This window comes from Frankia umida, assembly GCF_023242945.1.
Classification (GTDB): domain Bacteria; phylum Actinomycetota; class Actinomycetes; order Frankiales; family Frankiaceae; genus Frankia; species Frankia umida.
Genome location: NZ_JALKFT010000006.1, coordinates 1 through 115343, shown reverse-complemented (window position 1 = coordinate 115343; position 115343 = coordinate 1). Strand labels below are relative to the sequence as shown.

Annotated in this window: 94 protein-coding genes and 1 pseudogene (1 of these 95 running past the window's edge); 44 read left to right on the top strand and 51 right to left on the bottom strand. The window is 71.9% G+C overall.

What is annotated here, in order from left to right:
* Together MXD59_RS08220 and MXD59_RS08215 are read right to left on the bottom strand one after the other, a co-directional pair.
* Positions 1–526, bottom strand: partial view of a M16 family metallopeptidase gene (locus MXD59_RS08220; protein WP_248824162.1) — the 5' end (the start) only. Its footprint begins 794 nt before the window's first position; only the first 526 of its 1320 coding nucleotides appear in the window; it begins with the start codon at positions 524–526; its stop codon lies beyond the left edge, outside the window.
* 102 nt (positions 527–628) lie between these two features.
* A complete protein-coding gene (locus tag MXD59_RS08215; RefSeq protein ID WP_372511980.1) occupies positions 629–1975 on the bottom strand; it encodes a M16 family metallopeptidase in 1347 nt (448 codons plus the stop codon).
* A 203-nt stretch (positions 1976–2178) separates the two neighbouring features.
* Between MXD59_RS08215 and MXD59_RS08210 the strand changes: the two genes are divergently transcribed.
* Together MXD59_RS08210 and MXD59_RS08205 are read left to right on the top strand one after the other, a co-directional pair.
* Complete coding sequence (locus MXD59_RS08210; protein ID WP_248824161.1) at positions 2179–3573, top strand: PucR-like N-terminal domain-containing protein; 1395 nt, start codon at positions 2179–2181, stop codon at positions 3571–3573.
* A 117-nt stretch (positions 3574–3690) separates the two neighbouring features.
* Positions 3691–4569 carry an endonuclease/exonuclease/phosphatase family protein gene (locus MXD59_RS08205; RefSeq protein WP_248824160.1) on the top strand — a complete coding sequence of 293 codons (879 nt, stop codon included), beginning with the start codon at positions 3691–3693 and terminating at the stop codon, positions 4567–4569.
* 64 nt (positions 4570–4633) lie between these two features.
* Here the strand turns inward: MXD59_RS08205 and MXD59_RS08200 are convergent, their stop codons facing one another.
* Together MXD59_RS08200 and MXD59_RS08195 are read right to left on the bottom strand one after the other, a co-directional pair.
* On the bottom strand, positions 4634–8137 hold the full coding sequence (locus MXD59_RS08200) for an ATP-dependent helicase (RefSeq protein ID WP_248824159.1): 3504 nt from the start codon (positions 8135–8137) through the stop codon (positions 4634–4636).
* A complete protein-coding gene (locus MXD59_RS08195; protein WP_372511978.1) occupies positions 8134–11580 on the bottom strand; it encodes an ATP-dependent helicase in 3447 nt (1148 codons plus the stop codon). Before MXD59_RS08195 ends, MXD59_RS08200 begins: the two co-directional genes overlap by 4 nt.
* Positions 11581–11786: 206 nt before the next feature.
* Here MXD59_RS08195 and MXD59_RS08190 point away from each other — a divergent pair, with 206 nt between their 5' ends.
* Positions 11787–12515, top strand: coding sequence for an SDR family NAD(P)-dependent oxidoreductase (locus tag MXD59_RS08190; protein ID WP_308301671.1), 729 nt, complete (start codon positions 11787–11789; stop codon positions 12513–12515).
* 64 nt (positions 12516–12579) lie between these two features.
* Here MXD59_RS08190 and MXD59_RS08185 read toward each other — a convergent pair whose 3' ends face one another.
* Both MXD59_RS08185 and moeZ read right to left on the bottom strand, forming a co-directional pair.
* Positions 12580–13005 carry an MGMT family protein gene (locus MXD59_RS08185; protein WP_248824157.1) on the bottom strand — a complete coding sequence of 142 codons (426 nt, stop codon included), beginning with the start codon at positions 13003–13005 and terminating at the stop codon, positions 12580–12582.
* Positions 13006–13010: 5 nt separating this feature from the next.
* On the bottom strand, positions 13011–14183 hold the full coding sequence (moeZ, locus tag MXD59_RS08180) for an adenylyltransferase/sulfurtransferase MoeZ (RefSeq protein ID WP_248824156.1): 1173 nt from the start codon (positions 14181–14183) through the stop codon (positions 13011–13013).
* Between the two features lie 386 nt (positions 14184–14569).
* Between moeZ and MXD59_RS08175 the strand changes: the two genes are divergently transcribed.
* Complete coding sequence (locus MXD59_RS08175) at positions 14570–14743, top strand: CsbD family protein (protein WP_163548472.1); 174 nt, start codon at positions 14570–14572, stop codon at positions 14741–14743.
* Between the two features lie 25 nt (positions 14744–14768).
* Here the strand turns inward: MXD59_RS08175 and ku are convergent, their stop codons facing one another.
* Positions 14769–15833, bottom strand: a complete 1065-nt coding sequence (gene ku / locus MXD59_RS08170; RefSeq protein WP_248824155.1) for a non-homologous end joining protein Ku — start codon at positions 15831–15833, stop codon at positions 14769–14771.
* A 487-nt stretch (positions 15834–16320) separates the two neighbouring features.
* On the opposite strand from ku, the gene MXD59_RS08165 reads away from it, so the two are divergent.
* The 3 genes from MXD59_RS08165 (at position 16321) to MXD59_RS08155 (ending at position 17816) form a co-directional block, all read left to right on the top strand.
* Positions 16321–16572 (top strand): Rv3202a family protein, encoded by a 252-nt coding sequence (locus tag MXD59_RS08165; RefSeq protein WP_248824154.1) that lies wholly within the window; start codon positions 16321–16323, stop codon positions 16570–16572.
* 206 nt (positions 16573–16778) lie between these two features.
* Positions 16779–17417, top strand: a complete 639-nt coding sequence (locus MXD59_RS08160) for a TetR/AcrR family transcriptional regulator (protein ID WP_163548469.1) — start codon at positions 16779–16781, stop codon at positions 17415–17417.
* A gap of 174 nt (positions 17418–17591) precedes the next feature.
* Entirely contained in the window at positions 17592–17816 is a 225-nt protein-coding gene (locus tag MXD59_RS08155) for a DUF3107 domain-containing protein (RefSeq protein WP_163548468.1), read from the top strand.
* A 132-nt stretch (positions 17817–17948) separates the two neighbouring features.
* Here MXD59_RS08155 and MXD59_RS08150 read toward each other — a convergent pair whose 3' ends face one another.
* A complete protein-coding gene (locus MXD59_RS08150; RefSeq protein ID WP_248814973.1) occupies positions 17949–18638 on the bottom strand; it encodes a ferritin-like fold-containing protein in 690 nt (229 codons plus the stop codon).
* Positions 18639–18989: 351 nt separating this feature from the next.
* Between MXD59_RS08150 and MXD59_RS08145 the strand changes: the two genes are divergently transcribed.
* On the top strand, positions 18990–20738 hold the full coding sequence (locus MXD59_RS08145; protein WP_248824153.1) for a DEAD/DEAH box helicase: 1749 nt from the start codon (positions 18990–18992) through the stop codon (positions 20736–20738).
* A 197-nt stretch (positions 20739–20935) separates the two neighbouring features.
* Here the strand turns inward: MXD59_RS08145 and MXD59_RS08140 are convergent, their stop codons facing one another.
* Both MXD59_RS08140 and MXD59_RS08135 read right to left on the bottom strand, forming a co-directional pair.
* Positions 20936–21358, bottom strand: a complete 423-nt coding sequence (locus tag MXD59_RS08140; protein WP_248824152.1) for a hypothetical protein — start codon at positions 21356–21358, stop codon at positions 20936–20938.
* An 83-nt stretch (positions 21359–21441) separates the two neighbouring features.
* Entirely contained in the window at positions 21442–22308 is an 867-nt protein-coding gene (locus MXD59_RS08135; protein WP_248824151.1) for a ParA family protein, read from the bottom strand.
* Positions 22309–22586: 278 nt separating this feature from the next.
* Here MXD59_RS08135 and MXD59_RS08130 point away from each other — a divergent pair, with 278 nt between their 5' ends.
* The gene (locus tag MXD59_RS08130) at positions 22587–23405 is read left to right on the top strand and encodes a hypothetical protein (RefSeq protein WP_248824150.1); all 819 of its coding nucleotides are present in this window, start codon (positions 22587–22589) and stop codon (positions 23403–23405) included.
* Positions 23406–23421: 16 nt separating this feature from the next.
* Here the strand turns inward: MXD59_RS08130 and MXD59_RS08125 are convergent, their stop codons facing one another.
* The 4 genes from MXD59_RS08125 to MXD59_RS08110 form a co-directional block, all read right to left on the bottom strand.
* On the bottom strand, positions 23422–24645 hold the full coding sequence (locus MXD59_RS08125; protein WP_248824149.1) for an aminotransferase class I/II-fold pyridoxal phosphate-dependent enzyme: 1224 nt from the start codon (positions 24643–24645) through the stop codon (positions 23422–23424).
* Positions 24646–24789: 144 nt separating this feature from the next.
* Positions 24790–25701: a RecB family exonuclease gene (locus MXD59_RS08120; RefSeq protein WP_248824148.1), complete on the bottom strand. Its 912-nt coding sequence runs from the start codon at positions 25699–25701 to the stop codon at positions 24790–24792.
* 100 nt (positions 25702–25801) lie between these two features.
* A complete protein-coding gene (locus MXD59_RS08115; protein WP_248824147.1) occupies positions 25802–26605 on the bottom strand; it encodes a nucleotidyltransferase domain-containing protein in 804 nt (267 codons plus the stop codon).
* Between the two features lie 204 nt (positions 26606–26809).
* Positions 26810–28312 (bottom strand): MFS transporter, encoded by a 1503-nt coding sequence (locus tag MXD59_RS08110; protein WP_248824146.1) that lies wholly within the window; start codon positions 28310–28312, stop codon positions 26810–26812.
* 147 nt (positions 28313–28459) lie between these two features.
* On the opposite strand from MXD59_RS08110, the gene MXD59_RS08105 reads away from it, so the two are divergent.
* Positions 28460–29032: a winged helix-turn-helix transcriptional regulator gene (locus MXD59_RS08105; protein ID WP_248824145.1), complete on the top strand. Its 573-nt coding sequence runs from the start codon at positions 28460–28462 to the stop codon at positions 29030–29032.
* A 324-nt stretch (positions 29033–29356) separates the two neighbouring features.
* On the top strand, positions 29357–29638 hold the full coding sequence (locus MXD59_RS08100; RefSeq protein ID WP_372511990.1) for a chorismate mutase: 282 nt from the start codon (positions 29357–29359) through the stop codon (positions 29636–29638).
* Between the two features lie 111 nt (positions 29639–29749).
* Here MXD59_RS08100 and MXD59_RS08095 read toward each other — a convergent pair whose 3' ends face one another.
* Both MXD59_RS08095 and MXD59_RS08090 read right to left on the bottom strand, forming a co-directional pair.
* Positions 29750–30307, bottom strand: a complete 558-nt coding sequence (locus MXD59_RS08095) for a DUF1003 domain-containing protein (protein ID WP_248824144.1) — start codon at positions 30305–30307, stop codon at positions 29750–29752.
* 59 nt (positions 30308–30366) lie between these two features.
* Positions 30367–31800 (bottom strand): magnesium transporter MgtE N-terminal domain-containing protein, encoded by a 1434-nt coding sequence (locus MXD59_RS08090; protein WP_248824143.1) that lies wholly within the window; start codon positions 31798–31800, stop codon positions 30367–30369.
* Positions 31801–32109: 309 nt separating this feature from the next.
* On the opposite strand from MXD59_RS08090, the gene MXD59_RS08085 reads away from it, so the two are divergent.
* Positions 32110–33090 carry an NAD(P)-dependent oxidoreductase gene (locus MXD59_RS08085; protein WP_248824142.1) on the top strand — a complete coding sequence of 327 codons (981 nt, stop codon included), beginning with the start codon at positions 32110–32112 and terminating at the stop codon, positions 33088–33090.
* Positions 33091–33167: 77 nt separating this feature from the next.
* On the opposite strand, the gene MXD59_RS08080 is transcribed toward MXD59_RS08085, so the two are convergent.
* Positions 33168–34580 carry a TerD family protein gene (locus MXD59_RS08080; protein ID WP_248824141.1) on the bottom strand — a complete coding sequence of 471 codons (1413 nt, stop codon included), beginning with the start codon at positions 34578–34580 and terminating at the stop codon, positions 33168–33170.
* 139 nt (positions 34581–34719) lie between these two features.
* On the opposite strand from MXD59_RS08080, the gene MXD59_RS08075 reads away from it, so the two are divergent.
* The 3 genes from MXD59_RS08075 to ctaD all read left to right on the top strand — a co-directional run bounded on the left by MXD59_RS08075 (position 34720) and on the right by ctaD (position 39123).
* Positions 34720–35412, top strand: a complete 693-nt coding sequence (locus tag MXD59_RS08075) for a suppressor of fused domain protein (RefSeq protein WP_248824140.1) — start codon at positions 34720–34722, stop codon at positions 35410–35412.
* 138 nt (positions 35413–35550) lie between these two features.
* Positions 35551–37275 (top strand): alkaline phosphatase D family protein, encoded by a 1725-nt coding sequence (locus tag MXD59_RS08070; protein ID WP_248824139.1) that lies wholly within the window; start codon positions 35551–35553, stop codon positions 37273–37275.
* A gap of 90 nt (positions 37276–37365) precedes the next feature.
* Positions 37366–39123: an aa3-type cytochrome oxidase subunit I gene (gene ctaD, locus MXD59_RS08065; protein ID WP_372511976.1), complete on the top strand. Its 1758-nt coding sequence runs from the start codon at positions 37366–37368 to the stop codon at positions 39121–39123.
* On the opposite strand, the gene MXD59_RS08060 is transcribed toward ctaD, so the two are convergent.
* The 3 genes from MXD59_RS08060 to gabT form a co-directional block, all read right to left on the bottom strand.
* Positions 39120–40124, bottom strand: coding sequence for a diacylglycerol/lipid kinase family protein (locus MXD59_RS08060; RefSeq protein ID WP_248824138.1), 1005 nt, complete (start codon positions 40122–40124; stop codon positions 39120–39122). The genes ctaD and MXD59_RS08060 overlap by 4 nt on opposite strands.
* Positions 40125–40223: 99 nt before the next feature.
* Complete coding sequence (locus MXD59_RS08055) at positions 40224–40868, bottom strand: DUF6758 family protein (protein ID WP_248824137.1); 645 nt, start codon at positions 40866–40868, stop codon at positions 40224–40226.
* A 263-nt stretch (positions 40869–41131) separates the two neighbouring features.
* Positions 41132–42514 carry a 4-aminobutyrate--2-oxoglutarate transaminase gene (gabT, locus tag MXD59_RS08050; protein WP_248824136.1) on the bottom strand — a complete coding sequence of 461 codons (1383 nt, stop codon included), beginning with the start codon at positions 42512–42514 and terminating at the stop codon, positions 41132–41134.
* A 249-nt stretch (positions 42515–42763) separates the two neighbouring features.
* Between gabT and MXD59_RS08045 the strand changes: the two genes are divergently transcribed.
* Both MXD59_RS08045 and MXD59_RS08040 read left to right on the top strand, forming a co-directional pair.
* Complete coding sequence (locus MXD59_RS08045; protein WP_248824135.1) at positions 42764–44206, top strand: aldehyde dehydrogenase family protein; 1443 nt, start codon at positions 42764–42766, stop codon at positions 44204–44206.
* 10 nt (positions 44207–44216) lie between these two features.
* On the top strand, positions 44217–45071 hold the full coding sequence (locus tag MXD59_RS08040) for a PHP domain-containing protein (RefSeq protein WP_248824134.1): 855 nt from the start codon (positions 44217–44219) through the stop codon (positions 45069–45071).
* Positions 45072–45079: 8 nt separating this feature from the next.
* Here MXD59_RS08040 and MXD59_RS08035 read toward each other — a convergent pair whose 3' ends face one another.
* The gene (locus MXD59_RS08035) at positions 45080–45583 is read right to left on the bottom strand and encodes a MarR family winged helix-turn-helix transcriptional regulator (RefSeq protein WP_248824133.1); all 504 of its coding nucleotides are present in this window, start codon (positions 45581–45583) and stop codon (positions 45080–45082) included.
* Between the two features lie 260 nt (positions 45584–45843).
* Between MXD59_RS08035 and MXD59_RS08030 the strand changes: the two genes are divergently transcribed.
* Entirely contained in the window at positions 45844–46986 is a 1143-nt protein-coding gene (locus MXD59_RS08030) for an Mrp/NBP35 family ATP-binding protein (RefSeq protein WP_248824132.1), read from the top strand.
* A gap of 207 nt (positions 46987–47193) precedes the next feature.
* Here MXD59_RS08030 and tatB read toward each other — a convergent pair whose 3' ends face one another.
* The 4 genes from tatB to sigE all read right to left on the bottom strand — a co-directional run bounded on the left by tatB (position 47194) and on the right by sigE (position 52626).
* A complete protein-coding gene (gene tatB / locus MXD59_RS08025; RefSeq protein WP_248824131.1) occupies positions 47194–47811 on the bottom strand; it encodes a Sec-independent protein translocase protein TatB in 618 nt (205 codons plus the stop codon).
* 66 nt (positions 47812–47877) lie between these two features.
* Positions 47878–50526, bottom strand: a complete 2649-nt coding sequence (locus tag MXD59_RS26910) for a trypsin-like peptidase domain-containing protein (protein WP_248824130.1) — start codon at positions 50524–50526, stop codon at positions 47878–47880.
* 562 nt (positions 50527–51088) lie between these two features.
* Entirely contained in the window at positions 51089–51820 is a 732-nt protein-coding gene (locus MXD59_RS08015; RefSeq protein WP_248824129.1) for an anti-sigma factor family protein, read from the bottom strand.
* Complete coding sequence (gene sigE, locus MXD59_RS08010) at positions 51817–52626, bottom strand: RNA polymerase sigma factor SigE (protein WP_248824128.1); 810 nt, start codon at positions 52624–52626, stop codon at positions 51817–51819. Before sigE ends, MXD59_RS08015 begins: the two co-directional genes overlap by 4 nt.
* Positions 52627–52805: 179 nt before the next feature.
* Here sigE and MXD59_RS08005 point away from each other — a divergent pair, with 179 nt between their 5' ends.
* From MXD59_RS08005 to MXD59_RS07995, 3 genes are all read left to right on the top strand, one after another.
* Positions 52806–53468 (top strand): O-methyltransferase, encoded by a 663-nt coding sequence (locus MXD59_RS08005; protein WP_163549221.1) that lies wholly within the window; start codon positions 52806–52808, stop codon positions 53466–53468.
* A gap of 164 nt (positions 53469–53632) precedes the next feature.
* Positions 53633–55246 carry a chromosomal replication initiator protein DnaA gene (locus tag MXD59_RS08000; RefSeq protein ID WP_248824127.1) on the top strand — a complete coding sequence of 538 codons (1614 nt, stop codon included), beginning with the start codon at positions 53633–53635 and terminating at the stop codon, positions 55244–55246.
* Between the two features lie 63 nt (positions 55247–55309).
* Entirely contained in the window at positions 55310–55669 is a 360-nt protein-coding gene (locus MXD59_RS07995) for a hypothetical protein (RefSeq protein ID WP_248824126.1), read from the top strand.
* 18 nt (positions 55670–55687) lie between these two features.
* Here MXD59_RS07995 and MXD59_RS07990 read toward each other — a convergent pair whose 3' ends face one another.
* The 3 genes from MXD59_RS07990 to MXD59_RS07980 form a co-directional block, all read right to left on the bottom strand.
* The gene (locus MXD59_RS07990) at positions 55688–57496 is read right to left on the bottom strand and encodes a leucyl aminopeptidase family protein (protein WP_248824125.1); all 1809 of its coding nucleotides are present in this window, start codon (positions 57494–57496) and stop codon (positions 55688–55690) included.
* A 158-nt stretch (positions 57497–57654) separates the two neighbouring features.
* Complete coding sequence (locus tag MXD59_RS07985) at positions 57655–57822, bottom strand: DUF3117 domain-containing protein (RefSeq protein WP_248815795.1); 168 nt, start codon at positions 57820–57822, stop codon at positions 57655–57657.
* 184 nt (positions 57823–58006) lie between these two features.
* Positions 58007–58651, bottom strand: a complete 645-nt coding sequence (locus MXD59_RS07980; protein WP_248824124.1) for a DivIVA domain-containing protein — start codon at positions 58649–58651, stop codon at positions 58007–58009.
* A gap of 30 nt (positions 58652–58681) precedes the next feature.
* Between MXD59_RS07980 and folP the strand changes: the two genes are divergently transcribed.
* On the top strand, positions 58682–59572 hold the full coding sequence (folP, locus tag MXD59_RS07975) for a dihydropteroate synthase (protein WP_248824123.1): 891 nt from the start codon (positions 58682–58684) through the stop codon (positions 59570–59572).
* A gap of 53 nt (positions 59573–59625) precedes the next feature.
* On the opposite strand, the gene MXD59_RS07970 is transcribed toward folP, so the two are convergent.
* The 5 genes from MXD59_RS07970 to MXD59_RS07950 all read right to left on the bottom strand — a co-directional run bounded on the left by MXD59_RS07970 (position 59626) and on the right by MXD59_RS07950 (position 64242).
* On the bottom strand, positions 59626–60228 hold the full coding sequence (locus tag MXD59_RS07970) for an LOG family protein (protein ID WP_248815798.1): 603 nt from the start codon (positions 60226–60228) through the stop codon (positions 59626–59628).
* The gene (locus MXD59_RS07965) at positions 60225–61130 is read right to left on the bottom strand and encodes an LOG family protein (protein ID WP_248824122.1); all 906 of its coding nucleotides are present in this window, start codon (positions 61128–61130) and stop codon (positions 60225–60227) included. Before MXD59_RS07965 ends, MXD59_RS07970 begins: the two co-directional genes overlap by 4 nt.
* 64 nt (positions 61131–61194) lie before the next feature.
* Positions 61195–61917 (bottom strand): O-methyltransferase, encoded by a 723-nt coding sequence (locus MXD59_RS07960; RefSeq protein ID WP_248824121.1) that lies wholly within the window; start codon positions 61915–61917, stop codon positions 61195–61197.
* A gap of 94 nt (positions 61918–62011) precedes the next feature.
* Complete coding sequence (locus MXD59_RS07955) at positions 62012–63523, bottom strand: sensor histidine kinase (protein WP_248824120.1); 1512 nt, start codon at positions 63521–63523, stop codon at positions 62012–62014.
* On the bottom strand, positions 63520–64242 hold the full coding sequence (locus tag MXD59_RS07950; protein WP_248824119.1) for a response regulator transcription factor: 723 nt from the start codon (positions 64240–64242) through the stop codon (positions 63520–63522). Before MXD59_RS07950 ends, MXD59_RS07955 begins: the two co-directional genes overlap by 4 nt.
* Before the next feature lie 286 nt (positions 64243–64528).
* Here MXD59_RS07950 and MXD59_RS07945 point away from each other — a divergent pair, with 286 nt between their 5' ends.
* Complete coding sequence (locus tag MXD59_RS07945) at positions 64529–65971, top strand: 4-hydroxyphenylacetate 3-hydroxylase family protein (RefSeq protein WP_248824118.1); 1443 nt, start codon at positions 64529–64531, stop codon at positions 65969–65971.
* A 56-nt stretch (positions 65972–66027) separates the two neighbouring features.
* On the opposite strand, the gene MXD59_RS07940 is transcribed toward MXD59_RS07945, so the two are convergent.
* Both MXD59_RS07940 and MXD59_RS07935 read right to left on the bottom strand, forming a co-directional pair.
* Positions 66028–66804 (bottom strand): glycoside hydrolase family 16 protein, encoded by a 777-nt coding sequence (locus tag MXD59_RS07940; RefSeq protein WP_248824259.1) that lies wholly within the window; start codon positions 66802–66804, stop codon positions 66028–66030.
* A 1036-nt stretch (positions 66805–67840) separates the two neighbouring features.
* Entirely contained in the window at positions 67841–69298 is a 1458-nt protein-coding gene (locus MXD59_RS07935) for a carboxylesterase/lipase family protein (protein WP_248824117.1), read from the bottom strand.
* 772 nt (positions 69299–70070) lie between these two features.
* Between MXD59_RS07935 and MXD59_RS07930 the strand changes: the two genes are divergently transcribed.
* The 14 genes and pseudogenes from MXD59_RS07930 (at position 70071) to MXD59_RS07865 (ending at position 87739) form a co-directional block, all read left to right on the top strand.
* On the top strand, positions 70071–70697 hold the full coding sequence (locus tag MXD59_RS07930) for an acyltransferase (protein WP_248824116.1): 627 nt from the start codon (positions 70071–70073) through the stop codon (positions 70695–70697).
* A 672-nt stretch (positions 70698–71369) separates the two neighbouring features.
* Complete coding sequence (locus tag MXD59_RS07925) at positions 71370–72248, top strand: glycosyltransferase family 2 protein (protein WP_248815835.1); 879 nt, start codon at positions 71370–71372, stop codon at positions 72246–72248.
* 27 nt (positions 72249–72275) lie between these two features.
* Positions 72276–73496 (top strand): glycosyltransferase family 4 protein, encoded by a 1221-nt coding sequence (locus tag MXD59_RS07920; protein ID WP_248824115.1) that lies wholly within the window; start codon positions 72276–72278, stop codon positions 73494–73496.
* 4 nt (positions 73497–73500) lie between these two features.
* On the top strand, positions 73501–75693 hold the full coding sequence (locus tag MXD59_RS07915) for a hypothetical protein (RefSeq protein WP_248824114.1): 2193 nt from the start codon (positions 73501–73503) through the stop codon (positions 75691–75693).
* Between the two features lie 61 nt (positions 75694–75754).
* A complete protein-coding gene (locus MXD59_RS07910; protein ID WP_248824113.1) occupies positions 75755–76420 on the top strand; it encodes a hypothetical protein in 666 nt (221 codons plus the stop codon).
* Between the two features lie 92 nt (positions 76421–76512).
* Positions 76513–77607: a glycosyltransferase family 4 protein gene (locus MXD59_RS07905; protein WP_248824112.1), complete on the top strand. Its 1095-nt coding sequence runs from the start codon at positions 76513–76515 to the stop codon at positions 77605–77607.
* Positions 77608–77645: 38 nt separating this feature from the next.
* A complete protein-coding gene (locus tag MXD59_RS07900) occupies positions 77646–79160 on the top strand; it encodes a lipopolysaccharide biosynthesis protein (protein ID WP_248824111.1) in 1515 nt (504 codons plus the stop codon).
* Between the two features lie 70 nt (positions 79161–79230).
* A complete protein-coding gene (locus MXD59_RS07895) occupies positions 79231–80310 on the top strand; it encodes a glycosyltransferase family 2 protein (RefSeq protein WP_248824110.1) in 1080 nt (359 codons plus the stop codon).
* 437 nt (positions 80311–80747) lie between these two features.
* Positions 80748–80897: pseudogene (locus MXD59_RS27745) on the top strand (DapH/DapD/GlmU-related protein); the annotation flags it as partial.
* 454 nt (positions 80898–81351) lie between these two features.
* A complete protein-coding gene (locus MXD59_RS07885; protein ID WP_248824109.1) occupies positions 81352–82530 on the top strand; it encodes a prephenate dehydrogenase/arogenate dehydrogenase family protein in 1179 nt (392 codons plus the stop codon).
* A 4-nt stretch (positions 82531–82534) separates the two neighbouring features.
* Positions 82535–83731, top strand: a complete 1197-nt coding sequence (locus MXD59_RS07880) for a thiamine pyrophosphate-dependent enzyme (protein ID WP_248824108.1) — start codon at positions 82535–82537, stop codon at positions 83729–83731.
* Positions 83728–84873, top strand: coding sequence for an alpha-ketoacid dehydrogenase subunit beta (locus tag MXD59_RS07875; protein ID WP_248824107.1), 1146 nt, complete (start codon positions 83728–83730; stop codon positions 84871–84873). Before MXD59_RS07880 ends, MXD59_RS07875 begins: the two co-directional genes overlap by 4 nt.
* Positions 84870–86255, top strand: coding sequence for a dihydrolipoamide acetyltransferase family protein (locus tag MXD59_RS07870; protein ID WP_248824106.1), 1386 nt, complete (start codon positions 84870–84872; stop codon positions 86253–86255). The genes MXD59_RS07875 and MXD59_RS07870 overlap by 4 nt, the downstream gene beginning before the upstream one ends.
* A gap of 170 nt (positions 86256–86425) precedes the next feature.
* A complete protein-coding gene (locus MXD59_RS07865; RefSeq protein ID WP_248824105.1) occupies positions 86426–87739 on the top strand; it encodes a cellulase family glycosylhydrolase in 1314 nt (437 codons plus the stop codon).
* On the opposite strand, the gene MXD59_RS07860 is transcribed toward MXD59_RS07865, so the two are convergent.
* From MXD59_RS07860 to MXD59_RS07835, 6 genes are all read right to left on the bottom strand, one after another.
* Complete coding sequence (locus MXD59_RS07860; RefSeq protein ID WP_248824104.1) at positions 87700–88947, bottom strand: glycosyltransferase family 4 protein; 1248 nt, start codon at positions 88945–88947, stop codon at positions 87700–87702. The two genes, MXD59_RS07865 and MXD59_RS07860, sit on opposite strands and share 40 nt — an antisense overlap.
* A gap of 94 nt (positions 88948–89041) precedes the next feature.
* Complete coding sequence (locus MXD59_RS07855; RefSeq protein WP_248824103.1) at positions 89042–89563, bottom strand: hypothetical protein; 522 nt, start codon at positions 89561–89563, stop codon at positions 89042–89044.
* Positions 89560–90276 (bottom strand): polysaccharide deacetylase family protein, encoded by a 717-nt coding sequence (locus tag MXD59_RS07850; RefSeq protein ID WP_248824102.1) that lies wholly within the window; start codon positions 90274–90276, stop codon positions 89560–89562. Before MXD59_RS07850 ends, MXD59_RS07855 begins: the two co-directional genes overlap by 4 nt.
* Complete coding sequence (locus MXD59_RS07845; RefSeq protein WP_248824101.1) at positions 90273–91457, bottom strand: glycosyltransferase family 4 protein; 1185 nt, start codon at positions 91455–91457, stop codon at positions 90273–90275. The genes MXD59_RS07850 and MXD59_RS07845 overlap by 4 nt, the downstream gene beginning before the upstream one ends.
* A gap of 20 nt (positions 91458–91477) precedes the next feature.
* On the bottom strand, positions 91478–94015 hold the full coding sequence (locus MXD59_RS26905) for a DUF2206 domain-containing protein (protein ID WP_248824100.1): 2538 nt from the start codon (positions 94013–94015) through the stop codon (positions 91478–91480).
* A gap of 187 nt (positions 94016–94202) precedes the next feature.
* On the bottom strand, positions 94203–95096 hold the full coding sequence (locus MXD59_RS07835) for a glycosyltransferase family 2 protein (RefSeq protein ID WP_248824099.1): 894 nt from the start codon (positions 95094–95096) through the stop codon (positions 94203–94205).
* A 1287-nt stretch (positions 95097–96383) separates the two neighbouring features.
* Here MXD59_RS07835 and MXD59_RS07830 point away from each other — a divergent pair.
* Genes MXD59_RS07830 through MXD59_RS07815 form a run of 4 tightly spaced genes read left to right on the top strand, consistent with a single transcriptional unit; the run spans position 96384 to position 102146 of the window.
* The gene (locus tag MXD59_RS07830) at positions 96384–98369 is read left to right on the top strand and encodes a lipopolysaccharide biosynthesis protein (protein ID WP_248824098.1); all 1986 of its coding nucleotides are present in this window, start codon (positions 96384–96386) and stop codon (positions 98367–98369) included.
* Between the two features lie 5 nt (positions 98370–98374).
* A complete protein-coding gene (locus MXD59_RS07825) occupies positions 98375–99421 on the top strand; it encodes an endonuclease/exonuclease/phosphatase family protein (RefSeq protein ID WP_248824097.1) in 1047 nt (348 codons plus the stop codon).
* Positions 99422–99453: 32 nt separating this feature from the next.
* Positions 99454–100830, top strand: coding sequence for a hypothetical protein (locus MXD59_RS07820; RefSeq protein ID WP_248824096.1), 1377 nt, complete (start codon positions 99454–99456; stop codon positions 100828–100830).
* Between the two features lie 32 nt (positions 100831–100862).
* Positions 100863–102146 (top strand): glycosyltransferase family 4 protein, encoded by a 1284-nt coding sequence (locus MXD59_RS07815; protein WP_248824095.1) that lies wholly within the window; start codon positions 100863–100865, stop codon positions 102144–102146.
* A 76-nt stretch (positions 102147–102222) separates the two neighbouring features.
* On the opposite strand, the gene dapE is transcribed toward MXD59_RS07815, so the two are convergent.
* The 4 genes from dapE to fdxA all read right to left on the bottom strand — a co-directional run bounded on the left by dapE (position 102223) and on the right by fdxA (position 106579).
* Complete coding sequence (gene dapE, locus MXD59_RS07810; protein ID WP_248824094.1) at positions 102223–103308, bottom strand: succinyl-diaminopimelate desuccinylase; 1086 nt, start codon at positions 103306–103308, stop codon at positions 102223–102225.
* A gap of 140 nt (positions 103309–103448) precedes the next feature.
* Complete coding sequence (locus MXD59_RS07805) at positions 103449–104324, bottom strand: 2,3,4,5-tetrahydropyridine-2,6-dicarboxylate N-succinyltransferase (RefSeq protein WP_248824093.1); 876 nt, start codon at positions 104322–104324, stop codon at positions 103449–103451.
* Between the two features lie 84 nt (positions 104325–104408).
* Complete coding sequence (gene dapC / locus MXD59_RS07800) at positions 104409–106196, bottom strand: succinyldiaminopimelate transaminase (protein ID WP_248824092.1); 1788 nt, start codon at positions 106194–106196, stop codon at positions 104409–104411.
* A gap of 59 nt (positions 106197–106255) precedes the next feature.
* Entirely contained in the window at positions 106256–106579 is a 324-nt protein-coding gene (gene fdxA / locus MXD59_RS07795) for a ferredoxin (RefSeq protein WP_163548667.1), read from the bottom strand.
* An 85-nt stretch (positions 106580–106664) separates the two neighbouring features.
* On the opposite strand from fdxA, the gene MXD59_RS27655 reads away from it, so the two are divergent.
* Positions 106665–107075: a putative acetyltransferase gene (locus tag MXD59_RS27655; protein WP_443673207.1), complete on the top strand. Its 411-nt coding sequence runs from the start codon at positions 106665–106667 to the stop codon at positions 107073–107075.
* A complete protein-coding gene (locus MXD59_RS07790) occupies positions 107072–108091 on the top strand; it encodes a transglutaminase family protein (protein ID WP_248824091.1) in 1020 nt (339 codons plus the stop codon). Before MXD59_RS27655 ends, MXD59_RS07790 begins: the two co-directional genes overlap by 4 nt.
* 103 nt (positions 108092–108194) lie before the next feature.
* Here MXD59_RS07790 and MXD59_RS07785 read toward each other — a convergent pair whose 3' ends face one another.
* The 6 genes from MXD59_RS07785 to MXD59_RS26325 form a co-directional block, all read right to left on the bottom strand.
* Positions 108195–108776 (bottom strand): flavin reductase family protein, encoded by a 582-nt coding sequence (locus MXD59_RS07785; protein WP_504858343.1) that lies wholly within the window; start codon positions 108774–108776, stop codon positions 108195–108197.
* 139 nt (positions 108777–108915) lie between these two features.
* Positions 108916–109515 (bottom strand): DUF6113 family protein, encoded by a 600-nt coding sequence (locus MXD59_RS26900; protein ID WP_308301669.1) that lies wholly within the window; start codon positions 109513–109515, stop codon positions 108916–108918.
* A gap of 101 nt (positions 109516–109616) precedes the next feature.
* Complete coding sequence (locus tag MXD59_RS07775) at positions 109617–110591, bottom strand: S1C family serine protease (RefSeq protein WP_248824257.1); 975 nt, start codon at positions 110589–110591, stop codon at positions 109617–109619.
* A 314-nt stretch (positions 110592–110905) separates the two neighbouring features.
* Positions 110906–111790, bottom strand: coding sequence for an N-acetyl-1-D-myo-inositol-2-amino-2-deoxy-alpha-D-glucopyranoside deacetylase (mshB, locus tag MXD59_RS07770; RefSeq protein WP_248824256.1), 885 nt, complete (start codon positions 111788–111790; stop codon positions 110906–110908).
* Positions 111791–111917: 127 nt separating this feature from the next.
* Positions 111918–113753: a translational GTPase TypA gene (gene typA, locus MXD59_RS07765; protein WP_248824090.1), complete on the bottom strand. Its 1836-nt coding sequence runs from the start codon at positions 113751–113753 to the stop codon at positions 111918–111920.
* A gap of 334 nt (positions 113754–114087) precedes the next feature.
* On the bottom strand, positions 114088–114657 hold the full coding sequence (locus MXD59_RS26325; protein ID WP_283096541.1) for a (deoxy)nucleoside triphosphate pyrophosphohydrolase: 570 nt from the start codon (positions 114655–114657) through the stop codon (positions 114088–114090).
* Between the two features lie 328 nt (positions 114658–114985).
* On the opposite strand from MXD59_RS26325, the gene MXD59_RS07755 reads away from it, so the two are divergent.
* The gene (locus MXD59_RS07755) at positions 114986–115294 is read left to right on the top strand and encodes a 4a-hydroxytetrahydrobiopterin dehydratase (protein ID WP_248815833.1); all 309 of its coding nucleotides are present in this window, start codon (positions 114986–114988) and stop codon (positions 115292–115294) included.
* Positions 115295–115343: the final 49 nt, after the last annotated feature.

The following is a 115343-nucleotide window of genomic DNA, read 5'->3' as shown; positions in this document are numbered from 1 at the left end:
CCGGGTCGGGGATGCCCGTGGCATACGGATGGTCGCCGAAGATCCGGGCGAGCAGCGCCTCCCGGGCGATCACCGCCGGCTGGCTGCGGGCGACCGCGGTGTCCTCGACGATCCGCTCCCGCTCGCCGGCGACCTCGTCATCCGGGTAGGTGGCGCCGAGCAGCACCTCAGCCATGATCTGCAACAGCGGCTCAAGGTTCGACGCGAGCGCCGAGCCGACCACGGCGAGCCGGTCGTTGTCGACTCCGGTGGACAGCGCGCCCCCCAGGCTCTGCACCTCGATGGCGAGCCCCGTGCGGTCGTGGCGGGCGGACCCGGTGAACAGCGTCTCCGCGAGCACCTCCGCACCGGCGTGGAACTGCGCGCCGGTCCCGGCGAACGGAACCCGCAGCCGCACCTCGACGAGCGGCACGCTGGTGCGCTCGACCACGAGCACCCGCAGCCCGTTGGACAGCGTTCGGTCCGTGACCGAGGGCAGGCGCGCCGGCGCCGACGGCCGCACCTCGGGGACGAAGACAGAGGTCACGGCTCTCCCGATCTCATGGCAGCTGGTCAGGCGGTACTGGGCGGGTCAGGCGGTACTGGGCGGGTCAGGCGGTACTGGGCGGGTCAGGCGGTACTGGGCGGGTCAGGCGGTGGGGGCAGCGCCGGCTTCGAGTTCGAGGACCGAGCGGCCCTGGTCCAGCAGGCTCGCGGCGGCGGCGGTGACCTCGTCGGCGGTGACGGCGGCAAACTCGGCAGGCAGCTCGTTGACGAGCTCCGGACGGCCACGGCGCAGTTCGTGCACGGCGATCGACATCGCCCGGCCCAGCGCGTCGTCGGCCTCGCGCAGCAGCGACGAGACGACCCGGGCCTGTACCCGCTCCAGCTCGCCGACGACGAGACCGTCGTGTGCCAGGCGGCCGAGTTCCTCGTCCACCGCGGCGAGCACGCCGTCGGCGGTCGCGTCCTCGGACTGGCGGGCCTCCAGCGTGAACAGCAGGGGATCACGCTGCTCGAAGGGGCTTCCGAAGGTGCCGAGCGAGGCGCGCACACCGGTCACCGAACGGTCGTGTTGGACGAGCCGGCGCTCGAGCCGGCTGGCGTCGCCGTCGCTGAGCACGTCGGCGAGCAGGCAGTAGGCGAGGAAACCGGTCAGGTCGCCGATCGGATCGGGCACCCGGTAGCCGACGGCGAACGCGGCGCGGGGGGCGAGCCGGTCGGTGATCCGCTCGCGGCGCTCCTGCGAACGCACGGGCTCGGCGAAACTGCCCGGTGCCGGCACGGCGCGGGCGGGGATGTCACCGAAGTAGCGCTCGACGAAGGTGAGCGCTTCCGCCGGATCGAAGTCACCGGTGACGGTTAGCACGGCGTTGCCCGGTGCGTAGAACTTGTCGAAGAAGTCCTCGGCGTCGTCGAGGCTGGCCGCGGCGAGCTCGGTGAAATCGCCGTAGCCGTTGTGCGCGTTGGGAAACGTGTCGAACGCCACCGGCGGCAGGCTGATCCACGGAAATCCGCCGTATGGCCGGTTCAGGACGTTGACCCGGATCTCCTCCTGCACCACGGCGATCTGGTTCTCGAGGTTCTGCTGGGTGATCTTGGGGCTGCGCATCCGGTCGGCCTCGAGGAACAGTGCGAGTTCGAGCGCCCCGGACGGCAACAGCTCGTAATAGTCGGTGTGATCCGGATGGGTGGAACCGTTGAAGATTCCACCGGCGGCCTGGACGTGCTTGGGATGCTCCGCCTTGCCGACGTTCGCGCTGCCCTGGAACATCAGATGCTCGAACAGATGCGCGAAACCGGTGCGCCCCTGCGGCTCCGACCTAAAGCCGACGTCATAGTGGACGCTCACCGCCACCACCGGCGCCGTCCGGTCGGGTGCGAACAGAACACGTAGCCCGTTCCCCAGGCGTACCCGCTCGATCGGATAGCTCGGCACCGGAAAGGACTGCGACGCCGCACCCTGGCGGGGTCGTACCACCGTCGGCGGCACCACCGCCGGCCTCCCCACGGCCGACCTCACCGCGGCGGAACCGACCGGATCAGGGGCAGGAACAGAGGACGTGGCCACGGATGCCACGCTACTGCCCACCGCCGCCCCTCGGGCCCGAGCGACGCACACCACCGGACGGATAGCGGACAGGACTTCGGCGCCGCCCCTGACCATCGGCGGTGTGGCGCATGAGACAGTCTGTTCCCATGGGACAGTTTCCGGCCGGTCTGCCCGGGACGCTCGCCGCAGAGCTTGGCCAGTTGGGCGAAGAGGTCATCCTGGCGATCTCCCGGGAGGTGCCGGCCTACGCCCGTCCGCTGGAGGGCCGGTTCGGCCAGGGGGTGCGCCGCGGGGTCGCCGAGGCACTGCGGCGGTTCCTGGCTGTCGTCGAGGCCGGGCCGCAGCTCGAGCCGAACCTGGCCGCCGGACGTGACGTCTACGTCCGGCTGGGCCGCGGCGAGGTGCGAGCCGGACGTTCCCTGGACAACCTGCTCGGCGCCTACCGGGTCGGTGCCCGGGTGTCCTGGCGGCGTCTGGGTGAGGCCGCGGCCCGCAACGGTGTCGACGCCGCCGGTCTGGTCTCCCTCGCCGAGATGATGTTCGCCTACATCGACGGCATCTCGGCGGCGTCCGCCGAGGGATACGCCACCGAGCAGTTCACCGCCGCCGGTGAACGCGAACGCCTGCTCGACCGGCTCGGTGAGATGCTGCTCACCGGCGCCCCCGTGGACGCCGTCGCCCAGGTCGCCCAGTCGGGCCGGCTGATCCTGCCCGGTCGCCTGGCCGCCGTTCTGATCCCCGCCTGCGTCCCGGCCGGCCCGCCCGTCCTCGATGCGGCGCGTCGCGGGGAACCCACCGATCCCACCGATCCCGCCGTTGCCAGGAGCGTCGGGCATCCTCGGGAGGCTCGGGATCCCTGGGACAGCGGGGATGCCTGGGACGCCAGGGATCATGGCGTGCGGGCGTTGCGGCTGCCGGACGGCTGCCCGCGCACGGTCCAGGGCCAGGACACCTGGCTGTTCGTCGGCGCCACCGAACCCGGCCCTGGCCGGGTGGCGCTGACCGCGAGGCTGGCTGGTCTCGGCGCGGTCGTCGGCCCCGCCGTCGTCTGGGCCCAGAGTGCCGCGAGTGCCGCCCGGGCCCGCGACGCCCGCGACGCCCGCGACGCCGGTCGCCTCACCACCACCAGCGCCGCGACCGCCGACCCGCTGTTCACCGACGAGTATCTGAGCGCCCTGCTGCTCGCCCGTGACCCGGGCCTCGTCACCGACCTCGCCACCCGGCTCCTCGCCCCCCTGGACAACCTTCCCAGCCGCACCCGCGAACGCCTCGCCGAGACCCTGTTGCACTGGCTGTCGCTGCGTGGCCAGCGCGGCCTGATCGCCGAGCGTCTGCACATCCATCCGCAGACCGTCCGCTACCGCGTCAACCAGCTACGCGACCTGTTCGGCCCCGGCCTGGAGGACCCCGACATCCGCTTCGACCTCGAGCTCGTCCTACGCGCCGGTGCCGCCGCCCGACCCACCGCTGCCGCCACCGAGCGCTCCACAGCCCTGTTCGATGCCCCGGGTGCCATCGATCGGCCCGTCCCGGCCGGCTGACGCCGGCCATCCCGTCCTGGCGTGGCTCCGTCCTGGTGTGGCGCCGTCCTGGCGTGGCTCCGTACCGCTGACCCGGACGGTGCCTGTTCGGGTCCCACGTCCGGTACGGTCAGCGGCGTGCGGCTGGGCACCTTCAACGTGATGCACGGACGGTCCCTCGCCGACGGTGCGGTTCGGGCGGAGCGTTTCGTCGATGCCATCGTCGGGCTGGACGCGGACGTCCTCGGCCTCCAGGAGGTCGACCTCGACCAGCCCCGCTCCGGCCGGCTCGACCTCGCCGCGCTGGCCGCGGGGGCCATGGGTGCCGACGACGGCGACTGGCGATTCGTCCCCACGGTGTACGGGACGCCGGGGGAGACCTGGCGCCCCGCGGACGCCCCCCGCCCCGCCGGTGAACCGGCCTACGGCATCGCGCTGATCAGCCGGTTTCCGGTGCTGGACTGGCGGGTCATCGAACTCGGCCGGGCGCCGGTACGATCACCGATCGCCCTGCCCGGCGGCGGTCCCGGCGGCCGGGGACGGCTGGTCCTGCTCGACGACGAGCCTCGCCTGGCGGTCGCGGCGACCCTCGACACCGACGACGGTCCGCTGACCGTGGTGACCACGCACCTGTCCTTCGTTCCCGGGTGGAACGCCTGGCAGCTGCGTCGTCTCACCCGCCGCCTCACCCACCGTCCCGCCGGGGCCGCCACGGCCGCCGAACTCGGGGACCCTGCCGGGACCACCGGGACCACCGGGGGCGATGGCGGCGCTCGGAGTGATGGCGGTGACGGCCCGGTCGTCATCCTCGGTGATCTGAACCTGCCCGGTGCGCTGCCCGGTCTGCTCACCCGCTGGCACCGACTCGCCGCGACCCCGACCTACCCGGCGCCCGCACCCCAGGTACAGCTCGACCATGTGCTCGCCCGCGGCGCGATCGGCGAGGTCCGCGCCGTGCACTGCCAGCGCACCCCCATCTCCGACCACCGCGCCCTGCTTGTCGACCTCGCCCGCTGACACCACCGGCCGCGATCTGGCCGTGATCCGGGCGGTGCGGGCTCCAGAGCCCGTCGTGCGTCGCTCAGTTCGAGGCGGTCGGGGCGGGACCGGGGCGGGGTGCGGTGGCGCGGGGCGGCGCGGGGGTCAGGAGGGTGGCCAGGTCTGATTCGGACAGGGGATGGGGGCGGACCAGAGCGCCGGTGCGGACGTAGAGGAAAGCGGCGTCGACAGCGTCCAGTGGTATGCCGCGAAGGCGGGCCCAGGCCAGGCGGTAGACGGCCAGTTGCAGGTCGTCGGCGGGAGACTGGCCGGTCTTCCAGTCGATGACCTCCCAGCGTCCACCGCCGAGGGAGTAGACGGCGTCGATGCGGCCACGGATGATCCGTCCGGCCAGTGGGAGTTCGAAGGCCTCCTCGATCGCGTGGGGACGCCGCGTGCCATAGGGGGTACGCAGGAAGGCGTCCTTGAGATCGCGCAGGTCGTCGTCGGTGAGCTCGGCGTCCGCGGCACCGGGGAGGTCGTCGGCTCCGATCAGGGCGCGGTGGTCGAACAGTTCCTCGACCCAGGTGTGGAACCGGCTGCCGCGGCGGGCGGCGGCGACCGGCTGGCGTGGCAGCGGCCGGACCAGTTCCCGGGCGAACGCGGCCGGGTCCGCGTGCATCCGCACGATCTCGGACGCGGTCAGGGTCGCCGGCAACGGGACGTCCAGCCGCGGGCGCCGACTGGCGCGTTCCTCGGCGAGCAGCAGCCGTGCCTCCCGGTCCAGCTCCCCCAACAGCGCCCGCTCCCCCGCGGTCAGACCATCCGGATCGACGCCGGGGGCGGCGAGGGAGCCGGAGGGGTGGAAGGCGGTGTCCAGGTGGGTGAGGACCTCGCGGGCGGCTTCGAGGCGGCGGGCGTACGGCTCGGGGTCGTAGGGGACGGGCCAGGCGAACTCGGGTGGGGTGTCCAGCGCCGGGTTGACATGTTCGGCGGGGCGGGGGGCCCAGACATCGACGCGTCCACCGCCGGAGCCGGCATGCGCGGCGAGTTCCTCGAGGAAGATGGACGCGCCGCGCGGTCGCTTCTGGCTCGGGCCCCACCAGTGGCCGCTGGCGAACAGCAGGGACTTCGCCCGGGTGACCGCCACGTAGGCGAGGCGGCGTTCCTCCCGTTCGGCGTAGGCCCGGGCCTCGACGGCGTACGCGTCGTGGTCGGACTTCTGGTCGGACACGGTCACCGCCGGCAGGTCGTCGGCGTCGCCGCGCAGCGGCACCGGGAGCACCCCGGTCGAGGTCGTCCACTGGTCGCGGACGGTGGCGTCGGGGAAGACGCCGGCACTCAGGTTCGGGACGACGACCACCTCCCACTCCAGCCCCTTGGACCGGTGCATGGTCATCAGGGCGACCGCGTCCGCGCCGGAGGGACCCGTGACGTCCAGGCCGCGCTCGTGCTCCCGGGCGGCGTGCAGAAAGCCGAGGAACGCGTGTAGGGACGTGGTCCCGTCGGGATCGGTGAAGTCGGCGGCGATGTCGAGGAACGCGGCGACGTTCTCCTCGCGGCGGGCGCGCACGGCGGCGTCGGTCGCGGTGAGCTCCACGTCCAGGCCGATCGTGGCGATGACGCGGTGCAGCAGGTCGAGCAGTCCCTCGCCGAGATGGCCGCGCAACGCCGCGATCTCGGAGCCCAGACGGCCCACCCGGGCGGCACCCTCGGCGGACATCTCCGGCCCGGGGTCGGCCAGTACATCGGACAGCGCCACCACGTCGGAGGGATCGACGTCCGCCACCGCCGCCCGCAGCGCGTCCTCGCCGCCCGGCGGTTCGGTCACCCGCCCCTCGGACGTACGGCTCTCGGACGTACGGCTCTCGGACGTACGGCTCTCGGACGTACGGCTCTCGGACGTACGGCTCTCGGACGTGGGTGAGTCGGGTGAGCCGGGGGGCTGGTCGAGGCGGACGACCTCGCGTGCCCTTCGGCCGAGGGCGGCGAGGTCGCGGGCGCCGAGGCGGACCCGCGGGCCGGTGAGCAGGCGGACCAGCGCGGTGTTCGCCGTGGGGGCGTCCAGGACCTCCAGCACCGCCACGATCTCGGCGACCTCCGGGACGGTGAGCAGACCGGTCAGGCCAACCACCTCGACCGGCAGGCCGACGGCCTGCATCGCGGTGAGCAGCGGCGGGATGTCGCCGCGGGCCCGGACGAGCACGGCGATCTCCCGGGCGGCGGTGCCGGCGTCGACGACGGCCCGGACGCGCCCGGCGATCCAGGCCACCTCGGCGGCCCAGGTGGTGTGCAGGGCGACGACCGTCTGGCCGCGGTCGGCGACGTCGGCGCGTGGGCGCAGTTCGACGACCCGGTGCCGGGCGCGCAGGGGCTCGGCGATGGCGTTGGCGAGTTCGAGCAGCCGGCCGCCGCTGCGCTGGTTGACCGACAGTTCGTAGACGGTCGACGGGGTGCCGTCCGCCTGCGGGAAATGGGTGGGGAAATGGTCGAGGTTCGCCACCGATGCTCCGCGCCAGCCGTAGATGGCCTGGCAGGGGTCGCCGACGGCGGTGACGGGATGGCCGCCGCCGAACAGTCCGGTGAGCATCCGGCGCTGGGCGACGGAGGTGTCCTGGTACTCGTCGAGCAGGACCACCGTGGCCTTGGCCCGCTCGGCCTGCCCGGCCTGCGGCATCGACTCGGCGATGTGGGCCGCGTAGGTGACCTGGTCGCCGAAGTCGAGCACGCCACGGTCGCGGCGCGCCGCACGGTATTCGGCGACCAGCGCGGCGAGTTCGCGCCGTCCACGCGAGGTGTGGGCGAACCTGCGCAGCAGGTCCTGCACACCCTTGGTCCTCGGCCGCCGCTGGGCGGCGGCCAGGGCGGCGCTGACCTCGATGAGCAGCGCGGTGTCGAAGGCGGTGAGCGCCACCGGGTCGAGCAGATGCTCGCTCATCTCACCGTCGAGGGCGACGATCTCACCGACGACGGCGGCGAGCGAACGGGTCAACGCCCGCACCGAACCGTCGTGGGCGCGGGCCACCCGGGCGGCGAGCTGGTACCGCGCCGCGCCCGAGAGCAGCCGGACGTCGGGTTCCAGCCCCAGCCGCAGCGCGTTGTCGACGACGAGCCGCCCGGCGAACGCGTGGTAGGTCGCCACGGTCGGCTCGCCGTCCTGCTCATCCCCCGCGCCACCAGCGCCACCAGCGCTGTCCGGGCCGCCCAGGCCCGCGCTGGTCGCCCAGTCGCTGCCGTCGGCGGTGCCGGCGCGGCGCAGTGCCAGGCGCACCCGGGCGGCGAGTTCCGCGGCGGCCTTGGTGGTGAAGGTCAGGCCCAGCACCTGGTCGGCGCGCACCTGCCCGGTCGCGACCAGCCAGACCACCCGGGCGGCCATCACCGAGGTCTTCCCGGAGCCGGCGCCGGCGACGATCACTCCCGGTGCCAGCGGTGCGGTCGCGGCGGCGATCTGCTCGTCGGTGAACGGGACGTCCAGCAGGGCGCGCAGATCGTCCGGTTCGAGGCGCGGGCCGGTGCGCGTCCCGTCGTGAAGGTCGTCGGGCTCGGCGCCGAAGCCGGGCAGGAACGGCTGGCGGGACGGCCGCCCGTCGGTACCCAGCACACTCATGAGATGACCTGCCGTCCCTCCGGACGGGCGGGGCAGCTCGCCTGGAACGTGCAGGTGGTGCAGTGGCCGCCGGGAGCGGGACGGAACGTCTCGGCGTCGATGGTGTGCACCGCGTCGGCGACGACCTCGTCCATCCAGGTCGGGCCGTCGGCGGGCAGCGGCGCCTGGGCCTGCACCTTCGGCGGTCCGGGCGGTTCCTGCTCGGGGTCTGCGGCCGCGGTGTCCCCACCCGCGTCCAGCCGCAGGTGCACGAGCTCCGCGCCACCCGGCTCCACCACCGGCCGCGCCGCGACCGGGTCCAGCCCAGAGGCACCCGATGCGGCGGTGCGACCCGATGCGGCGGTGCGGACCGCGTCGTCGAGGGCGCCGGAACGGACCGCGAGCTGGTAGCTGCCGAGCTGGGGGTGGCTGGCGAGTTCGGCGGCGGTCACCGGGGTGCGGCCGGTCTTGAAGTCGATGACGTGCACCCGGCCGGCGTCGTCGAGTTCGAGCCGGTCGATGAAGCCGCGCAGCCATACCTGACGGCCGGCGACGGTGAGCTGGCAGGTGAAGCGGACCTCGGCATCGACGACCCGGCGGCCCCGTTCGGCCGCGTGCCAGGTGAGAAAGCGGGCGAGGGCCTCCCGGGCGGCGGTGCGTTCCTGCTCGCCGCGCCAGCGGGCCTCGTAGGCCAGATGCCGCCAGACGGTGTCGAGCCGGACGTCCAGGGCGGCGAGGTCCGCGGCGGTGCGGCCGGTGGTGACCTCGTCGGCGAGGGCGTGCACCACCCGGCCGAAGCCCTGCGCGGTCGAGGCGACGGTGACCGCGTGCGCCTCATGCTCGAGGAACCAGCGCAGGGAGCAGTCCCGCAGCCCGGCCAGCGACGACCCGGACAGGCGCACCGGCAGCTCCGGCGCGACCACCGGCACATCGGACGTGGTGACCTCGAGCAGCCCCCACCAGGTGCGCGGATGGGCGGCGGGCGCCAGCGGACGGCCCTCGTCGTCACCGGCGGCGGCGAGCGCGGCCAGCCGGCGGCGCGCCGCGGTGCGCATCGCGGGACTCGCCCCGGGTTCGGTGGCCAGCCGGCGCAGGGTCGCGACCAGACCGACCAGGGTCAACGGCCGCGGCGGGCGCCCCGGCACGGCGACGACGGGCACGCCGATCTCCTCGAGGAACCGGCTGGGCCGGCTGCCGTCGTCATCGGGACTGTCGACCGCGGTGATCAGCAGGCGTCGCCGGGCCCGGGTGAGCGCCACGTAGAACAGCCGCCGCTCGTCGGCGAGCAGGTCCGCCCGGGTCAGCGGGGGGCGCAGGCCGCCTCGGGCCGGCGCGTCGAGCTCCTCGACGCCGAGCAGCGAACCGCGTTGCCGCAGGTCCGGCCAGGCACCGTCCTGCACACCGCAGACGGCGACCACATCCCATTCGAGGCCCTTGGAACGGTGCGCGGTGAGCAGCCGCACCCCGCGGCGGCGGATGTCCTCCCCGACCGGGGCGATGGATTCGGCGGCGAACTGCTGGCGGCCGAGTTCGCCGAGCAGGGACGCGACGCCCAACCCCGGCCCGCGCCGGGCGGCCAGCCGGGCGACCGCGTCGAACAGGGCGACCACCGCGTCCAGATCACGGTCGGCGGTGCGACCCGCCGCCCCGCCCGCCGCCGACGCGGCGACCAGGCGCGGCTGCCAACCGCTGGCCGACCACAACGCCCACAGCGCCTCCTCGGGCGACCCGCCGGGTGCCCGCAGCACGCGGCGCCCGGCCACAAGCAGCGCGCCGACCCGGCGGGCGGGCGCGGCGATCTCCTCGGGCACGCGCACGAGCAGCCGGTCCGGATCGGCGACGGCCGCGCGGACCAGCTCGTCGGAGGCGCCCGGCGCGGTGGCCCCCGCGTCGCGGTCGAAGGCCCGCAGCGCCCGGCCAAGCTCACGCAGACCGGCCGGATCCGCCCCGCCCAGCGGGGATGTCAGCAGCGTGCGGGCCGCCTCGACGGACAGCGCCCCACCCGGGTCGTCGGCACAGCGCAACGCCAACAGCAGCAACGCCGCCGCGGACTCCTGCGCGACGGGAAGATCGTCTCCGTCGACGGTGACGGGGACGCCGGCGGCGACCAGGGCGCGGCGCAGCCGGCCGATCCGCTCGGCGGTGCGCACCAGCACGGCCATCCGCGCCCACGGGGTGGCGCGCTCGAGATGTTCACGGCGCAGCATGTCGGCGACCGCCCCGGCCTCCGCGCTGGCCGACACGTAGGCACGCACCTCGACCTGGCCGGCGCCGAGATCGTCCCGTCCGGTGAGGTCTCGGTGGGCGCGCAACGCCTGTGCGGGCAGCCGGGTCGCCGGCAGGCGGCGGGCGACGTGCCGGCTGGCCAGCAGCGGCGCCGGGGCCATCCGCCGGCACCGACGCAACGCGACGATCGGCGCGTCCAGGCCGCTCACCGAGCGGAACCGCCGGGGGAACTCCAGCAGCCCCGACACCTCGGCGCCCCGGAAGGCGTAGATCGACTGATCGGGATCACCGAACGCGATCAGGTTTCCTCCGCCGCCGGCCAGGGCGCGGAGCAGCCGTTCCTGCGCGGGGTCGGTGTCCTGGTACTCGTCGACGAAGACATGCTGGTAGTGGGCCCGCAGCTCCTCCCCCGCCGGCCCCTCGGCGACCAGCACGGCGCGGTGCACCAGATCGGCGTAGTCCAGCGCCCCCTCGAAGCCGAAGACATCGAGGTAGATCTCGTAGAACTCGGCCAGTGCCGACCACTCCGGCCGGGCGGTACGCCCGGCCAGCTGCGCCAGCTGCTCGGGCTCAAGACCCACCTCGCGTGCCCGGGCCAGCAGCGCCCGCACCTCCTCGGTGAACCCGCGGGTGCCCAGCGCCTGGGCCAACGACTCCGGCCAGCGGGGATAACCGTCCTCCCGGGTGCCGTCGATGAGCTCGCGGAGCCGACTGTCCTGCTCCGGGCCGGACAGCAGCCGGAACCCGCCGTGCGGCGCCGGCCGGTCATGGGCCCGCAGCACCGCGAGGCACCAGGCATGAAACGTCCACGCCCCCGGCCCCCGCCCGCCCCCACCAGCGGCGACCTGGACGGGGATCGCGGCGGCCGTCCCGACAGCGGCGGCGGCATCAGCGGTGCCCAGGCGGGCGGTGATGCGTTCGCGCAGCTCGCCGGCGGCTCGGCGGCTGAACGTGAGCACCAGGATGGACCGGGGGTCGACACCGGCGGCGATGCGGGCGGCGACGGCCTCGACCAGCGTCGCCGTCTTGCCCGTGCCCGGCCCGGCCAGCACGAGCAGGGGGCCGCCCGGATGCTCGACCACCTGGCGCTGTGACCCGTCCAGCAGCAACGGTGTGGCGACGGGCACCGGCGCGGCGACCAACCGGTGGCCGGTGCGCGGCGCGGCGGGGGCCGAGGCGGACAGCAGGCTCACCGGGACAGCACACCACGCGCCACCGACACACCGACCGGCAGGCATCCCCACCGGTCCGTCAATCCAGGATCATGGTCCCCTATGTCCGTCCGACAGGGTCGCGATGGCGCCTACCGGCGACCCGACCATCGCGCATCCGACCCCCACCTTGGGGCCGCCCGGCCGGGCCAGGTCACACGCGCACGCGACCGGGCGTGTCACTCTCGTCAGTCATGAGCCCATGCGCACCGACACACGACTGCGAGGGCAGGGTGGCGCTCGTCACGGGGGCGGCCTCCGGGATCGGCGCCGCCTGTGCCCGTCGGCTGGCCGCGGCCGGAGCCCGGGTCGTCCTCACCGATCTGCGCCCCGACCAGGTCAAAGAGGTGGCCGCGCAGATCGAACGGGACGGCGGCGAGGCCGTGGCCGTCGAGGCGGACGTCACCGATCCCGACGCGGTGGAACAGGCCGTGCGGACCGCCGTCGGCACCTTCGGACGTCTCGACCTCAGCGTGAACAACGCCGGTATCACCGCCGGACGCGAACCGGTCGGTACCACCCTGGACGAGAACTGGCGGCGCGTCCTGGACGTCAACCTCTCCGGCGTCTTCTACTGCATGCGCGCCGAGATCACCGCGATGCTGCACGGCGGCACCGGCGGCTCGATCGTCAACATGGCCTCGGTGTTCGGCACTGTCGGCTTCGCGGGATCGGCCCCGTACGTCGCGGCCAAGCACGGCGTCGTCGGCCTCACCAAGACCGCCGCCCTCGAGTACGCCACCCGCGGCATCCGGGTGAACGCGGTCGCCCCCGGTTTCGTCGACACCGCCCTCATCCACGTGAACGGCCGACCCCAGCGCGGCGCCGCGCTGCTCACCCCGATCAACCGCCTCGGCACCCCCGAGGAGGTCGCCGAGGTGGTCGCCTTCCTGCTGTCCGACCGGGCATCCCTGGTCACCGGCAGCGTCTACCTGGCCGACGGCGGCCTCACCGCCCGCTAGGTCCGCGAACGAGGTCGGTCCGGCCGTGGATCGGGCGGGCGTAGATCGGTCCGGACGAGGTGGGTCAGGTGGCCGGGGTGCCGTCCCAGCGGGCGGCGGCCAGGTGGACGCGTTCGCCGGACGGCGTGAGCGGTGTGGCATCGGCGATGAGGCGGCGCAGCGCCTCGGCCGGGTTCGACGGGTTCGGTTCGCCGGTGGAGCGGATGACCCGGTGCCAGGGCAGGTCGTCCTCGGCGTAACGGCGAAGCACCGCGCCGACGGTCCGGCCCGTACCGGCCCCGACGAACTCGGCGACGTCACCGTAGGTCATCACCTTGCCCGGCGGAATCCGGGCGATGGTGTCGAGGACCTCGCGGGCGTGCGGACTGGGCTCGGCGTCCCCGAGCCGAATCCGGGTACCGAGCCCCGCCGACACACTCGCCGGCGGGGCGGCGCGACTCCCCCGCGCCCGTCCCCCGCCGGGGACTGTCGACCTCCCCGGCTCCCTCATGACGCTCAGTAGACGGGAAGGGTCTTGTCCACCTGGGTGGCCCACGCGGTCACGCCGCCCTGGACGTGCACGGCCGAGGTGAAGCCGGCCCCCTTGAGGGTCGCCAACGCGTCAGCGGAGCGCACACCGGACTTGCAGTAGACGACGACCCGCCGGTCCTGCGGCAGTTCGGCGAGGTGGGCGGGCAGCTCGGCCTTGGGGATCAGCCGGGCGCCGGGGATGCGCACGATCTCCCATTCGGCGGGCTCGCGGACGTCGATCAGCTCGATCGGCTCACCCTCGTCCAGCCAGGTCTTGAGCTCGGACGCGAGGATCGTCGACCCGGACGCGGCGAGCTGCGCCTCCTCGGACACCACGCCGCAGAACGCCTCGTAGTCGATGAGCTCGGTGATCGACGGGTTCTTCCCGCACAGCGGGCACTCCGGGTCCTTACGGACCTTGATCGAGCGGTAGGTCATCTCCAGTGCGTCGTAGACCATCAGCCGCCCGACCAGCGGGTCGCCGATGCCGGTGAGCACCTTGATGGCCTCGGTGGTCTGGATCGACGCGATCGAGGCGCACAGCACCCCGAGCACGCCCCCCTCCGCGCAGGAGGGGACCATCCCCGGCGGCGGCGGCTCCGGGTAGAGGCAGCGGTAGCACGGACCGTGTTCGGCCCAGAAGACGCTGGCCTGCCCGTCGAACCGGTAGATCGAACCCCACACGTACGGCTTGCCCAGCAGCACGGCCGCGTCGTTGACCAGGTACCGGGTGGCGAAGTTGTCGGTGCCGTCGACGATCAGGTCGTACTGACCGAAGATCTCCATCACGTTGGAGGTGTCCAGCCGGGTCTCGTGCAGTACCACGTTGACCAGCGGGTTGATGTTGAGCACGGAGTCCCGCGCCGACTCCGCCTTGGACCGGCCGACGTCGGACTGCCCGTGGATGATCTGACGCTGCAGGTTCGACTCGTCGACGGTGTCGAACTCGACGATGCCGAGCGTGCCGACGCCGGCCGCGGCCAGGTACATCAGCGTCGGCGAGCCAAGCCCACCAGCGCCCACGGCCAGGACCTTGGCATTCTTCAGCCGCTTCTGGCCATCCATGGCGACATCCGGAATGATCAGATGCCTGGAGTACCGGCGGACCTCGTCGACGGTCAGGCCCTCGGCAGGCTCGACCAGAGGCGGAAGGGACACGCTAGCTCCTTGCGTTCGCAGTCGTTCTCGACGATGCCACGTTCTTCGACGATTCCACAGGGGCACGCGACCTGGTCACGAATCCGCCGACCGCCACCCCCACGATCCACAGCGTCCGGAGCCGCCCCGCTGTTCCCCCACCCCCACCTTTCCGCCCGCTTCCGCTTCCCTCTTCCCCCGCCACGACCCGTGTGGACGGATTCCGGTTCGAGGCTGGTCGCGGGGTGTGACGCCAGCGGGGTGTGACGCCAGCGGGGTGTGACGCCAGCGGGGTGTGACGGTCGTGGGCGGAACCGGTGTGACCTGGTGGGTGTTCCCGGCGGGCGCGCGGGTAGACCGTCGGTGACCCACCGCAACAACGCATCGACGATGAGGAGCTGAGGGCCGTGTCCTTCACCGACAAGATCCGTAACAAGGTGGACGAGCTTCGTGGACGGGGCAAGCAGGCCACCGGACGAGCCGCCGGTGACCGTCGCACCGAGAGCGAAGGTCGCGGCGAACGTGCCTCCGCCGACCTACGCCAGGCCGGCGAGAAGGCCAAGGACGCCTTCCGCCACTGAGGTCACACCGAGCCACCATCGGCGATCATGTGGAGCTGTGGGCGGTCCGTGCGGTGCGCGGCGCGTCGTCGGCCGCGGCGGCTTTCGGCGCGGCCGACTTGCCGGGTGTGGTCCTGGCAGTCGACTTCCGAGGGGACCGCGCGGGCCCGGCACCGGTACGCGCGGTCCCCGACCCTGCGCGGGAGGTACCGGAGGTCGCACGGGACGAGCCCGCCCCGGCGCTGGAGCGTCGAGACCGCTCCGGCTTGCCAGGTTCCACCTGGGACGATGCGGGCCCGGATGACGACGCGGGCGGGGCGGGGGTGTCGGCGTCGGGTTGGTCGCCGCGGGCGGCGGCGATGCTGGCGCGCAGGGCTGCCATCAGGTCGCCGGTGGGCTCGCTGGGCTCGATCTCGGGTGGCGCGACGACCTCACGGCCGGCGGCCTTGGCCTCGATGACGGACTGCAGGGCCTCGCGGTAGTGGTCGGTGAAGCGGGTGGGATCGAAGTCGGCGGCGAGGGTGTCGATGAGCGAGCCGGCCATGGCGAGCTCCTGCGGACGTATGGCGACCTCGTCCGACAGGAACGGGAAGTCCGGTTCGCGGACCTCGTCCGGCCAGAGCATCGTCTCCAGGACGAAGACTCCGTCGCGCACCCGGAGCGTCGCGAGCTGCTCACGCTGACGCAGAGCTATCTTGACCAGCGCGACCCGGCCGGATCTGGCCAGAGCGTCGCGCAGCAGCACGTACGGTTTCGCGCCGGTCCGGTCCGGCTCGACGTAGTAGCTCCTGGCGAAGTAGATCGGGTCGACCTGCTCCAGCGGCACGAACTCCAGCACGTCGATGGCCTTGGAGGTGGACAGCGGCAGGTTGGCGAAGTCGTCGTCGGTGAGTACGACGGTCTGACCGTCCGCCAGCTCGAAGCCCTTGGCCACGTTGGCGTAGGAGACCTCGTCGCCGTCGGCCTCGGCGACCCGGCGGTAGCGGATGCGGGAGCCATCCGACCGGCGGACCTGGTGGAACGCGATGTCCCGCTCCTGTGTGGCGGAGTACAGCCGCACGGGGATCGACACCAGACCGAAAGAGATGACACCCTTCCAGATCGAACGCATGTTCGCCCCTCACGTCGACTCCTCACCATGGTGACCCACTGGACGCCCACATGTAAGCCAGATCGAACAAACGTCCACAGTTATCAGGTGGCGGCATGGCCCGTCCGGGGGATGCCCGTCCTGGGGCGATCATCTGGGGAGTCCGTGATGGCGACCGCGGGGACGGCGCGATGAGCGCGGGACCGGATCAGAGCACCGTCGGGGTCGACGGGCGGCGGGTGCGGCTGTCGAACGTCCAGGCAGGTCCGGGCGGACATTCCGATCTTCACCGCGGACGACGTGCCGCGACGCGTCGACGACCTCGGCGATCTGTTCGCCCCGCTGCTCGGCGACGCCTCATGACCCCCACACACCGGATGCGTGGATCCCGCGTGAGAGGCACGCACACCGGGCACATCGCGGTCCGGGCCCGATGTGGGTCCAGGACCGCCCGGCGTCGGCACCCCACCCCGCGGATGCCGCATCGACGAGCTCAGGAGGACGTCCCATGGGAGCATCCACCGAACTACCCGGCTCCGGCCGCACCCTGGCAAGCCTCCCCCCCGAGAGCGTCCCCGCCGGCCACCTGCCGCTGGAGACACCCGACGCCGACGCCGTCGAGCAGGCTCGGGAGGTCCGTCCGCGCGAAGCGGGCTCGACGGTGCTGGCCAGCGAGGTCGACACTGCCGGCGAGGTCGACGAGTTCGACCGGGTCGAGCAGAGCATCGTCGTCGAGACCGACGAGGACGACTACCGCTGACGACCCCGAACGACCCCGACCACGGCCGGCTCTGAGTACGGTGGACGGTGGTGTCCGCGCGGGTGGTCAGCCCGTTCGGGCCACCACCGACGGGTGGGTCGTCAAGGTGGGTAATCCGGCCGAGCCGTACCGGGCCGGCCTGCTGTGCGAAAGTGAGCCGGCGACTCGTCGTCGGCCGCAGCCGACCTGGACCCGAAGGAGTGCCGGTGACCGCCGAGCCAGCCTCGCCCGGCACCCGTACGGGCCGGACTCCCCGGCTGCCCCGGACCGCCCGCCGCTTCCAGCTGCTCGGCGCCGCCCGCGAGGTCTTCGTCGCCCAGGGTTACCACGCGGCGGCGATGGACGAGATCGCCGAGCGGGCCGGGGTCAGCAAACCCGTGCTCTACCAGCACTTCCCGGGCAAGCTCGAGCTCTACCTGGCACTACTCGACGAGCACACGACCCAGCTGGTCAACGCCGTCGAGGAGGCGCTGGGCTCCACCACCGACAACCACGTGCGCATCGCCCGTTCGGTGCGGGCGTACTTCGACTTCGTCAATGACTCGTCCGGGGCACACCAGCTCGTGCTGGAATCCGATCTGCGCAGCGAGCCGGCGGTGCGTCAGCGCATCGAGACGGCGTTCGCCCGGTGTGTCCACTCGATCGCGGCGACCATCGTCGCGGACACCGGGCTTGATCCCGCCGAGGCTGACCTGCTCGCCGTCGGCCTGATCGGGATGGCGGAGACGGCGTCGCGCTGGTGGCTCGTGCGCGGTGGGACCGTCCCCAAGGAGCGAGCCATCGAGGCGATGGTCGAACTCGCCTGGCGTGGCATCGGCGGCTACCCCCGACAGGAACAGCCTTAGCACCCCACCCGGCATGTGCCGGGAGCGAACACGCCGGACCCACGCCGGTGGAGAAGTCCCGGAAGCCATAGTGTGGGCCGTGATCCAACCTCGGTGGCGGATGTCCGCCACCGCGCGGGTCCCGCGCGGCTGCGCGCAGGTCCCACGAAGGTCCGACGAAGGCGGAGGTCATCGGTGGAGGTCAAGATCGGCGTACGGCAGGTCGGCCGGGAGCTGGTGGTGGAAAGCGAGCTGACCGCGGAGGCCGTGGCCGCGCAGGTCAGCGAGGCGGTCAAGGCTGGCAGTGGTGTGCTGACCCTCTCCGACGACAAGGGGCGCCAGGTGCTGGTCCCGATCGACGCGCTGGCATACGTGGAGATCGCGGCCACCTCGCCCCGCCGGGTCGGCTTCGGCGGCTGAGGGCTCGGCGGCGAGCGGCTCGACGTCCGGCGGCGTAGACCGTCCGGGCCACGAGCAGGGGGGCGGTGGGCGGACGGAGAAATCGTCGGCCACCGCCCCTCGTCATGTCGTCAGGCGGAGAGGCTCATGCCGTCAGGCGGAGAGGCCAAGCGCCGACATGCGGCGGCTGTGGGCCGACATGATGCGGTTGAAGATGGCCGCCAGCGCGTCCAGATCGCCCACACCCACCAGCAGGCCGGTGAGGGCGTCGCGGTCCACCCCGACCCGCTGCGCCTGGGTGAGGGCCTCGCCGACGAGCCGGCGTGCCCACAGCGCCAACCGACCGGCCACCGTCGGGTTCGCCTCGATCGCGGCACGGACCCGTTCGACGGCGAAGGCGGCGTGCCCGGTGTCGGCCAGGACCCGCAGCACGATCTCGCGGGACGACCCGGGCAGGCGGGTCGCGATCTCCCGGTAGAAGTCGGCCGCGATGTTGTCGCCCACGTACGCCTTGACCAGGCTCTCCAACCAGTCGGCCGGCGCGGTCGAGTTGTGGAAGTCGGTCAACGGGCCGATGAACGGGGCCATCGCGTCCTCGGGACCCACGCCGAGCCGGTCGAGTTCGTCACAGATGGCCCGAAAGTGGGAGAACTCAGCCGCCGCCATCGTGGCCAGGGCCATCTTGTCGCCGAGAGTCGGTGACATTCGGGCATCGGTCGCCATCCGCTCGAAAGCGGTCAGTTCGCCATATGCGAGCAGGCCCAGCAGATCGACAGTCGCCTGGTCGGGCTGGTCCGCGGTACCCGAAGCCGACGCGTCGGCCGGCGGGAACGATGTCTGCATCACGCTCGGATTCTGGCACCCCTGAGGCCGTCAACGGCAATCGTCGGCGAAGGAACCCCCGCTCGGGCCAGGAAGCGGCTATGCTAGAGACAGCTAGAGGCCGTTATGTGCCTCAGTAGTCGCGTAGTAGGCGTCGCCTCGTCACCTGTGCACCCAGAGCTGCCGTCCATGGCACCGGGCACACGGACCTCGGGCCGCGGGCGCCTCGCGGCTCAACGCGAGCGGGTTCAGCGCAGACACCGCTCAGAGAAGACCAGGAGCGTCCCGCTGTCCGTCACAGCAGAAGTACCTTCAGATGATCTATCTACATCCCCTTCGTCTACTGAGATCGCCGCGGTAGTTCCTCCCGCTGTGGTCCGCCCGACCTTCGCCGACCTGGGCGTTCGCACCGAGACGGTCGCGGCGCTGACCAAGGCCGGCATCGTGCACGCCTTCCCGATCCAGGAGCTGACGCTCCCGATCGCGCTCGGCGGCAACGACATCATCGGTCAGGCCCGCACCGGCACCGGCAAGACCCTCGCGTTCGGTATCCCCCTCGTGCAGACGGCGCTGGCTCCCAACGAGGGTGCCGACGGCCGGCCGCAGGCCCTGGTCGTCGTCCCCACCCGTGAGCTGTGCGTCCAGGTCACCGAGGATGTCACCCGGGCGGGTGCGGGCCGTGGCCTGCGCGTGCTGGCCGTCTACGGTGGCCGCGCCTACGAACCGCAGCTCACCGCGCTGCGCGCCGGAGTCGACATCGTCGTCGGCACCCCCGGTCGCCTGCTCGACCTGGCTCGCCAGCGGGTCCTCGACCTCGCCGCTGTGCGGGCACTCGTGCTCGACGAGGCCGACGAGATGCTCGACCTCGGTTTCCTGCCCGACGTCGAGCGCATCATGGCCCAGCTGCCCACCAGCCGCCAGACCATGCTGTTCTCGGCCACCATGCCCGGCCCGGTGATCTCGCTGGCTCGTCGGTTCATGGCTCGTCCCGTGCACGTGCGCGCCGAGCAGCCCGACGAGGCCCGCACCGTGCCCAGCACACACCAGCACGTCTTCCGCGCCCACGCGCTGGACAAGATGGAAGTGCTGGCGCGTGTCCTCCAGGCCGGGGGCCGGGGCCTCGCGATGGTGTTCGTCCGGACCCGACGCACCGCCGACAAGGTCGCGGAGGAACTCGACAAGCGTGGCTTCGCCGCCGCCGCCGTCCACGGCGACCTCGGCCAGGGCCAGCGTGAGCAGGCCCTGCGCGCCTTCCGGGCCGGCAAGGTCGACGTGCTCGTCGCCACCGATGTCGCCGCTCGCGGTATCGACATCAGCGGTGTCACCCACGTCGTGAACTACCAGTGCCCCGAGGACGAGAACGTCTACCTGCACCGCATCGGCCGCACCGGCCGGGCCGGGGAGAGCGGCGTCGCCGTCACCTTCGTCGACTGGGACGATCTTCCCCGCTGGACGTTGGTCAACAAGGCTCTCGGTCTGCCGTTCGAGGGCCCGCTCGAGACCTACTCGACCTCCCCGCACCTGTTCGAGGCGCTTGGCATCCCCACCGGGGTCACCGGCAACCTCCCGCACGCCGCGCGCACCCGCGCCGGGCTGGACGCGGAGGACATCGAGGACCTCGGTGAGGCCTCCTCGCGGCGCGGTGGCGGTCGACGCGGTTCGTCCTCCTCGCGCACCGGGCGCTCCACCGCCCCAGCCGCGGCCGAGGCGCGTCCGGCGGCCACCCGTGCCCGCACCCGTCGACGCACCCGCGGTGGCGGCGCGGCGGCGGCGGCCACCGGTCTGGCCATCGCCGGCGATGCCGACGCCGGCCTCGACGACCCGCGCATCGAGGTCACGGGCGCATCGGCCACCGGCGAACTGCTGGCCGAGAGCGCCGCGCCGATGGTGACCACCCGCGTCTCCGCGGGCGTCGTCGGCACTGATGACGCGCTCGACACCGACGGCGCGCAGGTGGTGTCGGCACTGGCCGGCGAGTCCGGTTCGGCCGACGAGTCGACCCGTCGTCGGCGCCGTCGTCGCGGCACCCGCAGCAGGTCCGCCGGTGGCGCCCTGCTCGGCGACCTCACCGAGGTCGATGACACCGCCGACGACAGCACCCCACGCGCCGAGTCCGCCTGACCCGGGACCGTCCCGCCGCTGATTCTGTGGAGCTCCCACCCGGAGCTCCCCGGAGCAGCACCCGTCAGCCAGCACCGCAGCCGGACACCCGCCTCGTCGCGAGCGGCCATGCCCCACGTCGCTCCCGCCGTCTGAGCCCACTCGCTTTCCGTGGGCCACGCGGGTAACCGGTTGCCGCACGGCGCTCAGCCCACGGCTCAGCCCACAGCGCGAAGATGCAGGCCCAGGCGGACCCAGCTCACCCGGTGGCAGTTCGGGCAGCGCACCAGCGAGAAGTGCCGCGCCCGCATCACCGGCAGATGCACGCTCGGTGTCAGCACCCGCAGCGACTGCCAGGTTCCGAGCAACCTGGTCCCGCCGCACCGGGAGCACTCGAGCCGCAGACCCGCGGACGGCGCCGGCGACGGCCGCGCCCCGCTGTACAGAACCCGCTTGCCATGGGCGTCCCGTCCCACCGACGGACCGGACGGCACCGTCGGCGGCCGCGCCGAGGTCTCCCCCGGCGCTGACACCGTCGAGCCCGCCACACCCGCCGGACCCGCCTCGAGTACGGCTGGCCCCGGCGCCCGGTACTCGCGGTGGCGCAGCCGATCGAACCCCGCCGCGGCCCCTGGCCGCACCGCCGCATCGTCGCGGATCGGCACAGGTGCCGGCCGATGCGTCCGCCGGCGGGTGGGGGCCGGCTCGTCGCGAGCAGCGCCCATCAGCGGCGTCCCTGCGCGGTGATCGGCACGGCCACCGCTACCGCCGGCGTCATCGCGGCCGGTGTCCCAGCGGGCGGCGGTGATCGACGAGCGGGGATCTCGTCTGCCGTGGACAGCCCGGCGATCGCGCGGGCATGTCGGCGGTAGGCGTCGGCACCCTTGGACCGGCCGGCGGTCGCCAGGATCGATCGTCCCGTTCCCGGGGCTTCGGCGAAGCGCACCGACCGGGCGATCGGCGGCGACAGCACATCCACGTGGTAGCGCGCGACCACATCCGCGAGGACGGCCCGGCTGTGCGCGGTACGCGCGTCGAACAGGGTCGGCAGGACCCCGCGCACCCGCAGCCCCGCGTTCGTCAGCCGCCGCACGTCCTGGACCGTGTCCAGCAGCTGCCCCACGCCGCGATGCGACAGCGTCTCGCACTGCAACGGCACGATGACCTCGTCCGCGGCGGTCAGCCCGTTGATCGTCAGCACGCCCAGGGACGGCGGACAGTCGATCAGGATGACGTCGTAGTCGTCGAGCAGGTCCGCGAGGGCGAGCCGCAGCGCGTGCTCACGCCCCGTGCGCGAGAGCAGCACCGCCTCGCTGCCCGCGAGCTCGATGGTCGCCGGCAACAGGTCGGTCCCGTCCGCGGTGGTGGACACGACGATGCCCGCGGACAACCGGCCCAGCAGCACATCGTGCACCGACAGCTCGATCGTGTCGGGATCAAGGCCGAGTGAGAACGTCAGACAGGCCTGCGGATCGAGATCGACCAGCAGGACGCGGCGCCCCAGCTCGGTCAGTGCGGCACCAAGGCTGGCCACCGAAGTGGTCTTGGCTACGCCGCCTTTCTGGTTTGCCACCGCGAGTACATGGGCCACGCCGATCAGTGTGTACGGGTAATCGGATGGTCACAACATCTAGCCGCTGTGAGTTCTCGCCGGACGCCCCACCCACACCCGCGCCACCGGCGGCGACACCCCCGGCAGACCCCCGCGCGCTCTCGCCGCGTCGGTCCGCCGGGCCGGCAAACACCACAGATCTCCGCCACCAAGGTGGCAGCCCGCGGCGCCCGGCACCTTTTCGCCGCCGGGTGGGGCGGGGGTCCCGCATGTGGCGGCCGACTCGGCCGGGCCGGACGCCATTAGAGTGCGCGGACGTGACAGGACTTCCGCGGATTGCCGTCCTTGGCCTCGACGCCGCCACCGCCGCCGCCGCCGTGGCGCTCGTCGACGGCGGTCTGGAGATCGCCGTCTTCGCGCCCGAACCGATCTCGCCGGACGATGTCGCCGCCCTGGCCGCCTATGGCTGCGCCGACCGACTCGTGGCGCTCGTTCCCGCGACCCTGCGGCTGTCCGCCGCGACGCCCACCGCGCCGCCCTTCGAGATCCACGGCACACCCGCAGATCATGAGCCGTCCGCGCCCGCCGAGGTGACGCGGCCGGACGCCGGGGCTCCGCTGGGAACCTTCGACGCGGTCGTGTTGAACGATCACACCGGGCATCTCCTGCCCACCGCACCGGCCGGACCGGCCGCGCCCTCGGGGGCCTCTTCTCAGCCGGGGGTGGTCCAGCGCTTCGGTGACGTGTTCGACCCCCGGGCGGCCTGGGTGTTCCACATCGGCGGACCGGTGGAACTCGGCGCCGCGCGGGGTCGCTGGATCGGCGAATACCTACGCGGGCGCTATGCCCTGCCCGCCAACCTCCCCGCGGGCCCAGACGCGGACCCAGGCCATGGCCACGGCCTGGGAGCAGGCTCAGGCGTGGGAGCGGGAGCGAGGTCGGGGGTGGGCGCCCGACCGGGAGCCGGGGGGCTACCGGGGATGGCGGCCACCGCGATGCGGGGACGTCCGTGGCGCCGCGGTGCCCGTTCGACCCTGGCCGACCTCGACCGGGAGCTGCAGGCCGGCCATGCCCGCGCCGCCACCGCCGGCTACCCGCTGCCCACGCCGTCCGCCTGGCTCACACCCAGCCAGTAGGCAGCCGGTCGGCGGATCAGCCGATCAGTTGGGCCAGTCCGGTCAGGCGGTCGGCGGCGGCCCGCAGGGTCTCGTGGCGCTTGGGATAGCCGAAGCGGATGATGTGCCGGCCGTCCGCGGGGTTGGCGAAGAACGACGAGCCGGGCACCGCGGCGACACCGACCTCAGTGATCATTCGGCGGGTGAGGGCGACGTCGTCACCGGCGGGGTCGATGGCGCGGGTGTCGCACATCACATAGTAGGCGCCGTCCGGTGGACGGAAGGTGAAACCGGTCGCGGTCAGCGACGCGCACAGCAGGTCCCGGCGGGCGCGGTACTGCTCGGCGAGGCCGGTGTAGTACTCGGCGGGTAGCCGCATGGCCGCGACCCCGCCGGCCTGTAGCGGTGCGGCGGCGCCGACGGTGAGGAAGTCGTGCACCTTGCGGATCGCCGAGGTGTAGGCGGGCGGGGCGATCGTCCAGCCGACCCGCCAGCCGGTGACGGCGTACGTCTTGGACAGCGCGTTGATCGTGACGGTGCGGTCCTCGAGGCCCGGGATGGTCGCCGGGGGGATGTGGCCGCCGGGGCCGAGGTACTGGATGTGTTCGTAGATCTCGTCGGTGAACACGAGGGTGTCGTGACGCTGGCAGAGTTCGGCGACGAGTTCGAGCTCCTCGCGGCGCAGCACCTTGCCGGTCGGGTTGTGCGGGGTGTTGAGGATGATCGCGCGGGTCCGGTCGCTGAACGCGGCGCGCAGTTCGGCCGGGTCGATGGACCAGTCCGGGGCGTGCAGGCGGACGAGCTTCGGGACCGCGCCGGAGAGAATCGTGTCCGGGCCGTAGTTCTCGTAGTACGGGTCGAACATGATGACCTCGTCGCCGGGGTCGACCAACGCCAGCATCGTGGCGATCATCGCCTCGGTGGAGCCGCAGGTCACACAGATCTCCCGCTCCGGGTCGACCGTCCAGCCCGGATAGGTGCGGGCGACCTTCGCCGCGATCTCGGCACGGAACTCCGCCGCTCCCCAGGTGATCGCGTACTGGTTGACGTCCGCGTCGATGGCGGCCTTGGCCGCGTCCTTGAGCTCCTGCGGGCAGGAGAAGTCGGGGAATCCCTGCGCCAGGTTCACCGCGCCGTGCACAAGCGCGAGCCGGGTCATCTCCCGGATGACGGATTCGGTGAAGGTCATCGCCTTCGCGGAGATCCGCGGCTGGTTCGCGGGCGCCCGCGGCGACGCGGATGCGGTGGTCTGCTCGGCCATCGGCCCATCGTGGCATCCCATCCGCCCACCGGACGCCCCGTACCCCACCGAGTGTTCCGCGGAACCGCCACCTCACCTGCCGTCCCAGCCTGCCCTGCCCCCAGGTGTTCCGCGGAACCGTTTCCGCGCGCTGCGCCGGCCCGCTCAGACGTCCGTGGCCTCCCGCCCACCACTGGCGGCCACATCGCCGGCGCTGGCACCGGCACCGGCCGCGCTCCCGGGATCCACCTCGCCGAGGGCATCCCAGGGCTGACGGTCGGGGGCGGCCGCCTGACCCTCCGGGCATCGCGCACGGAAGTCACACCAGGAGCACAGCCCGCTGGTCCGCGGCGGGAAGGCACGCTCGGCATCGCCGCCGGACCGCAGCGCCTCGGTGGCCGCGACCGCGTCGGCGGCCACCGACTCGGCCCGGTGCACATGCCGGGTGATCGACTCCTCGGTGTGCTCCGCGACGGCGACCCGGCCACTCGGCACATGGTGCAGTTCCACCCGCCGGCACGGGCGGCGCAGCATCCGCCCGGCGGCCATGGCGTAGAGCGCGAGCGCCGGGGAGCTGCGCGCGTCGGCCTCCGTGGACGGCCGGCGGCCCGTCTTGTAGTCGACGATGACGAGCTCGCCATTCCGATCATCAAGCCGGTCGACCCGGCCGGAGAACGCCAGCCCCTCGGTGCGGGCGGCCACCGAACGCTCGACTCCCCGCGGCTCGGCCGCCGGGTCTAGCCCCGTGACGTAGCCGGCGGCCATCTCCGCGGCCCGCTCCCGCCACGCCACCGACTGCTCGCCGTCGCGGAACCCGTCAGCGACCCACAGCAACCGGACGAGCTGCGCCGCCCGCACCGGCGTGCGCTGCTCGAACGGCTCCTCCCACCACCGGCGCAGCGCGTTGTGCAGGCTCACCCCGAACGACGTGTGCGCCCAGGCCGGCCCCCGCGGCGGCCGGGGCCTGTCCAGGTAGATCATCCGGTACCGGCGAGGGCAGTCCTCGAACGCGGCCAGCCGCGACGGCGTGCAGGCGAACAGCCTGCGGGGCATGCCGGCGAGCTCCATCTGTGCCATCGCAGGATCATCCCACCGCCCTCCGACAGTTCGATCCGCCTCCGCGGCGGCGAGCCGCGCAGAAGCCCACAGCCACGGCGGTGGCGATGGCCGGTGGCGGTCAGCCGGTTCCCGTGGGTCGGGGTGCGTCGTTGATGACCATGTCCATGAAGGTCAGCGCCTCGGCCCGTCGGGTGAAGGGGTTTCGGTAGAGGGACCGGCGATGATCGGCACGCCGGATGCGCAGGCATTCGTCGATGATGCGGTGCCAGCCTGGTCCGAAGGCGGTCCGCGCGTGTTCTCCCGCCGCCGCCTTGGAGACGATCTCACCGGTGGTGAGCGTGTGGTGGAGCCGGCTGACGCCGAGTACGCCCCAGGCCGGCTCCCGCGAGGTGAGGCAGGCCAGGCCTGCGGGTGTGGACAGGCGGGAGCCGTGGCGCCACCATTGCCGCCAGTAGCCGTCGCGGTTGCCGCGTGTCCAGCGGGCGAGGTCCTGCGGGTTGGCCGCGACATCGATCTCGACGGGCCTGGGGCCACGGATGGCCACGCCGTGGCGGGCCAGACTGTGCCAGGTGACCGGGTGGCGTTGGTGGTCGCAACGTGGATGGAACCGTCGACCGTGGGCATGCGGTCCCGGCGATGCCCGTCCCGGATCCCGCGCGAGGTCGAGCCACGTGGTGTAGACCCCGTCGAGGAGCGGGCGGTGGGACAGGTGGGCGTGGATGCGGGACAGTGCCGCGACCTGCTGGTCCGTGGGGGCCGTGGTGGTGACAGCGACAAAATCGACGTCGCTGACTCCGGGGCGGAAATCGCCCAGCGCCACGGACCCGATCACATAAAAGCCTTCCACGAGATCGGGATCCATGGTGTCGACCGCAAGCAGGTAGGCGTCCACGGCATCACGCACCGCGACAGGAAGCGTCATGACCCGTGATTGTCCGCCCGTACCGAGGTGTTCTCCGAGGCGGGACATCGTCGCCGTCCCGGGCCGTTGTCGACGCCGGCGTCCTGGTGGGGCGGATGGATCCCACCGGAAGAAAACGGATAAGGATTCGCTTTTAAAGCCTGCAGAAGAACCACGTTGATCGACAGGCCCGAGATTGTCTCGACCTGGGCAGCGCGCGCACCATCAGCCAGAGGCGGTGCCGGCGGGCACCGGCAGCGGGCCTGGGACGGGCCCACCTGCCGGAGCGGTATCCGTCACCGGGGCCACCACCGAGGTGGGCGGTGAGACCAGCGTGCCGGGCGACACCGGGGTGGGACGGGCGGGCAGCAGCAGGCAGGCCAGGGCCGCGGCGACCTCGACGACCGCGATGAGGACCCAGACCCGCTGGTAGTGGGCGAGGTCAGGGACCCCGGACGGGCTCGCCATCAGCGCGACCGTCGCGCCGACGCCAAGGACGGTGCCGAGCTGGCGGGCCATGGCGAACACGGCGCTACCGGTGGCCCGGCGGGTGGCGGGCAGCGAGGCGGAGATCGCCGCGGCCAGGGTCGGGATGACCAGGCCGATGCCGGCGCCGCAGGTGATCTCGAACGGCAGGACCTCCCGCGGGAAGTCGGGGGTGGTGCCGATGCCGATCCGGTAGGCCAGCAGGGACGCGGCGATCGTGAGGCAGCCGGTCGCGCCGAGCACCCGGTAGCCGAACCGGGCGGCCAGCCGGGCGGCGGCGAACATCGCCACGATCGCCGAGACGATGCCAGCGGGGGCGAACTCGAGCCCGGCGGCGAGGACGTCCTGGCGCCACAGATCGGTCAGCAGCAGCACGTTGCCGAGCAGCAGCGCCCCGAACCCGGTGAACAGCAGCACGGTGGCGCCGGTGGCGGCGCTGAACTGCCGGTCGCGGAACAGGTCGAGTTCGAGCACGGGCGCCCGGTGTCGGGTGCACTGCCAGAGGAACGCCGCGACCAGAGCCAGCCCACCGAGCAGCGCGCCCAGCGTGCGCGCCCCGGTCCAGCCCCAGCTCTCGGCCTCGACGAGACCCAACGTCACCAGGGCGATCCCGGCGGTGAGCAGGGCGGTGCCGAACAGGTCGGGCCGCACGACCGCACCCGAGCCGGCCGGGGCCTCGGCGCGGGATTCGGTCAGGACCCGGCGTGCGATCAGCAGGGTCACGATCACGATCGGCACGTTGATCAGGAAGATCCAGCGCCAGCTCGCCCGGGTGAGCAGCGCGCCGACGGGGGTGCCGAACGCGGCGGCGACCGAGCCGGTGGCCGCCCAGGTGGCGACGGCGGCCGCCCGGCGCGCCGGGGGGAACTCGCCGAGCAGCAGGCCGAGCGAGGTGGGCAGCAGTGCGGCGGCGCCGACGCCCTGGGCGACCCGGGCGGCGATCAGCCAGTCCAGCGACGGTGCGGCGGCGCACAGCACCGAGGCCACGGCGAACAGCACCATCCCGCCGACGAACCAGCGCAGCCGCCCGTAGGCGTCGGCGAAGCGGCCGAACGGGATGGGCAGCGCGGCCAGAACGATCGTGTAGCCGTTGAGCACCCAGGACAGCGTGGCGGGCTCGGTGTGGAACTCCCGCGCCAGATCACCGAACGCGACGTTGACGACGAACAGATCGAGGCTGGCGACGAACGTCGCCGCCGAGGTGACGAGCAGGACCCAGCGCAGGCGGGCATCCGCACGCATGAGCGACCTCTCCAGGCGGTGAACGACACAGGACGACGGGCGACAGTCAGTGCGATGACGCTACCCGCAGATGGTCCAATCACGATACCAACATTTGAGTATCGTGACGCTACCAACAGTCGGTATGGTGACGCTACAATCGATGGCATGCTGCCGCGGACCTACGAGCAGGAGATCTGTTCCATCGCCGCGACCCTGGAGGTCCTGGGCGATCGGTGGACGCTGTTGATCGCACGCGATGCCTGCCTGGGCGTCACCCGGTTCGCCGATTTCCAGGCCCGCCTCGGCATCGCCCGCACGGTGCTCAGCGACCGGCTGGCCCGGCTGACCGAGGCCGGCGTCTTCGAGCGCCGCCGCTACAGCGAGCAGCCCGAACGCTTCGAGTACGTGCTCACCGAGCGCGGCCGCGACATCTGGCCGATCCTCAATTCCCTGATGACCTGGGGTGACCGGCACCTCAAGGGCGGCGAGGCCCCGTTCGTCATCCACCATCGCGGCTGCGGCGGCCACATCGACGACCGGCGCCGCTGCGAGACGTGCGGCCAGGAGGTCGGCGTCACCGAGGTGGTGCGCCTGCCCGGCCCCGGCGCCCGCCGCATCCAGCCCCAGCCGCCCGCGGAGTCGACAGCATCGGCGGAGCCGGCAGCAGGAGCAGCGGGGGCAGCCGAGGCGGAGACTGCCGAGTCTCGGCAGGTTGTTGCATCCGGGCAGGCCGGATAATCCGCACGAACGCGGACGGTGCCGCAGTGGGATCGGTGTACCTGGACGGATCCGTGCGCGGCTGGCATGCTCTAGCCATGGGGTGTGGTCGCGTCGCGAGTCACGGCGTGCTGCCGCCCATTTTTTATGGGGATCGGGTCCGGTCCCCGCTCAGCCGCTGACGTCGCGCGGCACAAGCCCAGGCCAGGCCCGGTCAGTCCCGGGTTGATCTCGCCTGGGCGGCGCCGGACCTCCGAACGAAAGGTCCCCCTTGTGGAGAACACCGCGGAGAACCTCGTCGACCGTTCCGACGCCGCGATCCCCGCACCCGGCGCACCTGGTGACGTGGCACACGCCCGCGTGGTCAGCACCGCGCCGACGATCAGCAGCATCGCCGAGGGGCGCGGGCTCATCGACGACATCGACGCCCAACTGCGCGCGCTGCTGACCAACCGCCGCGATCTGTCCAGCCAGATCCAGTCGCTGCGACAGGTCGAGGGGGGCCCGCGGATCGAACACGCCCGGGAGAACAGAATCATCGCGTCCTGGGCGGACGAGCTGGGCCCCCGCGGCGTCGAGATCGCCCTGGCGGTCCTGACCCTCTGCCGCGGCGCCGCCAGCCAGTAACCGCTGCGCCGGCCAGTAACCATCGCGCCAGCGAGTAGTAACCACCGTTCCGGCCAGCACCGCTGTGCCGGCCAGGCGGGCCAGCCGGTTCACGCGGGCTGGCCGGCCAGGTCAGCCGGGCGGGGCGTGTTCGCTGGGTGGTCCGGGATGCGCATGGCTGGCCGGCTCCTGGCGTGGCCGCTGCTCCCTGCGGTCACCATTGCGGTCACGGGGACGATCGCGGTCGCGTTTGCGGTTGCGGGGGCGCTCGGGCAGGTCCAGCTCGATGAGCAGGCCGCGGAGTTCGGACCGCAGGAAGTCGCGGGTGGCCAGCTCACCGATGGTGATGCGCATCGCGGCGACCTCCCGGGCGAGGTACTCGGTGTCCTCTCGGGTGCGCACCGTCTGCTCACGGTCCTGGGCGAGGTTGGCGCGGTCCCGGTCGTCCTGGCGGTTCTGCGCGAGCAGGATCAGCGGTGCCGCGTACGCCGCCTGCAGCGACAGCGCCAGGGTCAGGAAGATGAACGGGAACGAGTCGAACCGGATGCTCGACGGTGCGGCGATGTTGTAGGCGATCCACAGCACGATGACGATGCTCTGCACCACCAGGAACCGCGCGGTGCCGAGGAACCGGGCGATCCGTTCGGCGATCCGGCCGAACGCGTCCGCCTCGTAGGACGACGGCCGCACCCGAGCGCGCCGCGACGCCCGCGGCTGATCCAGACGCGGCCCCCGCCGCCGACGACGGATCACAACTGTGCCCCCGCCGAGACCTCGCCGACGGCGCCCGGATCGTCCCCGCCGGCCGCGGGCGGGGTTCCGGCGCCGGGCCCCGTCCGCGCCTCGACCTCATCCGCGTCCAGTTGGCGTTCCCGCCAGTCGGCCGGCAGCAGATGGTCGAGGACGTCATCGACGGTCACCACCCCGACGAGCCGTCCGGCCCCGTCCAGCACCGGCGCCGCGACCAGGTTGTACGACGCGAGATGCCGGGTCACCTCCGCCAGCGGTGTATCCGGGCGCAGGGAGGCGATGTCCACCTCGATCACCCCGCCGACCAGCGTCGACGGCGGTTCCCGCAGCAGCCGCTGGAAGTGCGCCAGGCCGAGGTAGCGGCCCGTCGGCGTCTCGCACGGCGGGCGCACGACGTACACCTGCGCGGCCAGTGCCGGCGACAGTTCCGGTTCCCGGATGCGCGCGAGCGCCTCGGCGACCGTCGCGTTCGGCGGGAGCACCACGGGCTCGCTGGTCATGATGCCGCCGGCGCTGTCATCGGCGTAGAGCAGCAACCGGCGCACCCCGGCGGCCTCGTCCGGCTCCATCAGGCGCAGCAGCCGTTCGGCGTCCTCGGCGGGTAGTTCGCCGAGCAGGTCGGCGGCGTCGTCGGGATCCATCGCCTCGAGCACGTCGGCGGCGCGTTCCTCGGCCAGTCCGCCGAGCAGTTCGACCTGCTCGTCCTCGGGCAGTTCCTCGAGGACGTCGGCGAGGCGCTCGTCGTCCAGGGCCGCCGCGACCTCCGCCCGTCGCTTGTCCGACAGGTCGTGCAGCAAGCCGGCGAGGTCCGCCGGCCGCAGCTTCTCGAACGCGGCCAGCAGGTTCGCGGCCCCCTGCCCCTCCTCCGGCAGCGAGAAGCCACTCACGTCGTCCCACGACACCGTGCGGACCTCGCCCCGACGCCCGCGACCCCGCCGCACCGCCACCTGTTCGAGCACCCAGTCACCGCCGCGCACCGGCTCGATCGCCGCGTCCACGACGGTGACCTCCTCCCCCTTGGCCTCCTGGCCGCCGCCGGCCTCCGCCTTCCCCGCCCGTTCGGACGACCCGGAGGCCCCGAACGTCGCGCGGGACGCGGACTCGCCCGGTCCCAGCAGCCGCACCCGCCGGTCGAGCAGTTCGGCGAGCACCCGCGTCTCGTTCGGTCGCTGCTCGAACCGCCGCCAGCTCAGCCGCGCCGACGACAGCACCACCGCGCCGGACTCCACCCCTGTCACCCGGCCGATCGGCACGAAGATCGGCCGGCGCTGCACCTCGACCGCCAGCCCCAGCACCCGCGGCGGCTCATGCCCCAGCCGCAACGCCACGATCACATCGTGGACGCGCCCGACCTGATCCCCGTTCGGATCGAGGACGAGCAGCCCCGCCAGCCGTCGACAGAAGAACCGGGACTGCGCCGGACGCGTCGGCATCCCCCTCACCACCTCCCACGCACGGACCGCACCCGCTGGACGTACGGACGGACGTGGCAGGGCGAATCTGGCCAGGTCGGTGCCACGGAGGTCGTCACGGCCGGAGGTTACCCGTCCCACCACCCACCGCAACCCACCCATCCCGTCACACCGCCCCTCGCCACCACCACACCCCGCGGCCGACCCGGGGTCGGCATCCACCTGCCCGGGTCGTCGTAGCCGGCGAATCGGCCCCGAACCCGACCACGGCGCCCCCGCGCACCCCACCCACCCGCGGCTCCCGCGAAAGGGGCACAGACCGTCGCCATGATGGGGGGCGGTACCGCGTCCCAGGAACGGACGCGGGGCGCGGAACGCCGCACGGGCGTCGCGCACTACGGAGAGTGGGGTCTGGAGATGCGGGTTGCCTTCCTCGGTCTGGGCACGATGGGGTATCCGATGGCGGGGCATCTGAGCCGGGCCGGGTTCGAGACGTCGGTGTTCAACCGGACGGCCGCGACGGCGCGGCGCTGGACGCAGGAGTTCACCGGCTCCGCGGCGCCGACACCGGCGGCGGCCGCGACGGGGGCGGACGTGGTGTGTCTGTGTGTGGGCGCGGATGACGACGTCCGGGAGGTGCTGGTCGGCCCGCAGGGGGCGCTGGCGGCGCTGGCGGCCGGTGCGATCATCGTCGATCACACGACGACGTCCGCGCAGGTCGCCGTGGAGATCGCCGCGTTGGCGCAGGAACGCGGGGTCGGGTTCGTCGACGCGCCGGTGTCCGGCGGGCAGGCCGGGGCGCAGGCGGGGCGACTGAGCGTGATGTGCGGGGGTGCGGCGGAGACCATCGAGCGGGTCCGTCCGGTGCTGGCCGCCTACGGAACGACGATCACCCGGATCGGCCCGGTCGGGACCGGGCAGCTCACGAAGATGGTGAACCAGATCCTGGTGGCGGGGGCGATCGAGGGCGCGGCGGAGGCGCTGAACTTCGCGATGGCCGCCGGCCTCGACCTGACGCAGGTGCTGCCGGCCGTCTCCGGTGGGGCGGCGAGCTCCTGGTATCTGGTCAACCGCGCCCCCACCATGATCCGCGATGAGTTCGACTTCGGTTTCGCCGTCGACTGGATGCGCAAGGACCTGCGCATCTGCCTGGACGAGGCGACTCGCCGGGGCATCCCGGTGCCGCTGACCACACTCACCGAGTCGGACCTCAGCGACGCCCACGACCGCGGCGACGGCCGCCTCGACGCCACCGCCATCATCCGCCTGCGCCGCCTCGCCACCGACCCCCAGGCCGACCCGGAGGACTAGCTCACCCGGGCCCTCGACCGCTCCCGCCGTCCACGGACCGTCACCGCGACACCGCCAGGCGCCCCACCCGGAACCGCTCAGAGGTACTGCTTGGACGGGTTGACCATCGCGCGGACGGTCTTGCCGTCGTGGAACTCGCCGATCGCGGTCATCGCCCAGGTCGCAGCGCCCTGGTCGCGTTGGACCCGGCACATGACCAGACCGGTGGCCGGCTTCGATTCGGACAGGTCGAAGCGGACGAGCTCCTGACCGGTGAGGTCGTTGTAGAGCCGGCAGTAGGCGTTGCGCACCTCGGTGAACGGCTGCCCCTGGAAGCTGTTCACGGTGAAGATGAGGGTGGTGACGCTCGGCGGCAGTGCGGCCAGGTCAACGATGATCGTCTCGTCGTCGCCGTCGCCCTTGCCGGTGAGGTTGTCACCGGAGTGGCGCACGGCACCGCGGGCACCCTTCTTGGACATGAACCAGACCTTGTCGACGTCCTTGCCCCGCTCGTCGAACAGGATGCAGGACGCGTCCAGGTCGATGGAACGGCCGCGCTGGGCCGGGTCCCACCCCAGGCCCATCCGCACCCGGGTCAGCGGCGCCTCGCCCGTCTTGACCAGCGAGACGCTCTGACCCTTGCGCAGCGATACCCGGCCCTTGTCCAGGTTGACCCGCCCACCAGGCTGCTGGCCCGCACCGCCAGCGGCGGGCGGACCGGCGGGAACCGGCGGACCCCACTGCTGGCCGGGCGGCGGCCCGGACGGCGGCGCCCCGGGCGGACCCCACGGCTGGCCGGCTCCCGGCGGCGGCCCGGGCGGCGGACCCCACTGCTGACCAGGCTGCTGCGGCGCGCCCCACTGCGGTGCGCCCCACTGCGGTGCGGCCGGCGGAAGCGGCGCCGGTGGCGGGCCCCACTGCTGACCACCGGGAGGCGCCCCGTACGGCGCCGCCGGCGGGACGGGCGGCGGCCCCCACTGCTGGCCTCCCACCTGCGGCTGCTCGGCGGTGCCGGGGTCGTCCACGGAGATGCCGAAGTCGGTGGCGATGCCGGCCAGGCCCGAGGCGTAGCCCTGGCCGACGGCGCGGGCCTTCCAGGAACCGGCCCGGCGGTAGAGCTCGACGAGGATCAGGGCCGTCTCGGTGCCGAGGCCAGCCGGATCGAAACGGACCAGCTCAGCGCCACCACGCGCGTCCCGCACAGCGATGCCGAGGCCCCGGACACCGGCGAAGGTGAGCGGGCCGCTGCCGTCCAGGCTGCCGGTGACGACGACCTTGTCGATCTCGGCCGGGACGGCGGCCAGGCTGAACTCCAGCGCCGACGGCGGCACCAGCCGAACCCCGGGGCCGTTCGGCTGGTTGAAGAAGACGAAGTCGTCGTCCGAACGGACCTTGCCGGTGGCCGTCACCAGGATCGCGGCGATGTCCAACGGGCTCGACGAGGCGATCTCGACCCGGACGTCCCCGGTCGGCAACGGTGCGTTGCCACCTTTCGTCAGAACCTGTCCCATTGCCCCTCCATGACCGGCCTCGTCAGGGTCGCGCACCCTGTCCAACGGCCCCACCGCGGCGGACGGTTCCCGCCCCGAATACCGCGCGTGTCCTGTCCCGACCCTACGATCGGTGCATGGCATGGGCGGAACCGGTCCGATGAGCGACAACACGCTGGGCACCCGGATCGAACGGCACGTGGCCGGGGTGTTCGGCCCCGACACCGGCCGGGCCGCCGTGACGTTCCTCGGTACCGAGCAGATCGAGATCCTGCGCTACGGCCCCGACCGCACCGGCATCGTGCGTTATCTGACCCTCGGCATGTCCCGCGAGCCGATGACGGCAGCCGCGGCGACGGTGCGCGATCCGGCCGGTCCGCGCGCGGAGCTGGTGCTGTCGCTGCGCGGTCCGCATGACAGCGTGCTGCGCCGGCTCGCGGTGCTCGCGGCGATTCCCGTGGTGGAGAGCCGTCCGATCGCCCCCGGCGCGGCCCTCGACCTCGGCGAACCGCTCTGGGACGGGGCCCCGTTCACCGCCGTCCTGGTCGCCGAACCCGGCGGCCTCATCCCCGATCTGCCCACCGCGGCACAGCCGTCCGCGGCCACCGACGAGTTCTCGATCTCCGACCTGCTGGCCAGCCCCGACGCGGCCATCGGCTTCGACCCCGGCAGCGGCGGCGGCTCCGCCTCCGATCCGGGACCCGCGCCGGTCCGGTTCCTGCCGCTGCTGCCGATGACGATGAACGAGGCCGCCTACAAGCGCGTCCATGGCCCGGACGCCCTGCATCAGCGCTGGCTGGCCGCCGGCACCGACCTGCGCGATCCCGCCCGCCGCGAGGTCTCCCTGAGCTGACCCGCCGCCCGCAGGGTCCGTCCGCGACCGGGGCAGGGGCGACGTAGGGCAACAGAAAGCAAAGAACAGCCGAAGAACAACGCGTCCGGACGATGCGGTCCGCGTACGGGCCCGATCGGCGGCTACGCTCCCGAAGCTGTGAGCCGTGATCGAGGCGACGCCGTCTCCCCCGCCCGCGCCCAGCCGGCCCAGGGTGCCGGCGCGCGACCCCACCGGCGGTCGCTGCTGCTCGGTGGGCTGGGCCTCGGTGGCGCGGCGCTCGGCGGGATCGGCCTCGCCGCCTGCAGCACCTCGAACGGTACGACTCCGTCCCCGGTGCCGACCCTGCGCGCGCCGACGCCCGTGCCGGGGGTGTCCGACGGCGTGTTCGGGCTCGGCGTGGCCAGCGGCGATCCGCTGCCGGACGGGGTGATCCTGTGGACGCGGCTCGCCCCGAAGCCGACGCAGGGCGGTGGTATGCCGTCCCGGGACGTCCCCGTCGACTGGCAGATCGCGACCGACGAGCGGTTCGCCTCGGTGGTCCGTGCCGGCACGCAGACGGCGCAGGCGGCTTTCGCGCACTCGGTGCACGTCGACGTCCGCGGGCTGGAGCCGGGACGCGACTACTACTACCGTTTCCGCGCCGGGACGGTGCTCAGCCCGGTGGGTCGCACCCGCACGGCCGCGGCGCCGGCCTCCGGTGGGGCGGCGGCGGCCAGCGGGTCGCTGAGCTTCGCGCTGGTGTCCTGCCAGGACTTCCAGAACGGCTACTGGCCGGCGTTCGACGCGATCGCCGCCGACCATCCGGACCTGGTCGTGCACGTCGGCGACTACATCTACGAGTACGACCCGGACAGCCGTTTCCCCGACCGGCTCCACACCACACCGCAGACCCTCGGCCTCGACCAGTTGCAGACCCTCTCCGACTACCGCAACCGGTACGGCCAGTACAAGGCCGACCCGGCGTTGCAGGCCGCCCACCACGCGGCCCCGTGGGTGGTGACCTGGGACGACCACGAGGTCGAGAACAACTACTCGGGCCTCGTCGACGAGCCCGGTGACACCGGCGCCAGGCATCAGGACCCGGCCCGGTTCGCCCGCCAGCGCGCCGCCGCCTACCAGGCCTACTACGAGCACATGCCGATCCGCGCCGAGCTCAACCCCGGCTCCCCCGACCTGCGGATCTACCGCCGGCTCACGTTCGGCAGCCTGGCCACGTTCAACGTGATGGACACCCGCCAGTACCGCACCCGCACCCCCGGCGACTATCCCTCGGCGATCGGTCCGGCCGAACTGGGCCGCACCGACTTCGACGGGACGATGGCCGGCGCCGACCAGGAGCGCTGGCTGCGCGCGGGTCTGGACGCCTCACGCACCCGGTGGAACCTCATCGCCCAGCAGACGATGATGGCCCAGCTCGACGGCCAGCTCCCCACCGGCGGCACGGAGCTGCTCACCAACCTCGACCAGAACGACGGCTACCGGCCGTACCGGCAGCGCCTGCTGACCGGGGTGCGCGACAGCAGGGTGTCCAACCCCGTCGTGCTCTCGGGTGACCTGCACTGCGCGTGGGTGAACGACCTGCGGGTCGACTTCGACCGGCCGGACACCCCGGCGGTCGCCACCGAGTTCGTCTGCACGTCGATCAGCTCGGCGTTCTTCCTGATCAGCGACGACTTCGTGCGGGAGAACAACGCCCGGTTCAACCCGCATGTGCGCTACTTCCGCGGTGACCGACGCGGTTACACCCGGTTCCGGCTCACCCCGACGCAGTGCCGCGCCGACCAGCGCGTCGTCGCCGACTCCGACCGCCCGGACTCCCCCGTCACCACCGATGCCACCTGGATCGTCGAGGACGGCCACCGCACCGCCCACTCCGCCTGACCCACCCACCCCTGCGCCGCCACCAGACGAATACCCTTGGTCACGCTAGGCTTGCGGACTGTTGCGACAGTCAAACTCCGGGAGCCGCGCGTGACGATCGTCGAGGAGCCGCCGAACCCTTCGGGCCCGGTCATTCGATCCATCTCGGAGCCGGACCTCGCGGCCCACCGCCGGCCACGGTCGAACCTGCTCGGCTACCTGCGCACGACGTCCCACAAGGACATCGCGGTCATGTACTTCGTGACGTCGATGGGATTCTTCCTGTTCGCCGGGATGCTCGCCGTCATGATGCGCTCGGAGCTCGCCCGGCCAGGGTTGCAGTTCTTCTCCAACGAGCAGTACAACCAGCTGTTCACGATCCACGGCACGGTCATGCTGCTGCTGTTCGCGACACCGCTGGCCTTCGCGTTCGCGAACCTGCTGGTACCCCTGCAGATCGGCGCGCCGGATGTGGCGTTTCCCCGCCTGAACGCCCTGTCGTACTGGCTTTTCCTGTTCGGCGGACTCGTCGTCATCTCGGGGTTTCTCACCCCGGACGGCGCCGCCGACTTCGGCTGGTTCGCCTACGCACCGCTCAGCGGCAAGGTCTACTCCCCGCTGCCCGGTGCAGATCTGTGGATTCTCGGGCTGGTCGTCTCGGGTCTGGGCACCATCCTCGGCGGCGTCAACATGATCACCACTATTCTGTGCCTGCGGGCGCCGGGCATGACGATGTTCCGGCTGTCGATGTTCTGCTGGACGTTCCTGGTCACGTCCATCCTGGTGCTGGTCGCGTTCCCGGTGCTGGCCGCGCAGCTGCTCTCGCTCGAGGCCGACCGCCGGTTCAACGCACACGTGTTCGACGCCGGCAACGGCGGCGCCATACTCTGGCAGCATCTGTTCTGGTTCTTCGGGCATCCCGAGGTCTACATCATCGCCCTGCCGTTCTTCGGGATCATCAGCGAGATCCTGCCGGTGTTCTCCCGCAAGCCGCTGTTCGGCTACAAGGGTCTGGTGTTCGCCACCATCGGCATCGGCGCGCTGTCGGTGGCCGTGTGGGCGCACCACATGTTCGTCACCGGCGCGGTGCTGCTGCCCTTCTTCGCGTTCCTGTCCTTCCTCATCGCGGTGCCCACCGGGATCAAGTTCTTCAACTGGGTCGGCACGATGTGGCGTGGGCAGCTCACCTTCGAGACACCGATGCTGTTCGCCCTCGGCTTCCTCGTCACGTTCCTGTTCGGCGGGCTGACCGGTGTGCTGCTGGCCAGCCCACCGATCGACTTCCATGTCAGCGACAGCTACTTCGTCGTCGCCCACTTCCACTATGTCGTGTTCGGCACCGTTGTGTTCGCCGCGTTCGGCGGCACCTACTTCTGGTTCCCCAAGGCCACCGGCCGCATGATGGACGACCGTCTCGGAAAGGTCCATTTCTGGACGGTGTTCTTCGGCTTCCACGGCACGTTCCTGGTGCAGCACTGGCTGGGCCTGCGCGGTATGCCCCGCCGGTACGCCGACTACGGACCATCGGATGGATTCACCACTCTGAACACCCTGTCGACCGCCGGGTCGTTCCTGCTCGCCATCTCCACACTGCCGTTCCTGTACAACCTGTGGCATTCCTACCGCCGCGGCCCGCTGGCGGCCGTCGACGATCCCTGGGGCTTCGGCAACTCGCTGGAGTGGGCCACCTCCTGCCCGCCGCCCCGGCACAACTTCACCGTGCTTCCGCGGATCCGCTCCGAACGTCCCGCCTTCGACGTCCACTACCCCCAGGTCGCCGGCTCCATCGACTACCACGCCACCCCGGAGTTCACCCCCACCCCCGCGCCCACCGTCGCCCCCACCCGCGAGGCGCCCGAGCAGCCCTAGACCCCGGCCTCGGCATCCCTGCCGGTGGTGGCGTCCCGACCGGCAGGGGCGTCCCGACCGGCAGGGGCGTCCCGACCGGCAGGGGCGTCCCCACCGGCACCCGTGACGACGCTGGCGCTGGACGGGACGAGCAGGCGCAACGCGCGCGGACGGACCACGATGCGGGCGGGTAGCGGGGCCAGCGGGTCGCCGTCGGCGTAGACGTCGAACGGTCGGTCGGCGCTGATGCGCACCTCGCGGCCACGCAGCACCTCGACGTGGCGGGTGTGCACGTGCCGTCCGGTGAAGACCCGGGGGAACAGGGCGAGAAAGGTGCGTTTCGGCGCGTCGGAGACGAGCACCACCTCGACGAGGCCGTCGGTGAGGTCGGCGTCCGGGGCGAACCTCATCCCGCCGCCGTAGTAGGCCGAGTTCGCCGCCGCCACCGTGTATCCGTACAGCTCACGGGGCGCCGCGTCGTCCACGGTGACGGTGAACCGCACCGGCCGCCAGGCGGCGAGCGCCCGCAGCGTCGCATAGGTGTAGACGTTGCGTCCGCGCAGCAGCCGGGCCCGGTTGGCGATCACCTGGACGTCGGAGTCGTAGCCGACGCTGGCGATACCCAGATACGGTCGCCCGTCCACCTCGGGCAGGTCGACACGCAGCTCACGGGCCTGCGCGAGGCTCGCCGCCACCTGGCGCGGATCATCTGGCAGCCCCAGCCCCCGGACGAAGTCGTTGCCCCGACCGCCCGGCAGGACGGCCAGCACCCCACCCAGGCGGGCCACCGCGCCCGCGACCGCCCCGGCCAGGCCGTCCCCGCCGAGCGCGACCACCACGCGTCCCGCCGCTGTCGCCCCCGCCGCCAGTTCGCCGGCGTGCGCCAGATCCCGCGTCGGCGCGACCCGCACATCCGGCGCCCACCGGGCGAGTTCGGCGCAGACCGGCGCCAGCACCCGCAGCGCCCGGCCCCGCCCCGCACTCGGATTGACGACGACGGTCAACCGCCCACGATCCACCACCGCGCCAGCTTTCCACACCGTTGCACCGCCGACCGCCGCCGCGGTGAAGGCGGGACGCCCGATCCGACCGGCGGGGCCCGGTGGGTCGGCGGCGACAAGTTAGTGGGCGGCGAAGCGGCCGGTGGCCAGGTGTTCGCTGACGGCGCCGAAGAAGGACCGGTCGCCGATCTCCGGGGCGTCCCGGACGTCGCGCAGGACCAGATGCTCGAGCAGGATCAGCGCCGCGTCCGCCGGCCACAGCACCAGCCACAGCCAGACCCCGCGCGCCTCACCGACGAACGCCGCCCGATCGGGCGGTACGGCCACCGGCCACATCGCCGTCGGATGCCCCGCCGCCTCCACCTTCGCCTCCGGAGCACCCGGCAGCGCCTCGGGGTCGGGGCCCTGAATGCCCGCCAGCCGGGCGCCGAGCCCGATTCCCGGTGACTCCGCGACCAGCACCATCTCCGCCGGCCCGCCCAGCGGGCACGGTCCGGCCGCGGCCAGCGCGCTCGCGCGTGGGCCGCTGCGCTCGTCGCCGGCCCAGCCGACACCACTGACATACCAGTGCACCGGCATCGGATCGGGCAGCCACACCGGCACCGTCGACGTCGTCGCCAGCATGTGCAGCGCCTGTTCGCGTGAGGAGACCGCGGCCCGGTACGGACTCACCTCCCCGTGCCGCTCGCATCGATACTGGCTGTTCCACAGATCGGGCGGACGAAGCTCCGCAAGACAGCGTGGGCAGACCGCGGCACTGGTCACCGAGCGCCTCCTAGTGCGACGGCCGTTCGCACCGGCCATCACCCGTGAATCGGACGGACCTGAACCGCCGGACTTCGGCGATTCCGTACTGACTGTTCCCGCCATTTCCGCCAGCAATCATCCCGTCCCGCCCCCTCAGCCCCCCATCAGTGCCCCCACCTGCATAGATGCCCTCAACCGCCGGGTACCCGCCCAGTACACGTCGGCGCACGTCGACACTCACCGTGTCCGAACCGCGGCGGCCCGCCGGTCAGCGGGTGGGGTCAGCGGGTGGGGAGGATCTCGGCGCAGGCCTCGGCCAGGACGTCCAGGCCGTCCAGCAGAAGCTCGTCGCTGATCACGAAGGGTGGCAGCAGGCGCAGGACGTTGCCCCACGTACCGGCGGACAGGACGATCAGGCCGCGGCGATGGCAGGCGGCGGCGACGGCGGCCGCCCGCGCCCGGTCGGGGCTGTGGTCGCCCTGGCCGCGCACGATCTCGACGGCGAGCATCGCGCCCCGGCCCCGGACGTCGCCGATGGCGTCGTACCGGTCCGCGAGGGCGCGCAGCCGGGGCAGGGCGAGTTCGGCGATATGGCGGGCCCGGCCGGCCAGGTCACCGGACTCGATCAGGTCGATGGTCGCCAGTGCCGCCGCGCAGGCCACCGGGTTGCCACCGAAGGTGCCGCCGAGACCACCGATCTGCGGGGCGTCCATGATCTCGGCGCGGCCGGTGACGGCGGACAGCGGCAGGCCACCCGCGATGCCCTTGGCGGTGACGATCAGGTCGGGGACGATGTTCTCGTCCTCGCAGGCGAACATCGTGCCGGTGCGGGCGAAGCCGGTCTGCACCTCGTCGGCGATGAACAGGATGCCCGCGTCCGCGCAGAACTCGGCCAGGCGCGGCAGGAAACCGGTGCCGGGCACGATGAAACCCCCCTCGCCCTGGATCGGCTCGATCACCAGGGCGGCCACCGCCCCGGCCCCGATCTCGGTGCGGATCAGGTCGATGACCTGGGCGGCGGCCTGTTCGCCGCAGTGCTGCGGCCCGCCCGGCCAGCGGTAGGGGTAGGCCAGCGGCAGCCGGTAGATCTCCGGGGCGAACGGGCCGAAACCGGCCTTGTACGGCATGGCCTTGGCGGTCATGGCCATGGTGAGGTTGGTCCGGCCGTGGTAGGCGTGTTCGAAGACGACGACGGCGCCACGCCCGGTCGCCGACCGGGCGATCTTGACAGCGTTCTCCACCGCCTCCGCACCCGAGGTGAACAGGGCCGAGCGCTTCTCGAAACCGCCGGGGGCCAGCCGGGCCAGCGCCTCGCAGACGCCGACGTACTCCTCGTACGGCGTGACCATGAAACAGGTGTGGGTGAACCGGCCCGCCTGCGCGGCCACGGCCGCGACCACCTCGTCGGCGGCGTTGCCGACACCGGTGACGGCGATGCCCGAGCCAAGGTCGATGAGCGTGTTGCCGTCGACGTCGACCACGACGCCGCCGCCCGCCGCCCGCGCGAACACCGGCATCGTCGAACTCACCCCGCGGGCCACGGATCGGACCCGTCTGGCCGACAGCGCCCGCGAACGCGGGCCGGGAATCTCGGTGACCAGGCGGCGGGTCTGGGGCAGCCCCGACCCGCCTCGACCCGACACCGAAAGCGTTGGTTCGTCCATCGGCTCGGCACCTCCAGGGTGTCTCCTCAGACCGGCCAGCCCACCCGCCGGTCACCCGTCAGTCGGCCATCGCCGCAGGCAGTCCGCCCGGGCGTCGGCCCGCGGCCACGACGGACGGGCCCGCCGGTGGGCAGGCCCACGACAGTGCCCGACCCGGGCGTGGATGGCCACTCCCGGCGACGGGATGCGCCTAGGATGACCTCTGAACCGCTTCGCCGCCGAACAGGGAGCCGACCACAAAGATGCGTGATGGCTGAGGTCCGGCCGTTCTGGCTCGCGGGCCGGCCGGCGCAGGGTACGGCGGAGCTCGAGGTGCGCCATCCCTACGACGGTGCGCTGGTGGCCACGGTCGCCCAACCGTCCGCGGCGCAGGTCGAGCAGGCTGTCGCCGCCGCGGCGGCGGTCGCCTCGCAGCTGGCGGCGTTGCCGGCGCATGTGCGCGCGTCCGCGCTCGGGCATGTGTCCCGGGAGATCGCCCGGCGCGGCGACGAGATCGCCCGGCTGATCACCGCGGAGAGCGGCAAGCCGCTGACCTGGTCACGGGCCGAGGTCGCCCGGGCCAGTTCGACGTTTCGCTGGGGAGCGGAGGAGGCCCGCCGGTTCGCCGGCGACCTGACCCGGCTCGACACCGACCCGACCGGCGAGGGCCGTCTGGCGCTGTCGCGGCGCTTCCCACGTGGGCCGGTGCTGGGCATCGCCCCGTTCAACTTTCCACTGAACCTGGTGGCGCACAAGGTCGCGCCGGCGCTGGCCGTCGGGGCGCCGATCATCGTGAAACCCGCGCCGCGCACCCCGCTGTCGTCGCTGCTGCTCGGTGAACTGCTCGCCGAGACCGATCTGCCCGCCGGTGCCTTCTCGGTGCTGACCGTCGACAACGACGTGGTCGGCGCGCTGGTGGCCGACCCGCGGCTGCCGGTGGTGTCGTTCACCGGGTCGGGTCCGGTCGGCTGGTCGATCCGGGACGCGGTGCCACGTAAGCAGGTCGTCCTGGAACTGGGCGGCAACGGCGCGGTGCTGGTCGCGCCCGACTTCCACGCCCCCGGGGACCTGACCCGGGCCGCGGGGCGCATCGCGCTGTTCGCGAACTACCAGGCTGGGCAGTCGTGCATCGCCGTGCAACGGGTCTACGTCGACCGGTCGCTGCACGACGAGCTGCTCGGCGAGATCCTCGCCGCCGTGCGGGCGCTGCGCGACGGCGATCCCAGCGATCCGGCCACCGACGTCGGCCCGCTCATCGACACCGCCGCGGCCGAACGGGTCGAGACCTGGATCGGCGAGGCGGTCGCGGCCGGCGCCACCCTGCACTGCGGCGGCACCCGCACCGGTGCCAGCGTCGCGCCCGCGGTGCTGACCGGTGTGTCCGAGTCGGCCCGGCTGGTCCGCGAGGAGGTGTTCGGGCCGGTGATCGTCGTCGCCCCGGTCGACGGGGTCGACGACGGCTTCGCCCGGATCAACGACAGCGCGTTCGGTCTTCAGGCCGGGGTGTTCACCCACGATCTCGCGACCGCGTTCCGCGCCCACCGCGAGCTCGTCGTCGGCGGCGTCGTCGTCGGGGACGTCCCGTCCTACCGGGCCGATCAGATGCCCTACGGCGGGACGAAGAACTCCGGCATCGGCCGGGAGGGCCTGCGTTCGGCCATGACCGATCTCACCGAGGAGCGAGTTCTCGTCCTCACCGGCCTGGACCTGTGACGATCGAACGGTGACGATCGACCTGCACACCCATTCCACCGCGTCGGACGGGCTGGACGCCCCCCAGGAACTGGTGCGCCGCGCCGGGACCGCCGGGCTCGCCGTCGTCGCGCTGACCGATCATGACACGACCGCCGGGATCGACGCGGCCGCCGCCGCGCTGCCCCGCGGGCTGGTCCTCGTGCCCGGCGCGGAGATCTCCTGCTACGTGCAGGTGGACGAGCGGCGGATCGCCCTGCACGTGCTGGCCTACCTGTTCGACCCGGCGGAGCCCACGTTCGCCGCCGAACGGGCCGAGGTCCGCAGGCACCGGGTCACCCGGGCCCGTCGGATGGTGGAACTCCTGCACGCCGACGGGCACCCGGTGCGCTGGGAACGGGTCAGCGAGCTGGCCGGCGGCACGGTGGGCCGGCCGCACGTGGCCGCCGCGATGGTCGAAGCCGGCCTGGTACCCAGCGTGGACGCGGCGTTCAGCCGCTCCTGGATCGGCCCCGGCGGGCCGTACCACGTGGGCAAACAGCAGCCGGACGTGTGGCGGACGCTGGAGCTGATCCGCGCCGCGGGCGGGGTCAGCGTGTTCGCGCATCCCTATGCGAGCCGGCGCGGTGTCACCGTCGGCCCCGAGGTGATCGAGCGGATGGCCGCCGTCGGGCTCGGTGGCCTCGAGGTCGATCATCCCGACCACGACGACGACGAACGGCACCGCCTGCGCGCCCTGGCCGCCGACCTCGACCTGTTCACCACCGGTTCGAGCGATTACCACGGTGCCAGCAAACCCCAGGGACTCGGCGCCGAGACGACCAGCCGCGCCGCCTACGAGCGGCTCGTCACCACCGCCACCGGCGCGACCCCCATCACCGGATAGGCCGACTCTCAGACGCCGCGGCCGCAGGTTCCCTCACGCGGGGAACCGAGCCGCTCGAGCAGCACGGCGAGCTGTTCCTGCTCGGCGCGGGAGTAGCGGCTCAGCACGTGCCGACCGACGCCCTTGAGATGGGTGCCGGAGGCCACCCGGAGCCGGTCCAGCCCCTGCGGGGTGAGCACGGCCAGCGTTCCCCGCGCGTCGGACGGGCAGGAGCGACGGGTCACCAGGCCCTCCCGTGCCAGCCGGTCGACGAGCCTGGTCAGGCCGCTGCGGGAGAGCAGCACCGCGGCGGCGAGCTCGCTCATGCGCAACTCGTGTTCCGGCGCCTCGGAAAGCTGGACGAGCACGTCGTAGGAGGCCAGCGGCAGGTCGTGCGCGCGCTCCAGTTCCGCTTCCAGCACCCGGCTGACGTGCGCGTGGGCCTGTAGCAGCGCCCGCCAGGCACGCATGCCGCGGGCGTCCACCCAGACGCTGTCCGTCTCAGAACTGGCGCCGACCGTGTCCTCGACCATCCCGAGCCCTCCCGCCACACCCCGAACCAGCCTATGTGCCCCGGTCGCCGGACCAGCCCGCCCCGCTCAGGCCTGCCACCTCGACAACGTCCCAGCACCTACCGATAAATTCCGCTCTCGAAGTCAGATGAATGACAGCTTGGATGGGTGGCACACACCCGGGCATCGCCGCAACACCGCCGAGGCGCGCGCGGGCTATCGTGGATGCACAGGCGGCCCCGGGGGTCGCATCTGGTGCCAATCAGTGACTGAGGTTTCCCTTGTCCCCATCCCGGCCTTCCACCGACGCGATCCAGTCGGCTCTGGCGACGGTCAACGATCCCGAGATCGGCCGTCCCATCACGGAGCTGGACATGGTCTCGGCGGTCCACGTCCTCGATGACGGCTCCGTCAGTGTCACGGTGCTGCTAACCGTGTCTGGCTGCCCGATGCGAGATGAGATCATCAGCCGCGTCAGTCGCGCGGTCGGCGCCGTCGAGGGGGTGCGCTCCGTCCAGGTCGACCTGCAGGTCATGTCGGACGAGCAGCGCAGCGCCCTGCACACGAAGCTACGCGGCGGTATCGCCCCCAAGGTCATCCCGTTCGCCCAGCCGGGCTCCATGACCCGGGTGTACGGCATCGCCAGCGGCAAGGGCGGCGTCGGCAAGTCCTCGATCACCGTCAACCTGGCGGCGGCGATGGCCCGTTCGGGGCTGTCCGTCGGTGTGCTCGACGCGGACATCTACGGCCACTCGGTGCCGCGGATGCTCGGCATCGACCGCCCGCCGACCCAGGTCGACAAAATGATCATGCCGCCGCAGGCGCATGGCGTGCGGGTCATCTCCACCGGCATGTTCACCCGCGGCAATGAGCCGGTGACCTGGCGTGGGCCGATGCTGCACCGGGCCCTCGAGCAGTTCCTGTCGGACGTCTTCTGGGGCGACCTGGACGTTCTGCTGCTCGACCTGCCGCCCGGCACCGGTGACATCGCCATCTCGCTGGCCCAGCTCGTCCCGTCCTCCGAGCTGCTCGTCGTCACGACACCGCAGCTCGCCGCCACCGAGGTGGCCGAGCGCGCCGGCACCATCGCCGTGCAGACCCGGCAGAACGTGGTCGGCGTCGTGGAGAACATGGCCTGGCTGCCCTGCCCGCACTGCGGGGAGCGGGTCGACGTGTTCGGCTCCGGCGGTGGCGCCGCGGTCGCCGAGCGACTCACCCGGGTCCTCGGCCACGACGTGCCGCTGCTCGCCCAGGTCCCGGTGGACGTCCGCCTGCGTGAGGGCGGCGACAACGGTGTGCCGCTGGTCATCGGCGAGCCCGACAGCGAGGCCAGCAAGGCACTGCGCGCGGTCGCGGATCGGCTCACCTTCCGCTCCCGTGGCCTCGCCGGCCGCAGCCTCAACCTCACGCCCGCCGGCCGCTGAGCGCAGCCAGCCCCCGTCCCTCCGGAAACAGCCGGTTCCAGCAGGCTGTTTCCGGGGGGACGATTCTCGTTGCGGGTCTTGTTTCGAGCCGGGGAGCACAGGCCACAGACCAGCCCGGGATGATCCAACCTCCGACCTCCGACCCAGCCCGGGTGTCAGCGTCAGCCGCCGTCCCAGATGGTCAGCCGCGGCCGGGGCCGGGCAGTGTCAGGTGGCGTCCGAGTCGAACGGGATGCTGGGGGTCGGCGGCGGGGTCGCGCCCGCGGAGACCTGGTGCGTGGGCACGCCCCGCGGCGCGGTGGCCTTCGCCCCCGTGCCCTTCGCCCCGGCGGCCTTTGACAGCAGCGGCGAGACGACCGCCGGCTGCGCGCCTACAGCGCCACCGGCGTCGGCACCGACCGGCGGCTGCGACGCGGCGGCGGGCGGCACGGCCGGCACCGGCGGGGCGGGGGTGACCGAGGCCGCGGGCAGGGATGGTGCGCGACCCAGCGGCGGCGACTTGGTCAGTGACGGGGTCGGAGTGTCCTCGGCCAGCAGCAGCGCGTCGAGCGAGGTGCGCTTGGTGAGATACGGCGGCAGCGGCTCGTCGTCGAACAGGTGCTTGCGGACGAACGTCTTGGGATGCAGATCCCGGATGTCGAGATCGTCGAACTCGGGGCCGAGTTCGGACCGCAGGTCGTTGCGCATCCCCGTGGCCGTCTGGCGCAACTGGCGCAACATGCGGCCGGCGTCCCGGGCGGCTTTGGGCAGCCGATCGGGGCCGAAGACGAACAGCCCGATCACCAGCAGGACGGCAACTTCACCCCAACCGACACCGTTGAACACCAGCCGAGCGTACCCCGCCCGATGTCACCGCGAGGTTCGACCAGGCAACGAGCGGGGGCCAGGAACTCAACCCGGTTGTTCCTGAAGTGTCAGCTGGGTGGTTCTGGTCGCACCGCCACGCACATAGGTGACCGAGATCCTGTCGCCGACCCGGTGCAGCCGCGCCGCGACGTTGAGATCGTTGGTCCCGCGGATGGCGCTCACATCCAGCTTGGTGATCACGTCGTTGGCGCGCAGACCAGCCCGCGCCGCCGGCCCATCCGGCGTCACGGCGATCACCCGCGCTCCGGGCACCCCGTCGGACGCCTGCGCCTCACCGTCGGTGATGGTCGCAGTGGCCGCGCCCACGTAGGGGTGCGTCGCACGCCCGGTCGAGATGATCTCCTGTGCCACCGAGCGGGCGAAGTCGATCGGAATGGCGAAGCCCACCCCGATGCTGCCGCTCTGCCCCTGGTCCTCGCGCCCGGGCACCGCGGCGATCGCGGCGTTGATCCCGACCACCTGGCCGAGCGAGTCGAGCAGCGGACCGCCGGAGTTACCCGGGTTGAGCGCGGCGTCCACCTGGATCGCCCCGATCAGCACGGTCGGGGCCGCACCGTCCGTCGCCGGCACCGGCGGGTTGCGGTCGAGCGCGCTGACCACACCGGTGGTCACGGTGCCCGACAGTCCGAGCGGTGCGCCGATCGCGACGACGGGTGCCCCGACCACGAGCGAACCCGACTGGCCCAGCGTGGCCGCCGGTAGCGGCGTGCTGGCCGGAACACGCAGCACCGCGAGATCGGTCTGCGGATCGCGTCCGACGACCTGGGCCTGGATACGGTTGAACTCCTGGTAGCGGGTGACCGTGATCGGCGACCCGGCCGCGATCGCCGGTGCGATCACATGATTGTTCGTCAGGATGTAACCGTCCGAGCTGAGGATCACGCCCGAGCCGGTGTCGCCGCCGTCCGCCGCGTCGCCGCCGACGTCGATGGTGACCACCGTCGGGAGCATCGCCGCCGCGATCGCGGCCACGCTGCGCCGATCGGTGACCGGTGCCGGGTTACCCACCCCGAGCGTCTTCACCGGCTCGACGTTGGGATCACCGGTGGTGATCACCACCAGCAGGCCGCTGACCACGCCGCCCACCAGCGCCGCCGCGACCAGGCAGGCCACCAGCACCCGCAGGCCCACCTGAACGGGCCGGCCACCGACCCGTTCGGCGAGCCCGCCGGCGCGCCCGGACGTCGCCCCGTCGTCGGCACCGTCGACGCGTGCCGACTCCGGGAGCCCGGCGTCACCTCGCGGGCCGTCGGAGGCAGCGGACGGTGCCGGATGCGCGGAACCGTCCGACCGCTGTCCCGCCGCCCCGGCGCCGGCACGCGACCGGACCGGCGCGGTGGGCCGTCCCGCCGAGTCGCCGCGGCGGGCCGCTGGCTCGAGCGTTGTCACCGACCCGGCCCGGCCGGCCTGCTCCGACAGCGGGGAATCCGACGGCCGGGAAACAGCCGGCAACGCCCGTCCCGACGCTGCTCCGGGCGAGCTTGACAGCCCGCCGCCGGTCGCCGGTGCGGTGCTCGTCACCGGCGGGCCAGCCGGACGCGTCGACCTCGCCACCGGCGCGGCGGGTGCCGCCCCTCCCGTCGTCGATGTAGCCGCCTGGGTGACGGCGGGCCGTTCCACCCGGCTCGCGCCCGTGCCCGCGTTTCTGCCACCGGTGGCGGTGGCTCTGCCGCCAAGATTGCCGGCGACGCCGATGGCCGCCCGAACCATGCCCGGAGCCACCCGATCCGCGCTGGCGCGCAGACTCCACACCCGGCCAGGACGGGAATGCCGCTCCCCGCCTGGCCGGTCACCCACCTGCCGCTCGCCGCCTGGCCGCTCACTGGTTGGCCGCTCACTGGTTGGCCGTTCGCTGCCTGGACGTTCGCTGGTTGGACGCTCGCCGCCTGGCCGTTCTCCGCCTGGCCGTCCGCCGGGATGACGGTTGCCGACATGGTGCTCACCGCTGTCAACGCCGGGCAGCGCGGCACCGCCCGTGACACGACCGGAGTGACGGCCATGACGCGCACCCGAGGCCGGGCGCGCCCGGTCCTCCCCCGGTGGCGGAACCGGCGGGCGAGCCGGCGGCCGAGGGCTGGCCTGCCGCCCCGTGGCCGGTTGCCCGGCGGGCAACGGCTCCGGGGCCGGGGCCGGGGCCGGGGCCGGCCGAGTCCGGGTCGGCAGCGGCGGGCCCGCCGTCTCGGTCGTGCCCCCTGGACGCGGTGGTGCCGCGGGCCGCTCAGCGGGCGCGAAGGAGGGGGGCGGACCCGCCGGCCCCGCGGAATCGGCACCGGCGACCGGCGCGGCCGCGGCGGCAGCAGCGGGCGGTGCGGACGCCGCGGGCGACGGGGTACGTGGGAGGTCGGGCGGTGGATTCTGCGGCATCCGCGCCGAGGTCGATGGAATGGTCGTCTCCGCGCGGACGCCCGGACCGCCGCGGCGACCGTCGGTGATCCGGTCGCCGAGCCGCCGCGGTTCGGCGGCGGGAGGTTCGGCGGCTAGGTGTTCGGCGGCTAGGTGTTCGGCGCCGAGGCGGGAGGCGTCGCCGGCTGGCGCCTTCTCGGAGATGTCCGTGCCGGGTTCGTCGCGGGTCGACTGATCCGCGACGGGCAGGTCGGACGCGGGCGGGCGGGCAGCGATCGGCGAGGACCGTTCGAGGCCCCGAGGTCTCATCGGGGCCTCGAACCTGTTCACACTCGCGATCGTCGCCTCGCTGGCGCTGCCTTCCACACGACCTCCCGGCTCGGCGCGTCACAGGGCACGGTGGAACACCGGCAACCAGTTCCGTCCTGGAAGGCCCACGCAACGACCCCGAGCGGGTAACACGGTAAAGCCTTACCGCGAGATAGAGGAGCCCCCTCCCGCAGAACTGGCCGAAAAAGACTTCTCCTGCCCCCGGGTAATCGCTCTCGGCGCCGGTGGGACAGCAGCGAATGCCTGATCGGCTGGGCATCCACGGCGGGGGAGTCCGGCGGCAGGCCCCCGGACTCCCCCATGCAGACGCCCCCGCCCCACCACCCAGGGCGCACTGTCAACCACCATTGTGACAACGACGACAACGACTGCGGCAACGGTTGCGAGGGAGAAAGCAACGACGCTCTCGACCGAACCGGACACGCCGGCGGAGATCGCCTTCGCGCACTTCATGTTTCCGGCGCGTGCAGTCGATGTGAACAAAAAAAGAACGTCGCCGGCACAATGATCAGCACTGCGCGACAGGGACCTGCCAACATCAACAACGATTACTGATCAGCGATCAGCGACGGAACGACACCCGCATCGGCGAGAACATCGGGATCAGCCGCAGGGAGCCGCCGGCGGCCGGCCCGGGCGCGACCACGCTCGACACGGTCGGTACCGCCACGGACCCACCAGGACGTGTGCTCCCGCCTGCGTCCCCGACCGCGGTACCGGTCATGGCGAGCACCAGCAGGGCCGCGGAACCCAGCAGGGTTCGCCGCACGGTGGATCGGCGTGGTCCGGTGGGACGCGCCAGCAGCGGCCGGCGGCGACGTTCGGCCGGGTTCGGCCGCCGAGGCCCAGAACGACCGGCGATGTCGGGCCGCGGCGCAGAGCCTCTCGACCGGCTGACCATCGGCGGCGGCAGGGGCCGGTGGGAGCCCCGGGCTCGCCCGGTGGGCCGGTCGCGACGGACCGCCGGGCGATGGGACGCGGCGACGCGCGCGACCCTGGTCGTCTCGGTGCCCGTCCCGACGCCCGACTGGCCTGCCGCGACCGGCCTGCTCGACGGCGGGTCGACGGGCACCGCGGGTGGAACCGCGCCGAGACCACGCAGCCGCGCCACGAAGGCATCCGACATGGCGGGGTCGCGCAGTGTCACCAGCTGCGCCTTCAGCGTGCGCATCCGGATGACCTCGCGCTGGCAGGGATCGCAGCCGGCGAGGTGGGCGAGCGCTCGGTCCCGGGCGTCGTGGTCAAGCTCGTGATCGATGAGTGGCGAGATACGGTCGCCGAGGTGCTCGGTCACGCGCGGCGCTCCGCCGGAGCACCACCCTTGCCACCGGCGGGGACGGCGGCACGCCGCCGCCCGATCCGCGCGCGACCATCATCACGGTCGCGCCGCGCGGCCGCATCCGCGCCGTACCGGTCGGTTTCCAGCCCGACGCCCGAGCGGGCGTCGTCAGCCCGAGTGACCGTGAACGTGGCGGCGTCCTCCGAAGAGGCGTCTCCCTGCGCCGTGGCGAGCAGAACACCCTCACCGGCCCGGGGGGCACGATCGGCGAGGGCCGCCCGCAGCATCGCCCGCCCGCGCGAGATCCGGCTGCGCACGGTGCCGAGCTTCACCCCGAGGGTCTGCGCGATCTCCTCGTAGGACAACTGCTCGATGTCGCAGAGCACGACGGCCGCCCGGAAGTCGGGTGGCAGCGCGGCGAGGGCCGCCTCGACATCCGCGTCGAGGTGCGCCTCGGCGTAGACGGCCTCCGGGCTCGCCTCACGACCGGCCAGACGCTCGGTGTCCTCCGGGAGGGCGTCGAAGCGGATCTTCTGCTGGCGACGCATCCGGTCCAGGAAGAGGTTCGTCGTGATGCGGTGCAGCCAGCCCTCGAAGGTGCCGGGGGTGTAGTCGGCCAGCGACCGGAACACGCGGACGAAGACGTCCTGCGTGAGGTCCTCCGCGTCGTGGGCGTTGCCGGTCAGGCGATAGGCCAGCCGGTAGACCCGGTTGCCATGCTCACGGACGACATCTTCCCAGGACGGGGGGACCCAGGCTTCTGCTGTGGCGGCGGCGGCGCCGGTGGCGTCACTGGCCGCCCCGGAGTCCTGCGCAGCCACGGCCGCCTCTCGGTCGGTTCGCGTCGAACGTACCCGACGGCCCGGCCATGGAGCGGCGAATCCCGCTGCGGACACCGTTGTATCTCCCCTCGGTGGTCGACCCACGATCCTCGACACGATGCGCGTCGATCAGATGAACGCGCATCTGTGCTCTCCCGTTCCCGTAGGCTGCGGATGTCATGCCCCAGACAGATATCGGCGCGCTGGGTTCGGCCGCCGCCTACGCCGAGGGCTTCCTGCTGGAAGACCCCATCCTTCGTGCTGCCCGCTCCCGTGCCGAGGAGGTCGGGATTGTTCCCGTCAGCCCGGGCGCCGGAGCGGTGCTGCGTTTCCTGGCCGCCGCGGCCGGTGCCCGCGCCGTCGTGGAGATCGGTACCGGTACCGGCGTGTCCGGTACCTGGCTGCTGCGCGGCATGCGTCCGGACGGAACACTGACCACGATCGACGTCGAGGCCGAGCATCTTCGGCTGGCCCGCCGCACCTACGCCGACGCCGGGATGGCACCGGGTCGCTCGCGACTGATCACCGGCCGCGCCCTCGATGTGCTGCCCCGGCTGACCGACGGCGCCTACGACCTCGTCTTCTGCGACGCCGACCGGCGCGAGGGCAGCGAGTACCTCACCCAGGCCCTGCGTCTGCTGCGCCCCGGTGGCGTCGTGGTGTTCGCCGGGGTACTGGCCGACGGTCAGGCCGCCGACCCCGCCGTGCGCACCGTCGACGCCATCGCCGTGCGCGAGCTCGCCACTGCCGTACGCGACGACATCCGGCTCACCCAGATGATGCTGACCACCGGCGGTGGCCTGCTCATCGCGGTGGTCGCGAAGTCCTCCCCGCTGAGCTAGCCGCCGCGCCGTCGGCGCCGCATCACAGGCCGGCCACCGGGCAATCCGCTGGCGCACGACGGCGACGCATCCGATCATCTAGGGAAGCGCCTAGTCCGGAGGAATGCCGGCACAAGCGCGTAGTGTGCCCGTCCAGCGGGACATTTCGACGCACTGGGGAGTGGATGGCACCGGCCGCGCGGGAAGACCGGCGCTACGAGGATTTCGGCGGGTACGCCGGCCATGGCGCCAGCACCGCGGCCCACACCTATACCCACCACCAGAGTGCTCCTCGCTCACGTGACGGCCGTCACTCCCAGACCGCTGACGGACCCTCCGATCACGACCGTTTCGATGATCGATACGGCCATGACCAGCTGCCCGACAGCTACCCGGAGGAGTATCCCCCCGCCTACCCCGCCGAACCCCGTCCGCGCGGTGAGCCCGCTCGCAGTGGCGCGCCCCGCCCGTCCTGGGGCGGCGCCGACGGCGACGCGCGGCCCGGCCAGGAACCACGGCCCGGCCGTGATCAGCGGTCCGCTCCGGACCGCTGGGACGGCTCCGCGGGCGCCCACCGGGACGACTACGACCGTCCGCACCATCCCGACCGTGCGGACCGGGTGCCCGCGAACGGAGCCGGCGCCACCCGCGGGCGTGCCCGTCCCGGCGGCGACTGGTCGCCCGCCGCGGACGCGGCGAGCCACCCCGGCACCCACCGCCCCACCGACCGCCGCCCCACCGAGCGCCACCGCGGCTACGCCGACGACCACCGGTACGACGACCGGTACGACGACACCGGCCAGTACGGCCAGTACGGCCAGTACCTCGAGGACGACCACCTCGACGACCGGTACCCCGATGCCTCGCGCCACGACGACTACTCGGACGATCACGACGCACCGACCGGCCCGCAGCCGTCGTGGCGGCCCGGCGGATCGGCCCATCCGAGCGGCGCCGCCCCCTACCGCCCTCGTGCACCACTGACCGCGACCGGTGGCACCCCCGCCACCGGCAGCCGCGGCGCCACTGGCGGCAGGGGCACCGGCGGTCGCGGCACCGCCGGCAGCAGGGGCGCCGTCGGTGGGCACGACACTCTTGGCGGGCATGGCGCACACGGCACCCCGGGTGCGCGTGCGGGCGCGGCTGGTCCGGCGGCCGATGACCGGGAAAGCCTCCTGCCGTATGTCGTGATCGTGCTGGTCGTGGCGCTGGTCGCCGGCACCGCCGGGTACGTGTTGAACCGGCTGGTCGGACCGTCCCACCGCCAGCACTCCGGGGCGCCGGCCGATCCGGGTGTACTCCCCGCGGACACCCCGACCACGGCCGTGAGCGCTCCCGCCGCGGGCGTGGGCAGCCCGACCTCAGCCACGGGCGGTGCGGCCGCTGGTGAGGCCGCCACCGGGCTGACGGCCGAGCAGGTCGCGCTCAGGCTGCGGACGGCGGGGCTGCCACTGCGTACCACCGCCATCTACACGGCCGTCACCGATCCCGATCACCTGCTGGGCACGACCGGCGGCTACACCAGCCGGGTGGCCTTCCGCGATCCGCGGGTCGGCTCGAACGAGGTCCAGGGCGCCCCCGCGGGCGCGATCGAGCGCGGTGGGGCGATCGAGGTCTTCTCGGACGCGGCCGCCGCCGAGCGACGCGCCCGAGCGCTGCTCACCGTCACCGCTGAGCATGATCTGGTGACCGAACATGTGTATCGGCGGGCGGACATCGTCCTGCGGGTGTCCCTGGCGCTGACCGACACACAGGCCAAGGGCTACGAGACGACCCTGGCACGGCTGCCCGTCGGCTGATCCGGGTAACCGGGCGACCGACCGCCCGGTTACCCGGCCGACGGCGCGGGAGAGGATGGCAGCATGGACATTCGCGCGTTCTACCGGGCGGACCCCCGGCGGCAGTCCTCGGTGGAGGTCCCGTTCGGCGACGGCTGGACGGACCATGAGGACAGCCACAGCACCTACCGGCTGAGCTGGGTCGCGGACACCGGCGAGATCTACGCCGTGCGCGAGCCCCATCCCGGCGGCATCCTCGCGCGTTACCTCGACCAGCTCGACGTCGACCAGGCGGACGTCAGCGCCCTACGAGTGGAGATCCTCGCGGTCGCCGACCGGGACACGATCGAGGCCGGCCTGGCCGGCTGGCCAGCCGTGATGTCCGAGCACGACAGCCTGCGCTGGGTCCGCACCCAGCTCGCCGCCCTGCCCGCCGCACCGTAGGCGGGCGGGAGCGCCGGCTCAGCCGGCCGGCGCGGGCTCGACCAGGGATGAGGTGAGCCAGGCGAGCAGGGTACGGACTCCCCAGCCGGTGCCGCCGCGGCTGATCTCGCCGTCGTCGGCATCGGCGCGGGCGGCGCCGGCGATGTCCAGATGGGCCCAGGGGACGCCGCCGACGAACTCACGCAGGAAGAGCGCGGCGACGATCGATCCGGCGCCCACGTCGAGGGCCCGGCCCATGTTCGTCAGATCCGCCACCGTCGAGTCGAGCGCGGGCCGGTACTCGTCGGTCAGCGGCAGGCGCCACACCTGCTCACCGACGGTGTCCGCGGCGGCGGACAGGGCGGCCGCGAGCGCGTCGTCGGAGCTGAACAGCCCGGCGGTGCGCCGACCGAGCGCCACGGAGATCGCGCCGGTGAGCGTCGCCAGATCGACCAGGACGTCCGCGCCGAGTTCACCGGCCGCGTAGGCGAGCCCGTCCGCGATCACCAGCCGGCCCTCGGCGTCGGTGTTGAGCACCTCGACAGTCGTCCCGCCCCAGCAGGAGATGACGTCACCGGGACGCATCGCCTGCGCGCCGATCATGTTCTCGGCCAGGCAGAGCAGACCGGTGACCCGGCCCTGGACGCCGAGGGCTGGCAGCGCGGTCATCGCGCCGAGAACCGCCGCGGCCCCGGCCATGTCGGTCTTCATCGGGATCATCGAGACGGCCGGTTTGAGTGAGAGCCCACCGGAGTCGAAGGTGATGCCCTTGCCGACGAGGACCCGATGCCCCGGTGTCACGCTGTCGGCGCCCGGCGAACCGCCGGCGGCCACCCCGGCTGGACCGTCGTACTCGATGCGGACGAGATACGGCGGGCGCGGCGAGCCCCGCCCCACCGCGCTGAGGCCACCGAAGCCCTGCTCGGCGAGTTCCGCCGGCCCGAGCACGTGCGCGGTGAGACCCGCGGCGACGGCGATCCGCACGGCCCGCTCGGCCAGCCATTGGGGCGATTTCACCAGACTCGGCGTGTTCACCAGATCCCGGGCGATCCACACCGATGTCGCCACCGCCCGCGCGGCCCGCAGCGCCTCCTGGGCTTCGGGGTCGTCCGTGAGGCCGGCGCTGAGCACGACGACCTCACGCAGTCCCCCACCGCCGGCGGCCCCCGCGCCGTTCGTCTCCCCCGCGCCGTTCGGTGACCCGGAGCCCAGCACCGCGCCCGCGTCCGTCTCGGCCGCGGGCGGGTCGTCCACAGCCGCGGGCGGGTCGGCGCGGGCGGCGGCCCGGTCGAGAAGGCCGGCGACGCGATAGGCGCCGAGCGCCACCCCTTCGGCGAGCGAGCGCAGCCCGTCGGAGGTCAGTTCGGAGCCCGCGACCAGGGCGAGGCGAGCCACGGAGCCCGACCGGCGGGCCAGTGCGGCGCCCACCGCGCGCCAGTCCGCCGCACGACCCGCACCCACACCCACGACGAGCAGGCGCCGCGGCCGGGCGGTGCCCTCGGCCGACTCCCCGGGCGGGACGGTCAGCGGCACGACCAGGACCGACCCCGCGTCCGCGCGCAGCGACTCGGACTCGATCAGCGCGTCCAGCCGAATCCCGAGATCGCCCACGGCCTGTCCGATGGCATCATCGAAGCGCGGCCCGTCCGCCCCAGCGGCCAGAACGACGGCGACAGCGCCAACAACGCCATCACCGGCGTCATCGCCACCCGTGGCACCGGCGGCACCGACCGGTCCGGAGCGCAGCACGATGGTGGGAAGCGGCGCGGTGAACTCGCCGACCGGCGAGGCCGACGGCCCTGCCTCCGGCGCCGCCGACTTCGACGTGACCGGCGCCGACCCGATCATCCGACGTGCCCGGCCATCTGACGTGCCCCCTCATGCGGCGTGCCCGTCGTGCGGCGTGCCGTCATGCGACGTGCCCCGTCATGCGATGTGCCCCGTCATGCGACGGACCCTCCCTGACACCGGACTCCCCTCGCCACCGCGTGACGCGGCGTCGTGCGCTAGCTGATCACGGTCTTGAGCGCTTCCCCCAACGCACCTGCCTCATCGGCGGTGAGTTCCACAACGAGCCGACCGCCCCCCTCCAGTGGGACACGCATCACGATGCCGCGCCCCTCCTTGGTCACCTCGAGCGGACCGTCACCCGTCCGCGGCTTCATGGCCGCCATCGGTGCACCTCTTCCTGCCGTCGGACCTGCGTCTGACGTCGATTATCCCGTAGACCCGACCGCAAACCGAAACACGTCTCCCCGCGCAATCACAACGGTCACCGGTGTCGACCGCAGAAGGTGGGCATCCGGTGTCGAGCACCGAGCGACCAACCACGATCACAACACCCATATCAACATTTTGCTATCGCTCGACTCCAGAGGGAGACGGATCGTCCTGTGTCTCCTCCACGACACCAGCCGGACCGTGGGCGGTACGGGTGCCGCGGGTGCCAAGGGCGCCCAAGGGGGCGGCGGGGTTGGGAGAGGAACCCGCATCGGGGGTACCCGTGATGCCGTCATCGCCGAGGGCGTCGTCGGCGCTCGGAGCATCGACGATCGGAGCATCGACGATCGGAGCGTGGACGCCCGGGGGGTGGACGTCCGGGGTGTCGACCCGCGCGGCGGCCGACCGTGGCGCGTCCCGGGTCGCGCCGATCCTGGCGAACGACGCGAGGCGGACGAGCTCGTCGTCACGGCGGGCGATCTCGTCATCGCGCCAGGCCAGCTCCTCGGCCAGGCGCAGCAGGACGGCATCCACCTCGGCCATGTGGTAGCCACGCAACGCCACCGCGAACCGGGTGTGCGCGACATCGGCGGCCGTGACGGCACCACCCGCGGGCAACCCGACCGAGGAACTGTCGGGCGCGGCGGGATCCATCCGGTCGAATCGCCCGACGGCCAGAGCGGCCACGGTGAACACGACCGCGATGACAATGACGATCTCGACGGCGAGCACCACGCTGTCGATCGTGCCACGACGCCCGTCGGCCAGCCGCGTCCACCCCACCTGATCTGCCCGATCTGGCAGGCTGGCCGGATGGATGGCGAAGTGGTTCGGGGCCAGCGGCCGTTGCGGCTGGGGCGGCGGGTGTTCGCACCGGCCGAGCTTGTCGTCATGGCGATCGTGAACCGAACGCCCGACTCCTTCTTCGATCGCGGGGCGACCTACGGCGAGGCCGAGGCACTCGCCGCCGTCGACCGGGCCGTCGCCGACGGCGCGGGGATCATCGATGTCGGCGGGGTGAAGGCCGCCCCCGGCGAGGAGGTGGACGCCGCCGAGGAGCTGCGTCGGATCGGCGGCTTCGTCGCGGCGATCCGGGCCCGACACGCCGACGTGGTGATCAGCGTCGACACCTGGCGGGCCGAGGTCGGCCGCGTGGTCGCCGGCGAGGGCGCCGACCTGCTCAACGACGCGTGGGGTGGGGTCGACCCGGACCTCGCCGCGGTCGCCGCCGCCCAGGACATCGGCCTCGTGTGCACCCACGCCGGACATCTGCCGCCACGGACCCGCCCGCACCGGATGACCTATGACGACGTGGTCGCCGACATCGTCACGACCACGGTGGGACTCGCCGAACGTGCGGTGGCCCTGGGGGTCCGCCCCGATGCGATCCTCGTGGACCCCGGTCACGACTTCGGCAAGAACAGCCGCCATTCCCTCGAGGCGACCCGCCGCCTGCCCGAGATGACCGCCACCGGCTGGCCGGTCCTCGTCGCCATGTCGAACAAGGACTTCGTCGGCGAGACCCTCGACACCGGCGTCGACGGACGACTCGAGGGCACCCTCGCCGCCACCGCGGTCAGCGCCTGGCTCGGCGCCCGGGTCTTTCGCGCCCACCAGGTCGCGGCGACGGTGCGCGCCCTGCGGATGGTCTCGACGATCCGCGGCGACACCGACCTCGCCGTCGCCCGTCGCGGCGTCGTCTGACCAGCCACCCGGCCGAACCAGCCGGTCATCCCGCCCGGCCGGTCGTGTCCGTTCTACTCGCCTTCGACGATCTCGGCGGCGGTGGGCGACGGCGGGGCGACGGCCGTCGTACTCCCGCTCGCGCCGGCTTCCAGCAGGTCGAGCGCCTCGTCGACGTCGCCGGCCCAGTGCACCGTGTCACGCGCGGCCGGACGGACGAAGCCACCGGCGACCAACGAGTCGACGAGAACGCGCAGGGGCGCGAGGACACCCGTCGGGTCGAGCACGACGACCGGCTTGGCATGCAGGCCCAGCACCCGCGCCACCCAGATCTCCAGGAGTTCCTCCAGCGTGCCGAGGCCGCCGGGCAGCGCGAGGAAGCCGTCGGCGCGGTCGTCCATCAGGCCCTTGCGTTCGCGCATCGTCGCGGTGACGATCAGCTCGTCGGAGTCGGTGTCGGTGACCTCCATCGCGTCCAGCACCGTGGGAATGATGCCGATCGTGCGCGCCCCGCCGGCGCGGGCGGCTCGCGCCACCGCCCCCATGCACGACACCGATCCCCCACCGGAGACCAGTGTGTGACCGCGCCGCGCGATCCGCGTTCCCACCTCGGCCGCGAGCTCCACATGGACCGGGTCGATCCGTGTCGACGACGCGCAGTACACGCACACGTTCACGGCCGTCCGCGCTCCCCTGGCTCCGCCGCCGGTTCCACCGGCGGTTCCGTGGCTGGTTCCGCCGCTGGCTCCGTGGCTGGTGCGGTGGCTGATGCGGTGGCGGCGCCGTGGCCCGCCCCGGAGGTGCCGGCCACGACGATCCGCACCGCCTCGTCCACATCGTCGGTCACCGCCATCATGTGCAGGTCCGCCTCCTTGATCAGCCCCGCGGCGAGCACCGTCGAACGCAGCCAGTCGAGCAGGCCCGACCAGTAGGCGGAGCCGAGCAGGACCACCGGGAACCTGGTGACCTTGCCGGTCTGGACAAGAGTGAGGGCCTCGAACAGCTCGTCGAGGGTGCCAAGCCCGCCCGGCAGGATGACGAACGCCTCCGCGTACTTGACGAACATCGTCTTACGGACGAAGAAGTAGCGGAAGCTGACGCCGAGGTCCACCCAGTCGTTGAGCCGCTGCTCGTAGGGCAGTTCGATGCCGAGCCCCACCGAGAGCCCACCGGCCTCCTGCGCGCCGCGGTTCGCCGCCTCCATCACCCCCGGGCCACCGCCGGTGATGACGGCGAAGCCGGCCCGGGCGAGAGCCGACCCGAGCCGCTGGCCGACCTCGTAGACCGGATCGTCCGGGCGGATGCGCGCCGACCCGAAGACCGTCACCGCCCGCGGCAGTTCGGCCAGCAGCCCGAACCCCTCGACGAACTCGCTCTGGATGCGCAGCACCCGCCACGGATCGGCGTGTACGAATCCGGACGGGCTGCGGGTGTCGAGCAGCCGCTGGTCAGTGGTCGACCGTTCGACCTGACCCCGCCGCGCCACCACCGCCCCCCGGATCTGCTCCGGCGGCGGATACCGCCGCTCCCGCCCTCCCGGAAACTCCGCGCCGGCGGTCGGACTCTCAGACCCTGTCACCCCGGCACCATAGGCCAACCAGAGGTGGGAACGCGGCGGCGGGTGGGCCCGTCCGGGCCGGCGGTCAGTGGGCGCAGACGCGGGCGAGCGTGAGGCCGTCGGCGAAGGGCAGCATCACCGTCTGGAGCCGGTGGTCCGCCGCCAGCCGGGCGTTGAACCGCCGCATGGCCGCCGGCTCCGCCCCCCGCGCTCGACCGCGGGCCGCCTTCCCGTGGAGCAGGACGTTGTCGACGACCAGCAGACCGTCCAGCCGCATTCGTGGCAGCAGCAGATCGAGATACTCCTGATAGGAGACCTTGTCCGCGTCGATGAAAGCGAAATCAAAGGTCGGCTCCGCCGGAAGTGCGGAAATCGTCTCGGCCGCGGGACCAAGCCGCAGCTCGATCCGGTGACCCACACCCGCGCGCGCCCAGTACTTCTCGGCGATCGAGGTCCACCGCTCACTGATGTCGAGACACAACAACTGGCCGCTGTCGGACAGGCCACGTGCGATGCACAGCGACGAGTATCCCGTGAAGGTGCCGACCTCGATCGCCCGCGTCGGACGCGCGCTGGCGACCAGCGTGGTCAGCAGGGTGCCCTGGGCATGCGGCACGAGCATGCCCGCCGCCGGGCCGAGGGCCTCGGTCTCGCGAGCCAGCTCGACGAGCACGGAATCCGGCGCCGAGGACGACTGGATCGAGTACTTCCGGACCCGCCGCGCGACGAACCTGGACTTGTTCCGCATCACCCGGATGGTGAGCGCCCGGATGTACAACCGCCGCAGCCAGGAATTCACATCAGTCACCGAAACCGCCTCCACCCGCTCAGGATTAATCCGGCGAGCGCCACGGTATGCGGCTGGCAACGGTGTTCGCCCACGCTCAACAGGCAGGAAGACGTCAGGAACCTGTAAAGATCATGGCGGGTTTCGAGACGTCCGGGACGGGTGTACCCGCGGCCTGTTCCCGCCCGGCTGCCAGCTCCACCACCGCCAGCAGCCCGCCGGAGGCGCTCCGTGCCAGGCGCACCCGTCCACCATCGGCCGCGACCAGGGTGGCCACGATGGTCAGGCCGAGCCCGGACCCACCCCGATCCGCGCGCCGGACCTCGGCGGACGCGGGATCTCGGGCCACACCTGCGGTGCGGTAGCGGATGAGGGCGTGTTCCCGCTCGCTCGCCGACATGCCCGGCCCGTCATCGGCCACGGTGACGCGCACCGTGGCGGGCTGGACCGACCGGCCACCGACCACCACCGATCCACCTCGTGGGCTGGCGGCAAGCGCGTTGCAGACCAGGTTGTCGAGGATCTGCTCGAGATGGCCGGGGGCCGCCAACGCCAGCAGACCCGCGCCGACGTCCGGCGCCTGCGGCGGGTGCAGGTCGCAGCTGAGTTCGACCCCGGCGTCGGCCGCCGCCGGCAGCCACGCGACCACGCGGTCCTCGATCACGGACGCGACGTCCACCAGCTCGAGCGCGGCCGGGGCATGCTCGGCCCGCGCGACGGCGAGCAGGCCATCCACCAGCCGGGCCAGCCGGGCCACCTCGGTGAGGACACCGTTCACCTCGCCGGCCACGGGTCCGTCCACGTCCTGCGCCAGCAGTTCCAGCCGCAGGCGCATGGCGGCCAGCGGTGTGCGTAGCTGATGGGAGACGTCTCCCAGCAAGGTGCGCTGCCCGTGGACGAGCGACTCGATCCGCGCCGCCATCTCGTCGAAGGCCCCGGCGAGGGCCCGCACCTCACTCGGGCCCCGCACCGTCCGCGCCCGGGTCGCCAGCCGACCCTGGCCCAGCGCCTGCACCGCCTGCTCCACCCGGCGCAGGGGACGCGCCACCCAGCGGGTCAGGGCCAACGCGGCGACCAGCGCACCGAGCGCGACGACACCTCCACCGATGGCGATCATCGCCCAACGCGAACGGGTCTCGGCCCGCAGCGGTGCGTCCGACCGTCCGACGACCACGACGCCAAGCACCCCGGCGGCGCCGCGCACCGGCGCCGCGGCGACGAACCGGCCGCCGGAGACCGAGATGGGGTAGCGCAGCCGCTGCTCGTCCCGGACGACCTCGCGCAGCTCCAGCACCGACACCTCGGTCGGTCGCCCGCTGCCGGCGACCAGCCGCCCGGTCCGGTCGTAGAGCTCCACCGTGTCCGGCGCGCCGGTGCGGCCCCCGGTGGTGTCCCGCATCGGATGCGGAAGCAGGGCCGTGGACAACGACCCGGCGCCGGGATCGGGCGCGGGTGTCCGCCGGAGCGCTCCCTCCACCTGGCCCGCGTACACGTCGGTGTCGGCCATGATGCGCAGGCAGAAGATCCGCCGGTCGTGGGCGGCGATCCGAAATCCCAGCGGGATGCACAGTCCGATCAGGGTCACCATGGTCAGTGCCAGGAACGCGGCGAAGATGCGCCGGCTCACCGGTGGCCGCCGGTGGGCGCGGTCGTGGGGTCGACCAGGCGGAACCCGACGCCGTACACGGTCTCGATGTACCGCCCGGGGCCGAGCTTGCGCCGCAACGCCCCGACATGGACGTCGAGGGCCCGCGAGGAGCCGAACCACTCGCCCCACACCGCGGCGAGGATCTCCTCCCGACGCAGCGCCCGACCGGGATCGTGGGCGAGGCACGCCAGCAGGTCGAACTCCTTGGCCGTCAGCGCGACCGGACGTCCGTTCAGATGAACCTGCCGGCTGCGCAGGTCCACCGCGATCGGGCCGTGGCGCAGGATCTCGTTCCCGCTGGCCGCGGCCGCCGTGGCCCGGACCGCCCGACGACGCACCGCCCGTATCCGCGCCAGCAGTTCGGCCAGCCCGAACGGCTTGACCAGATAGTCGTCGGCACCGAGGTCGAGGGCGCGGACACGGTCCGCCTCCTCCGCGCGGGCCGTGATGACGATGACCGGGCTGTCGGTCAGACCGCGCATGCGCCGGCAGACGTCGTTACCGTCCAGATCCGGCAGGCCGAGATCCAGCAACACGAGATCGGGCGGGTCCGTCGACGCCGCCTGTTCGAGGGCGGACGCGCCATCAGCCACGAGGATCGCGGTGTAACCGGCACGACGCAGACTTCTTGTCAGCAGACGCCCCAGGGACACGTCGTCCTCGACCACCAGAACGCGCGCCGCCGCCGACCGCACCATGGGGCAACGTTATGTGTTCGACCCCGGCTGACCCGGGACATCCCGAATTTCTGGCAGCAATTCTGGCAGCAATATCGATCGGCAAACATCTTTGCCCTTGTATGTCCCTTTTCGCCTCTTTCACTTTTCCCACCAAAATCTCATCGACACCTCAAGGGGGGTCGAACTCCGCTACTCTTGCGAAGCAACAGGCATGCCACTGCGCGGTCCGCGGTCCCGGCACATTGATTCCAGGGTCACTGGTACGACATCAGGCCACCAACCAGGTCCGGGGGGACACGGGGAGATGGGCGCACGATCCGGAAAAGACTATCTTGACGGGCTTACTGACGATCGTGAGGTGTGGCTCGGCGGGGAGCGCATCAAAGACGTCGCGAACGACCCGCGAACCGCTGGTGCGGCCACCACACTGGCCCGCCTTTACGACCTTCATTTCGATCATCCGGAAAAGCTCCTGCGCCTGGATCCGGTTTCCGGCGAGCAGGTTCCCGTCACCCATCTCATTCCGCGGTCGGCCGCCGATCTGGCAACCCGGCACGATGCGCTGGCCTGCATAGCCGAACGCACGCTCGGTCTCATGGGGCGCAGCCCCGACTATGTCAACGTCACCCTCGCCGGTTTCGCCGGCCGGCCGGACGTCTGGGGTCGGGACGGCAACGAGGAGGGCACCGCCAACCTCGTCGCCTACCAGCGCGAGGCCATGCTGAACGACTGGGCGCTCACCCACGCCATCGTCAATCCCACCGTGGACCGATCCCAGCCGGAGACCGCCGCCGGTGGCGGGGACATCGTCGTCCACAAGGTGGCCGACACCTCCAGGGGCATCCTCGTGCGCGGCGCGCGGGCGCTGGCGACCCTCGCCCCGTTCGCGGACGAGATGTTCGTCTACCCCGGCTACCCGCTGGCCGAGGGCGACGAGAAATACGCGGTCATCTTCGCCATACCAATGTCGACACCGGGGCTGCGACTGCTGTGCCGCGACAGCTACTCCTCGCCGTGCCCGGCGGACCAGCCGCTGTCCAGCCGGTTCGACGAGCAGGACGCCGTCGTCATCTTCGACGACGTCGAGGTACCCCGCGAACGCGTTTTCCTGGACGGCAACGTCGACCTGTACAACCGCGTCATGCAGCGGTCGGGGTGGACCCCGAACATCATGCAGCAGACGACGATACGGGCGGTCACCAAACTTCAGTTCGCCTGGGAACTCGCGACCCGGATGGCGGCGGCCGTCAACAACTCGTCCCCGGCGACCACCGAGATGCTCGGCGAGATCTGGACCTATCTGGAACTCACCCGGTCGGCACTGCTGGCCGCCGAGGCCGGCGCCCACGAATGGGGCTCGGGCACCTGGCTTCCAGCCGAACCACCGTTCGCCGCCCTGCGCCCGACCCTGCCCAGGTGGTTCCCCCGCGTCAACGAGATCATCAAAGTCCTGGGCAGCCACAGCCTGTTGGCGACACCGGCCTGGTCCGAACTCGACAACGCCGAACTGCGCCCCCTGATCGACCTTTACTACCAGGGCGCCAACGGCCTGCCGGCGAAGGACCGGATCGCGCTGTTCCGACTCGCCTGGGATTTCGTCGGCAGCAGCTTCGGCGGTCGCGCCGAACTGTACGAGCGGTTCTACCTCGGCTCCTCGGGCCGTTTCCTCACCCTCGCACAGAAGATGGCCGCACGTTCCTCGACCTTCCCGCTGCTGGGTTCCGTTCTTGAGGCAACCGAACGTTAGATCCCAACCGCACATCCGCGGCGCCGGCCAGGCCGGATCAGCCCGGGTCAGGCGGGTCAGGCTGTCGGCTTCGACGAGTAGACCCGCACGTAGTCGACCGTCATGGTCTGCGGGAAGGCCCCCGCGTCAGGTGAGCCGCCGTAGCTGCCGACCGCCGCGTTCAGAATCATGTAGAAGGGCTGATCCCACAGCCAGACCGGAACATCACCTCGCGACAACGTGCGAATCAGCCTGTCGTCGAAGTAGAACCGCAGGCCGGTCGCCGTCCAGTCCAGACCATAGGTGTGGAAGGTGTCGCTGACCGCTCCGGCGTAGTCGAGACTTCGCCCGGTGCCGCTCCAGCCGGCCTCCCAGTGCGCACCCTCGGCATCGATCCCATGGACGTTCGTGTGAACAGTGCCGGGCCTACTGGAGATGATCTCGACTATGTCGGTCTCGCCGGACCGGGGCCACTCGGTGACTCCGTTGGGGCCGAGCATCCAGATCGCCGGAAACATTCCAGCGCCGGTGGGCAGCTTCGCCCGGACCTCGAAGTACCCGTACTTCCAGGCCTGTTTCCCACGTGTCTCGACCCGCCCGGACGAGTACGACCGTCCCTTGCAGGAAGGCTCGCGGTTCGCGGACAGCAGCAGATGCCCCGAGCCGTCCAGCCGGATGTTGTTCGGGCTCGCCGTGTAGCACTGGACCTCGTTCACTCCCCATCGATCGCCGACTGTGGGTGACCACACGGCCGAATCGGGAGCGGCACCCGCCAGTCCGCCGAACTCGTCGGCGAACCGCAGGTTCGCGCCGCCCCCGGGGACGGGTTCGGCGGGCCGCGTCGGAACCGGCACCGGCCTGGTGGGAGTGGCCGAGGGGCGTGTCGTCGGCCCCACCACCGTGGGCGGACCCACCGGCGTCGGCGTCACTGGCGTCACCAGGGTTGGCAACGGCGGGGTTGGCGTCGGCGGGGTTGGCGTCGGCGGGGTTGGCGTCGGCGGGGTTGGCGTCGGCGGGGTTGGCGTCGGCTGCCCGCCCGAGCCCACACTGGGTATCGGCCGTGGCGCTGTCGGAGCCGGGGAGACCGGCGGTGAGCCGGTACCACCGCCTGGCGTCACCGGTACCGGTCCCCCTGGCCTCGAGGGCCCCGACGGGATCGGCTGTGCCGGTGACGGCGTCGGCGTCACCCCGGTCACCGGCGGCCGCGCCCCCGGCCGACACCACGTGCCGAGTGCGGTCGGGCACTTTCGGTAGACGAAATATCGGCCGTGCAGGCGCCCATGCCGGTAGGGTCGCCCGTCCGGAGCCAGGAACAACAGCTTGATCCGCCCGAGCTGCAGCTGCGCCGGTGCGGCGAACAGCGGCTCTGGCCTGGTGGTATCCGCCACCGTCGACGTCGAACCGGATGGTCCGCCTGACGCGGGCGCCGGTGCCGCCCCACCGGTCTTCACCTCGGCGGTGGCGGTGGCGGGAAGCGAGCCGAGTTGATGCGGTACCCAGCAGACGCCGTCGTCGTCGGTCACGCAGGAGAACGCGTCCGAGGCGACCAGGCGATCGGGCTGGTCAGCATCGGGTCGAAACAGTACAAAATATCCGGTGCCGAGAAGGGCCAGAACGGTGGTGAACGCTAGGAGCGGGCTTCGAAGTGAGCGGCGCCTGGCGCGCCGATGCCTGACCATGGGGACCCCCGTACAAGGACGGATTCACTGATCGTCGACCGGTCCCCCCCGGTTCTGAGAGTAACAGTGGGAACTCCCGACATGACGATCCATCGCGCCACGTTTATCGTCCATAGTTCAATGCTGGATATCTGAATATAACTGTTTCCTGGTCGCTTCCACGCGGGTACCCCGTCCGGCCCGACGTTCGGACACCGCCGGCCACCTCGATTCAGGCCACCTGCTTCCAGAAATCACAGTGGTGGTCCGCGGCGAAACTCGTGGTCGTGCGGATACCCGCCGGGTCCAGCGACTGGAAGCGCCCCGAACCGCTGACATAGGTGGGCCAGGACGCCGCGCCCGCGGTGTTCGGATCGCCATCCGCGGCGAACGCCGCCCAATATCTGATCATCGTCTCGGACAGGGCGGCATGCTCGCCGGTGAGCGCGGAATCCGCCCGCGGAAAGACGTACTGGATCTCCGCACCGTGATACGCCCCCAGGGGGAAAGGCGCGGTGGCGCTCAGGCGCCCCGGCGCGTCCGTGTCGACGAACTCGTACGCGTAGGTGGGGACGGCCCGAGCCAGCAGGTCGGCCGCGCTCAGGCCACGGCAGCTGAACCGGCTGTCGCCGATCGCCCGGGCCAACGCGAGCCCCGGGGAGACTCCGGGCCCAGCGGCGTACGCCGTGGCCACGGTGGTGGCCGCCGCGCCGAACTGCGCGGTCAGTGCCGCCTGGTAGCCGGCTTCGGAGAGCGGCTTACTGGTGGAGTCGTAGCTTGGGACCACGAAGACGCCACCCTCGTCCCGATTGGTGCCGACCAGGACGGGTACCCGCCTGGTCAGCCGGGCGAGACCGGCGAGGATCGGCGTCGGCAGCGTGGTGCCACCCACGGCCGGTTCCCAGGAGAGTCGAGAACGACGGGTGTTCGCGGCGGCGACCAGCTGGTCCGCCGGTGTCCCCCGCAGGCACTCCAGCTGGGTCGCGGGCTGCGCGCATCCCACGGCGGCGGCCAACGTGGCGCCCTGCGCGTCCGACTCGGCGCGGGTGCGCAGCCGCTGGGCACAGCCGCTCTGCGCGACCGCACGCTGGAACAGTCCCTCGGCGCTGGGTGACACGAGATTGGCGCACACACTCGCGCCGCCGGCCGACTGCCCGCTCAGGGTCACCCGCGCAGGATCACCGCCGAACCCGACGATGTTGGCGCGCACCCAGCGCAGGGCGGCCTGCTGGTCGAGCAGGCCGAAGTCGCCCGGGCCGGGCCCCGCGGTGGACTCGGTCATCCTCGACAGGGACAGGAAACCGAGCGCGCCCAGTCGGTAGTTCGGCGCGACGACGATGAGCCGGCCCTGTTCGGCCAGCCGCGCACCGTCCACGTCCGTCCCCTGGCCGGTCAGAAAGCCGCCCCCGTACAGCCAGACCAGAACCGGAAGGTGGGAGGCGTCCGCCCGCGCGCCGGGTGGGACGTAGATGTTCAGCACCAGGCAGTCCTCGCTGGTGTTGGCGAGGTCCGGCTGCGGGCAGGCATGGCCGGCCCTGGTCGCCGCCAGCACACCCGCCCGCGACGGTGCCGGTCGCGGTGGCTGCCAGCGCAACCGACCCACCGGCGATGCCGCGTAGGGAACCCCGAGAAAGGACGTGCCACCGCCCGCTGTCCGCTGCCCGGTCACCGGGCCCTGCGCGGTGGCCACCGTCTCCCGCCCGGACAGGGCGTGACCCGAACCCGACGAACCCCGCCCACCGCCACCCGAACAGCCGGCGGCGGTTACCGCGACGCAAAAACCCAGCCCGACGGTAATCCACCTCCTCAAGACGGACATATCCCCCCCAAATGCGATATGCGCGGCGAGTGGTGTGCGGCAGTGACATTACAACCGCAACCAGCGGGTGCGCGGCCACAACCATGGAATATTCACCTTGACCTCGGGGGAGAGCCTGGTCACCCTGTTTATGTCGCAAGCTCCACGAACAGCGCGCCGACCGCGGAGCGGGCCGGCGGCGAACACCGGGCGTCCCGCCGTCAGGAAGCCGATAATCCTCGGGTCCGCCGCCCCGCCGATTCAATCCGTCGACGCATTCGCCGCACCGTGTCCTACCTCACACCCGCAGGTCGGCGCTCGGTTCCGGGTAACGCATCGCCACCTCGATTGCTCCTTCGGGACGCATCCGTCACCCGCCAGGGATGCACCCCAGTACCCGGGCCATGCCCGCCATGTCATTGCCCGCAGCGCCCCCACCTCGGTGAATGCGATACAGCGGATTTCGGATCCCGGGCGCCGGACCAGAGCATCGGCCGGTGCGATCCGATGCCGGCGGTGCGCTGCCGGGTGGGATCACGCGGGTGGCGACAGAGACACCATGCGCTGACCGCGTTCTGGCCGGGAAGTGAGATCTGCTGGATGGGTCTACCCGGCTGCGATAGCATCCGGACGGGGCCGTCAAAGACGGTTAGAGGGGGCTCGAATGAAAGTACGCCGCCTGTGCTATCAGGTCTGGCTGGAGCTGGGCATGCTCGCCCAGGGATTCATCGTCAACGTTCTCGGTGGATCAGTACTGACGCCACGCCCGATTCGCTACCTGCTCTATCGCCTGGGGGGCGTGAAGACGCAGAGCGCCGAGATATTCCCGCGTTGTGTACTCGGCCATCGGGCGCATCTGGGTCGGCACGTGGGCCTGGGCTGGGGCGTCTTCATCGACAACTCGGCCGAGGTGCACATCGGCGACCACACGATTGTCGGCCCGCAGGCCACCTTCCTCACCTCGGGGCACCCCATCGGCCCGATGGGAGTCCAGCGAGAGGTGTTCGAGAAGGGTCCTATCCGCGTCGGCGCGCACAGCTGGGTCGGTGCACGGGCGGTCGTGATGCCCGGCGTGACGATCGGCGATCATACTGTGGTTGCAGGTGGTTCCGTCGTCACCAAGGACTGTGAGGACTTTGGTCTCTACGCCGGTGTGCCGGCCAAGAAGATCCGTTCCCTCCAGTCCAGCCCCGTCCAGGAGAATGTCCCGGCCCAGGCCACGGTAAAGACGAACACCGTTGTTGGCACCGTTTCCACGACCGATGCCCTTCAGGAGGCCACCCCGGCCTAGTGTGATTTCCGGGTGGCACCGTTCTGCCCACCGGTCGCGCCCACCAGCTGGTCGATCACCTTTTCCGTGAGCCCGTACACCCACGGCCACGCGCCGGTCCCGTGCTGCCGATGGCTGCGCCAGCGGACGCCGACCGGGCGGCCTCGGTCCTCCCCGGTCGCGCCGCCGAGCCGGCGGGCGAGTTCCAGCCGGCCGACGGTTGTCTCAGAAATCGGCGAATCGTGGAATCGACGGGGTTGCCACCGGGAGACCTCCGGCGCGGCCACCGAGCGGTTCCCGCACCGCCCACAGGCAGGAACACCGCCATGCCCTGACACCGGCCCGGTTCCGGCCGATATCCCAGGTGTCGCTCCGGCATGCCAACTGACACCGAAAGACCGAAAAAACGACGACTCGGAAAAACATTCATTACAACCAGGAGAAGAGATCGAAAACCAGCCCTTCGGCACGCCCGATGAGGTAGCCTGACGACACCGGCAGGAGCCTTCCAGGCCGGATCGGGCAACATACCGCGGGCCGGTTCCCAGAACCAACGCGGGCCAGTACCACCGACGTCGGCCACACGGTCGGTCACCGGCGTCGAGTGGAGCCCAGTCTGCTTTCTCGCCACACCCGGACATGGACTCGCCGAAACTGTTCTGAGCGGGGAAAAGCTTTGTCATGCCTGCCCTCATGCGGCAGCTCGGTACCTCAGGGGGAGATGTGCTCGGCCTGCCCGCAAACCCGTCCATCAGTGTCGTCATACCAACTCTGAACGAGGCCCGTAACCTGCAGCATGTGTTCGCCAGGCTGCCGGCCGGCGTCGAGGTGATCATCGTGGACGGCCGTTCCGTCGACGACACCGTCGAAACGGCCCGCTCGCTGCACCGGGATGTCGTCATCGTCCACCAGACCAGACGAGGTAAAGGCAACGCTCTCGCCTGCGGATTCGCCGCGGCGACCGGAGACATCATCGTCATGGTGGACGCGGACGGCTCCGCCGACCCGGCCGAGATCCCGGCGTTCGTCGGCGCGCTGGTCGCCGGCGCGGACTTCGCCAAAGGATCGCGCTCCCTGGTCGGTGGGGGCAGCAGCGACCTGACCCTGCTGCGCAAGCTCGGCAACCGGCTGCTCAGCGGCTTCGTCAACGTCCTGTTCAACTGCCGCTACACCGATCTCTGCTACGGCTACAACGCCTTCTGGCGGCGCTGCCTGCCGGCGCTGGCACTGGAATCCGGTGAGCCCGGCCCGCGCCGCTGGGGCGACGGGTTCGAGGTCGAGACGCTGGTCAACATCCGCATCGCGCACTCCGGCCTGCGCGTCGTCGAGGTACCCAGCTACGAACACGATCGGCTGCACGGCGTCAGCAACCTGAACGCGTTCTCCGACGGCCTGCGCGTTCTGCGCACGATCCTCGCCGAATGGGGTCGCCTGCGCCGTAACCCCGCCTCACCGGGCCGCGCACCGGCCCGCCGCCCGCATTTCGCCGCTGCGGCCTCCGTCGTCCACCAGCGACGGGTTCCTGAGACGCGAACGCCCGAGGAGCCGACCTACCTGCGGGAAGGCGCCTGACGGGCCCTCGGCTACCGCGGGAGAATCATGAAAATCGCTCTGCTGGCGCAGTTCTATCCGCCGGTCATCGGAGGCGAGGAGCGGCACGTGCGCAACCTCGCCCACTACCTGCACGACCACCACGACGTCGTGGTCATCACCCAGGGCCCGGCCGGCGGCGAGCAGCTGCGCGAGGGGGTTCGGGTCCGCACGGTGCAGCCGGCGACAGCCAGCCTGCCCATGCTCTACAGCGAGCCGGACCGCACCTACGCGCCGCCCGCACCGGATCCGCGCATGACGGTGGCGTTGCGCCGGCTGATCCGCGAGGAGCAGCCGGACGTCGTGCATGCCCACAACTGGATCGTCAACAGCGTGCTGCCGTCCCGGCGCAGCGCGAACGTGCCCGTCGTCCTGACCCTGCACGACTACAGCCACGCCTGCGCGACGAAGCGGTACATGCGGGCGGACGTGGAGGTCTGTTCCGGACCCGCGCCGGCCCGTTGCCTGTCCTGCTGCCGGGTCCACTACGGCACCGTGGTCGGGACGGCCACCTACACGGCCAACCTCGCCGGCCAGCGGCTGCGCCGCCGCCATGTCGACCAGATCATCGCCGTCAGCCGTGCGGTGGCCCGCCACAACCGGCTCGACGACCTCGGTGTGCCCTACGAGGTGATCCCCAACTTCGTTCCGGACGACCTGCTGACGAAGATGGCCGGTGTCAGCTCGCCACCGGAGGGTCTGGTCTCCGAGGGCTACATCCTGTTCGTCGGAGATCTCAGCGCCGAGAAGGGCGTCGACGTTCTGCTCGCCGCCTACCAGCGGCTGCCGCTGCCACGCCTGCCGTTGCTGATGGTCGGCCGTCGAACCACCTCCACTCCCCGGGAGCTGCCCGAGGGGGCGACGATCGCCGAGGCCTGGGATCACCCGCGTGTGGTCCAGGCGTTCGCCCACGCGGCCTTCGCGGTCGCCCCGTCGATCTGGCCCGACCCCTGCCCGACCGTCGTCCTCGAAGCCATGGCGGCCGGACGAGCGGTGGTGACCACGCCCCTGGGCGGCATCGCGGACATGGTCCGCCAGGATCGCGAGGGTCTGGTGGTCGCGCCGGGCGACGCCACCGGGTTGGCCGACGCACTGGAGCGGCTCAGCAAGGACCGCGGCTACCGCGACGAACTGGGCACCGCCGGGCGCGCCCGGGTCCACCGGTACCTGGCCAGCACTGTGCTGCCACGCATCGAGCAGGTGTACACCCATCTCGTTCATGGCCGCTGATGCGATGGCGACTGATGCCATGGCGACCGCGTCCACGTCACTGGACGGTCCGGTGACCGTCCAGTCCACCACCACGGGAGCGTCGGTCATGGCTGCCTCGGCGGGGGAGCCGACGGTGGCCGTGGAACTCACGCCGGCCCGGCCGCGGTTCTCCTGGTTCGAGCGGTTCCACAAGGCGCTGGTGCTCCCGGTGGTCGGCCTTGGCGTGCTCCTCAACGGTCTGGGGATCGCCGCCGGTCGGGACGGGTCGGAGAGCCGCAGCATCGAGCTGGTGTGGCTGGGGATCGCCCTGATCTATCTGGTGGCCGGCGGGCGGCTGTTCAATCCCCGATGCGATGCCCGGGACCGGTTGCGCGACGCGCTCGCGCTCGGTGTCGGCCTCACGCTGTGCCGCACCGTGGCCGAGATCCGGGGTTTCGACCAGTTCGACGAGCTGCTGCACATTCGGACCGCCACCGACCTGATGCATTCAGGCGTGCTGTTCAGCCATAACCCGCTGCTTCCGGCCAGTGCGCGCTATCCCGGTCTCGAACTGCTCACCGACGCCGTCGCGCAGCTCACCGGACTGTCGTTGACGCTGTCCGGCGCGGTCGTGATCCTGTTCGCCCGGACGCTCACCATCTGGGCACTGTTCGTGCTGGTGGAACGGCTCAGCGGGTCCGCCTACGCCGCGGGTGTCGGCGTCGTCGTCTACTGCGCCAGCCCGCAGTACTACCTGTTCAACTCCCAGTTCTCCTACCAGAGCCTGGCGATCGGCCTCATGTTCGCCGTTCTCGCCCTGGCGGTGGCGACCCGGACCCCGCCACCGCCCCCCGCACCGACACGGACAGCCACACCGACAAAGGCAGCCGCACCACCCGAAAGCCTCGCCCAGGAAACCAGGACCGACGCCACCACGACCGACGCCACCACCGCGGACGGGAACACCGCGGACGGGACCGCCCCGGGCGGGATACCGGCGGACGAAAGCCCGGGGGATGTCCCTTCGGCAGGTCGGTCGAAGTCGGTTCGGCCGCCCGCGGCCGTGGTGGTGGCCCCGGTCCTGGGTCTGGCCGCGCTGGCGACATCCCACCATCTGACCAGCTGGCTGGCCGTCGGGATACTGGCGCTCTGGACGCTCAGCGTGCGGCGCTTCTCCCGCGACCCGGCCCGGGCCGGCTGGGCGACCTGGCTTTTCCTGCCGGGCCTCGGCGCCATGGTGCTGTGGTCGGTGTGGAGCGGTCCGATGATCGGCGAATACCTCGCGCCGATCTTCGAGGACGCGTTCGGCCAGCTCGCCGGGGTCGTGGGCGGGAGCAACTCCAGCCGCAAGCTGTTCAGCGGCAACGGCGGGCCCGTCACGCCGCAGTGGGAACGCGGTGCGATCATCCTGTGGTCGTTGCTGTGGCTGGGTGCGATCCTGCCCCTGCTGCGCTGGTTTCCCCGCTGGCGCCACCAGGCCAGCGACCGGTACATGTTCCGGATTCTGTTCGCCCTGGGTCTGTCCTATCCGTGCATTCTCGTCGGCCGGGTCTCACCGAAGACAGCCGAGTTCACCACCCGGTTCTCGACCTTTATCTTCATCGGCCTGGCCCTGGTGGTCGGCATGCTGGGCGCCAGGTTCATGTCGGCGCATCCGGCGAAGCGCACGACCGCCGTGGTGACACTGGCCGCGATGCTGCCGTTCCTCGGTGGGATCGTGCTCGGCTCCCCGGACTGGCAGCGCTCGACCGGCCCCTACCTGGTCTCCGCGGACGCCCGTTCGGTTGACCGCTTCGCGCTCCAGGCGGCCCGGTGGGCCCGCGACAACCTGCCCGCCGGTTCCGTCCTCGCCTGCGACCGGGTCAACGGCGCCGTGTTCGCCGCACGCGGCGGTGTGTGGGTGACCTCGGGCCTGTCCGGCGGGACGAACGTCGGACCGCTGTACTTCGGGCCGCACTTCGGCCGCTACGAGCAGGGCATCCTGGCCCGCAACAAGGTCGACTACCTGGTGGTCGACCAGCGGCTGGCGAAGTCGCTGCCCCGCATCGGCGTCTACGTCGCCCCGGGCGAGGCCGAGCCGGGCACCCGGATCACCCATGAGGCGCTGGCCAAGTACGACCGGGTACCCGGTTCCGTCCGTGTCTACGACAACGGACCGATCCGGATCTACTCCGTCGTCGGTCTGTGGCGCGGGAAACCGTCGATCGCGACCCCCACCACGACGGCCCAGCGATGACCCAGCTCTCCCGCCCAGGCCGCGGCGGTGGCCACCCGGGCCTGGTCACCGGGGCGCGCCCATGACCATGGTCGCCCTCGCCCACCTGATCGCCGGTGTCGTCGTGATCGCCGGGCTGACCCTCGCCGTCAGTCTGGTCACCCAGCCCGCGGGCTCCGGCGAACCGGCGGTGTCCCGCGTCGCCGTCCTGCGGCTGATGCTGGCGGTGATGTCGCTGCTGTTGCTGGTCGCGCTGCTGCTGGGCGCCGTCGGCATCGCCAACCGGCCGTGGGCCTTCTACCTCGTCTGCATCGGGTTGAGCGCGGGATGTGTGGCCATCGGCGGACAGCGACAGGCCCTGCTGCGGGCGACGCGGCTGGCCCGGCTGGTCGCCGCCGGGCGCCACCGTCGACTGGCGGCGACCAGCCTGGTAGTCACGCTTGCCCTGGTCGTCACCGGACTGGTCGTCTCCGAGAGGGCCACGCATCACGCCGATCGTCCCGACGTGGCACTGGCCATCGGCGCGCACGACGGTGCGTCCGAGGTGACCGTGACCCGGGCCGGCGACACGGGTTCGGTGATGTACCTCGCGGTCCTGCGCGGCGGACGGCAGAGCTGGCGCTCGGCCCAGTTGCCCCGGCTGGGTTCCGCGCTGCGGATCACCATCCCCGAGACGGCGACGGCCAGTGGCGCGACGGTGAACCTGATACGCGACGGAGCCGTCATACGGACGGTGACTCTCCCATGACATCCGACCGTATGACATCCGATGGCACGACAGCGCGCGGCGTGGCCCAGCCCATCACATCGCCAGCCCGACCCGGCGGCGCAGGAGGAAGCATGCAGGTCAGGAAGATCCTCATGGTGACGCCGAGGTTCTTTCCGGACATCGGAGGCATCGAGACCCATGTCTTCGAGACAGCCCGGCGACTGAACGAACTGCCCGATCTGCGCGTCGAGGTGCTCACCACCGACCAGCGCCAGGCCCATCTCCGAACCGAGACGATCGCCGGTGTCGCGGTCACCCGGGTGCCCGCCTTTCCCCGGGAACGGGACTACCTCGTCGCGCCGCGACTCGTCGCCGAGATGAAGGCACGCCGCCCCGACCTCGTGCACGTGCAGGGCGCGCACACGGCGGTTCCCGTCCTCGCCATGTCCGCCGCGGTCCGCGCGGGTGTGCCGTACATCCTCACGCCACACACCGGCGGGCATTCCTCCCGGGCCCGGCACAGCCTGCGGGCGTCGCAGTGGCGTGCGCTGGGGCCTCTGGTCCGCCGGGCACATCACCTCGTCTGCGTGGCGAGGTTCGAAGCCGAGATGTTCACCCGGCTCTGCCATCCCGATCCGTCGCGGGTCAGCGTCATCCAGAACGGCGTGGAGACGTTCTCCACCGCGGCGCCGATCCCGGACAACCGCGTGGTCGTGTCGGTGGGCCGCTTCGAGCGGTACAAGGGCCAGCACCGGCTGATCGCCGCGATGCCCGAGTTGTTGCGCCGGGAACCCCAGGCCCGGCTGGTTCTGATCGGACGCGGCCCCTACGAGGCGCAGCTTCGCCGGCAGGCGGCCGAACTCGGTCTCGGCGACCGCGTCGCCTTCCGGTTCATCCCGCCCACCGACCGCGAGGACATGAGCGCGGTCCTGCGAGATGCCCGGGCGGTGGCGCTGCTCAGCGACTACGAGGCCCATCCCGTCGCGGTGATGGAAGCGGTCGCCACCGGACGGCCGGTGCTGGTCAGCGCCACGTCCGGACTCAGCGAACTGGCCGAACGCGGTCTGGCCCGGACGGTGGCCGCCCCCGATGACGCGTGGGCGGTGGCGGGCGCACTGCACCGCGAGCTGACCCATCCCGTTCCCCCGCCGAAGCTCGCGCTGCCCAGCTGGGATGACTGCGCGCGGTCGTTGCGCGGGCTCTACCTGAACGTACCGGCGCCATGACGGTCAACGTCCCGTCCCAGCGGTCAGTTCGTTCCGACGTGGACGAATCTGGGCGCAGCACGTTGACGGCCACCACGGTGGCCACACCACCCACCGCCGCCCCGCCCGCGACCGGACCGTCCCCCGACCTGCTGGTCGACGCCCTGGCCGGCCCACTGGCCGAACCCGCGGAGACGTCCGCCTCGGTGGACCGGGCCGGACCGGCGAAGGGGGCCGGGGTCGACGGCGGCGCCAACGGTGCCCGCCATCGGCAGCGGTCGAGCATCCGGGTGATCCTCGCCATCGCCACCTCCGTGATCGGCACGCAGATCGTCACCTCGGTGCTCGGCGCCGGCTTCTGGGCCGCGGCGGCGCGTTCCTACCCCGCCGCGCAGGTCGGAGTCGCCTCGGCCACGACCTCGGCGATGGCCGTGCTCGGTGTGCTCGGCATGCTCGGCATGGGCACGTTGCTCATCATCGAGGTGCCCCGCCACGACCGGTCCGGTCAGCTCTGGCTGATGCGGGCCGCCCTGCTGGTCGTCGCGATCACCGCCGGCGTCCTCGGCCTGCTGTGGGCGGTGGCCGCCCGGTGGACCAGCGAGGCCATGCGGCCGTTGGCCGACAACCCGTTGACGATGCTGGTCTTCGTGATCGGGGTGGGGCTCACCGCCGTCACCAGTGTGTTCGACCAGGCCGTGCTGATCCGAGGTCGGGGCGGGCTGCAGTTCACCCGGAACCTGATCACCGCCGCGGCCAAGGTCGGCCTTGTGCTCGGCCTGGTCGCGCTCGGGGTGACCTCCGGGTTCTCCCTGTACGGCGTCTGGGTTCTGGCCATGGTGATCTCGCTGCCGGTGTGTGTCCTGGGACTGGTGCCGCCGGGGAGGCACACCCAGGCGTCCGGGCCGACCGGTGCCGGCTGGCGGTGGGGGCTGCGGGAACTACGCGGGCATTCCCGGTCGGCGTTCGGGCACCACGTGGTCAATCTGGCGTTGCAGGCACCTACCCTCCTGCTGCCGGTGCTGGCCGCGCTGACCGTCTCCGCCGAACACACGGCCTACTTCTCCAGCGCCCGGCTCGCCGCCGCCTTCCTGTTCATGCCGCCCTACGCCCTGGCCATCGCGCTCTACGCCGGAGCTCAGGGAGATATCGCCCGGGCCGTGGAACGTGCCCGGGTGACGTTGCCGCTGGGCATCGCCGTCAGCGCCGGGCTTTACGTCGCCGCGGCGGTCGTCGCGCATCCACTCCTGTCGCTGTTCGGCCGTGAATACGCCGATCGGGCCTACACACCGTTCCTGCTGATGGCACTGGCCGGCATTCCGCTGGTGGCGAAGGACCATTTCGTCGCCCTGTGCCGCACCGACGGCCGGATTCGACGGGCGGCGATCTTCGTCGCCTGCGGCACCGCGGCCGAACTCGGCTGCGCGGCGACCGCCGGTGCCTTCTACGGACTGAACGGTCTGGCGGCCGGGTGGACGGCCGCGGTCACGCTGCAGGCTCTTGCGCTGATCCCGGTACTGCTCAGATCGCTGCGCCGCCCCAGGCCCACCGCCCGCCAGACCCCGCTGTCCCCCTGACCCGCCCCCGCCGACCATCCGAGCGCCGAGCCGGTTCCGCCCGAACAGCAGACCAGAAAGGGTCCCTCACATGGACACCACCGTTTCCGTGGTGATCCCAGCGCATTCCGAACGGCGCTGGGACGCCCTGGTGGCGGCCGTTGAATCCGTCCAGGGCCAGAGTTCACCGCCAGTCGAACTCATCCTTGCGATCGATCACAACCAACGCCTTCAGGATCGCGCCGCCGCGGCCTTCCCGCGGGTGCGGGTGGTGGCCAACCGGGATCAGCGCGGCGCGTCCGCGACCCGCAACGCCGGTGTCGCGGCCGCCAGCGGTGCGATCATCGCCTTTCTCGACGACGACGCGGTGGCCGATCCGCACTGGCTGGCAACCCTGTGCGCGCCGTTGGACGACCCCGCGGTGCTGGGCACGGGCGGCGGCGTGCGACCGATCTGGCCCGGCCCGGCCCCCCGGTGGTTTCCCGCCGAGTTCGGCTGGGTGGTGGGGGCGAGCTACCGCGGGATGCCCGAGGTTCCCGGACCGGTGCGCAACGTGTGGGGGCTGAACATGGCCCTGCGCCGGGATCGTTTTCTCGCCGTCGGCGGTTTCCGGGGCGGCTTCGGCAAGCTCGGTGAACGGTCCCGGCCCGAGGACACCGAGTTCTGCCTGCGCGTCCGGCACGCGCACCCCGACGGTCACTGGCTTCACGTGCCGCAGGCGATGGTCGGCCACCAGGTGCCGGCGGACCGCGCGACAATGCGCTTCTTCCTGCGACGCTGCTGGCACGAGGGGCGGGGCAAGGCCGAGCTCGCCGCCCTGCTCGGCTCGGGCGACGCGACCTCCAGCGAACGGGCCTACGTCCTGCGCACACTGCCTCGCGGCGCCGGCCGCGAACTGCGCGGTGCCCTCACCGGCGACCTGGCCGGACTGGCCCGGTCGACGAGCATTCTCACCGGGGTCACGGCCACCTCGGTCGGAATGCTCGCCGGGCAGTTCACCGCTGCCCGGATGCGCGGTGCTCGCGGGCATCGCGGCGACCGGCAGCGGATTCCGGCACCGCGGCGGCCGGAGACACCTGCCGGCACGGGACGGGCCACGGCGACCCTTCCGACCGGGACGACCCTTCCGACCGGGACGACCACACACGGCCACACGGAGGCGCCGCGATGACCTTCGACAACGATCTCGACCGCATTCCGGGCCGGCGCCGGGATGTCACCGGAGCCGGCCAGCGACCGGCGCTGAACGCGCGCAACATCGCCGGTCTCCTGCGCTGGCTGTACCTGCGCCTGCGCTTTCGTAACCTGCGTACGGGACTGTTCTACCTCGGCCCGGGTTCGGAGTTCCGGGTGGAGGCGTCGGCCACCGTCCGGATAGGCTCCGGGGTTCGTTTCACCCGGGACGAAAGAGTCCACATTATCGGCACGCTGGAGATCGGCGACGGCGTCTTCTTCAATCGAGGCTGCCATCTTGTTGCCCACGAGAAGATCATCATCGGCGACTACACGCGCTTCGGCGCAATGGTCACCATCCACGACGAGAATCACATTCCAGCGCGGGACGAAAGGCCCTTCATCACTCGGGGCTTCGTCTCCAAACCGATTAAAATCGGACGAAACGTCTGGGTTGGCACCAAAGCCACCATCCTTCAGGGTGTGACGATCGGCGACGGGGCGGTGATAGCAGCGAACTCCGTGGTCACCCGGGATGTGCCGGCGTACACCATCGTCGGCGGCATACCAGCAAAGATAATCAAGGAGATCCCGGAGACCCCGGAGATACCGCCGGAACCGGCGCCAGCGCGGCCGGTGGCCACCTTGCCGGCTACCGTACCGACGCCTGCTCCTTCCTTTCAGGTCGCCGAATAATTACGTCCGAACCACCGACCCGGCCATCCACCGACTGCTACACTGAAACTGGCGTCACGATCACCCTCCGACGAGGGTGCACATCGGTAGCGAAAAGCTCCACGGTGAAAAACTCCACGGTGAAAAACTCCGCGGCCGATCGCGGGCCATCTGCAGAACGACATGACATCCGACTGGATATCATTCGGCCGGGTGCGTCAAAAAGGATGGCACCAGCACGCACCAACACGGTCATGACCTGCCGCGTCCGATGCGGCAGGGAATCTGCTTGCCAGTAGTCCCGGGGGGATGCGCGAGCCATGTTTTCACTCCTCTCCAGCCGTCCACTCAGACCCGGGGGCATGTGGTGACGCCGGAAGGACGGCCCACCGGGGTACATGCCGCGTGTGAGCTCGCCCGGTTCCGCATCCTTGTCGTCGGCGCCGGTCTGATCGGTACCTCGATAGGTCTGGCGCTGCGTCGACGCGGCGCCGACGTCCTGCTCGCGGATCACAACACCCAGCGGGTGGAGACGGCGGCCCGACGCGGCGCGGGCCGTCCCTGGTCGCCCGACGAACCGGGCACCGGCCCGCAGGGCACCACCGCGAGCCCGCAGGTCGACCACGTCGTGCTGGCCGTGCCACCCCGCCAGATCGGGCAGGTGCTGCTCGCCTGGCAACGTCTGCTGCCGAACGCGACGTTCAGCGACACCGCCTCGGTGAAGGTCCAGCCGCTGGACGACGCCAGGCGTCTCGGCGCCGACCTGACGTCCATGTGCGGGGCGCATCCGGTCGCCGGCGGTGAACGCAGCGGCCCGGAGGCCGCGGCCGGCGACATCTTCCGCGGGCAGCCATGGGTGCTCACTCCGCTGCCCACCACCAGCACGCTGGCCCGCGAACACGCCCGACTGGTGGCCGTCGGCTGTGGCGCGAGCATCGTCCAGCTCGACCCACCGACCCACGACCTCGCGCTGGGCTTACTGAGCCACCTTCCGCACGTCATCGCGAGCGCCGTCGCGGCCCGGCTCGCGCTGGTCTCCGAGGATGTCGTCAAGCTCGCCGGTCCCGGGCTGATGGACTTCACCCGGATCGCGGGCGCCAACGCCGACCTGTGGACCGACATCGTCGCGGCGAACGCCTCACCGATCGCGGGCCTGCTCACCGAGGTCGTCGCCGACCTGGTCAAGGTGTGTGACGCGCTCGGGGACGCACCGTCCAGCGCCATCGGTCATCCGGTCGTGGAGTCGTTGTTCCGGCTCGGAAACACCGGCCGGCACCGGCTCGAGTCCGCCCGGCCCGGCCAGGGCCTGCGGGCCACCGGCACCGGGCTGCTCCCGGCTCAGGCGGAACCCCCCGGACCCGAGAGCACCGCGGCGGGGGTGCCCATCCCCGTCCAGCCGACGGCCCGGCCACTGGGCGCCGACAGCGTGGTCGTCCCCGAAGCAGTCAACACCGATCTCAGTATGGCCACACAGGGTCACCGCCAGCCCGGTGACACCCTGACAGGCGGACGCGTGCGGACCGGAGGGCGCAATGATCCCTGACCCCGTGACCCAGGACGGCGGCATCCCCGCTCACTCTGACGAACACACCCAGGCCGAGCATGGAAGTACGGTGCACCGGCTGCTGCCACACCCGGCGCCGGTGCGCCTGCTCGACGAGAACGGCCAGCGGGTGGACGCACACCCCGACTACCCGCTGCCACCAGCCGCGGACCTGCTCGCCGCCTACCGCGCGATGGTGATCGGCCGTCGTTTCGACCGGCAGGCGTGCGTGCTCGCCCTGCAGGGACGCATCGCCGCCTTCCCCTCCTCCGAGGGGCAGGAGGCCTGCCAGGTCGGTGCCGCCCAGGCGCTGGCGAGCACCGACTGGCTGTTTCCGACCTACCGGGACAGCACCACGCTGCTGACCCGTGGCATCGACCCGATCGACGTGCTCGCCCCCGTACGCGGCCGCGTCCACTGCGGGTACAACCCCTACGACCATCGGTGCGCGCCGATGACGACACCGCTGGCCACCCAGGCGCTCCACGCGGTGGGACTGGCCGCGGCCGCCGCCCGCGACCACGAGCCGACCGTGGCCCTGGCGTTGGTCGGTGATGGCGCGACCAGCGAGGGCGACTTCCACGAGGCGCTCAACTTCGCCGCGGTCTTCCGGGCTCCGGTCGTCCTGCTCGTCCAGAACAACCGCTACGCCATCAGCGTTCCTCTGGCCCGCCAGAGCGCGGCCCCCGCTCTGGCCTACAAGGGTGTGGGTTACGGCGTGCGCGCCGAGCAGGTCGACGGCAACGACGTGGCGGCCGTGCTCGCCGTGCTGCGGGTCGCCGTCGAACGGGCCCGCGGCGGGGACGGGCCGATGCTGGTGGAGGCGCACACCTACCGGCTGGCCGCGCACACCACCGCCGACGACCCGAGCCGCTACCGGGATCCGGCCGAGACGGCCCGCTGGCGCACACGGGACCCGCTCGTGCGGCTTCGGACCTACCTGCGCACGGCGGGGCTGCTCGACGACCACGACGACGACGCGATCAGCGCGCAGGCGGAGGAGCTCGCCGCCGGTGTGCGTGCCGGCGTCGGCGAGCCGGCCGCCGGCGGCCCCGCGGATCTGTTCACCCACGTCTACGCGCAGCCCCCGGCCACGCTCGCCGAGCAGCGCCACGAGGCGGAGCAGGCCGCGTTCGCACGGCTGGACGTCACCACGGAACCGGCGTCGGGCGTCACCAGCGGGAGAGGTACCAGGCGATGAGCACCTCCGAAACCGGCCCACGGCAGACCGGTCCCACCGCCGCGCAGGCGCTCAACCGGGCCCTTCGGGACGCCCTGGCCGCCGACCCCCGGGTCCTGCTGCTCGGTGAGGACATCGGCGCGCTCGGCGGCGTGTTCCGGGTCACCGACGGTCTGGCGGCCCGGTTCGGCCCGGATCGGTGCGTCGACACCCCGCTCGCGGAGGCCGGCATCGTCGGATTCGCCCTCGGGATGGCGATGTACGGGCTGCGCCCGGTGGTCGAGCTGCAGTTCGACGCGTTCGCCTACCCCGCCCTCGAGCAGATCGTCAGTCACGTGGCGAAGATGGGCAACCGCACCGCCGGAGCCGTCCGACTGCCCATGGTGATCCGCATTCCGTACGGCGGCGGTATCGGTGCCGTGGAGCACCACTCCGATTCCAGCGAGGCGTACTACGCCCACACCGCCGGGCTGAAGGTACTCACCCCCTCGACCGTCGGGGACATGTACTCGATGCTGCGCGCGGCCATCGAGGACCCCGACCCGGTGATCTTCTTCGAGCCCAAGCGGCTGTACTGGTCGCGGGAGACGATCAGCCTGCCGGTGCGCACCGAGCCCATCGGACGCGCCGTGATCCGTCGACCCGGCCGGGACGTCACCCTCGTGGCCTACGGACCGACCGTGCCCCTGGCCATGACAGCCGCGACGGCCGCGGTCGAACGGGGCTGGTCGGTGGAGGTCATCGACCTGCGCTCCCTGGTTCCCCTCGACGACGAGACGGTGATGGCGAGCGTGCGCAGAACCGGACGTTGCGTGGTCGTGCACGAGGCCCAGGGCTTCGCCGGAGTCGGCGCGGAGATCGTGGCCCGGGTGCAGGAACGTTGCTTCCACTGCCTGGCCGCGCCCGTGCTGCGGGTGACCGGCTTCGACGTCCCGTACCCGGCACCGCGTCTGGAACGTCACCACCTGCCCGACGTGACCCGCGTCCTCGCGGCGTTCGACCGGTTGCAGTGGGAGGACACCCCCGACACCCGGTGGCTCACCGCGGCGCCACCCACCGCGGCGCCCGCGGTCGCCGTCGCGCCGCCGCTGGCCGCCCAGCGCCCGGCGGCGGAGCTGCCCCACGCCCGTACCGCGACCGATGCGGCGGTGACCGCGCGATGAGCGGTGCGGCCGCGGCCGCGGCCACCGACGGAGCACCACTCGTGTTCCATCTCCCCGACCTGGGCGAGGGCCTCACCGAGGCGACGGTGGTCCGCTGGCTGGTCCAGGAGGGTGATGTGATCGGCGTCGACCAGCCGATCGTCGAGGTGGAGTCGGCCAAGGCCTGCGTGGAGATCCCCAGCCCCTACGCCGGTCGGGTCCACATCCGACATGGCGCGGCCGGAGACGAACTGCCGGTCGGATCGCCGTTGGTGACGGTGCGACCGCTGGCGACCCGTCCCCTGATCGGCTTCGGCCCGGTCGAGGACGAGCCGACCATCACCGGCTCCCCCACTTCGGCCCCGCCCCCGGCCCAGGCACCGTCCCCGGCTCTGACGCTGGGCATCGGTCTCGTCCCGGGCGCGCACAACGGCGCGGGTGGCGAGGTGCGCGACGCGGCGGGCCCTCCTCGGGTGATCTCACCGCTTGTCCGGCGCCTCGCCCGCACGGCCGCGCTCGACCTCGCCGCGGTCTCGGCCACCGGCCTGGGTGGGATCATCCTGCGGGCCGACGTCGACCGCGCGCTGTGGCAGCGTGACCTGGCCGCCCACGGCCCGCAGGCACCCGCGGCCGAACCCACGCACCCCGTGGAACCAGCGTCATCCACCCGGGCGCGCCAGGTCGAGCCGCCCACCGCGGGCGCGGACGCGGACGTCGTGCGCATCCCGTTGCAGGGGCGACGTCGGGTGATCGCGGCGCGGATGTCGCGCAGTCGCCAGGAGATCCCCGAAGCGACCGCCTGGCGGGATGTCGACGCCACCGCGCTGCTCGCCGCGCGGGCGGCCATGAACAGCGCCCAGCCCGATCGGACGGTGAGCGTGCTGGGCCTGGTCGGACGCTTCTGCGTCGCCGGCCTGGCCCGCTACCCCGCGTTGAACGCGCACGTCGACACCGAGGCCGGCGAGATCATCCGGTTCGCCCGGGTGCACCTCGGCTTCGCGATCGCCGTCGAGGACAGTCTGACGGTCGGGGTCGTCCACGACGCGCAGGCCGCGAACGCGGTCCGGCTCACCAGCGAGATCCGCCGGCTCACCGACCAGGCCCGCGAACCCGGCCTGGGGGTGGCGGACCTGACCGGTGGCACCTTCACCGTCAACAACCACGGCGCGCTGGGCAGCGACGGGGCCGTCCCGATCATCAACCATCCCGAGGTGGCCCAACTGGCGATCGGACGGATCGCCGATCGCCCCTGGGTCGTCGACGGGGAGATCCTCCCCCGGAAGATCATGCAGCTGACGATGACCTTCGATCACCGGGCCTGTGACGGCACCCCCGTCGCGGGATTCCTCGCCTTCCTCGCGGGCTGCATCGAGGCGCCCCTGACCATGCTGGGAGAACTGTAGGGACGGAACGAAACCATCCGGCCGTTCTCCGCACCCCCCGTTTGTGGCGTTTCGCCCCGCCTGGCCAGCTCAGCGAGGTCGCACCGTATTCTCGAGGCCTGATGCGATGGACAAACAGAATGTGCGGCAAACGGACCCCGCGGCGCCACTTCGGCCGCTCGACGCTGTGCATGACGATTGTCGCGGCGGTTCTGGCGGCCCTGAGCGCGTGCATGAACGGCGCGCAGACCGCGTCCGGAAGCAGCAGCCCGGTTCCGGTCGGCACCGCCGATCCCAAGCGGCCGGCCAGCGACCCGATGGCGATCAGCGGCGGCGCCTCCGCGGCGCCCGGGGTCCCCGCCGCGGGTGCACCCACACCCGCGGCGGCCGGACAGACACCGAGCGTGCCCACGGGTTCGGCGTCCGCGCCGACCAGCACCGGGTCACCGGCCGCGACGGGCACCACCGCGGCCGCCGCGACCTCGTCGACCACCGCCGGCAGGCGCGTCTACGGTTTCTCCGCCGGTGATGTCAGCGACCTCAGCCCGGCGGCGTTGGACGCCCGGCTGGCCGCGATCGCCGCGACCGGCGCGACCTGGGTCCGCTTCGACGCGGCCTGGTTGACCGTCCAGCCGCAGGGGCCGCAGAACTGGAGCTGGGACACCTTCGACCGGGTGGTTCAGACGGCTCGCGACCATGGCCTCGGGCTGCTGCCGATCCTCGACGCGGCACCCGCCTGGGCTCGGGTGAGCGGCTGCACCAACATCGACTGCCCGCCGGCCCAGGTCGCCGACTTCACCCGGTTCGCGGCCGCCGCGGTGGCCCGCTACTCCCCGCTCGGAGTGAAGGTGTGGGAGATCTGGAACGAGCCGAACCTGGCGGTCGGCTGGGCGCCGAACCCGGATCCGAGCGCCTACGCCACGCTGCTGCGCCAGACCAGCGCCGCGATCCACGCCAGTGACCCCACCGCGCAGGTTCTCGTCGGTGGCCTCGGGCCGGCCCAGACCGGCGCCGGCCAGGTCGCGCCGGAGGAGTTCCTGCGGCGGGTGTACGACGTGGCCGGCGCCGGCGCGTTCGACGGCGTCGCGATGCATCCCTACTCGTTCCCCGCGCTGCCCTCGGACATCGCCCAGCTGTGGAGCGGATGGTCGCAGATGACGCTGCTGCGGGCGACGATGGTCGCCCACGGCGACTCGGCCAAGCCGGTGTGGATCACCGAGTTCGGTGCGCCCACCAGCGGACCGGGGGCGCAGGCGACCCTGGCCAACCGCCGGTACGCCGAACATCCCGACCACGTCGACGAGGACTTCCAGCGCGAGTCCGCGGCGAACGCGCTCGACCTGGTCGCGCGCACCTCCTGGATCCGCGGCTTCTTCTGGTACAACTTCAACGATCTCGGGACGAACCCGAACGACGCCGAGCATCACTACGGTGTCATCCGCTCGGACGGTGCGACCAAACCGGCCTACGACGTCCTGAGGTCGGGGTTCACCGCCGCCCGCTGACCCCGCTGACCCCGCCGACTGCGCTGGACCGTGCCGGCCCCGCCCCCGGTGCCGTCCGCACCGGCCCAGGCGGGCCGGCGCTCGGCGAGGGCCAGCTCGTAGACCCGCGCCACCCCCGCGGCGACGGCGGACGGGGTGAACTCGCCCTCCGCCGCCATCCGGGCCTGACCACCGGCTGCGATCTTCTCGGCCACCCCCGGGTCGCGCAGCACCTGGCTGATCGCCGTCGCCAGCTCGCCGGCGTCCGCGGGCGACACGACGAGCGAGTCGACACCGGACACGCAGACATCCGCCATCGCGCCGACCCGGGTGGTCACCACCGGCGCGCCGTGCGCCCAGGCCTCGAGCAGCACCAGCGGGAAACCCTCGTGCAGGGACGGCAGCACGAACACCGCCGCCTCCCGGTAGCCGCGCGAGAGCTGCGCCCGATCCCGGCGGCCCACGAAGTGCACCGATTCGGCGATGCCGAGCTCCTGGGCCAGCGCCGCCAGGTCCTCGCGCTGCGCACCGTCGCCCACCAGTTCCAGTCGGGCGTCGGGAACCTGGCGCACGACCGTGGCGAACGCGGACAGCAGGTAGACGAGCCCCTTGATCGGCTCCAGCCGTCCCACGAACAGCACCGTCCTGGCCGCAGCCGCCACCGGAGTCGGTTCCTCGTGGACCGCGAGGTCCGTCACGTCGATCCCGTTGGGCACGTAGGCCAGCCGGCGCCCCAGACGCAGCGACCGCAGGGCCGGGAACGAGGACGGGTCCATCGAGATGACCCGCCGGTACCGGCCCGCGACCAGCAGGGCGCTTTCGAGCAGCCGCTTGGCCTTCGGCGCCGTCGCCTTGCCCACCGTCGTCCCATGCAGCGTGATCACGGTCGGTATCCGCAGCATCCGCGCGGCCAGGCTGAGCGCGACCCCGAGGTCGACGGTGTGCACGTGGATGACGTCCGGCCGGACACGGCGCAGCAGGGCGGGGGCGCGCACCGCGAGCGCCGCCATCGTCAGCACCCGACGGGCGTTGAGGACGTCGATCTCCTGGGCGGTCAGCGCCGCCCCGAACTTGATCACATGCGGGGCGTCGCTGATCTCGGCGTTGCGGGAGGTCAGGATGACGACGTCATGGCCGGCGGCCCGCTGCTCGCGTTCCAGCCCGCTGACCACGAAGGCGTCCCCACCGGTCGCGTTCGGATAACGCTTGGTGACATGCAGGATCTTCACGGGGCACACTCCTTCGAGCTCCGGCGGACGTGACAGGACGGCGCGGAACAGGACGACACGGAACAGGGCTGGCCGGAGCAGGACGGGCCGGCGATCAGTGACCGGCTTCGGCCGCGGCCCGCTCGGTGGTATGGAAGAAGATCCGGTTGGCCATGCCGTCGATCCGCACGACGATCAGCGTGGGACCACCCGTGGGCAGGGCGACCGTCGAGGTGTGGGCCGCCTGCTGACCGGCGGCGAGGGTGAGCACGCCCCGCTCGAGCACGGTGCTCGTCGCACCGCGCTCGGCGGTGACCGTGAACGGGTAGCCGCGGCCGGAGTCCGTCTGGTTGCCCAGGGTCCAGGTGAAGGCGAGCGGGGCACCGGGGCGATAGGCGGTCGGCAGGCCGGCGGGGCTGTCGAAGTACAGCTGCGCCGTGGTCTCGGACTGGCGTTGCGAGACCTGGGCCGCTCCCGGCAGCGACAGCACCCCGGCGGCCCACAGCACCAGCGCGGACACGACGAACACGACGACCAGCCCGGCCCCCAGGTACCGGGTCCCCGACCCCGGGTTCGGCGACGGTGTGCCCGGCCGGGAACCCGGCCGCGGGATCGGGGTGGTCTGGGCCGAGGTCATCCGCGGCCCAGCGCGCCGTTGACGGCGTAGGTGACCTCGGGCCGCCCGCCGATGTGTGCCAGCACGCGGTCGAGTCTCGCCCACTCGGCGCGGTCCGACACGACCCAGGAATGGCCCCACAGGTGGTAGACGCCGCCGGTCGCCCGGCAACGGTCGAACAGCGCGATCGCGATGTCGTCCCAGCGCCCGGTACGCACCAGCGAGGTGGAACCCACCACGCGGGCCGCCCGGACGACGTCGACGACCATCCGCTGGCGGGCGAAACGCCCCGTCTCCAGCGAGGTCGGCGCCTCCAGCGGGTTGTCCGCGATGCCCGTCGCCAGGGTCCGCACCGTGCGGGCGTAGGTGTAGCCGGCCCGGGCGACCATGTCGACGTGTTCCGGGGCGTACATCCCACGCGGATAGCAGAAGGTGGTGACCGGTTTTCCGACGAGGTCCTCGATGACCTTCTTCGAATCGGTGATCTCCCGCTCGGCACGCGGGCGCGGCACCCGGGTCAGCACCGGATGGGAAAGGGTGTGCGAACCGATCTCGAAATCGGCGGAAAGGTCCCGCACGGCGGTCGCGGACAGCCGGTCCGCCGGGGCGATCTCCACGTTGTCAGGGGCGATGTAGAACGTGCCGGCCAGCCCGTGTTGGCGCAGCATGTCGGCCACCAGGGTGTCGTGTCGATGGCCGTCGTCCCAGCTGGTCGTCACGGTCAGTCGGGTCATGCGAGCGCCGCCTTCCAACGCGTGGTGAGTCCGGCCCAGTCGTGGTCGAGAGCGACCGACCGGCAGTCGTCGTGAAACCGCCCGGCAGCGTCGCCGAGAAAATCGCCAAGCGCCTCGGCGAACGCTTCGGGATCCGGCTTGGACACGACCCCGTTGCGTCCGGTTATCAGACTTTTCGCCGCGTTGGCGGGATAGTCCGCGACCACCACCGGAAGACCGGCCGCGTTGGCCTCGAGAACCACCATTCCGAAACCCTCCCGGGTGGAGGGCAGCACCAGGACGGTGGCCGCCTTCATTCGGGCGTACACCTCGTCGGCCTCGGTCAGAAAACCCCAGAAACGAACGTTGTCGGCGAGGCCCAGTTCAGCCGCGCGGGATTCCAGCCGCTCCCGGTCCGGGCCGTCTCCGACGATGTCGCAGCGCACGTCGGGACGCGTCCGCACGAGGACGGCGAGCGATTCCAGCAGCAGGTCGACGTTCTTGAAGTCGCAGAGCCGGCCGACGTAGAGCACGTCCGTCAGCTGCTCGGCGGCGACGATCCGGTCGATCACCGCGAGATCCACCCCGTTGGGTACCACCGTGACGTCGGCGGACACCCCGATCTCCGCGGACAGCCGGTCGCGGGTGTCCGCGGAGACGGCGATGATCTGCCTGGGCAGGCGCAACGCGGTCCGCTCGACGAGGGCACCGACGCGTCCCGCGGCACCCAGGTACTCGGTCCAGTACTGGTCGCCCCACACCTCGTGGCAGGTGACCACCATCGACTGGCCACGCAGCCGGGTGACCAGCCAGACGCTGAACAGCGAGAAGAACGGGAACCCACAGCAGTCGACGATCTGGGCCCCGGACAACCCGCCGGAAAGAATCATGCGCAGGCAGGAGACACCGAAGATCAGTGCCTGCGAGATCGACCGGCGCCCGGATTCGGTGTAGAGCGGTCGCGCCTTGCAGACACCGTGGAACGCGATGCCGTCGATACGCGTGGTGGACGGGCCGGACCAGTACTGCATGCCGTACCAGTGCACGTCGTGCCCGCGGGCGGCGAGCTCCTTCGCGAGCGCGTGGTAGCGGCGCTCCGCACCACCTTTGACCCAGGGGTACACGGCGTCGTAGACAAAAACGATCCGTTGCGCCTCACTGTCAGCGAACAGTGGACGACGCGAGCCGAACAGCTTCCTCACGGATTTCCTTTCAAGGGGGATCACCGGTAGACCGCCGCCTCGCCCGCGTCATAGACAAGATTCTTGTTCGAATCGAGAAAGGCAATGGGATAGCGGTAGCGGACGGCGGTGCTGTCGAGCATTCCGATGGCCCGCGCCTTCGCCAGGTTCGCGTAGTCGAGATAGATGTAGCCGTTGACCGGTACCAGCGCCGGTGCCGCCCGGTTCTTCGCCGGCAGCTGGAACTGCCCGAGTACGGCCAGCGTCTCGGCCGAACTGCCGGGCGCTGGTGGCGGTGTGCCGTTGGCGAGAGCCTCCTGGCGGGCCATCCACTTCAGCGCCGAGACATCGGCGTCGTGTGGGTAGAAGCTCTCGTAGTAGTCCCCGTCGTTGGCCAGGTGCAGCTGGGGGATGTACGAGCCGGTGGTCGCGGCCAACAGCCCGGTGCTGGAGATCAGGAACACCACGGGCAGTGCGGCGGCGGCGACCAGTCGGGGTCCCCGGCGCAGGAAGCCGGTGGCGACCATCGGGCCGAGCACCGCCGGCAGCGCCAACACGATCAGGCTCTGCTGGAAGGCTCGGAGCAGGCCGTATTCGGCCGACAGGCTCGGCACCACCACCAGCACGCACAGGTAGATCAGCGAGGCCGCGCACAGGGCCGCGTATTCACGGCTCACCCGCATCCAGATCGGCCAGCGCAGCACCAGCGCGATCACCCCGAGCAGCACGAGCAGTTGCAGCACGACCGCCGAGCCGCCACGCAGCGCCCCGTTGAGGGCCTGCGGGTCGAGACCCACCGAGGACAGTGCGCGCCCGATCGTCGTCGGCGGGGTGAACTCGTCCTCGGCGTAGCGCAGCGGGTACCGGTCGACGACGTCACGCGGGAAGTAGGTGACGTTCGGCAGCCGGTTGTCGTAGGCGTAGCGGGCGAACTGGTCGACCTGGACCTGCGGGTCGACCGCGCCGCCCGAGACGATGCTCGAGCGGGTGTCCGACGAGCGTTCGCTGTCCCCGCCGTGCACCAGCGACTGGGCGGCCTGCCGCACGACCTCGGTCATGTTGTTCGCGGTGTGCGTCGCCGGGCCCGTCCAGAAGACGGTCAGCACGGCCAGCAGCACAACGGCGGACAGCGTGAGGATCCTGCTGTCCTCCCAGCCGGAGAACACCCGCCGCCAGCCACGTCCACTCACAGCCGCGGCAGTGGGAGCGCCGTGGTCGATCCTGCTCAGACGCACTGTCGCCGGCTCGACTCCGCCACCGGCGGCCGCGCTCGCCGGGCCACCCGTGCCCGCCACCGGACGTCCCCGCGGCCCCGCCAGCCGGCCACGTGCCCAGGCCAGCGTCGAACGCCAGCCGGACCCCGCGTCCAGGCACGCCCGTTCACCGAACCGGCGACCCAACCGCCGCCACAGCACCAGGAAGACCCAGGCGAGCAGGAACTGCCCGAGCATCAGGAACGTGGTCGAGTAGTGGCTGAGGACCGTGCCGAGGCCCAGGGCCAGAAACAGGGCCCGCCGGTGTCGGGCGGCGCCCGGACGATGCACCAGCAGCAGGATCATGCCGCCCTGGAACAGGAAGGCGATCTCCTGGCGGTTGAGCATCGACATGTCGGAGAAGAAGGTCGGGAAGGCGACGAAGTACGCGGCGGCGAGGACGCCCACCCGGTTGTCCGCGAGTCTGCGGCCCAGCAGGCAGGCCGCCACCGGCATCAACGCGAACAGGAACTGGTAGTAGATCTTGAAGATCGATGCCGCGGGGACGTCTAACAGCCCCTTGAGCATGGTGGGCAGCACCGTGATGCTCAGGCAGGCGTTGTACGGGTCACGGAAGTCGGCGATGTTCCAGCGCCAGTTCCCGAGCGTGACCTGGAAGACGTAGTACTCCCGCTGGATGTCGTGCCCGGTCGCGTACCAGCCGCGCAGGCTGGTCATCAGCTCGAAGGCGAGACCCACGCAGAACACCGCGTACAGGCAGTAACTGCTGGACAGCCCGTTCGCGCGGACCGCGAGAAACACGAACAGCAGGACGGTCGCGAGCAGCATCAGGACGGTCGGGCCGTTCGGCCCACCGTTGTCCAGCGAGATCGCGCCCAGGGCCGCGACGACGGGCAGCGCGGTCGGCACGGCGAACCGGAACACCGTCGAGGCGTTGGCCCCACGCCGACCGGCACCGCCGCGCACGCCACCCGGGCGAACCCGGCGCAGCCGCTGCACGGCGGGCAGCGCCCACAGCTCGGACAGTTCGGGCAGTCGCCACCCGGTCCGCCGCACGACCAGGCAGTACATGCCCACCGTCAGCAGCACCAGAGCCGGCAGGACCCGGCTCGGCGCCAGCGGATGAGCCACCCCGACCACCGGCAGCACCGTGTTCAGCAGCAGGCCCAGCAGCGTGGCCAGCAGCAACCCGGCACAGGTGGCCAGGTACAGCCGAAGCCAGCCGTCGAACACGGCCAGGCCAAGTCCGCGCAGGAGCAGATCGCCCGGGATCAGCAGGATCGCGGCCAGCCCGACGAGGGCCACCGGCCAGGGCGTGGTGCCGCTGAACGCGATCACGGCCGCCAGCACCGCGACGAGCGCCACGATCACCGTCTCGGTGCGCAGCCACCCCCCGGCGGGCCGAGTCCATCGGCCCGCCGTACCCGCGAGGCCGGCCATTCCCGCCGCACCCGCACCCGCTGTGTTGTTGGGACCCGCTGTGTTACCGGGACCCGCTGAGCCCGCCGGACGCGAAGTCGCGACCGTGGCCGGCTTCACCAGTCCCGTCACCTCAGCCAGTCGCAGACTGTCGGTCGAGCTCCTGCACCGCCTCCGACCGGGACGCGTCCGCGAACACCGGCGCGGCGGGCCCACCGGTGCGGGCGACCACGCTCAGGTGCTGGGCCTCCTGGCGGCTGCGCCGCGGGAAGGGCACCCGCACCGAGTACGACCGCAGGCCGGTGCCGCCGGTCTCGAGCTGGCGGGCGCGCCGCTGGCCCTTGGCGACCTTCGCCCGGTGGACGAACAGGTGGGACATGTTGCGCATGCCGTCCGACAGCGAGTTCAGCTTCTTCTCGCCGCCACGGACGCGGTACTCGATCGGAACCTCGGCGACCCGGAAGCCGCCGACGTGCGCGGCCATCTTGATCTCCTGGGAGAACGCCATCCCCGGCGACCGCACCCCGGCCTTGTCCCAGAAGTCCCGGGTGAACAGCCACATACCGGACTGCGAGTCGCGGAACGGCGACCGGAACAGCACCTTGGTCACCCCGGTGAACACCAGGTTGGCCCCGATGTGGTGCGCCGACATGGCGCCCTGGCGCAGCTGGCTGAGCCGGTCGGTGTTCAGGAAGTCCAGCTCGTCCGTGACCAGCCGGCCGAGAAGGCGCGGGAGGTCCTCGAACGGGTAGGTGCAGTCGGCGTCACCGGTCGCGATGACCGAGCCGCGGGCGGCGGGGATGCCCGCCAGGTAGGCGTTTCCGTAGCCGCGGTTCGGCTGGTACACCACGGTCATGCCGAGATCACGGGCGATCTGGCCGGTGCCGTCGGTGGAGGCGTTGTCGACCAGGATGACCTCGGTCTCCCAGCCGATCTCAGCCAGAGCGGCCCGTGGGATACCTGCGGCGACGCGCGGCAGGTTCTCGGCCTCGTTGAGCGCGGGAATGACGATGGAAAGAGTGGGCATATTCCCCCCCGGGAGACGGCTGCCCGCCTGGATGAACCCAGGCGCCAGCGCAGTTCCGTCGATTGATGAACTGGGTCGATGAATCGACCTCGAGGTCAGCGGCAGGCGGCCGTGACATCAATGGATATCGAGGCGCGGCGCAGCGGCGGCGTTTGCCTCAGTCAAAAAATCAGGCAGAGATCCGGGCGAGCCGAGGAGCCTCGACTTCACAGCTGCCCTGAGTCAACTCCAGTTGACCTCACACACGTTGGCACAGGACTCGCCCAGCCAGCGTTGGATCATTCTGCCTCCCCCGAGCTGCCCCATCAGGGCGCCGTAGCGATGCTAACACCGAGGCCAGGGTGGGTAGAAGGTGGAGCCTGCGGCCAACTTCCGGGCGCCGCCACCGCCACGCCTGTTGTTCGGCGAGAGTGACTGGAGAGTTGCTGTCTTGTTGTTCCACCCGGACGCCGACGTTGCTCAGCGCAGCATTATCGACGCGCAGCGACCATACCAGCCAGATATTAGTACGCTGAGCGCTTTACTTTTAACCCAGAGTCGCGATCCGCGATGCTTGCATTACTCAAAGAGAACGCTTGACTACTCAGTGCAAGATATGATCAACAATAGGGTCCGAGGTGTCAAATTGGCTGAATATGACAGCCATCACCAAATCCAGCCGTCAACCTCGAACCCGCAACCGGAGTACCCCGCGGGAATACCCCCACGGCAATCGAGTCAGCTGATCTCATTTGATCAACAATGTCGACGATGATGACCGACGGAAGCAAGGACGCTGAAATGATCAGCACCCGTCCCGACAAATTGGATAGCTAGCCAAATATTCAACAGGCTGGATCGCGACGCGTCCGGACGGCTACTGTAGGCGACAGTGATGGGATTCACGGTGGAACTGGTCCGGATCAGCGCCAGGAATGATCTGTTAGGCTTCTCTCGATAGCGCAGCATCGCGAGTCGGGGGTACTCGTGGAGGTAGCGCACTTCCACCGGTAGCGCCGTTCCAGAGGTGGCGCCGTTCGCGCAGGTCACCACATCCCCCGCTCCACGGAGATCTACCGTCTGCCGGCGCCGGAGTCCTTGGGCCCTGGCGCCACCCGGGAGAACGATCCCGCCCAGCAGACCCGGTATCGGCCGTGCAGCAATCGCCATGACCGAGCAGATCTCCCCGGCAGACCATAGTCACAGGGAGAATTCACTGCCAGGATCACGGGGACGACGGAAAGTGACCAGACCGCTCGCCCACCCACCAGTGGTGCCCGACGCGCTCAGGCCGGACGGGGGACGCCCATGACACAGGGCATCGACCCGGAGATGACCGCTCGCCTACGCCGGCCACCGGCACCCCGCGACCCGTCGGGCGCACCGTCGGACGACGCCGGGCCCACCTCGGCACACGACCACACGCCCGCTGACGACCATGTCTCGGCGCACGACCACACGTCCGCTCGGAACGAGGACACCCAGCGGATTCGCTACGTCCCGATGGACCGGGCCCGAGCCCGGGGGTACCGCGGGGCGGGCACCGAGGCGGACGGTGGCCCGGGTGTCGAATCCGCGCTTTCCTCGGCCCTTCACCTGACCGACAAGACCATGATCATCCACTTCCGGCATCCGGCCGACCTGCCGCTGCCCATCTGGATGCCGCCACACGGGTCGGCTCCGACCGGCCCGGACGCACCGCCCGGCACACACCACGCGGCTGGTAAGGACCATGCGGCCGGCACAGACAGTTCGGCCGGCACAGACAGTTCGGCCAGCACAGACAGCTCGGCCAGCACCGCCGGGTCGGCCAGCACCGCCGGGTCGGCCGGGCCGGAGCCGGTAGCGGCGCCGGGCGGCACCGACAGCCTGACCCGCAGTTCGATGATGCTGATGCTCGGCAGCCTCGCGGCGGCCGGTTTCGGCTTCCTGTTCTGGATCGTCTGTGCCCGGATCTACACCCCGGTGGAACTCGGTCAGGGCACGTCGCTGATCTCGGCGGCGGGCATGATCGGCTATCTCAGCATGCTCGGCCTGAACACGTCGTTCATGCGGTTCCTACCGACATCCGATCTGGATCTGCGCCGACGGCGGATCGGGGTCGGGTTCGTCCTGGTCCTGCTGGTCGCCGTGGCGGTGTCCAGCATGTACCTGCTGGGGCTGCCCTGGTTCGCCCGGGAGCTCCTGTTCGTCCGTGACGATCCGGTCCAGTCGGCGCTGTTCGTCGCCATGTGCGCGGCGACCTCGCTGAACCTGATGACCAGCGCGACGTTCACCTCGTTTCGCGACGCCCACTTCTCCATGTGGACGGACGGCATCACCACCGGCCTGCTGAAGATGGTGCTGCCGTTCCTGCTGCTGGGCATGGGGGCGTTCGGCGTGTTCGGCTCGTTCGGCGGGGCCAACGCGGCCGCGCTGCTGGTGAGCCTGCTGCTGATGTGGCGGCGCGGCTATCACCCCAGGGTCTCGTTCCAGGGGCGTCCGCTGCGCGGGATGGTGCGCTTCTCCGCCGCCAACTACGCCGCCGCGATGCTGGACCTGATCCCGATCCTGGTCGTCCCACTGATCATTCTGGACCGGCTGGGGTCGGCCGCCGTCGGCTACTTCTACATCCCGTTCCAGATCGCGAACCTGCTGTTCACTGGTGCGTTCATGGTCACCACCGCGCTGATGGCCGAGGGTTCCCAGCACGGCGCGGACCTCGGCGCGCTGCGTCGACGTTCGGCCCGGATGCTGGCGATCTTTTTGGTGCCCAGCTCGATCGTGATGGCCGTCGCCGGCCCGTCGGCACTGACCGTGTTCGGCAGCGACTACCCGCACCAGTCGGGACGCACCCTTCTGGTGCTGGCGCTCGCCGCTGTCTGCGTCGGCCTGAACAGCTGGGCGAACGCGATGCTGCGGCTGCAGGGCCAGCTCACCGTGCTGATCGTGACGAACCTGGTGTACGCCGCGCTGATCGACGGGCTGGCCTACGTCCTGGCGCCGCGGGGGCTGCCCGCGGTCGCGCTGTCCTGGCTGATCGGTAGCGGCGTCGCCGGGCTGTTCGGCGCGGTGTGCGTGCTGTTCGGCGCCCGCTCGGGCCGACACTCGGCCGCCTCGGTCGATCCCGCCGCGACGTCCGGGCGGGCAGGACAGGCTGGGCGGGCCGGACAGACCGGGCGGGCCCGGCGGGCCCGGCGGGCCCGGCGTCACTCCTCCGTGCCGGTTCCGGCCGCGGTCTCCGAGGCGGTCGCCGTCGCTGTTCCCGTTGCCCGGACCCCCTCGCATCGGCCCGGACATGCTCGCGTTCAGTAAGAGGTATGACGATCGACGCGGTCCGGAGCCGCCCCCGTCTGGTCACCACCGTGCTGGTGGGGGCGGCCGGCCTGCTGCTGCTGTGCGCCGGCGCTCGGCTGACCCACCTGGACGACCTGATCGGCTGGCCGTTTCCCGCGTTCAACGCGTTCACCCCGCTGCTGTACCTGCCGGCCTACCCGCTGGCCGCCGTGGCCCTGCTGCGATACGTCCGGCAGCGCGGGTCGGACACGCGGGGGCCGGCGGAGGCGGCCCGTCCGGCGAGGGCCATCACGATGGGTGCGGTCGCGGTCGCCATGGTGGGGGTCATCGCGTCGCATCTGGTCTGGACCGTGCCCGAGTTCGTCGGGGCCGGTCAGCGCGCCGGCTCCGCGTCGACGGCGGCATCCGTGCGGCTGATGACGGCCAACGTCAACGGCGCGAACACCGAGGTGGCACGGATCGCCGAGCAGCTCGACCGGGAACGGCCGGGGCTGCTGCTGCTCGAGGAGTACACGCCGCTGATCGCCGGGCGGCTGCACGGACTCACGCAGCTGCGCGCCTTCCCCTACGTGGTCGAACGCCCATCCCTGGAGCCCTACGGATACGCGGTCTTCTCCCGGTTTCCGTTGACGGGCCGCCCGGACCTGAACTCGGCCGGTTTTCCGTTCGCCCGGATGGACGTCGCGCTCGGCGGCGGCCGGCACGTCGAGCTGGTCGTCGTACACACCCGCTCGCCCGTGGGCGCGACCTACACCCGGCGCTGGGCGCGGCAGCTCGCGGACCTGCGCACCGATGCCTGTCAGGCGCGCCGACCGCTGGTGTTCGCCGGTGACTTCAATGCCACCCGCGACCATCGCCCGTTTCGCCGTCTGCTCGCCTGCGGACTGCATGACGCCCACGATGTGGCCGGCGGTGGCTGGTCACCGACCTGGAGCGCCACCGCCTGGTGGAAGGAGACGACCCGGATCGACCACATCCTGGTCTCCTCCGACATCACTGTCTCCCGCTATCACCGCGGCAGCCCGTTCGGCAGCGATCATCTGCCGATCTCGGCCGATCTGCGGATCTGATTCGCCCATCTCAGGGTCAGAAAGGGGCGCAGATGCACACGCGACTTCCCGCCCGCGATCGGCTTGAACTCGGCACGGTCTCCATGATGGGTCTCGGCCCGGTCCGGATGCCGTCCGTGGACGCGGTGCGCCGCGTGGTCTGGAACCTGGCCGCGCTCGATCCGGGCAACCGTCTGCTGCAGCGGGTGGACCCGGCGCACGGGCGGCTGCTCACCGTCGCGCCCAGCGGTCGGCGCCAGCACCTGCTCGACGTGATCCGCGAGTTCGACGACGATCCGGCGACCATCGGCGATCCGACCCGGGACCCGGAGCGGATCGGCGCCTGGATGGCCAACCGTTACGCCGAGGGTCTTGGGGATCTGCCGTTTCGGTTCTGGGTGGGTCGGCAGCACTCGATGCTCGAGATGTCGCACGCGGTCGGCGACGCCGGCCTGTTCATGGCCACCTGGACGAGCCTGCTGCGCCGCGCCCAGGACGAGGAGCTGCCCACGGAGCTGATCGAGACGCCGGTGCGCTACCCGCTGGTGCGCGCCCTGTGGAGGACCTTCGGTACCGGTGTCGGGCCGACCCGTGACCTGCTGGCCCAGTACCGGACCTCCCGCCGCGGCCGACGTGCGACCGCCTCACCCCACGGCCACCGCCATCGCCGCGACCGCGCGGGTGATCCGCGGGCGGGGTCGGCCGCGGCGTCCCGCCTGGTCAGCGTCTGCGCGACGTCGGACACCGATCTGAGCGACCGGGTACGGCAGTGGCGGGCCCGCAACGCACCGACCGCGTCCGCCAACGGGGTGCTCTACGCGGCGGCGGTCGTCGCCCTGGAACGGTCCGCGCTGCCCCGCCGCGCCCCGGGGCTCACGGTGCTGTTCGACGCCCGCCGCTATCTGCCCGACGGCGCCGCGATCGTCGGCAACTTCGTGGGCTGTGTCACCCTGACCCCGACGGACACCGCCTCACCACAGTCGATCACCACGGAGGTCCGGCGTACGGTCAGCTGCGGCCGTCCGCTGGCGTCCATCGGCGCCGCCCTGGTCACCAGCGTCATCCCGACCCAGCACCGCCCGGGCCGCGCGGACCACCCGCACCGGGCACCCCGGGCGGACCTGTCGGCGGGCGCCGAACTGACCGTCACCTCGCTGGGCGACCTGCCGCTGCTCGCCCACGTCAAGCCGCTGGTCACACCGGAGCGGATGTGGTTGCAGGGCATGGTGACGACCTCCGGTCCGGACGGGCTCACCTGCTCGTTCACCGGGCTCTCGGGGGCCGTCAACGTCTCCATCAGCTTCGACGCGAACCGGTTCGACCCGGCCGCGGTCCGCGGCATCGCGCGGCTGCTCACCGACGATCCGCTGGCGCTGCTGGACGCGCGGGCCGCCGGCATCCGCGACACAATGAACCTGAAATCTTACTGATGGTGACCACTGGGTCGGAGAGGTGGCCGGAGATGGCAGCAGTACCCGGGACGACGTCAGGCGGCGGGCCGCCGGTCGTTCAGGTGGGCGGCTTCTACCCGCCGCATCTCGGCGGCCTGGAGAACGTCATGCGGTCGATCGCGGAGGGCGTCGCCGCGTCCTGCGACGTCCAGGTGATCACCTCGGACTGCGGGGCGGCCGGGGTGGCTCGCCGGGAGCGCCGCGGTCGACTGCGCGTCCGTCGGGTGCGTGGGGTCGAGATCGCCCACACCCCGCTGGCACCCGGTTTCCTGCCGCGCATCCTGGCGGTCTCCGACCGCCACGTCGTCCACCTGCACATGGGGCACGCGCTGCTGCCCGAGATCGTGCTGCTCGCCGCCGCCCTGCGCCGCTTTCCCTATGTGGCCCACTTCCACATCGACGCGGACAAGTCCGGTCGGATGGGCGTTCTGCTCCCGCTGTACAAGGCGCTGCTGCTGCGTCCGGCCATCCGGCGCGCGGCCTGCGTGATCGCACTGTCCGACAAGGTCGCCCTCGACATGGCCCGCGAGTACGCGATCCCGCTCGAGCGGGTCCTCGTCATGAGCAACGGGGTGGGCCCCGAGTTCTTCGCCGACCAACCGGACGCGACACCCGAACCAACCAGAACGACCGAACCAACCAGAACGACCGAACCAACCGGGACGACCGGGACGACCGGATCACCCGAACCGGCCGCGGTCGCCGGCACGCCGGGCCGGCCGCTGCGGCTGCTGTTCGTCGGCCGGCTGACCCGGCAGAAGAACGTGCCCCGGCTGCTCGAGGCCCTGGGCTCCGTGCGGGCACCCGTCGAGCTCGTCGTCGTCGGTGACGGCGAGGACCGGGAGACGCTCGAGGCCCAGGTCACCCAGCTCGGTCTGCGCGACGCCCGGCTGGTGGGCCCCGAGACCGGCGACGCGCTCGCCCGGTGGCATCGGTGGGCGGACGTGTTCGTCCTGTCCTCGGACATCGAGGGCGGTCTGCCCCTGGTCGTCCTGGAGGCGATGGCCGGTGGACTACCGATCATCGCCACCGATGTCGCCGGGGTCAGCGACACCTTCGGCGACGCCGGCATCCTCGCCGCACCGAACGCGGACGCGCTCGCCGCCGCGATCGACCGGATGGCCGCCGACCCGGAGCTGCGGGCCAAGGCCGGCGCCCGCAACCGGGAACGCGCCGAGTCGTTCTCCTGGACCCGGCGCATCGCCGTCCTGCTGGAGCTCTACCGCCAGGTCCACCCCGACCACGACGGCCACCTCGACGTCGCCGCCCTGCGCCGCCTGCTCACGGACGGCTGACCGGACACCCGGACGCCCGGCACCCCGGCACCCCGGCACCCCGGCACCCCGGCACCCCGGCACCCACCAGCCCGCCTCAGGCGGTGAGCGCGCCGGTGAGGTAGCCGCGCAGCAGGCGTTCGCCCTCGTCGATGGCGGCGAGCTCGACGTACTCCTCGCGGGTGTGCGCGAGGTTGGGGTCGCCGGGACCGTAGTTGAGGGCGGGAATGCCGAGTTCGGCGAAGCGGGCGACGTCCGTCCAGCCGTACTTGGCCACCGGTGTGCGCCCGGTGGCGGCGACGAAGGCGGCGGCGGGGGCGGCGGCCAGGCCGGGTGGGGCACCACCGGAGAGATCGGTGACCTCGCACTCGTATCCGGCCAGCACCTCACGGACGTGCTCGACGGCGGCCTGGGGCGTCCGGTCGGGGGCGAACCGGAAGTTCACCGTGACCGCGCACGCGTCGGGAATGACGTTGCCAGCGACACCGCCGTCGACGCGCACCGCCGACAGACCCTCCCGGTAGGTGCAGCCGTCGAGAGTGACGCTGCGCGCCTCGTAGGCGGCGAGCCGCTGGAGCAGGGCACCGGCCTTGTGGATGGCGTTGTCCCCGAGCCAGGAGCGGGCCGAGTGGGCGCGCCGGCCGCCCAGGCGCACGATGACCCGCAGGGTGCCCTGGCAGCCGGCCTCCACCTCGCCGGACGTCGGCTCCATCAGGATCGCGAGGTCACCGTCGAGCCAGTCGCGGTGCTGTGCGGCGAGGCGGCGCAGCCCGTTGCGCGCCGCCTCGACCTCCTCGTGGTCGTAACAGATCCAGGTGATGTCGTGGCGCAGCGCCCCCGGCTCGGTCAGCGGCAGGGTCGCCGCCAGGCGCAGGGCGATCGCCACCCCGGCCTTCATGTCGGACGTGCCGCAGCCGTAGAGCCGACCGCCCTCGACCCGCGACGGCAGGTTGTCGGCGATCGGCACCGTGTCGAGATGGCCGGCGAGCACGATCCGCGAGGGCAGGCCGAGCGACGTGCGGGCGACGACGGCGTCGCCGTCCCGCTCGACGCGCAGCCCACCGATCCGGCCGAGGGCCGCCTGCACGGCGTCGGCGAGGGCCGCCTCGTCGCCGCTGACCGACGGCACGTCGACGAGGCACCGGGTGAGTTCCCCGACCGGCGCGCGTAGGTCCAGATCCATGCCGCCGACCCTACGGCCTGACAGCGTCCGGGCCATCCGACCTTCGGCTACCGCCGGAAGCCTTTCGGCCAGCCGTCGTCCACCACGACCGCGGACGACATCCCGGTCAGGCGCCGACGACTCTCCCGTCGGCGACCCTCTCAGCCTCCGGCGACGCCGTGTTCGCGCAGGATCTCGTTGAGAGCCAGCTTGTCGTGGATCTGGCCCTCGTCCAGGGTGCGCAGCACGACGATGCAGGGCATCCCGAAGTCGCCGGCGGGGAAGGTGCGGATACGGGTCGAGCCCACCGCGACCGCGCGCTCGGGGATCTCGCCGCGCGGATACTCCTCGCCGCTGGTCGCGTCGAACACGTGGGTGGACGCGGTGAGGATCGCCCCGGCGCCGAGCTTGGCCCCACGACGCACCCGGGCGCCGTCGACGACCATGCAGCGGCTGCCGACGAACGCGTCGTCCTCGACGACGACCGGCACGGCGTTCGGCGGTTCGAGCACGCCGCCGAGGCCGACCCCGCCGGACAGGTGCACCCGCTCGCCGACCTGCGCGCAGGAACCGACCGTCGCCCAGGTGTCGACCAGGGTGCCGGCGCCGACGAACCCGCCGATGTTGGTGTAGCTGGGCATCAGGATCGCGCCGGGCGCGATGTGCGCCCCCCAGCGGACGATCGCCCCGGGAACCACCCGCACGCCGTCGAAGCGGGTCTTCAGCGGCACCCGGTCGTGGTAGTGGAAGTCGCCGGCGGCGGACTCGACCATGTCCAGGACCTTGAACGACAGCAGGATCGCTCGCTTGGCCCGCTCGTCGACGACGATCGTGTTGTCGGCGGCGATGGTCGCGACCCGGGCCTCACCGGCGTCGATGGCGTCGACGGCGGCGACGACGCTCTTGCGCGCGTCCGCGTCGTCGGGGGTCAGGTCACCGCGGCGCTCCCACAGCTCGTCGATGACGGGATCGATCACGGAGGCGGCGCTCGAGGCGGAGCCGGCCGCGGTGGCAGGAGAGGAGTTGGAGGTGCTCACGGGCCTGACCCTACGAGGTTCCCGCCGCCCCGGACGGCGGGACCGTCGCAGATTACGCCGCAGCCGCCGGCCGGGGCCGACAGGTCAGCGGATGTCGGGCTCGCCGTTCCACGGCCGGTCGGTGCCGTCAGCGCCGTCGCGGCCCTGGGCCTCGTCGTCGTAACGGTGATCCGCCTCGCCCTCGTAACCGGCGGATCCGCCGGGGCCGGTGCGCGGCGGTACCCGTCGTCCGGTGTACGCACCGGGCCGGCCCTGCTGGTCACCGGGATGAATCGGATAACCGCCGGTGTGGGTGTCGGGTTCCGGCCGCGGCGGGTAGCCGGACCGTTCGTCGTGCCCACCGCCGTATTCCGGCCGCGACGGCGCATAGCCACCCCCACGCGGGCCGGAGTACACCTCCCGCTGACCGGAGTAACCCTCACCCTGGCCGGAGTAACCCTCGTGCTGGCCGCCATAGCCCTCACGCTGGCCGCCATGGCCCTCACGCGGGTCGCGGTAGCCGTTGGCGGACGGTGCGAAGGCACCCGGTGGCTCGGGATAGCGGTTCTGCGCCTCGGTGTACCGGTTCGGCGGCTCGGCGTACCCCTCGGGCACGTAGCCCCCGGACGGATAGCCCTCCGGCGCATAGCCCTCCCGGACGTAGCCTTCGGGACCGTAACCCTCGGGTGCGTAGCCTTCGGGCGGGTAGCCCTGCGGCGCCGCGGGTCGTCCGGCCGGGCGTGCCGGCTGCTGGCCGTAGACCGCCGCCGGGCTGGCCGGCGCCACCTGGGCCGGCTGGGGGTTCGCGGGCTGCGGATGCGCGACCGGGGGGATCATCGCCATCCGCTCGGGCACGGTCGCGACCTGCGAGTCGGGCGCGGTGAGCGCGACCCGCACATGGTTGCGGCCGGCCTCGCCGTAGAACGTGCCAGGAGCGACCAGAACGCCGACGCCGGCCAGCGCGTCCAGGGTGGCCCACGCGTCCTCGCCGCGGGTCGCCCACAGGTAGAGACCGGCCTCGCTGTGGTCGATGGTGAAACCGGCCACGGACAGCGCCGCCGCGAGCACCGCCCGCCGGTTGGCGTACCGGGCTCGCTGGTCGGCGACATGCAGATCGTCCGCGTAGGCGGCCGCCATCGCCGCCTGCACCGGGGTCGGCAGCATGAACCCGGCGTGCTTGCGCACCCCGAGCAGACCGTCGACGAGCTCCGGATCACCGGTGACGAAACCGGCCCGGTAGCCCGCCAGATTGGATCGTTTCGACAGCGAGTGCACCGCGAGCAGACCCTCGTGTGATCCGCCACACACATCTGGGTGCAGCACCGAGACGGGCCGGCTCTCCCAGCCCAGCTCGATGTAGCACTCGTCACTGGCGACGATCACGCCCCGCTCGCGGGCCCAGCCCACGACGGCACGCATCTCGTCGACCGTGAGGACCCGGCCGGTCGGATTGCCCGGTGAGTTCAGCCAGACGAGGGTGACCCCGTCCGCGGGACCCAGGACCGGCTCGCAGCGGGCGAGCAACGCCCCGACCTCGTAGGTCGGGTATGCGGGCGTGGGCACCCACACCCGGTCACCGGGCTCGAGCCCGAGCTGACCGGGTAGCTGGGCGACCAGTTCCTTCGTCCCGAGCACGGGCAGGACCGCCCCCGGATCGACGAGAACGCCGAGCCGACGGGCCAGCCAGCCCGCCGCGGCCTCCCGCAGATCCGGGGTACCCCCCGTCTGGGGATACCCGGGGGCATCCGCGGCGCCGGCCAGCGCCTGTTGGACGACGGCCGGCGTCGCGTCGACCGGTGTCCCGACCGAAAGATCGACCAGCCCGTACGGGTGTGTGCTGGCCTTCTCCTTGAAGGACGCGATCTGGTCCCAGGGGAAGTCGGGCAGCCGCACGCGGGAACGAGCCGGTGATCTCAGGACCCTCGAGGTGTTACCCGACCTCCCAGGGCCGCTCAGGACTCGCCCTGGGGAGCCAGCGCGGCGACGGCCGGCGGGTCGAAGCTCAACGCGCCGACCTTCGAGGCGCCGCCGGGCGACCCGAGCTCCTCGAAGAAGTTCGCGTTGGTGTCGGTGAACCCCTTCCACTGGTCGGGAACGTCGTCCTCGTAGTAGATGGCCTCGACCGGGCAGACCGGCTCACATGCCCCGCAGTCGACGCACTCGTCGGGCTGGATGTACAACATCCGCCCGCCTTCGTAGATGCAGTCGACCGGGCACTCTTCGATGCAAGCCCTGTCCTTGACGTCGACACAGGGTTCCGCGATGACGTAGGTCACCGGATGTTCCTCCTCGGGCTCACGGGCGACTGAGTCCCTAGTATCGACATGGACAGTTCCGTGTCGACAGCAAGGGCGTGCGCTGGTGGTGTATGTCGTCCGCATCACTCGGGCCGACATCGGCGCGCGAGTCATGATCCGGCGGCGCATCCCCGGGCCCATACCTCTCAGTGATGTCCTCGGGACGCTTCGGTCATGGTCGTCGCGCGTGCTGACGGTCGAAACGGCGGAAGGTGCTGCTGTTCAGATTACCGAGGATGACCTCGTAGCGGCACGCGTTATCCCCGCCCGGCCCCCCACGCGGCGGTCACGGGACGTGGCCGGAACGCCGATGGGCGAGCCTGCCAGCGATACTCGGACGAACACGGACCCGCCAGATTCTGGCACCATCGTCCGAACCCTGCCGGTCGCAGAGGCGACAATTTCTGGCATGACACAGTCGGTTCCCCCCGCCGCCACCCCCGCGGCGCCCGACGAGGGGGCGCAGGGCCGGTGAGCAGCCGCAGTCACAGCCGCGGCCAGTTCGCCGAGGTGGTTCGCCGTGAGCCCCTCGACCTCGCCGTGGCCTGCCATCTGCTCGCTCTCGAGGCCGACGCCGAGGCCAGTGCCGGTACCGCCGCCGGTGCCGCCGCCGCGCCCAGGGCCGAGACCGGCGCCGCGGCCGCCCCCGAGGCGGCTGCCGAGCCCGGCGCCGCAGCGAACGACGTCGCCGCCGGCCTGGTCGATCCGTCCAGCACCCTGACGGCGTTGGACCGGCTCGCCGCCCGGGCCCGTCCGCTGTTCACCGCCCGGGCTACCCCGGCCCGCCCCTTTCCCCGCGTCGACCACGGACGCCCCGTCGGTGCGGGCTCGGCGGGCGGATTCGGGTGGCTCGAGCCGCGGATCGCCGCCGAGGCGTTACACGAGGCCCTCGGCCTGGATGCCGGGTTCGCCGGTTCCGCGGACGACTACGACGATCTGCGTTCCTCGCTGCTGCCCGACGTGCTGCGCCGCCGCCGCGGGCTGCCGATCCTGCTGTCGGTGGTCTGGCTCGAGGTCGCCCACCGCCTCGGCATCGCCGCCTACCCGGTGGGTCTGCCCGGGCATGTCGTCGTCGCGGTCGGTTCCCCGCAGGACTTCGTCCTCGTCGACCCCTTCGACGCCGGACGGCTGCTGACCATCCACGACGCGGCGGCGAAGGTCCGCGCCGCCGGCACCGCGTTCAGCCGGTCACATCTCGCCCCGATGGACCCGGCCGACGTCCTCACCCGCATCCTGGGCAACATCCGCGTGCTGGCGGCCCGCACCGACGCGCCCCGGACCAGACTGTGGGCGGTCGAACTGTCCCTGCTGCTCCCCCACCATCCGGCCAGCCTGCGCCGGGAACGCGGCGAACTGCGCATCCGGCTCGGTGACTTCCTCGGCGGCGCGCGGGACCTGACCTCGTTCGCCGACACGGTCGCCGAGGTCGAACCGACCGCCGCCGCCGCGGCCCGACAGGCCGCCGTCACCGCGCGTGCCCGCCTGAACTAGCGGTCCGTTCGCGCGGCCTGTGGGGGTCGTGCGCGGCCCTGTGGTCGTGGCGCGGCCTGGCCCCTCTCCGGTCGTGGCGCGGCTTAGCGGGTCGTGGCGCGGCTCAGGTGGCGTCGCGGGGTGCGGGTGCGGCCGGGGTGAGGTAGCCGCCCTGGTAGAAGACCAGGGGCGCGGCATCGTCGCGCCACTGTTCGAGGTGGACGACCTCGCCGATCACCAGCGTGTGGTCACCACCGGGATGGGTGGCGACCGTGCGGCATTCGAAGACCGACAGGGCGCCCTCGAGCAGCGCCACCCCGGTGTGCGGGCCGACGGTGTGCGCCCATCCACCCAGCCCGTTGTCGTCGCCGCCCTGATCACGCTCACGGTCGGCCGCGCGTCGCGCGAAGTGCCGGGACACGTCGGCCATGTCCGCGGCGAGCACCGACACCCCCCAGACACCGGCGGCCAGTAGCGGAGCGTGAAAATGCGCGTCCCGGCGGATACTGGCCAGCACCAGCAGCGGCTCCAGCGAGACGGAGACGAACGAGTTCGCCGTCATACCCAGATGGCGCTCGCCGATCCGGGTCGTCAGGACGGTCACCCCCGTCGCGAACCGCGCGACCGCCCGACGGAACTCACCCGCTTCCAGAGGCGCCTGGACGGCGAACGAACCGTTGCGGGTCTCCTGCGGCAGACTGCCCACCCGACCCACGCTACCGCCGTCCAGCCACTCCCATCGCCCGGACGGCAGGACCCGTGACAACCCGACACACTTCGGCCCCATCCACCCACCGAGAACACCGCTGGCCACCCCGCGGCGTGCCACCCCGTCAGGGCAGGCCTCAGCGGGGCGGCGGCAGCGCCGTCAGGCCGCGCCGGGCCCGGCCGAGGACCGTCACCACCACCGGGCACAGCCCACCCAGCAGCAGGAACGCGTACGCGCTGGCAGTGGCCCGCAGCATCAGATCACCCTCGGGCCGCGTGCTCGCCAGCAGCAGCACGACCGGTGTCCAGCCGATCAGGACGGTCATCGGCCCCAGCCGCGTCCCGGTCAGCCAGCGCAGCAGCAGCGCCGCGGCGGTGTTGCCCAGCACGGCCAGGCCGAGCCCGTACGACAGCGGAACACCCGCGGGACGCGGCCCGTCCGCCAGGAAGACCACCCCGTACAGGCCGAGGCCGACCCCGAGCCCGACGCCGAGCGCGTACGCACCGCCGAGAAACAGGCGCCCGGGTTCCTCGGATCGCGTGACGCTCCCCTGACCGCGCGCCCCATCCGCCGCGCCCGCCGGCTTCGACGGATCGGCCGGCTTCGACGGATCGACGGGGCCCGCGTCCCGGGCGGAGTGTCCGGTTGGACCCGCCGTGCCGCGCCGCGACGACGTCGAGCGCGGCGGCGTCGACCGGGGCGGTGTGGGGCGAGGACCGGGACTGCGGCTGGGCATATGTCGACAGTAGGACATGCCGTGTTCGGACCGACATCCGTCGAACACCACCGGGCCGGCTGAATCCCGGCGCGGCAGCGGCACCGGAGGCATCCGCACACTCAGGTCGTGACAAGCTCCCGCGGAACCACCACGACGTCCACGAGAGCCCCGCGACGCCATACGGTCAGCTCCACCGGCCGGCCGATCGTCTCCTGGGTCAGCAACCGTTGCAGATCACCGGGTGTGACAATGGGAGCGCCCGCCAACGACAGCACCAGATCGCCGGTGAACAGCCCCGCGACCCCCGCGGCACCGCCCACGATCACCTCGGCGAGCCGCACCCCGTGCTGCTGCCCGGTCAGCCGGGCCACCGCCGGCGGCAGCGGCACCCGCATCCCCGCCACCCCCAGATAGGCACGCCGCACCCGTCCGTCCCGCATCAGGGCCGCGAGGATCCTTCGGGTCGTGGCGTTCACCGGGACGGCGAGTCCCAGCCCGATCCCCGCCACCGCCGTGTTCACCCCGACCACCCGGGCATCGGAGGTGGCCAGTGCCCCACCGGAGTTACCCGGGTTGAGCGCGGCATCGGTCTGGATCACCTCGTCGATCACCCGCGCCGCCGTGCCCGCTCGGGTCGGCAGCGACCGTCCGAGCGCACTGACCACTCCCGCCGTCACGCTCCCGGTCAGCCCGAGCGGATTCCCCACCGCCACCACGAGCTGCCCCACCTGGAGGTTCGCCGCGTCCCCCAGGACCGCCGCCCGTGGCGTGCTCCCCCGTGCCCGCAGCACCGCCAGGTCGGACAGCGGGTCCGCGCCGACCACGTCGAACTCCCGCTCCGTCCCGTCGGCGAACTGCGCGACCCCGACCGCCGAGCCCGTTCCCGCCGCCGATCCGGGGCCGCCACCGCGCCGCCCGGCGCTGTGCCCCTCGATGACGTGCGCCGAGGTGAGCAGGAAGCCGTCATCGGTGAACACCACCGCCGACCCCGCTCCCACCCCACCCCTGGTCCGCACCCGCAGGCTCGCCACCGATGGCGTCAGGGTCGCCGCGACCCTGGTCACCACGGCCGAGTAGGCATCCAGCGGCTCCATCCCCCGCCCGCCGTCGTGCCGGTTGTCGTCGTGCCGGTTGTCGTCGCGTCTGCTGCTGCCGAACATCCGACCTCCCGGGCCAGATACCCCAGATTTGCAGGGATTACAGCATTACAGACGCTGCTCGACCCGCGACGATTCCCGCCACCGCCCCTTCGGGCCGTCCGACGTCCTTGAACAACCGTGGTCGGGTTCCGCCGGGGTCCAGCGGGGAGACCGCCGGGCCCTGATCGTTCACTGTGCCCGGTGACGCCCGGAGGTCAGGTGGCACCCGGAGGTCAGGTGGCACCCGGAGGTCAGGTGGCACCCGGAGGTCAGAGGTCGATGCCGGCCAGGAGGTCCTGCTCGCGGCCGTGGGCGGTGGCGCCGGGGCCACGTTCGCCGGCGGCGAGGACGAAGAGCTCGGTGCCCCAGGCGCGCTGGCCGATGCCGTCCGCGAGGGCGAAGAAGAAGCCGTCGACGGCCATCTGGGTGCGATGAGCGCGCATGGCCGCGATCTTGGCGTCGAGGAAGGGTTCGGCGGCGGTGATCTCGGTGGTGATGGCGTCGTCCTCGACGAAGCGGACGGGGAGATCGTCCACGGAGGCAAGGCCCGCGAAGGGGTTGTCGGTGGTGGCCTCGTCGCGGAAGTGCTCGAAGCCAGCGACCGCCTGGGAGCGGGACATCGCGGTCTCGTAGCGCTTGGCGGGCTGCCAGGGAGCCCCGGTGCCGGGGGCGAAGGACGGGTCGGCGGCGTCGGTGAAGGCGCGGGCGGTGACCTCGTGGGCGCGGATGTGATCGGGATGGCCGTAGCTGCCGAACGAGTCGTAGCTGACGAGCACGTGCGGGCGGATCTCACGGACGATCCGGACCAGCTCGGCGGTGGCCTCGTCGAGGTCGGCCTGCCACAGGCTGCGGGGATGGTCGTTGGGCGGGGTGCCCATCATGCCGCTGTCACGGAAGCGGCCGGGGCCGCCGAGGAAGCGGTGTTCGGTGACGCCGAGCGCGGCGCAGGAGCCGGCCAGCTCACCGATGCGGTAACCGCCGAGCTGGTCACCGAGGTCAGCGCGCAGGTTGACCAGCTCGGGCACCAGGACCTCGCCCTCCTCGCCGAGCGTGCACGTCACCAGCGTGACGGACGTCTCGGGCGCGGCGGCGTAGGAGGCGATCGCGATGCCGGTCGAGATGACCTCGTCATCGGGGTGCGCGTGCACGAACATCAGCCGGCGAGCGGCCGACGCGGCGGAACACGGGCTGACGGCGGGCGGCGGCACGGCGAAGGACGTCACGGTGGTGAACCCTACGGCCCACATCCGACAGTTCCGCGCCGCCGTCCGACGCCTCACATCAGCGGCGGCGCGACCGCAGCTTCTCGCGCTCACCCGAGGTGAGGGCGACCTTGCGCATGCGGACGAAGCCGGGGGTCACCTCGACGCATTCGTCCTCGCGGCAGAACTCCAGCGCCTGCTCGAGGGTGAGGACACGGTGCGGGGTGAGGCGCACCAGCTCGTCCCCGGTGGACGAGCGCATGTTTGTGAGCTTCTTCTCCTTGGTGGGGTTGACGTCCATGTCGTCCGCCCGGGAGTTCTCACCGACGATCATGCCCTCGTAGACCTCGATCGTCGGGCCGACGAACATCGTGCCGCGTTCCTGCAGGTTGAACAGGGCGTACGCGGTCGTGGGGCCGCTGCGGTCGGCGACCATGGAGCCGGTGGCGCGGGTACGCAGCTCGCCGAACCACGGCTCGTAGCCCTCGAAGACGTGGTGCAGCAGACCGGTGCCGCGGGTCTCGGTGAGGAACTCGGTGCGGAACCCGATCAGCCCGCGCGCGGGGACCAGGTACTCCAGCCGAATCCAGCCGGTGCCGTGGTTGATCATCTGCTCGACCCGGGCCTTGCGCAGGGCGAGCAGCTGGGTGAGGGTGCCGAGGAACTCCTCGGGGGCGTCGATGGTCAGGCGCTCGACCGGCTCGTGCACCTTCCCGTCGACGACCCGGGTGACGACCTGCGGCTTGCCGACGGTGAGCTCGAACTCCTCGCGGCGCATCAGCTCGACGAGCACGGCCAGCTGCAGCTCACCACGACCCTGGACCTCCCAGGTGTCGGGACGCTCGGTCGGCAGCACGCGGATGGACACGTTGCCGACGAGCTCGGCGTCCAGCCGGTTCTTGACCAGGCGGGCGGTGAGCTTCTTGCCGGACCGACCGGCCAGCGGCGAGGTGTTGATACCGATCGTCATGCTGATGGACGGCTCGTCCACCGTGATGACGGGCAGCGGGCGCGGGTCCTCGACGTCGGCCAGCGTCTCGCCGATGGTGATGTCGGGGATGCCGGCGACGGCGATGATGTCACCGGGCCCGGCCTCCTCTGCGGGCACCCGGTCGAGCGCCTGGGTGATCAGCATCTCGCTGATCTTCACTCGCTGCTGGGTGCCGTCGGCACGGCACAGCATGGCCTGCTGGCCGCGGCGGATCGTCCCGTTGTGCACCCGGCACAGCGCGAGGCGGCCCAGGTACGGGGACGCGTCGAGGTTCGTGACCAGCGCCTGCAGCGGTGCGTCCGGGTCGAATGACGGCGCCGGGACGGTCTCGAGCAGCACGTCGAACAGCGGCTTGAGGTCGGGCGAGTCGGGGCTCACACCGTCCTCGGGACGGGTCGTCGAGGCCCGGCCGGCCTTGGCGTTGCAGTAGACGATCGGGAAGTCGATCTGCTCCTCGTCGGCGTCGAGGTCGAGGAAGAGCTCGTAGGTCTCGTCGACGACCTCGGCGATCCGGGCGTCGGACCGGTCGACCTTGTTGATGAGGAGCACCACCGGCAGCCGCTTGGCGAGCGCCTTGCGCAGCACGAAACGCGTCTGCGGCAGCGGGCCCTCGCTCGCGTCCACCAGCAGGACGACGCCGTCGACCATGGACAGGCCGCGCTCGACCTCACCACCGAAGTCGGCGTGGCCAGGGGTGTCGATGATGTTGACGGTGATGTCGCCGTAGCGGACCGCGGTGTTCTTCGCGAGAATGGTGATGCCCTTCTCGCGCTCCAGGTCCATCGAGTCCATCACCCGATCAGTGAGCTCGGCATGCTCGCCAAACGCGCCGGACTGGCGCAGCATGGCGTCGACGAGCGTGGTCTTGCCGTGGTCGACATGGGCGATGATGGCCACGTTACGAAGATCGGCACGTGTGGACACGGTGGGACGCTCCGGGGCGGACATGGGGCTCTCGACCCCGCACAAAAAGGACGGCGGCGCGCGCGGACGGCGACACCACATTGGGACGGCCCGGCGCACAGACTCCCGCACTCGGGTGGCGGCGACTGCCGTACCACTCCCCATGGTACGGACCCGGCCGCCCATCCATGTCCACCCCACCACCGACCACCCACATCTGCCACCGGATGCCCACCGTCCGCTCACCGGACAGCCACTCCCCGGCCATCAACCGCCACCCGGTGATCACGCTTCACCCCCCGGCCGCGCCAGCCCCCGGATCCACGGGAGAGCCGGAGCCACGGGAGAGATGCGTCTAGGACCAGTCGAGGGGGGCGGGAGAGGCGAGAACGTCGCGTAGACGGTCCACCAGCGGGCCGTCGGCGGGCATCCAGGGGACGTCGTCGAGTTCGGCGGCGCTCAGCCAGCGCAGCGCGTCATGGGCGACCAGGCGCGGGCGTCCCCGTGTGATCCGGCCGCACCACACCCGCAGGACCCAGCCGGGGCTGGCCAGATCGACCTCGCCGAGCGGCGGGCCGATCTCGATCTCGACGTCGAGTTCCTCCCGACACTCCCGGGCCAGCGCCTCGTGCTCGCTCTCGCCCGGTTCCACCTTGCCACCGGGAAACTCCCACATCCCCGCGTAGGCGGACGGCTCCTGGCGCCGCGCGGCCAGCACCCGAGGCCCGGTGGCAGGGCGTCCATCAGGACCGGACGGGGAGCCGGGGTCGGAACGGGAGCCGACGTCCGAGGGGAGGTCGGCGTGGGACGGGGACCCGGGGTTGGGATGGGGCTCCAGGTCGAGCAGAGCGACAGCGACGACCAGTCGGCCCGCCGCTGGCGGGTGGGGGGCGCAGGCACCCGGACCGCGCGCATCCACATTCATGCTGCCGGACTCTCCCAGACTCCCACCGATTTCGGGCGCAGTCCCCTCGGTTGGACACCCCCGAGACGCGCAGACCACCGAAAACCACGACCCTCGGCGGTTCAGGGAGGTCGGCTCGGGGGAGCCCACCTGCATCCGATCATCGCGCCCGGTCGCCTGCCGGCAAGCCCGAGGGAACCGTACGGGGGCCGGATCGCGTCGTCCACAGGGCGGTGCGGCGCAGCACCAATTCACGGTGGACGTGTTCGACTGGACACACCCCGACGTCAGTCTCGACTCCGGCCGGCGGTCGCGCGGACCGTCCGGCCCCCGTGCAAGGAGGACAGCGATGCCGACCAAGCAGACCCGCCTGGACAACGCCGAGGTCGCCGACGCCCTGGCGGCCCTCCCCGGCTGGCTGGGTGACGCCGACCGCATCCAGCTCGAGATCATCGTGGACGGCGACGAGGCCGACGCGATCAGCACCGAGGTGCTGCGGGCCGCCGACGAACTCGATCATCACCCGGTGATCGACCGTGGCCCCGGCACCCTGACCTTCACCGTCTGGACCCACTCCGTCGGCGGCGTGACCGATCTCGACGTCACCCTCGCCCGCCGCATCTCCCACCTGCTCAGCTCCGCCGGCATCGCCTACTAGACCGCCACCGGACGGCGCACGACCACGGTCGCGGCCGCTCCCGCGACCG

Bases quoted from the DNA above. Each gene is read 5' to 3' on its own strand.
- MXD59_RS08210 (WP_248824161.1), top strand. From the start codon at position 2,179: ATGGGACAGTTTCCGGCCGGTCTGCCCGGGACGCTCGCCGCAGAGCTT.
- MXD59_RS08200 (WP_248824159.1), bottom strand. From the start codon at position 8,137: ATGAGTGTGCTGGGTACCGACGGGCGGCCGTCCCGCCAGCCGTTCCTG.
- MXD59_RS08195 (WP_372511978.1), bottom strand. From the start codon at position 11,580: ATGCCTGCCGGTCGGTGTGTCGGTGGCGCGTGGTGTGCTGTCCCGGTG.
- MXD59_RS08185 (WP_248824157.1), bottom strand. From the start codon at position 13,005: ATGAGGGAGCCGGGGAGGTCGACAGTCCCCGGCGGGGGACGGGCGCGG.
- ku (WP_248824155.1), bottom strand. From the start codon at position 15,833: ATGCGTTCGATCTGGAAGGGTGTCATCTCTTTCGGTCTGGTGTCGATC.
- MXD59_RS08165 (WP_248824154.1), top strand. From the start codon at position 16,321: ATGGGAGCATCCACCGAACTACCCGGCTCCGGCCGCACCCTGGCAAGC.
- MXD59_RS08150 (WP_248814973.1), bottom strand. From the start codon at position 18,638: ATGCAGACATCGTTCCCGCCGGCCGACGCGTCGGCTTCGGGTACCGCG.
- MXD59_RS08125 (WP_248824149.1), bottom strand. From the start codon at position 24,645: ATGGCCGAGCAGACCACCGCATCCGCGTCGCCGCGGGCGCCCGCGAAC.
- MXD59_RS08120 (WP_248824148.1), bottom strand. From the start codon at position 25,701: ATGGCACAGATGGAGCTCGCCGGCATGCCCCGCAGGCTGTTCGCCTGC.
- MXD59_RS08115 (WP_248824147.1), bottom strand. From the start codon at position 26,605: ATGACGCTTCCTGTCGCGGTGCGTGATGCCGTGGACGCCTACCTGCTT.
- MXD59_RS08110 (WP_248824146.1), bottom strand. From the start codon at position 28,312: ATGCGTGCGGATGCCCGCCTGCGCTGGGTCCTGCTCGTCACCTCGGCG.
- MXD59_RS08105 (WP_248824145.1), top strand. From the start codon at position 28,460: ATGCTGCCGCGGACCTACGAGCAGGAGATCTGTTCCATCGCCGCGACC.
- MXD59_RS08090 (WP_248824143.1), bottom strand. From the start codon at position 31,800: ATGCCGACGCGTCCGGCGCAGTCCCGGTTCTTCTGTCGACGGCTGGCG.
- MXD59_RS08085 (WP_248824142.1), top strand. From the start codon at position 32,110: ATGGGGGGCGGTACCGCGTCCCAGGAACGGACGCGGGGCGCGGAACGC.
- MXD59_RS08080 (WP_248824141.1), bottom strand. From the start codon at position 34,580: ATGGGACAGGTTCTGACGAAAGGTGGCAACGCACCGTTGCCGACCGGG.
- MXD59_RS08075 (WP_248824140.1), top strand. From the start codon at position 34,720: ATGAGCGACAACACGCTGGGCACCCGGATCGAACGGCACGTGGCCGGG.
- gabT (WP_248824136.1), bottom strand. From the start codon at position 42,514: ATGGACGAACCAACGCTTTCGGTGTCGGGTCGAGGCGGGTCGGGGCTG.
- MXD59_RS08045 (WP_248824135.1), top strand. From the start codon at position 42,764: ATGGCTGAGGTCCGGCCGTTCTGGCTCGCGGGCCGGCCGGCGCAGGGT.
- MXD59_RS08035 (WP_248824133.1), bottom strand. From the start codon at position 45,583: ATGGTCGAGGACACGGTCGGCGCCAGTTCTGAGACGGACAGCGTCTGG.
- MXD59_RS08005 (WP_163549221.1), top strand. From the start codon at position 52,806: ATGCCCCAGACAGATATCGGCGCGCTGGGTTCGGCCGCCGCCTACGCC.
- MXD59_RS08000 (WP_248824127.1), top strand. From the start codon at position 53,633: ATGGCACCGGCCGCGCGGGAAGACCGGCGCTACGAGGATTTCGGCGGG.
- MXD59_RS07995 (WP_248824126.1), top strand. From the start codon at position 55,310: ATGGACATTCGCGCGTTCTACCGGGCGGACCCCCGGCGGCAGTCCTCG.
- MXD59_RS07990 (WP_248824125.1), bottom strand. From the start codon at position 57,496: ATGATCGGGTCGGCGCCGGTCACGTCGAAGTCGGCGGCGCCGGAGGCA.
- MXD59_RS07985 (WP_248815795.1), bottom strand. From the start codon at position 57,822: ATGGCGGCCATGAAGCCGCGGACGGGTGACGGTCCGCTCGAGGTGACC.
- folP (WP_248824123.1), top strand. From the start codon at position 58,682: ATGGATGGCGAAGTGGTTCGGGGCCAGCGGCCGTTGCGGCTGGGGCGG.
- MXD59_RS07950 (WP_248824119.1), bottom strand. From the start codon at position 64,242: ATGGTGCGGTCGGCGGCGGCGCGCGTTCTGGTGGTCGAGGACGACGTG.
- MXD59_RS07945 (WP_248824118.1), top strand. From the start codon at position 64,529: ATGGGCGCACGATCCGGAAAAGACTATCTTGACGGGCTTACTGACGAT.
- MXD59_RS07930 (WP_248824116.1), top strand. From the start codon at position 70,071: ATGAAAGTACGCCGCCTGTGCTATCAGGTCTGGCTGGAGCTGGGCATG.
- MXD59_RS07925 (WP_248815835.1), top strand. From the start codon at position 71,370: ATGCGGCAGCTCGGTACCTCAGGGGGAGATGTGCTCGGCCTGCCCGCA.
- MXD59_RS07920 (WP_248824115.1), top strand. From the start codon at position 72,276: ATGAAAATCGCTCTGCTGGCGCAGTTCTATCCGCCGGTCATCGGAGGC.
- MXD59_RS07915 (WP_248824114.1), top strand. From the start codon at position 73,501: ATGGCGACTGATGCCATGGCGACCGCGTCCACGTCACTGGACGGTCCG.
- MXD59_RS07910 (WP_248824113.1), top strand. From the start codon at position 75,755: ATGACCATGGTCGCCCTCGCCCACCTGATCGCCGGTGTCGTCGTGATC.
- MXD59_RS07905 (WP_248824112.1), top strand. From the start codon at position 76,513: ATGCAGGTCAGGAAGATCCTCATGGTGACGCCGAGGTTCTTTCCGGAC.
- MXD59_RS07895 (WP_248824110.1), top strand. From the start codon at position 79,231: ATGGACACCACCGTTTCCGTGGTGATCCCAGCGCATTCCGAACGGCGC.
- MXD59_RS07875 (WP_248824107.1), top strand. From the start codon at position 83,728: ATGAGCACCTCCGAAACCGGCCCACGGCAGACCGGTCCCACCGCCGCG.
- MXD59_RS07870 (WP_248824106.1), top strand. From the start codon at position 84,870: ATGAGCGGTGCGGCCGCGGCCGCGGCCACCGACGGAGCACCACTCGTG.
- MXD59_RS07865 (WP_248824105.1), top strand. From the start codon at position 86,426: ATGACGATTGTCGCGGCGGTTCTGGCGGCCCTGAGCGCGTGCATGAAC.
- MXD59_RS07855 (WP_248824103.1), bottom strand. From the start codon at position 89,563: ATGACCTCGGCCCAGACCACCCCGATCCCGCGGCCGGGTTCCCGGCCG.
- MXD59_RS07850 (WP_248824102.1), bottom strand. From the start codon at position 90,276: ATGACCCGACTGACCGTGACGACCAGCTGGGACGACGGCCATCGACAC.
- MXD59_RS07835 (WP_248824099.1), bottom strand. From the start codon at position 95,096: ATGCCCACTCTTTCCATCGTCATTCCCGCGCTCAACGAGGCCGAGAAC.
- MXD59_RS07830 (WP_248824098.1), top strand. From the start codon at position 96,384: ATGACACAGGGCATCGACCCGGAGATGACCGCTCGCCTACGCCGGCCA.
- MXD59_RS07825 (WP_248824097.1), top strand. From the start codon at position 98,375: ATGACGATCGACGCGGTCCGGAGCCGCCCCCGTCTGGTCACCACCGTG.
- MXD59_RS07820 (WP_248824096.1), top strand. From the start codon at position 99,454: ATGCACACGCGACTTCCCGCCCGCGATCGGCTTGAACTCGGCACGGTC.
- MXD59_RS07815 (WP_248824095.1), top strand. From the start codon at position 100,863: ATGGCAGCAGTACCCGGGACGACGTCAGGCGGCGGGCCGCCGGTCGTT.
- dapE (WP_248824094.1), bottom strand. From the start codon at position 103,308: ATGGATCTGGACCTACGCGCGCCGGTCGGGGAACTCACCCGGTGCCTC.
- MXD59_RS26900 (WP_308301669.1), bottom strand. From the start codon at position 109,515: ATGCCCAGCCGCAGTCCCGGTCCTCGCCCCACACCGCCCCGGTCGACG.
- MXD59_RS07775 (WP_248824257.1), bottom strand. From the start codon at position 110,591: ATGGAGCCGCTGGATGCCTACTCGGCCGTGGTGACCAGGGTCGCGGCG.
- mshB (WP_248824256.1), bottom strand. From the start codon at position 111,790: ATGTTCGTGCACGCGCACCCCGATGACGAGGTCATCTCGACCGGCATC.
- MXD59_RS26325 (WP_283096541.1), bottom strand. From the start codon at position 114,657: ATGAATGTGGATGCGCGCGGTCCGGGTGCCTGCGCCCCCCACCCGCCA.
- MXD59_RS07755 (WP_248815833.1), top strand. From the start codon at position 114,986: ATGCCGACCAAGCAGACCCGCCTGGACAACGCCGAGGTCGCCGACGCC.